This window comes from Dietzia sp. PP-33 (assembly GCF_033790845.1).
GTDB lineage: Bacteria > Actinomycetota > Actinomycetes > Mycobacteriales > Mycobacteriaceae > Dietzia.
In genome coordinates this window covers 169893-283488 of sequence record NZ_JAMYEI010000004.1, presented here as the reverse complement: position 1 = coordinate 283488, position 113596 = coordinate 169893, and the positions used below count along the sequence as shown (strand labels likewise).

Below are 113596 nucleotides of genomic sequence, written 5' to 3'. Positions count from 1 at the left end.
GTGCGGTTGATCACGACCCCCGCCAGCGGCATCTCCTCCTCCGAGAGCCGTTCGGCGAAGAACGCGGCCTCGCGGAGGGCGGGTCGTTCCGCGGACGAGACCACCAGGAACTCCGTGCCCTTGCGGCGCAGGATCGCCTGGGTGCGGGAGGCCCGGCTGGCGAACCCCCCGAACGTGGTGTCCAGCGCCACCACCATCTCGGAGGCGTCCTTGAGCATCGAGGAACCGACGACCGCCGACACCCCCCGCATCGCGGTGCTCATGGCGCCGGTCATCAACCGGCCCACCCCGCGGCTGGGCGCCGCGAACACCCGCATGAGGCGGCTGTCCATGAAGGCTCCCAGGCGGCTCGGCGCGTCCAGGAAGTCCAGGGCGTTGCGGGACGGAGGGGTGTCGACGACGACGAGGTCCCACGTCGAGTCGTCGAGCAGCTGCCCCAGCTTCTCCATGGCCATGTACTCCTGCGTCCCGGCGAAGGACGTGACCATGGTCTTGTAGAAACGGTTGTCCAGGATGGACTGCGCCTTCTCGGCGGTGGTGTTGGCGGTGACCAACTCGTCGAACGTGCGACGCATGTCGAGCATCATCGCGTGCAGCGACCCGTCCGAGTCCGCGTGCTCGGGCCCCAGGTCCACCCGGGACGGCTCGTTCGACAGGTCGTCGATCCCCAGCGCCTGGGCCAGTCGCCGGGCGGGATCGATCGTGAGCACCACCGTGTCGCGCCCGAGTTCGGCGGCTCGGAGGGCCACCGCCGCGGCCGTGGTGGTCTTGCCCACGCCGCCGGCGCCGGTGCAGACCACGACCCGGGTCGCGGGGTCGGTGAGCATCCCGGAGATGTCGAGACGATGAGTCATGTCAGTGCACTCCCTGGTCGACGAGGGCGGAGGCGAGGTCGTACAGATCGGCGACCTCGACACCGTAGGGCAGGGCCGGCAGTACGAGGGTCGGGCAGCCGGAGGAGGTCAGCGTCTCGCCGGCCTTGAGCTGCCCGCGTGCGACGCGCGCGTGTTCGATGGCCTCCACGAGGAGACCCTGCAGGCCCTCGTCGTCGAGCTCCACACCGGTCTGCTCGAGTCCGGCCAGGACCTGCTCGGCGTCGATGTCCTCCTCCGCGATCCGCTCGAGCGCGGCGTCGTCCAGGTGCCTGGTCTCGGCTCGGTTGATGATCACCTGGCCGACCCGGAGTTCGTGGGAGCGCAACTCCTCCATCGCCTCGATGGTCTCCTGGACGGGCAGCGACTCGAGCAGGGTGACCAGGTGGACGACCGTCTGCGGGGAGTGGACCAGCTCGGAGACGGCGTCGGCCTGACGACGGATGGGGCCGCCGGCGGCCAGGTCCGCCATCGCGGTGGTCACGTCGAGGAACTTGCCGATGCGGCCCGTCGGCGGGGCGTCCACCACCACGGCGTCGTACACGACCTCCTTCTTGGCATGCGCGCGCGTGACGACCTCGTAGATCTTCCCGGTCAGGAGCACGTCCTTGAGTCCGGGGGCGATGGTGGTGGCGAACTCGATCGCGCCGACGGACTTCATCACCTTCCCGACCACTCCGAGGTGGTAGAAGGTGTCCAGGTAGTCGAGCATCGCGGCTTCGATGTCGATGGCCAGGGCGAAGACCTTGCCGCCGCCGTCGACCCGGGCCACCAGCTCCTCGCGGTACGGCAGCGGGGCGCGGTCGAAGATCCGCGAGATCCCCTGGCGTTCCTCCACCTCCACCAGCAACACGCGCTTGCCGGTCGAGGCGAGGGCGAGTGCGAGCGAGGTGGCGACCGTGGTCTTGCCCGTGCCCCCCTTGCCGGAGACGTAGTGGAGATCTGCACGGGCGGAGTCGTCGGACCAGCCGGTGGACAGCTCGTCGGCGATGGTCGACCTCGTCGACTGCGTTCCTGGAATGTCGGTGGACGGCATGCGCTCCAGACTAAGCGCATCCACCACCGCGCGCGGGCCGCTCTCGACTTCCCTAGAGTGGGGGATATGAGCGAATCCACTCCCGCAGCCCGGTTCGAGTACGTGACCGTCCCGCTGCTCACCCACGCCACCAAGCAGATCCTCGACCAGTGGGGCGGTGACGGCTGGGAGCTCGTCTCCGTACTGCCCGGCCCCACCGGGGAACAGCACGTCGCCTACCTCAAGCGTCAGCTCTGATGTCGGAGGGCGAGGGCGGCGGCTACTGGAGTCGTAAACTGGAGCAGCTGGGTATCGAACTCCCGACCGTCGTCCCGCCGGTGGCGAACTACGTCCCCGCAGTGCGCACCGGGTCGTACGTCTACACCTCCGGCCAACTGCCAATGGTCGAGGGCGCCCTCGCCGCCACCGGTAAGGTGGGGGCGGAGGTCAGCCCGGAGCAGGCCGCCGAGCTCGCCCGGACCTGCGCTCTCAACGCGCTCGCCGCCGTCGACGGCCTGGTCGGCATCGACTCCGTGGTGAAGATCGTCAAGGTCGTCGGGTTCGTCGCCTCCTCACCGGGCTTCAACGCCCAGCCCGCCGTGATCAACGGCGCCTCCGACGTTCTGGGCGAGATCTTCGGCGATTCCGGGGTCCACGCGCGCTCGGCCGTGGGGGTGTCGGAACTGCCGCTCGACGCGCCGGTCGAGGTCGAGCTGGTCCTCGAGGTCGAGGGCTAGGGCCGGGGCTGTGGCGACGACCGGCGGTCTGGCCCCGATCACCTTCCCGGCCTACGAGACGCTGCGATCCGTCACCGGGCTGTCCGGGGTGATCCTCTGCGACAACCCCTCCGAGATGACCTTCGAGGGGACCAACACGGTCGTGCTGCGGGCCCCGGGATCGCGTACCGCCGTCGTGGTGGATCCCGGGCCGGACGACCGCGCGCACGCCGAGCGCATCGCGGCCCTCGTGGGGGAGATCGAACTCGTCGTCGTCACCCATAGGCACGGCGACCACACCGACGGGATCGACCACCTCCGCGCCTTCACCTCCGCCCCGGTCAGAGCCGCCCGGGAGCGCTTCTGCCGTGATGGCGCCCCACTGGACGACGGCGAGGAGATCCACGCCGCCGGACTGGACATCATCGTGCTGGGCACCCCGGGGCACACCGCGGACTCGATCAGCCTCGAGGTGCGTCCCGCGGGCACCGGGTTCAGCGCCCCGCCGGACTGCGTGGTGCTCGGGGACACGATCCTCGGCCGTGATTCGACCGTGCTGGACTCGACCGACGGCGACCTCGGGGACTACCTGTCGAGCATGGATCTGCTGGCCGCGCGGGCCGACGGTGTCGTGGGCCTCCCCGGTCACGGTCCGGACGTGGAGAACACCGGCCGTGCGGCGCAGGTGCTCGGCCGGCACCGGCGGGACCGGTTGGAGCAGATCGTGTCCGCCCGCTCCGAGCTGGGCCGCGACGCCTCCGCGGAGGAGATCACGCAGCACATCTACCGCGACGTCTCGCCGTTCCTGCTCAAGGTGGCCGAGCAGTCCACCCTCGTGGCGCTGCGCTACCTGGACCGCCTCGACGGCTGAGCCGAACCGCCGGCCAGACCTGCGGGGACTGCTGCTGCGACATCCGCCGCCCCCGGCATCCGCCACTTCCGCATCCCCCCACATCCGCCGCCCGCACCCCCCACCATCGCACCCCCACATCCGCTCCTGTCGATGCACTCTCGCGTGTACCGCTGCTCACGCGTGCGTGCATCGCCGGGAGCGGATTCGCGAGGACCGAGCAGGCGCACGCGCGGATGCCGAGGGAACGGGCGAGGACCGAGCAGGCGCACGAGCGGATGCCGGGGCAACGGGCGACGACCGAGCAGGCGCGGGAGCGGATGCCCGGCTGCCCGGGATGCCAGAGGTGCCCGGATGCTAGGGGTGCTGGGGGAGCCGCGGCTCAGCGGGCGCGGCGGGCCAGGCGCTCGGTGTCGGAGATGATGACGCTCTTGCCCTCGAGACGCAGCCAGCCGCGGTGCGCGAACTCGGCCAACGCCTTGTTGACCGTCTCGCGGGAGGCGCCCACGAGCTGGGCGATCTCCTCCTGCGTGAGGTCGTGGGTGACGCGGATGTTGCCACCCTCCTGGGTGCCGAAGCGCTGGGCCAGCTGCAGCAGGGCCTTGGCCACACGCCCGGGGACGTCGGTGAAGATCAGGTCCGCGAGGTTGTTGTTGGTGCGGCGCAGGCGGCGGGCCAGCACGCGCAGCAACTGATCGGAGATCTCGGGTCGCTCGGAGATCCACCGCTTGAGCGCGGAGCGGTCCATGGACTGCACGGAGACGTCGGTGACGCAGACCGCCGAGGAGGTACGCGGGCCCGGGTCGAAGATCGACAGCTCACCGAACATGTCGGACGGGCCGAGGATGGACAGCAGGTTCTCGCGACCGTCGGGGGCCTTGCGGGAGAGCTTCACCTTCCCGGAGGTGACGATGTACAGGCTGTCGCCCTGCTCGCCCTCCCGGATGATCACGTCACCCTTCGAGTACTCCTCGCGGGTCAGGTCGGCACGCAGCGCCGAGACCGCCGCGGGCTCGACACCCTGGAAGATGCCGGCCCTGGTGAGTACGTCGTCGGCAGACTGGTCCGTGCGGCGATCGATCGTCACAGTCTGTGACCCTCCGTTCGGGCGTGGACGAGCGAGGTCCCCGCCATGGCGTGCGTGTGGCGAAAGCCACTGTAGCCGTTCCGGTGCCCGACGTGCGACCAACTCGCTGTGACCCGTGCGGGTCAGGTGTCGATCTGCTCCGGTTCGGACAGGATCGCGGCCTCGAATCTGTCCATGAGGAGGGCGAATCCGGCGAGGAGGACCGGGACCAGGACGACGAGGATTCCCTGCATGACCCCGAGTAAACACGCTCGTGGTCCGACGCGCACGCGTGGCCCGGCGTACCTGCGGGTGGTCCGGTCCGTAATGTGGGCTCATGCCCGACCCCGCTCAAGCTTCCGTGAAGCGCCGCAGACGAGGGGTGGCCGCGAGGGGGGTGGAAACCGACCTCGGGCGCACCCGACGTGCCAGGCGCATGATCCGCACCCTCGAGGACGCGTTCCCCCATGTCTACTGCGAGCTCGACTTCTCGGACCCGCTCGAGTTGAGCGTCGCGACGATCCTGTCCGCCCAGTGCACGGATAAGCGCGTCAACGAGGTCACACCCGCACTGTTCGCCCGGTACCGCACGGCGGCCGACTACGCGGGCGCGGACCCGGAGGAGCTCGAGGCCCTGATCCGGCCGACCGGCTTCTACCGCAACAAGGCCCGCAGTATCCAGGGCCTGGGCGCGGCGCTGGTGGAGAGGTTCGACGGCGAGGTGCCGCGTCGGCTCGAGGACCTGGTCACCCTCCCCGGGTTCGGCCGGAAGACCGCGAACGTGGTGCTGGGCAACGCGTTCGGGGTGCCCGGTCTGACGGTGGACACCCATTTCATGCGACTGGTGGCGCGCTGGAGGTGGACCGAGGCCACGGACCCGGTCCGCATCGAGCGGGAGTTGGCGCGACTGCTCCCCCGCGCGGGCTGGACCGACGCCAGTCACCGGATCATCTTCCACGGTCGGCGGGTGTGCCACGCGCGGACCGCGGCCTGCGGGGCGTGTGTCCTGGCCGACGACTGCCCGTCCGCGGGTGAGGCCGGCCCGCTCGATCCCGTGGCCGCCGCCCGACTGGTGGCGGGACCGGAGCGTGAGCACCTGTTGGAGCTGGTCGGACTGGGGGATCTGGTGTGAGCGCCTCACTGAGATGGTCGCTGGTCGCGCTCGTGGCGCTGATCGGCGTCGTCGTCGCGCTGGTCTCCACCCTCGGCGGCGACCAGGGGCCCGGAACCGCCGCACCGGCCCCGTCCGCGCCTCCCGTCGGCGCACCCCCGGCCGACGAGCCGCAGACCGTCGTCGACGCCGGGACCCGCGAGACGGTCGGATTCCCGGAGTGCCGTGACAGCGCCGTTCCCGCCACGACGGCCGGCCCGCTCGCCGGGTTCATGGTGCGATGCATGGACGACGGCAGCACCACCACCCTCGGCAAGATCCAGGCGGACCGCCCGATGGTGGTCAACATGTGGGCCTACTGGTGCGAGCCGTGCCGCCGGGAGCTACCGGCGATCCGGGACGCGCAGGCCGCGCTCGGCGACCGGGTCCGCGTGGTGCTGTCCCACACCGACCCGTCAGAGACCAAGGGGTTCGACACCCTGGCCGCGCTCGGCATCGAGGACCTGATCTCCGTCTCCGACCAGGACGAGGAGCTGCCGAGCCTGCTCGGGGCGCCGCCCGTCCTGCCGCTGACGGTGTTCGTCCGCGCCGACGGCACGGTGGCGCACGTGCTGGTCGAACCCATGGACACCGAGCAGGACGTGCTCGACGCCGTGGAAGAGCACCTGGGGGTGACCGCATGACCGGTTCCGCGCGGGACGTCCCCGTACCCCGTCCCGGCGACGTGACCGGCGTGCCCCACCCCGGCTGGATGGACCCCCTCATGGCGGCGTGCACCGACGGCAGCTTCGACGGTCTGCTGCCGAGGCGGCGCCCGCCCGAGGACCGCGGTCCCAACGAGGTCGGGCGCCCCCACCGGGATGCCGCCGTGCTGGTGCTGTTCTCGGGTTCGGTCGACGCGCCCGGTCCGCACCCCCCGGAGGACGCCCGCGTCCTGCTCACCCATCGTGCGCCCACGCTGCGCAACCACTCGGGACAGATCTCGTTCCCCGGGGGCGGGGTCGACGACACGGACAGCGGCCCGGTCGAGGCGGCGCTGCGCGAGGCGTGGGAGGAGACGGGGCTGGAGAGCCACGGCGTGGACGTGCTCGCGGTGCTGCCCGAGCTGTACATCCCGGTGTCCAACTACTCGGTGGCACCCGTGTTGGCCTACTGGCGCGAGCCGATGGAGGTCTCGGTGGTGGACACCGGTGAGACCGCGCGGGTGATGACGGTGCCGGTCGGGGAGCTGCTCGACCCCGCGAACCGTTTCCTGCTCCGCCACTCCACGGGCTGGACCGGTCCCGCGTTCGCGCACGACGACCTGGTGGTGTGGGGGTTCACCGCCGGCATCCTGGCCGCGATGTTCCACTCCGCCGGCTGGGACCTGGACTGGGACACCGAGGACATACGGGACCTGGAGGAGACCCTGGCGGCCTCCGGCAACGGCGAGCAGTACCGGATGTCGGCGGAGGAGGCGCGGCGCGAGTCCGCCGACCCGCTGGCCGACAGCACGGTCGCGGGCGTGCCCGGGGTGCGGTCCGGCCTCGCGGACATCACCGACGATCCGGAGCCCGCCTCCCGGACGTCGGCCGACGCCGCGCGGATCGCCGGACCCGGTGACGACGACGAGGAGCCGCTCGACCTGCCGGCGGACGATCCCCGCAGGGGCTACCGGTGACGGGCTCGCAGTGGCTCGACCTGGCGCTGTACGCCCTGGCGGCGGCCGCGGCGATCTCGGGCTGGATCAACGGCGCCGCGGCGTCGGGCTTCGCGCTGCTCGGTGTGGCGATCGGGGCCACCTCCGGCCTGCTCGTGGCGCCCCACCTGGTGCGGGAGCTCGACTCCCCGGTGGGCCGGCTCGCGGCAGGCCTGGCCGTGATCGCGGTGATGGTGATCATCGGGCAGGTCGCCGGCGTGACGATCGGTCGCGCCGCCCGGCGATACATCTCCGGGGCGGGGGCCCGACTGCTCGACAGCACCGTGGGGGCCGTCTTCCAGGCCGCCGCGATGCTGCTGGTGGCGTGGCTGGTGGCGATCCCGCTGGCCGCCCAGGAGGGCCCGGGTCTGGGCAAGGCGGTGCGCGGGTCCTCGGTGCTGGCCAAGATCGACGACGTGGCGCCCGAGCAGTTGCAGCGGATCCCCGACGCGTTTACCTCCGCGCTCGGCACCACCGGGTTCCCGGACATCCTCGGCCCCTTCGGCACGACCCCCATGCAGGAGGTGCCGCCGCCCGACCCGGTGCTCGCGGGCTCCGAGGTGGTGGCGTCCGTGCAACCGTCCGTGCTCAAGATCCTGGGCCGGGCCGAATCGTGCAGTCGCGCTCTCGAGGGCTCGGGGTTCGTCGCCGCCCCCGGCCTGGTCATGACCAACGCGCACGTGGTGGCCGGCACGGGCTCGGTGAGGGTCGTGGTGGGTGACGAGGAGCTCGACGCGGACGTGGTGGTCTACGACCCGGCTGTGGACATCGCCGTCCTGCGGGTGCCGGGCCTGCAGGCGCCGGTCCTGCCGTTCGCCGACAATCGGGCCCGCACCGGCGACGACGCGATCGTCGTGGGTTACCCCGGCAACGGCCCGTACCGCCCGGACGCCGCCCGGATCCGCGAACGGGTGACGTTGCGCGGGCCGGACATCTACCGCGAGGCCACTGTCGAGCGCGAGGTGTACATCCTCCGTGGGGCGGTACGCGAGGGCAATTCCGGCGGTCCGCTGATCTCGCCGGAGGGGCAGGTCGTGGGCGTGGTGTTCGGGGCCGCGATGGACGCCGCCGACACCGGATACGCGCTCACGGTCGAGCAGGTCCTCCCTCTGCTCGAGACGGCTGTCGACTCGCTGGCGCCGGTCCCCACGGGAAGCTGCGTGGGGGCGAGCTGAGCGGCGCCCGGTGGTCGGCGTAGGTCAGGGCGTGGTCGTGAACGGTATGTGGTCGTGCTCAGGGCGCGGTCGTGCTGCGGGCGAAGTCCACGATCAGCCGGGACGTCGCCCCGGGGGCTTCCATCAGCGGGTAGTGCCCGGCCCCCGCCACCTGTTCGGTGCGGAAGTGGCGCGCCCACGCGGCTGAGGCGCGGACCGTCTCGGGCCGGATGAACCGGTCCTCGGCTCCGCTGATCCCCAGCACCGGTTGGTCGAGCACACCGGACACCGCGCGCCGGAAGTCGCGGCCGTCGGGGCGGAACTGACTGCGGACCATCCAGCGTCGGCACTCCAGTGACAGGTGCGCGACCTTGGGGATGAGCATGGCGCGCCGGAGCAGGTCGGCGGTCTCGCGGAAGTCGGGGGTCTCCGGCCACGCCGCGCCGGATCGGGCCCGGAGCATCGCCTCGACGTCCGCCGCGCCGTCGGCGGTCAGGCGTCGTTCGGGGAGGCGGGGCGCCTGGTCCGCCAGGAGGCGGGGAACCAGGGCGCGGCGCTGGGCGCGGTCGCGGAGTGCGGTGCGGCGGGTGGCCAGGGGGTGGGGCGAGCCGACGACGACGAGGCCCCGCACCGCGCGCGGCCGCCGGTAGGCCGCCGTCCAGGCCACGAATCCGCCCTCGCCCTGTCCCACGATCACCGCGGAGGAGTGCCCGAGCGCCCGGATGAGGTTGGTGATGTCGGCGGACAGCGTCCACGCGTCGTAGCCACGCGGGGGCTTGTCGGAGTCTCCGTGGCCCCGCAGATCCAGCGCGACCGCGTGGAAACCGGCCTCGGCCAGCGCGACCACGGGTGCGCGCATGGTCCACCAGATGCCGCCCAGGCCGTGGATCAGCAGGACGAGCGGCGGGAGTTCCCCGGGCGTGGTGCCGGGCGGGAGGGCCTCCGCGACGTGCAGACGGATGCCGTTGGCCGAGACGTCACGATGCCGCCACGACCCGTCGATCCTGACGATCGACGGGTCGGGCGGCCGTGGTGCGGGCGTCTTCAGCTTCGCGTGGCGGGCTGGGGCGTCTCGGTGACCCGCACCGTGCCGGGCTGCGGCTCGGCGCCCGTGGGCATGGCCAGCTTGAGGTCGGACACCGAGTCGATGGTGCGTTGGGGCTTACGGATCTTCTTGATCTTGCGGTAGCCGAGCAGCCCGCACACCACCGCCAGGAGCACCAGCACCACAAAGACGATGAGGAAGCCCATCCAGTCCCACGTCTTGGTGCCGAACCACAGCGAGATGAGCTTGGCCCACATGAATACGAACGGGAAGAACGACATGAGCAGCAGCACCAGAGCCGCCACGAAGAAACCCGACCCGGTGGCCGCCTTCTTGACCTGCTCGGTGACCTCGGTCTTCGCGAGCTCGATCTCCGCGCGGACGAGCGTGGACATCTGGGTCGTGGCGTTCTTGACCAGGGTCCCGATGCTGGCGTCGCCCCGGCCTATCGAGTCCGCGTCGTGCAGGGGGATCGAGGCCTCGGTCGGCGTGTGGGTTCCCTGGGCGTGGCTCACGGTTGTTCCTCCATTGTCAGGCGACGGATGCACCGCCGTCCATCGTGCCACGACACGTGGCTGCCTTCACCCGCTACCCGGTCAGCCGCGGGTGCCCTTCTCCCTGATCTGGTCCATGATCGTCGGATCCGACAGCGTGGAGGTGTCCCCGCCGTCCCGGCCCTCGGCCATGTCCTTGAGCAGGCGACGCATGATCTTTCCGGACCGCGTCTTGGGCAGCTCGGGCACGATCGTGATGTCCCGCGGCTTGGCGATCGGGGAGATCTCGCGCGACACCTCGGCGCGCAACTCGTCGATGAGCTTCTGACGGTCCTCCTCGGCGTCAACGCTGCCGCGCAGGATCACGTACGCGACGATCGCCTGGCCGGTGGTGTCGTCGTTGGCGCCGACCACGGCCGCCTCGGCGACCGCACGGTGGCCGACGAGGGCGGACTCGACCTCGGAGGTGGAGATGCGGTGGCCGGAGATGTTCATGACGTCGTCGACGCGGCCCAGGACCCACAGGGCGCCGTCGGCGTCCCACTTGGCGCCGTCACCGGCGAAGTAGTACCCCTCCTCGGCGAACCGGGACCAGTAGGTGTCGCGGTAGCGTTCCATGTCGCCCCAGATACCGCGGAGCATGGCCGGCCACGGCTCGGTGATCACGAGGAAGCCCTGCTCGTCCGGTGCGACCTCCTTGGCGTCGCTGTCGACGATCGCCACGTCGATCCCGGGCAGTGGCCTCATGGCGGAACCGGGCTTGGTCTCGGTCACTCCCGGGAGCGGGGAGATCATGATCGCACCGGTCTCGGTCTGCCACCACGTGTCCACGATGGGGGCCTTGCCGCCGCCGAGGTTCTCGCGGTACCACCGCCACGCCTCCGGGTTGATCGGCTCGCCGACGGAGCCGAGCAGTCGGATCGAGGACAGGTCGTGCGCGGCCGGGATCTCGTTGCCCCACTTCATGAAGGTGCGGATGAGGGTCGGCGCGGCGTAGTAGATGGTGACGCCGTACTTCTCGATGATCTGGAAGTGGCGGTGCTCGTCCGGCGAGTTGGGTGTGCCCTCGTAGACGATGCACTCGGCGCCGTTCGAGAGCGGCGCGTACACGCCGTAGGTGTGACCGGTGACCCACCCGACGTCCGCGGTGCACCAGTAGACGTCCTGGCCGGCCTTGTGGTCGAAGACGTGGTGGTGGGTGTAGGAGGCCTGGGTGAGGTAGCCGCCGGAGGTGTGGACGATGCCCTTGGGCTTGCCCGTGGTGCCGGAGGTGTAGAGCAGGAAGAGCGGGTGCTCGGAGTCGAAGGCCTCCGGCGTGTGCTCCGGGGACTGCTGGGGGACGACCTCGTCCCACCAGACGTCGCGGCCCTCGGTCCACTCGACGTCCACACCGGTGCGGCGGACCACGAGGACGTTCTGCACGGTCGCGGCGTGGCCGTCGGTGCCCTCGAGGTTCCCGGCCAGCGCGTCGTCGACACCGGCCTTGAGCGGCGCCGGCTTGCCGCGGCGGAACTGCCCGTCCGCGGTGATGACGAGCTTGGCCTCGGCGTCGTCGATGCGGGAGCGCAGGGCGGCGGGGGAGAATCCGGCGAAGACGACGGAGTGGGTCAGCCCGAGGCGGGCGCACGCGAGCATCGCGATGTAGACCTCGGGCAGCAGCGGCATGTAGATGGCCACGCGGTCACCGGCGACCAGCCCGAGCGAGGTGAGGTAGTTGGCGGTGCGGCTGACCTCGTCCTTGAGTTCCGCGTAGGTGATGTCACGGGAGTCGCCCTCCGGCTCACCGATCCAGTGGATGGCCACCCGGTCGCCGTTGCCGGCCTCGACGTGGCGGTCCACGCAGTTGTGGGCCACGTTGAGCTGCCCGCCCACGAACCACTTGGCGACCGGGGCGTCGGACCAGTCCAACACCTCGGACCATTCGGTGGACCAGTCCAGGCGCCGCGCCTGCTCGTCCCAGAAGGCGAGCCGGTCGGATGCGGCCACGTCGTAGAGATCGGCCTGCGCGTTGGCCTGTGCGGTGAAGTCGGGGTCGGGGGCGTAGGACTGGTCGTGGTCGTGATCGGTCATCAGCGGCTCTCTCTCGGGATATGGATTCACGCGGCCGGAATCGACACGGCGGAAACGATCGGACCGGTTTCTGTGAGCGTAGTCACATACCGCCGCCGTGGTCCGTCAACGCACCCGATGGGGGGACGCGGGGGGAGATCCGATCAGGACCCTCCCTCACGCCTCCGGGAACCGTCCGCCGCGCCGTCGCCCCCGGGGCCTGAACCCTCCGCTGCGCTGCCGCGCTCCGGAGCTCCGGGTTCGTCGGTCCCGGACTTCTCGGGTTCGTCGGTCCCGCCGACCGGGGACCCGGGCGACCTCGTCGTCGTCCCCCCGGGTGTCTTCTCGGTCGTCTTCCCCCCGGTCGCCCTACCCCCGGTCGCCCTACCTCCGGTCGTCTTCCCCCCGGTCGCCTCCGTATCCGGTGCCGTGGCCGCGGGTGGCTTCGTCGCGGGTGTCCCGGTCGCGGCTGCGTCCGTCCCGGCGGGCGTCGACGGCGCGGCGTCTCGGCCGCGCACCGGGGCGTCGATCCCGTAGTACTCCAGGAGCTTCGCCTCCTGCTCGGGCGTCAGGGCGTCCTCGGTGTGGTCGGGTCGCGGCGAGTCTCGGATCACGGAGCGGGTGTGGTCGACGTGCAGCTCGTCGTCGAGGAGCCGGGCGCCGTGGAGCGGAACGATGGCGTCGGAGGAGAAGATGCCGGTGGAGACGGTCGCGAAGGTGATCTTGCCGTTCGCGTCGTCCACGTACACCTGCCGGACCGCGCCGATCTTGGTCCCCGTCGAGTCGAATGCCGTCGCGTCGAGAAGTGCGTCGAGCTGGTCCTTGAGAGTCACGGGGTCTCCAGGGGGTCGAGGTGGGGTCGAGGTGAGGGCCGGGGCCGGGCGAGCCCGCTGAGGTCCTGGTGATTACACCAGCTCGACAGCGGTTGAGCCGGGTGTTCACCGCCTGTGTCGTCGGATTGCGACGCGCGGGGTGACCCGTCGGCGCGGGTCGGTAACCTCGACCGGGTGAACCCTCGAGCCCAGGACCCCCTCGCCCCGCTGCTCGCGCTCCCCGGCGTCGCGGAGGCGTCGGAGGCCGCCAGGAGTGCGCTGGCGGCGGTCCACCGGCATCCCGCCAACCGTCGCGGTTGGCCCACGACCGCGGCGGAGTCGGTGCTTCGAGGCGCCCGGGCCTCGGCTGGCGTGGAGGGCGCATCGGTGCGGCTGGACGCCGGGGGCGAGCACGACGAGGTACTGGCCAGTGCACTGCGGGTGGCCGGCGAGTTGACCGGGGAGTCGCTCGACCGGGCCGTGTCGGTGTGGACCCGGTCGCCGCTTCAGGAGCTCGCCCAACTACACCTGCTGGCCGCGTCCGGCCCCGATGTGGACGAGGCCACCCTGGGCCGGCCCCGATCAGACCAGGGCGTGGCCGAGCGGCTCCAGGGACTGGCCGAGTTGGTGACCGGCGGGACGAAGGTCCCCGCCCCGGTCCTGGCGGGGGTGGTCCTGGGCGAACTCTCGGGGCTCCGGCCCTTCGGGTCCGCGGACGGACTGGTGGCGCGGGCGGCGTTCCGGCTGGTCACCGTGTCAACAGGGCTCGACCCGCACTGCCTGGGAGTTCCCGAGGTGACCTTCTACCGGGACCCCGACGCGCATCGGTCGGCCCTGGCCGGATTCGTCTCCGGCACCGAGGACGGCGTCGCCTCCTGGCTCATCCACTGTTGTAGAGCACTGGAGGCGGGGGCCCGCGAGGCCACCTCCATCGCCGACGCCGCCGGGGCCTGAGCGCTCTACGCCTGACGTGCGAATGGCGGGCCGGCACGTGTGCCGACCCGCCAACTCACTGCGGTTCCATCGAGAGTTCCGGGTACCAGGCGTCCTGTGGTCCGCCGTGTCGCCGGTCCGGGACAACCGTCGGTGACGGCTGGCGCGGACCCACGGCTGGTGTGCCTCTCGGGCGTTATCCGTCGCGTGGGTTCCGGAGTACCGATGACGGTGTCGGTCGACGGGGGACCGTGACTTCTCTTCCGTCACTGCCCTGGCGTCGTCGTCACCGTGACCTGAGCATGCCGCCCGGGACGGCCCTTCGGCGATGGGGGGATCCCACAAGGAACCCGGTGACTTGCGGGTGGTTCCCGCCATCGCGCACCGGCGGTCCGGCGGCGCACGCTGGATTGTTGGGCTCTCACCGCCGGGTGGGGACGCGGGGTCAGTCGTGTCGACGTGCGGCGCGCGCGAAGGAGAACGTCGCGGCCCCCACGGCGAGCGCGATCGCGCCGACGCCCACGATCGGGCCGGTCGCGCGCTCCAACGTCGGCAGCAGTGGCGTGGGGTTCTCGAAGGTCAGGATCGGCCATCCCCGTTCGAGCGCCTCCCGTCGCAGGGCCCGGTCCGGGTTGATCACCGTGGGGTGGCCCACCTCCTCGAGCATCGGGAGATCGGTGGAGGAGTCGGAGTAGGCGTAGGAGGCCTCCAGCTCGTAGCCGTAGCGGCGGGCGAACGCCCGGATCGCCTCCGCCTTGCCGGGCCCCTGGCAGTAGAACTCGATCGAACCGCCGTACCGCCCGTCCTCGTCCCGGTTCATGCGGGTGCCGGCGTAGTGGTCCACGCCGAGCATGCGGGCGATCGGGGCCACCAGTTCCTCGCCGGAGGCGGAGACGATCACCAGGTCGTGTCCGAGGGCGCGGTGCTCGGCGAGCAGCTCCTGCGCCTCGGAGTAGACGGTCGGGGAGACGGTCTCCGTGAGCGCCTCGGTGACGATCCGCTCGACCTTCTCGGGTTCCCATCCCTTGGTCGCCGTGGCCATGGCCTGGCGCACCTTCTGCATCTGATCGTCATCGGCGTCGGACAGGCTGAAGGCGAGCTGGGTGTAGGCCAGATCGATGACGGAGCGGCGCGACAGCAGCCCCTCGTCGAGGAACGACTTGTTGAACGCGAACACCGACGAGGTGGCGATGATCGTCTTGTCGAGGTCGAAGAACGCGGCGATCCGGCGCGGTCGGTGCGACGACCGGGGGCCCTGGCGGCGTGGGGCGGACACGGGTCCACGATACGGTTGTTGCGCACATGGCGTGGATAAGTGATACTGATCACGCTCGAAAGAGCATCCCCCTATAGGTGCTCGATTCGTTCCCCCCACGAATCGGGACTTCGAGAACCGCGGCGTCCCCCTGCCGCGGTTTCTCGCTATTTACCGGGGTCCTGTCGAGCCGCCGGGCGGGTTGTCCACACCCCCGGCCCTCTCCACAGGCGGGGCTCGTATCGCGCCCGGGACCGGTTCGGCCGGCCGGCCGGTGCGCCACGCTGATGCCCGTGACCCAGAGCCCTCCGTCAACGCGCAGTTCCCGCCCGGCCACCGGTGCAGACCCCGACCGGTCCCGCGGTGGGACCGTGGCGGTCGACGTCGCCGACCCCGATCTCGACGCCGACGTCCGGGCCGTGCTGGCGGCCCTGGCCCTGGACCCCGGCCCCCGCGACGGGGCCCTGACGGATGTGGTGGTGACGGACCGCGCGGGGGCGGGTGGGGTACCCGGCGGAGCGCGCGTGGTGCGGGTGGGCGCGGACGGCCCCGGTGCAGAGGGTTCCGGTGGTGACGGTTCCGGGAGAGACGGCGGCGACGACGAGGTGGTGCGCCTGCCGTCCGGGACCGCGGATCTCGTGGGCATGCTCATGGCGCCGGTCGCCGCCGGGCGCGGATCGCTGGTGGCGGTGGTGGGTGCGGTGGGCGGATGTGGCACCAGCACCCTGGCGGCCGCGATGGCGGTCCGCGCGGGCGACACCGTCAGGACACTCCTCGTGGAGGCGGACCCGCGGGGGACCGGCGTGGACCTGCTCCTGGGGACGGAGTCCGAGCCCGGGTTGAGGGTGGAGGACGTCCGCGCCGAACTCGGTGGCCCCGACCCCGACGCGCTGTGGGGAGCGGTCCCCGCCGCGGACACCGGCTGCCGGGTGTTGGCCCGGTCGCGGGGTCGCGCGATCGCGAGTGGGGCAGCGGTTCCGGCCCCGGCCCCGGCCCATGCCCGGGTGCCTGCGGCGGCTCCCGGTTCCGAGGGCGCCCTGGGCGCGGCGCTGGCCCATCGGTCCGCGGGCGGGCTGGTGGTCTGCGATGCCGGCGGGTTCGCGGGCGACGACCCGGTGCTCGCGCGTGCGGACCTCGTCGTCGTCGTCACCAGGGCGGATCTCCAGGGCGCGGTCGCGGCCGGACGCGCGTCCGGTGACCTGCGCGGCGCGAGGTTGGTCGTCCGCACACATCGCGGCGACCCTCTCCACGCGGCGGACGTGGCCGAGTCGGCGGGGATCGATCAGTGGCACGTGCTCCCGGAGATCAGGGCGGTGCGGCACCTGGTCGGGGCCGGGGACCTCGGCCGGGCCCTCCGGCGCGCGCAGGGTGCTCGGGGCAGGGGCGGGCGGGTCCGACGACTCGGTGCGATGGCGGATGCGCTCCTGGAGCAGGTGCTTCCCCGGTGACCGGTCAGGGGGCCGGACCGGAGGCGCTCCCGGCGGGACTGGTCGACCGTGTCCGCGCGCGACTGGCCGGACTGGGGGTGGACCCGGAACCGGACGAGGTGGTGCGCGCGGTCCGGGCCGAGTCCGAGGTGCTGCACGGGCACCTGGACCTGCTGCGGACCGCACGCCTGGTGCGTGAACACCTCGCCGGCGCGGGACCCCTCGAGGCGCTGCTGGCGAGCCCGGGGGTCACCGATGTCGTGGTGGACGGGCCGGGCCCGGCGATGGTGGACCGCGGCCACGGGCTCGAGGAGGCCGACGTGGTGGTGGCGACCGAGGCCGAACTGCGGGCTCTCGCGGTGCGGCTGGCGGGCCGGGCCGGGCAGCGGCTCGATGACGCCCGCCCCTGGGCGGACGGGGTGGTCCGCTCCCGGGACGGCATGGCGTGGCGACTGCACGCGGTCCTGCCCCCGGTGGCGGTGGACGGCACCTGCCTGTCGCTGCGGGTGTCGCGGCCCGCGCAGGCCACCTTCGATCGGCTCGTGGCGTCCGGCACCGTCCCGCCGCAGGCCGAACCACTGCTTCGGGCGCTCGTCGGGGCCCGCGTGGGCTACCTGGTGGTGGGCGGGACCGGCTCCGGCAAGACGACCCTGCTCGCCGCGCTGCTCGGTCTGGTCCCGCCGGGCGAGCGGCTGCTGTGCGTCGAGGACTCCCCGGAGCTGCGGCCCGCGCACCCGCACGTCGTCCGGTTGGTGGTGCGGCACGGCAACGTCGAGGGCGCGGGCGGGGTGGCGATGTCCGACCTGGTCCGTCAGGCGCTGCGGATGCGCCCCGACCGGATCGCGGTGGGCGAGGTCCGCGGCGGCGAGGTCGCGGATCTGCTCGCCGCCCTCAACACCGGGCACGACGGCAGCGCCGGGACCGTCCACGCCAATTCCCCCACCGAGCTCCCCGCTCGGCTCGAGGCGCTCGGGGCGCTGGGCGGACTCGATCGCGCGGCCCTGTCCGCGCAGGTCGCGGCGTCGCTGAGGGTGGTGGTGGGGATGCGTCGCCTGCCCGACGGGCGGCGGGGCGTCGACTCGATGGGCGTGGTCCGGCGCGATGCGCAGGGGATCGTCGTGGACCCGGCCTGGCGGGCCGACGGGGGAGCGGTCCCCGGCCGGCCGGCGTTCGACGCACTGATCGCGGGTGGCTCGTGATGGCGGCGCTGCTCCTGGCGGGGGCCCTGCTCGTGTGGCCGGACGGGGTGGCCCGGATGCGGCTCCGTCACCTGGGCGGCGCGCCGGACGCGCGACTGCGGGTACTGCGGCGACTCCTCGGGCGGGCACCGGCGGCGGTTCTCGTGCCCGCGACGGCGGGGGTCGTGGGCCTGCTGCTCGCCGGGCCACTCCACGCCTGCGCCGCCGCCCTGCTCGGGGCGGTGGTGTGCGACCTGCGCAGGCGGGCGGGGGTGCGCCGCCGGCGGCTGGATCGTCTCGGGGCCTGGGAGCGCGCCCTCGACGACACCTCCTCGGCGCTGCGTGCCGGAGCCGGTCCGGAGGAGGCGCTGCGCCGGGCATCGACGGCCGCGCGGTCCGGGGATCCCGAGGTCACGGCGGTGCTGATCGCCGCCGGCTCCCACGCGCGCCTGGGCGGGGACGTCGCCGCGGCGCTGTTCTCGGCCACCGCGGTGTCCGGCCGCGGAGGTCCAGAGGGGGCAGGAGACCGGGTGGCGGGAGAGCTGGCCGGTGCCTGGCTCCTGGCCACCCGGCACGGGGTGGAGCTGGCCGAGGTCGTGGACGGGCTGCGGGCGGACGTCGCCTCGCGCCGCGAGCGGGCGGTCCGCGTGGACGCCACCCTGGCCGGCCCCCGAGCCACCGCGATGATCCTCACCGCCCTCCCCGGATTCGGCGTTCTGCTGGGGTCGGGTTTCGGCGCCGACCCCCTCGGGGTGCTGTTCGGCGGCGCTCTCGGCGGGGTGTTGTGCCTGATCGGCGCCGGGTTCCTGGCGGCGGGACTGCTGTGGACGGACCGGATCGTGGACGGGGCGGCCAAATGAGTGCTGCCCTGCTGCTGCTCGCCGCGGCGCTGTGTGTGGCCCCGTGGCGGGGGCCGGCCACCGAGCGGCTGCGGGACCTCACTCCCGCGCCGCGCGGACCCGGACCGAGGCGGGAGTTCCCGTGGTCCCCGGTCCTCGAGCGGATCCGCCTGCGGCGGGCGGACGCGGCGGACACCGGGTCCCTGGCCCGGATGCTCGACCTGCTCGCCGTGGCGTTGCTCGCGGGGCTGCCCACGCATCTGGCGCTGGCCGCGGTCGGCGACGCGGTGGCGCCCACGGAGCCGGACGTGGCCGCCCCGCTCCACGCCGCCGCGGCCCGGGTACGCCTCGGCGCGACTCCCGCCCAGGCGTGGGAGGACGTGCCGGGCGCGGATCGGCTGGCCCCGGTCGCCTCGGTGCTCGCCCGTGCCACCGATGGGGGCGGCTCCGTCCGCTCGGCACTCGGTCACGCGGCCCAGCGGATGCGCGGCGATGCCGACGCCGCCGCGACCACCCGCGCCGAGCGGGCCGCCGTACTCGTGGCCGGCCCGCTCGGCCTGTGCTTCCTCCCGGCGTTCGTCTGCCTGGGAGTGCTCCCCGTCGTCGTGGGTCTGGCGGACGGGATGTTGCCCGGGGTCCTGCCGTGAGCGGGCACCAGGCACACCGATTCCGGGGCGGAGACGCCGCCCCGGTCACCAAGAAGGAGAACGCAGATGAACACTCACGACAGCAACACCCGGACCACCTCACTCAGCCACCGTTCCCTCATCCACCGCGCCCGCGCCGCGCTGCGGCGCCGGTTCGACGTCTCCGCCGGCCACGACGCCGGGATGTCGACGGTCGAGTACGCGGTGGGGACCATCGCCGCGGCCGCCTTCGGGGCAGTGCTGTACACGGTGGTCAGCGGCGATTCGATACCCGACGCCCTCGGCGGGATCATCGAGCAGGCGCTCAACACCTCGGTGTGAGGGCCTCGCGTCGGCTCCGGGCGGCGGCCACCGGGGACGGTGGGTCGGTGACGGTCGAGGCGGCGTTGGGGATCGCCTCACTCGTGGTGGTGCTGGCCGTGGCCGCCTCCGGAGCCGCCGCGGCGCTTACCCAGATCCGGGTCGTCGATGCCGCGCGGGAGGCGGCCCGGGTGGCCGCGATGTCCGGGGCGGACGAGGGCACGGCGGCCGGGCGCGCGGCGGCCCCGGGGGCCGAGGTGACCGTCGATGGGGATGGCGGCACCGTCACCGCTCACGTCAGCGCCCCGGCACGTGGCCTGCCCGGGGTCGTGCTCACGGCTCGTGCGGTGGCGCGCGCCGAGCCGGGGGTATCCGGGTGAAGCCCGGTGTGGGGCGGTTCGACGACGACGAGGGGTCCATGAGCGTCATGACCGCCTTCGCGGTGGCCGCCGTCCTTGCGGTGACCGTGGCGGTGCTGCTGGTGGGCCGGGCGGCGGTGGCCGTGCATTCCGCTCGATCGGCGGCGGACCTGGCCGCGCTCGCCGGCGCCCACGCGCTGCGCGCCGGCGAGGACGCGTGCTCCGCGGCCTCCGGCGTGGCCACCGCCAACCGGGCCGTGGCGGCGGGATGCACGGTCGATGGTCACGACGTGGTGATCCGAGCCGAGGTCCGTGTCGAGCTCGGGATCCTGGGAGCGCGGGCGGCGTCGGCGGTGGCCCGCGCGGGGCCGCTATGAACCGGTGGCGTGGGTGCGGCGGGCGCCAGCAGGAGTTGCCGGTCAGCCGGGGGCCACGAAGTACATCGGGTCCCCCTGCATATCGGAGACTCGGAGTAGCCCGCCCTCGTCTTGTGGGATCTGGATGACGCCGTGGCCCATGTGGGTGCCTCCGGTGTAGAGCTCGGTGCCTCCGTGCCTCGGGTTCTGCAACATGACGTGTTTGTCGGACCAGCTGTGCACGACCCCGGAATCGGTGACGAAGTCGAGGTGGATGTGCTGGGCGCGGGCTGAACCGTCACCCCGGTACGTCGAGGATGCCGTGATCAGGGCGTACCGCATTCCGGGGTCGGGCGGATCGACGGAGTACTTGGAGTCCATGATCGCGGCGGTGCCGTCCAGGTCGATCGACTCTATCGTGACGTCCCATTCGTCAAAGGTGAGTGTTCGACCGATCGCGAACGGCTGAGCTCGCGATCCCGGGCCGGCCGCGGGTTCCGGGGACCGCGTCGGGGCGGGGTCGCGGATGGCTGCCGTGGCCGGTGAGCCCCGGCCGCTGGTCACGGAGTACCCGTTCACGAAACCTTCTCGGAAGCTGACGGTGAACGTGTTGTCCACCGTCAGCACGCCCACCACAGCCGCGACGCTGGTCCCCGCCAGGGTGATCCCGAGTGCGGAGAGGGCGGCACCCAGTTTCCGGTTGGTCCCGAACAGCGCGAAGAACCCGAGGACGAAGCCGACCGGCAGGAGCAGCCACCCCACAGGACGGACCACAGGAAGGCAAGCCAGGACCGCGCCCACCGAGCTGATCGCGAGGGCTGCCAGCCCCAGCGGGTTGCGTCGCTTCGGTCCGGTATCCGAACCGGGCGGGGTCCACGGCGGAGGGCGCCGCCCGCCGTCCGGGCGCCCTCCGTGCGGGCCGGGCTGCGGCGGCTGCGCCGGACCCCGGGTTCCCGGGCGCTGCCAGCTCTCCTGATCAGGTCGCCCGTAGGGCGAGCGGTGGAGGTGGGGGTCGCTCACATGACGGACTATGGCACGACCGGCGCTGCCATAGGGCGTGCCTCGGATCACATTTCGGTGGCCTCCGCCAACTGCCCCACGACCTCGGTGAGCAGCGCGATCGCACCCGGTTTGGAGAGCGGGTCGTTGCCGTTCCCGCACTTGGGGGACTGGATGCACGAGGGGCACCCGGTCTCGCACTCACACGAGCGGATGGCGTCCAGGGTCGCCCGGAGCCACGGGACGGCCCGGCGGAACCCGCGTTCGGCGAAGCCGGCCCCGCCCGCGTAGCCGTCGTAGACGAACACCGTGGGCAGGCCGGTGTCGGGGTGCAGGGCGGTCGAGACGCCGCCGATGTCCCAGCGATCGCAGGTCGCGACCAGCGGGAGCAGTCCGATGGCCGCGTGCTCGGCGGCGTGCAGCGCGCCCGGCCAGTCGGACTCCTCCAGCCCGGCGACCCGCAGCAGCTGCGGGGTCAGGGTGTAGACCACCGCCCGGGTGGCCAGGACGGTCTCGGGCAGGTCCAGCGGCGTCACGTCGAGGATCTCGCCGCCGCGCAGGCGTCGCTGGTACCCGGTCACGCGGGCGGTCACCTCGACGTCGGCCAACGACAGGGTCACCGGGCCCGCGGCCACCGTCTCCAGGGTCTCCACCAGGTCGATCGACACCTGCTCCCGGGCCGAGGTGGTCCACTCCGGCTCCTCCGGGCGGCACAGGGCCAACCCGTCGTCCAGGTCCAGCTCGTCCACGACGAAGGACTCCCCCTGGTGCAGGTACAGCGCCCCCGGGTGGACCTGGGAGCGGGCCCGGACCGAATCGATGGTCCCGAGCATCCGACCGTCGACGGCGTCGACGATCACCACCTCGGCCCCGCCGGTCCCGCGGATGTCGACTTCCGTGTGTGGGGTGTGGTCGTCCGCCGCCGGGTACCACCCCACGGGCCGCCGTCTGACCAGACCCTGCGTGGCCAGGTCCTCGAGGACGGCGGTCGCGCCCCACGCCCGGGCCTCCTCGTGCGTCATGGGCCGTTCACTGACAGCACACCGCAGCTGCCCGGCGAGCAGGACCGGGTTGCGGGGATCGGTGACGGTGGCTTCAACCGGCCTGCCCAGTAGCGCCTCGGGGTGGTGCACGAGGTAGGTGTCGAGGGGGTCGTCGCGGGCCACCAGGACCACGAGCGCGCCCTGCCCCCGCCTCCCGGCGCGCCCGGCCTGCTGCCAGAACGAGGCGATGGTCCCCGGGAAACCGGCACTGACCACGGCGTCGAGACCGGAGATGTCCACGCCCAGCTCGAGTGCGGAGGTCGAGGCCACGCCCACCAGGTCCCCCTCGGCGAGGCCGCGCTCGAGTCGGCGACGATCCTCGGCCAGGTAGCCGGCGCGGTAGGCGGCGATCCGCCCGGCCAGCTCCCGGCCCCGGGCGCCGTGATCGGAGATCAACCGCTCGCGCGCCCGCAGCGCGGTGGACTCAGCGCCCGCCCGGGAGCGCACGAAGGTGAGCGTCCGGGCGCCCTCGGCCACCAGGCCGGCCATGAGCGTCGACGCCTCGACCGGAGCGGGTCGACGCACGGGGGCGCCGTTCTCCCCGGAGAGCCCTTCCATGAGCGGTGGCTCCCACAGTGCGACGGTCCGGCCCCCCTGGGGGGAGGTGTCGTCGGTCACCTCCACGCACTCGCGGCCCACGAGGGTGGTGGCGGCCACCCCGGCGTCGGAGGTGGTGGCGGAGGCCAGGACGAAGGTCGGCTCGGCCCCCATGGCCCGGGCGAGACGGTCGAGACGCCGCAGGACCAGGGCGACGTTGGAGCCGAACACGCCGCGGTAGGAGTGACATTCATCGACGACGACGTAGCGCAGTCCCCGCAGGATGCGCGTCCACTGGCGGGACCGACCGAGCACGGACAGGTGGAGCATGTCCGGGTTGGTGACGATCCACCGTGAGTTCTCGCGGATCCACGGGCGGGCGTCGGTCGGGGTGTCGCCGTCGTAGGAGGCGGGGGCCACGTGCGCGAGCCCGGGAACGGAGTCCACCAGCGAGACCACCGAGGACAGCTGGTCCTGGCCCAGGGCCTTGGTCGGGGACAGATACAGCACGCTGGCCCCCCGGTCGGCGGCGAGTGCGCTGAGCGCGGGCAGCTGGTAGCCGAGGGACTTGCCGGACGCGGTGCCGGTGGCCACCACCACGTTCCGCCCGGCGTGCGCGTGCTCGGCGGTGGCCACCTGGTGCGCCCAGGGCCGCGCGAGGCCCCGTCCGCGAAGTTCGTCGACCAGACCCGGGTGCGCCCAGCTCGGCCAGTCGGCGTATCGGGCCTCGCGGGCGGGCAGGTCGACGGTGTGGGTGACCGGGGACGCACCCGCGGGGAGCTGCTCGAGCAGGTGGCTCAGGAGTTCGCGTCCGTAAGTCGTCACCCCCCGACCGTAGAGGGGATGGCCGATCTGCCGCCGCCTGCGGTGATCAGTTCTCCTGGGGCGGGTCTCGTGGTGTACTGGATCCGGTCGCCCGCGACCGGTCGCGGGCTCCCCGCGGACGGTCAGGCGACCCGACCCGCGTGGCCATCCCGCGAGTCGCACCTGGCAGTACGGAAAAGGAACGCAAAACATGGCACAGGGCACCGTCAAGTGGTTCAACGCGGAGAAGGGCTACGGGTTCATCGCCCCCGAGGACGGTTCCGCCGACCTCTTCGTCCACTACTCCTCCATCGAGGGCTCGGGCTTCAAGTCGCTCGAGGAGAACCAGCGCGTCGAGTTCGAGGTCGGCGAGGGACAGAAGGGCCCGCAGGCCCAGGAGGTCCGCGCCATCTAGAGGCGTCTCGACACGGATTCGACGGGGTCCCCGGCGCACGAGCGGCGGGGGCCCCGCCGTCTGTCCGGGGCCGGACGTAGGCTCGGCCCCGTGACGCAGTTGTCGTTCTTCGCAGCCGACGAGCACGACCCCGAGCCGTCCGACCTCGAGGGCGCCCTCGCCGCCCGCGGCCAGACCACCCTCACCGGCGCCCTCGCCCAGGTGTCCGTGGTGCTCGACGCCGCCTGGCGCGCCGATGCCCTCATGGGCCTGCTCTCCGATGCGGGGCTGGACCCCGTCCGCTCTGCCGCCGGTCCGGACGGCCGCTGCACCGTGTCCACCGCGCGGACCGCGGTTCTCGTCCCGGTGGCGCGCCGCTGGCGGCGTGGAGCCGTGACCGCCGTGCCGGAGGGGTGGACCCCCTCGGCCGGGGCACTACGGGTCTGGTTCCTCACCGCCGGCCGGATCGCCCCCGGTGGTGCGATCGACCTGGGGATCGACGCCGGTGCCGAGCAGCACGCCCCCCGGCGCGCGGCCCTCGTCGAGGCGTTGGGCAGGGCCGGCATCCGCGCCACCTACGTGGGCCCGCGGGGCGACGGGCCTCTGCTGCGGTTGGGGACCGCCCGTGCCCGCACGCGCCTGGCGGAGATGCTCGGGGCCGCGCCGCCCGGGGTGCCGACGGCCGAGTGGCCCGTCTAGGTCACCCGCTGTGGCGCCGGCCTTCTTGCGACGGCTTTGTTGCGACGGCTTTGTTGCGCCGGCTGAGCCGGTGCGGAAGTCTTCGATGTCATGTGCATGCTCGTGGTCGCCCGCCGGGTCCACCCCCGGTTCCCGCTGGTGGTGGTGGCCAACCGGGACGAGGTCCTGGCCCGCCCCACCGAACCCCTGCACGAGTGGACCGCGGACAGGGAGGGCGTGGCGGGCATCGTCGCGGGCCGCGACGTCACGGCAGGTGGGACGTGGCTCTCACTCGCCCCGGGGGGCCGGTTCGCCGCGGTCACCAACGTCCGTGAGGGTGGCCCCGTGCTGCCCGCACCCGCGTCGCGCGGCGAGTTGCCGGTCACCGCGCTCACCGGAGGTGTCCCGGTGACCGGGTTCGCCCGCCATGTCGTCGACGATCTCGACAGGTACGGACCGGTCAACCTCCTCGCCGGCGACCTCGACGAGATGTGGTGGGCGTCCAACCGCTCGAGCCGTGGTCCGATGCGGCTCGGCACCGGGGTCCACGGCCTGTCCAACGCGGCGCTGGACACCCCGTGGCCGAAGGTCGTCGGGGCGGTGCGGGACGTGAGGGCGCTGATGGGCACCGAGGCGATCTCCGGCACGGACTGGTCGGGCCCGCTGCTGGATCTGCTCGCCGACCGCCGCAAGGCCCCGCTGCGGCATCTCCCGCGCACGGGCGTCCCGCTGTCCCACGAATGGCGACTGTCGTCGCGGTTTGTGCGGATCGGTGGGCGGTACGGGACCCGCTCGACGACGGCGGTGCGGGTCGACCACCACGGCACGGTCGACGTGGTCGAACGCACCTGGGATGCCCGTGGACGCGTCGCGGGGACGGTCACCGCGCGCATCTGAGCGGTGACCGCCCCCGTGGGACGGACGTACTACAGCTGACCTAGCCGACGGTCCAGGTGTTGCTGCCGTCGAGCAGGGTCTGCAGGTCCGAGGGTGAGGTCTCCTTGGCGGCGGTGACCTGGGCGCGGGCCTGGTCGTCGTAGGTCTCGCGCTGGACCTGGCGGATGATGCCGGTGACCGTGTACTCGAGGTCCTGGGTGGACAGGTTGGCCAGGGCGTGGGCGTAGGTGGGGTCGTCGGCGTGGGCGTCGTGGACGATGATGTCGGACTCGTCGACCTCGGCGGTGGCGGCGACGGTGAGTGAGAACCCGGAGCGGATCACGCAATGCTGACCGTCGTCGCCGAAGATGATCTTCTCCCCGTGGCGCACGGGGATGAGGTGGTCGCCGGCATCCTCCTTGCGCAGCAGGTCGAAGGAGCCGTCGTTGAAGATGGGGCAGTCCTGCAGGATCTCCACGAAGCTGGTGCCGCGGTGGCGGGCGGCGGCGTCCAGGACCTCGGTCAGTCCCTTGCGGTCCGAATCCAGGGCGCGGGCGATGAAGGTGCCCTGGGCGCCGATCGTCAGCGACAGCGGGTTGAACGGGTAGTCCAGTGACCCCATCGGGCTGGACTTGGTGACCTTGCCCGGCTCCGAGGTCGGCGAGTACTGGCCCTTGGTCAGCCCGTAGATGCGGTTGTTGAACATCAGGATGTTGAGGTTGACGTTGCGCCGCAGGGTGTGGATGAGGTGGTTGCCGCCGATGGACATGGCGTCGCCGTCACCGGTGACCACCCACACCGACTGGTCCGGACGGGCGGTGGCCAGGCCGGTGGCGATCGCCGGGGCGCGGCCGTGGATCGAGTGCATCCCGTAGGTCTCGAGGTAGTACGGGAAGCGGCTCGAGCAGCCGATGCCGGAGATGAACGTGATGTTCTCGCGCTTGAGTCCGAGCTTGGGCAGCAGGGCGCGGATGGTGGCCAGGATGACGTAGTCGCCACAGCCGGGGCACCAGCGCACCTCCTGGTCGGAGGTGTAGTCCTTGGGCTTCTGCGGTGCGTCGTTCTTGGGTACGGAGGCCAACGCGTCCAGGGGTAGCTGGCTGCCGACGAGTCCGGGTTCGGTCGTGGTCATGTGAATCCTCTCCTCGCTCGCAGGTCAGCGGGTTCGGTTGGCGGTGGTGGTGCCGGTGGCGGTGTGACCGATCCGCCGGTGGCGGGCCGCGGGTTCTCCGGTCGTGGTGATGACCCCGTCGAGCGCCAGGCGGTACTTGTCGTGCTCGGTGTGGGTGAGGCGACCGGAGAACTCGGCCTCGATGGCGGTCTGCAGCTCCTCCGCCGAGAACGCCATGCCGTGCACCTTGGTGACGGGTTGGATATCCGCGGGGAAACGAGCCTTGAGCAGCATGGCGAGCTGGCCCAGGTTCATCTCCGGAACGATCACCCGGCGGTACTTCGCCAGCACCTCGCCGATGTTGTCCGGCAATGGGTTGAGGTGGCGGACGTGCGCGCGGGCCACGCGGTGACCGTTGGCGCGGGCACGCCGGACGGCCTCACCGATGGGACCGTAGGACGAACCCCATCCCACGACCAGCACCTCGGCGTCGCCGGACGGGTCGTCGACCTCGAGGTCGGGCACGTCGATGAGCGCGATCCGCAGGGCCCTGGTCCGGGTCATGAGGTCGTGGTTGTCCGCCGTGTAGGAGATGTTGCCGGTGCCGTTGGCCTTCTCGAGCCCGCCGATGCGGTGCTCGAGGCCGGGCTCACCCGGGACCGCCCAGTCGCGCGCCAGCGTCTCCGGGTCGCGGGCGTAGGGCAGGTAGTCCCCGGCGGCCTCGGTCTCGCCGTCGGCCCCGGTGGCGGGCGCGGTGGCGAGGTTCTTCTCGATCGTCGGCAGATCCGCGACCTCGGGCAGCAGCCACGGCTCCGAGCCGTTGGCGATCGCCCCGTCGGACAGCACGATCACCGGGGTGCGGTAGGTGACGGCGATCCTCGCCGCCTCGCGGGCGATCTCGAAGCAGTCGGCGGGCGACTGTGGCGCGATCACCGCGACGGGCGACTCGCCGTTGCGGCCGAAGAGTGCCTGCAGCAGGTCCGACTGCTCCGTCTTGGTGGGCAGACCGGTGGACGGGCCGCCGCGCTGGACGTCGATGATCACCAGCGGCAACTCGGTCATCACGGCCAGGCCGATGGCCTCGGACTTGAGGGCCAGCCCCGGTCCGGAGGTAGAGGTGACGCCCAGGGCCCCGCCGTAGGAGGCACCGAGTGCGGCGCCGATGCCGGCGATCTCGTCCTCGGCCTGGAAGGTGGTCACGTCGAACTGCTTGAGCTTGCTCAACTCGTGCAGGATGTCCGAGGCGGGCGTGATGGGGTAGGTGCCCAGGAAGACGGGCATGTCGGCGGACTGACCGGCGGTGACCAGGCCGTAGGCCATCGCGGTGTTGCCCGTGATCTGGCGGTAGCGGCCCTTGGGCAACTGGGCCGGCATGATCTCGTACTCGGAGGCGAAGGCCTCGGTGGTCTCGCCGTAGTTCCATCCCGCGCGCAGGGCGAGCAGGTTCGCCTCGAGGATCGTCGGCTTCTTGCCGAACTTGGTCGTGAGGAACTTCTCGATCGAGTCGACCGTGCGGCCGTACATCCAGGTGAGCAGGCCCAGCGCGAACATGTTCTTGCAGCGCTCGGCGTCCTTCTTGCCGATGTCGACGCTCTCGACCGAGCCGATCGTCAGGGTGCTCATGGCCACCTCGTGCACCTGGAACGCCTCGAAGGCGGGCGAACCCAAGGGATTGGATTCGTAGCCGACCTTGGTGAGGTTGCGCTTGGTGAACTCGTCCGCGTTGACGATGAGGATGCCGCCGGAGGGAAGGTCGTCGATGTTGGCCTTGAGCGCGGCGGGATTCATCGCCACCAGCACGTCCGGCCGGTCACCGGCGGTGAGGATGTCGTAGTCCGCGATCTGGATCTGGAAGCTCGAGACCCCGTGGATCGTCCCCTGTGGCGCGCGGATCTCGGCCGGGTAGTTGGGCTGGGTCGCCAGGTCGTTACCGAAGGCCGCGGCCTCCGAGGTGAACTGGTCACCGGCGAGCTGCATGCCGTCACCCGAGTCGCCCGCGATGCGGATGACCACCTTGTCCAGCTTGGTCTTGGACACATTGCCCACCGCTGCTGACCTCCGTTGCGTCTTAGATGATCGGGACTGGTCGTGACTGTCGTACGGCCACCGACGGTACGCCGGTTCCGACGCAGGCCCGCTGCCACGAGGAATTCCGAGAACAGTAACACGTTCCAGTTGGGAATCGTGGCCTCTCGTCACCCACCATAGACCGGTCTGTCTATTGGTGCCAAACGCCGGGTGCCAGGGCGGTCACCCGGCGGGGTGACCGGGAGGGGAGGGGCCCGACGACGACGAGGTCATCCGCCGCGGAGAGCGACAGATATATAAGGATGCGCCCGCGCACCATCCGTCACCTCCGCACGGGGGAGGGGTGCGGCACCGATACCTGCCGGCGGACACGGGGGCCGCATCCTGGTTGTGCGCGACTCTCGTGGAGCGCCGGTGGCCTGGTATGAATTCTCATAGACAGGCCCGGGCACGCGTACCGTAGCCGGGACCGGAGGACGGTGACGCGCGTCATCGACGGATCAGCGCAGGTTGGGAGCAGTTCAGTGGCGAGCAAGCAGACAGCATCGGGCGGAAAGCGGAGCCTGGTGATCGTCGAGTCCGCCACCAAGGCCCGCAAGATCCAGCCGTACCTGGGGTCCGACTACGTGGTCGAGGCGTCGGTCGGTCACATCCGCGACCTGCCCAAGGGCGCCGCGGACATCCCGGCCAAGTACAAGAAGGAGCCCTGGGCGCGGCTCGGCGTGAACCCGGAGGACAACTTCGAGCCGATCTACGTGGTGAGCGCGGACAAGAAGAAGAAGGTCGCCGAGCTCAAGAAGGAACTGGCGGGCGTGGACCAGCTCCTGCTGGCCACCGACCCGGACCGCGAGGGCGAGGCGATCGCCTGGCACCTGCTCGAGGTGCTCAAGCCCAAGGTCCCGGTCAAGCGCATGGTGTTCCACGAGATCACCAAACCCGCGATCCTCGCCGCGGCCGAGAACACCCGCGAGCTGGACACCGACCTGGTCGACGCCCAGGAGACCCGACGGATCCTCGACCGCCTCTACGGCTACGAGGTCTCCCCGGTGCTGTGGAAGAAGGTCATGCCGCGGCTGTCGGCCGGTCGGGTGCAGTCCGTGGCCACCCGGGTGATCGTGGAGCGCGAGCGTGAGCGCATGGCGTTCGTCGCCGCCGACTACTGGGACATCACCGCGCTGCTGACCACCCAGCAGGCCTCCGGCGGGGATGCCGGCGAGCCGCGCGGTTTCACCGCCCGCCTCTCCGCGGTCGACGGGGCCCGCGTGGCCCAGGGCCGCGACTTCGGGCAGGACGGCAGGCTCAAGTCCTCGGGGGCGGCCAAGGACTCGGTGGTGCTCGGCGAGACCGCGGCCCGCGCGCTCTCGGACGCCCTCGACGGGGCCGAGTTCGTCGTGGACTCGGTGGAGTCCAAGCCGTACACCCGCCGCCCGTACGCACCGTTCATGACCTCGACGCTGCAGCAGGAGGCCGGCCGCAAGCTGCGCTACACCTCCGAACGCACCATGCGCATCGCGCAGCGGCTGTACGAGAACGGCTACATCACCTACATGCGTACTGACTCCACGACCCTGTCCGAGGGCGGCATGGCGGCCGCCCGGGCGCAGGCCACGGAGCTGTACGGCAGTGAGTACGTCTCGCCGACCCCGCGCCAGTACACCCGCAAGGTCAAGAACTCGCAGGAGGCACACGAGGCGATCCGTCCCGCGGGTGAGTCCTTCGCCACCCCGGGCCAGCTCCACAGTGTGCTGGACGCCGAGGAGTACCGCCTCTACGAAATGATCTGGCAGCGCACCGTCGCCTCCCAGATGGCCGACGCCAAGGGCACCTCGGTGAGCATCCGGATCACGGGCGCCGCGGGAGAGAACCCCTCCGGGTACAGCCGGGCGACGTTCTCCGCATCGGGGCGCACCATCACGTTCCCCGGCTTCCTCAAGGCGTACGTCGAGGCCGCGGAGGAGTCCACCGAGTCGTCCGACAAGCCCATGGCGGACGACGCCGAGCGACGGCTTCCGCGGCTCAGCGAGGGCCAGCAGCTCACGGGCTCGGAGCTGTCCGCGGACGGCCACACCACCAGCCCGCCGGCCCGCTACAACGAGGCCAGTCTGGTCAAGGTCATGGAGGAGATGGGCATCGGCCGCCCCTCCACCTACGCCAGCATCATCCGCACCATCCAGGACCGCGGATACGTCTACTCCCGCGGCAACGCCCTCGTGCCCAGCTGGGTGGCCTTCGCGGTGATCGGTCTGCTCGAGCAGAACTTCGGCCGACTGGTCGACTACGACTTCACCTCGCTCATGGAGGACGAGCTCGACGAGATCGCCGAGGGGCGCGAGAACCGCGACGACTGGCTGCGTCGCTTCTACTTCGGCGACCCCGGGAGTGCCGGTTCGACCGGGGACGCGGACCGCGCCGTGGGGCTCAAGAACCTCATCGACGTGAACCTCGAGGCCATCGACGCCCGCAGTATCAACTCCATCCGGGTCTTCGACGACTCCGAGGGGCGCCCGGTCCACGTCCGGGTCGGACGCTACGGTCCGTACCTCGAACGCATGGTCAAGGGGGAGGGCGGCGAGCAGGAGTCGCAGCGCGCCAACCTGCCCGAGGGGATGAGCCCCGACGAGCTGACTCTCGAGGTGGCGGAGAAGCTCTTCTCCACCCCGCAGGACGGCCGCCCGCTGGGCGTGGACCCCGAGACCGGGCACGAGATCGTGGTCAAGGACGGCCGGTTCGGCCCCTACGTCACCGAGAAGCTGCCCGAGCCCACCGACGCGGAGAAGGCCGAGTGGGCCAAGAAGGTGCTCGCCGACGCCGAGGCGGAGAAGAAGAAGATCGACGCCGAGCGCGACGCCGCCATGGCAGCCGCGAAGGACGACGAGGCCAGGGCGGAGGCCAAGAAGGCCGCGACCAAGGCCAAGTCCGCCGTGACCCGCAAGGCCAAGAAGGAGTCGGACAACCCCACCGGCCCCAAGCCGCGGACCGGGTCGCTCATGCAGTCGATGGAGCCGGCCACGGTCACCCTCGAGGAGGCGCTCAAGCTGCTCTCGCTCCCGCGGGTGCTGGGCGTCGACCCCACGAGCGGCGACGAGATCACCGCGCAGCTCGGCCGCTACGGGCCCTACCTGAGGAAGGGCACCGACTCGCGGACCCTGGACTCCGAGGACGCCGTGTTCACCATCACGCTCGAGGAGGCTCTGAAGATCTACTCCGAGCCCAAGCGTCGGGGTCGGCAGGCCGCAGCGCCCAAGGCGCTGCGCGAGATGGGGGTCGACGAGGTCTCCGGCAAGCAGATGCTGGTCAAGGACGGTCGCTTCGGCCCCTACGTGACCGACGGGGAGTCCAACGCCTCCCTGCGCAAGGGCGACACGGTCGAGACGCTCACCGACGCCCGTGCCTCGGAGCTGCTCTCGGAGCGGCGGGCCAAGTCGCCGCCGAAGAAGGCCGCGGCGAAGAAGGCGCCGGCCCGGAAGTCACCGGCAAAGAAGGCCACCGCGGGCCGCTGACGGACGACGCAACCCTGCCCCGCCCCACCTCGCGTCAGCCCACCCCCGCCCACCCCAGCCCACCCCAGCCCACCCCCGCGGTTGGCGGACAACCTCTCCCGGTTGGCGGGCAGGAGCGGTGTCCGGGTGCCACCGGAGCGCGATATTCGTCCGCCATCCACGGGACGATGTCCGCCAACCGCGGGGGAGGCGCTCGATGTCAGCCCGTGGTGATCAGGTGTCCGCGGCGTCGACCGTCTCGGCGTCGGGGCGCAGTGCCACGGTCCCGGCCTGCCACCGGTCCGCCAACGTAGGCCGGAGCGGCCGGGCCAGCTGCGTCATGATGCCGCGTCCGCGCAATTCCACGCTGCGACCCAGCACCCACCTCGCCGCCTCGGGCGCGTCCGCATTGCGGATCGCGGCGGCGGATGCCAGGACGTGACCCTGTTCGGACTTGGCCAGGGTGGTCAGCCGTGCGGCCTCGTTGACCGGGTCGCCGATCACGGTGTACTCGAAGCGCTTGGCGTGACCGATGTGACCCGCGATCACGGTGCCGTAGGAGACCCCGATGCCGGCCGAGAGCGGGGAGAGTCCGGAGAGCTGACTCTGGAGGGCACGCGCGGCCCGGAGTGCCCGCCCGGCCTCGTTCTCCACCTCGAGGGGCGCGCCGAACACCGCGAGCAGGGCGTCACCCTGGAACTTGTTGATGTAGCCGCCGTTGGAGTCGACGGCCTCCACGGCGATGCGGAAGAACTCGTTGAGAACCGCCACGACCTCGGCCGGCTCGTGTGCGGCGGCGAACTCCGTCGACCCGGTCAGGTCGACGAACAGCACAGCCACCTGCCGCTCCTGGCCCCCCAGCTCCGTGCCCCGCTCGAGGGCGTGCCGCGCCACGTCCTCACCGACGTAGCGGCCGAAGAGGTCCTGGATGGCCTCGCGCTCCTGCAGCCCGGTCACCATCTCGTTGAATCCCTGGCCCAGCCGGCCGATCTCGGAGCTGTCGTAGATGGTCACGCGGGCCTCGAGGTCGCCCTGCTTGACCCGCCCGACCCCCGCCTGCATCTCACGGACGGGGTCGGCGATGGAGTCCGAGACCAACCCCATACCGATCGCGCCCGCGATCACGGCGACGCTGGCCATCACCGCGAGTGCCACGAGGATGTGCCCCGGGTCGTCACCGAACAGCCCGACCCACTGCCCGGTGAGGATCAGCAGGATTCCGGCTACGGGGATGACGGTGGTCAGCGACCACCCCAGGAAGATCCGCCGCCGCACGCCCGGGACGTGCCGGTTGAGTGGCACCCCGTGGGCGAGGGCGCGGACGGTGATGGGCCTCATGATCCGCTCGGCCTGGAGGTAGGAGATGAGGCAGGTGGTGGTCCCGCCCAGGATGCTCGTCACGCTCACGACGAGGGCGAGCCGGGGGGAGTGGCCCACGTTGGCGACCACGAAGACCACGGTTCCGATCAGCCACATGGCGCCGGAGATGAGTGCCTGGTGGTACGGCAGCCGGAGGGCCCGGTCGCGGATCTCCCCGTCGAACTCCTCGCCCGAGCGGTCGACCCGCAGGACGGGCAGCAGCAACAGCGTCGACGCGATGACCCCGCCGACGAATGCCAGGACCAGGTAGCCGATGAACAGGTACTGGTTGAGGAACCGGAACTCCTCGAGGTCGAGGAAGCGGTCCATCGGCAGGACGAAGCGCAGGAACGCGAAGACGAAGACGGCGCCGATGATGTTGGCCTGCACCATCGTCAGGGCGTAGACGGGCCAGGGGGTGGCCCACAGCCACCGGAACAACCTGACCCAACGCTCCATTGGGCCCAGGGTAGTTCCCGGAGGTCGTCACGGGAACGCAGGTGTGTCGCACAGCGGCGATAGGGTGGGCCCATGCCAGGGGTGTTCGATCGATTGGCCGGCCAGGCCGACGTCGTGGCGGAGTTGACCGCCGCGGCGCTGTCCGCGCGTGCGCGGGTCCCGGGCCAGGGGTGGGAGGAGTCGGACGCGAGGATGGTCCACGCGTGGCTGTTCACCGGCCCGCCGGGGAGCGGTCGCAGCGTCGCCGCCACGTGTTTCGCCGCCGCGTTGCAGTGCGAGCACCCGGAGACCGTCGGCTGTGGCGAGTGCCGCTCCTGCCACACCGTGCTGGCCGGAACGCACGCGGACGTCCACCTGCTCGCTCCGCAGGGCGTCAACATCTTGCTCAAGGACGTCAAGGAGACCATCCACCGCGCCGCCAGCCGCCCCAGCACCGGACGCTGGCAGATCGTGGTGGTGGAGGAGGCGGACCGGCTCACCGAGCAGTCCGGCAACGCGCTGCTCAAGGTGGTCGAGGAGCCTCCCAGTCGGACCGTGTTCCTGCTGTGCTCGCCCACCACGGACCCGATGGACATCATGGTGACCCTGCGGTCCCGGTCCAGGAACGTCGCACTGCGCCAGCCGGACGCCGCCGCGGTCGAGAGTGCACTGCTCGCCGGCGGCGGGATCGACCCCGAGCGGGCACGGTGGGCGGCGTCGGTCTCCTCCGGGCACATCGGGCGCGCCCGGTGGTTGGCCACGGACGAGGCCACCCGGGACCGCCGGGACGTGGTGCTCGAGCTGCCCATGGTCATGCACAACCCGGGCCGGGCGTTCCCGCTGGCGGACCGGCTCGTCAGCGCCGCCGAGCAGGAGGCGGTCACCCGCAACACCGAGAGCGACGAGCGGGAGGTCGAGGAGCTGCGCACCGCGATGGGCGTCGGTGGCACAGGAAAGGGCGCAGTGGCGGCGGGGCGTGGAGCCGCGGGCGCGGTCAAGGAGTTGGAGAAGGCGCAGAAGTCGCGACGCACCCGTTCCACCCGGGACTCCCTCGACCTGGCATTGGTGGACCTGGCCGGGTTCTATCGGGACGCGCTCATGGCAGGTCTCGGGGTGACGACGGTGTCCCCGGTGCACCCCGACAAGGCGGCGGAGTCGGCACGCCTCGGTGGGCACTACCGTCCGGCCTCGGTATTGCGGGCCATCGAGGCGATCCAGGAGTGCCGCTCCGCGATCGAGGTCAACGTCAAGCCCAAGTTCGCGGTGTCCGCGATGGTGGGGGCGATCCGCGAGGCGCTGGTGTGAGACAGCAGGGGTGAAGCCGGCGAGGCCCGGGGGTGCCGGTCGTTTTTCGGCGGCGCGGGCCGGTCGTATATAGTTGCGTCGCCCCACAAGGGCTCGCCGCGTTAGCTCAGTCGGTAGAGCATTTCACTCGTAATGAAAAGGTCGTCGGTTCGATTCCGACACGCGGCTCCATAAGAACGCCTTCTGGCCCCCGACCGTTCAGGTTGGGGGTCGCTTCGTTTACCGGCTGGGATCCGGTCCGTCGTCGTGGCAACGCCGGCCATCCGGATTGGATAGCGTGGGCCGTCGACCCCGTGACAAGGAAGTGCCCATGACCGATTCCCCTCTGCTCGTCGAGTCCGCAGACCACATCGAGACGTGGACTCTCAACATGCCGGACTCCCGCAACCCCATCTCGGACACGGCGATGGTCGACGCCCTGTGCGACCGGGTGGCACAGGTCAACGGTGATCTCGATGTCCGGGCGGTCGTGCTCACCGGCGCGGGTCCGGCGTTCTCGGCGGGCGGGAACGTCAAGGACATGGTGGACAAGGCAGGGATGTTCGGGGGCAGCCCGTACGAGCTCCGCGACGGCTACCGCCGGGGGATCCAACGCATCCCCCGGGCGCTCTATCACTGTGAGGTGCCGGTGATCGCGGCCGTCAACGGACCCGCCGTCGGTGCGGGGTGCGACCTGACGCTGATGTGCGATCTGCGGGTGGCCTCGACCACGGCGTGGTTCGCCGAGAGCTTCGTCCAGCTCGGGATCATCCCGGGCGACGGCGGTGCATGGCTGCTGACCAAGGCGATCGGACCGGCGCGGGCGGCGGAGATGGCGCTCACCGGCGACCGGGTCACGGCCGAGCAGGCCGCCGCGTGGGGCCTGGTCAACGAGGTCGTGGCGCCCGAGGACCTGCTCGAGGCGGCTCGTGCACTGGCTGCGCGGGTGGCCAAGAACCCGCCGCACGCGGTCCGGATGGCCAAGCGGTTGCTCCGCGAGTCCCAGCACCAGTCACTCGAGTCGCTGCTCGAGCTCTCGGCCACCATGCAGGCGCTCGCGCACCACACCGAGGACCACCGCGAGGCACTCACCGCGTTCGGTGAGAAGCGCCCCGGTGAGTACACGGGCAGGTAGGGCCGGATGAGATCCCCACTCGCTCCGCCGACCACCCTCGCCTCGGCGGACATGGACGCACTGCGCGCGGAGGTCCGCGCATTCCTCGCCGAGGAGATCGACGCGGGCAGGCTCACGCCCTGGATCGACACGTGGCTCACCCGGTGGGACGAGGACTTCACCCGCAGGCTCGCAGACCGCGGGTGGGTGGGAATGGCCATCCCCACCGAGTACGGAGGTCGGGGCCGTACCCACCTCGAGCGCTTCGTGGTCACCGAGGAACTCCTCGCGGTCGGCGCGCCCGTGGCCGCCCAGTGGGTCGCCGACCGTCAGATCGCTCCCTCGCTGCTGCGGTACGGAACCGAGGAACAGAAGCGCGAGTTCCTGCCCCGGATCGCCGCGGGTGAGTGCTGCTTCGGCATCGGGATGAGCGAACCGGACTCCGGCTCCGACCTGGCCAGCGTGCGGACGAAGGGAGTCCGCGTCGACGGGGGATGGGCTGTCACCGGGACGAAGGTGTGGACCTCCGGCGCGCAGCACGCGGAGGCGTTCATCGCGCTGGCCCGCACCGAGCCGTTGGACACCTCCGACCGCCACGCGGGACTGAGCCAGTTCATCGTCGACCTGCGCGGTGAGGGCGTCACCATCCGCCCGATCGTGTCCCTCTCCGGAGACCACCACTTCAACGAGGTGGTCCTGGACGAGGTGTTCGTCCCCGAGTCCCGGGTGTTCGGCACGCTCGGGCAGGGGTGGGACCAGGTCAACTCCGAGTTGGCCTTCGAGCGCAGCGGACCGGAACGGTTCCTGTCCTCGTTCCGTCTGCTCGCGGCCGAGATCGGCGCGACAGCCGAGGGGCGGCTGCCCGCCCGCACGGACCTCGGACGCTCGGTCGCCCGGATGGCGGGCCTGCACGCCCTGAGCCAGAACATCGCCGGGGCACTCCAACGCGGCGAACCCGCCGACAACGCCGCAGCGCTGGTCAAACTGCTCGGGACCACCACGGAGGGCGACATCGTGGACGTGGTCTCCGCCCGGCTCGGCGACGAGTTCTCGCCGGGGGAGGGTGACGCGGCCGCCTCCGAACTCACCGATCTGCTCCGCGCGGGACTGCACCAGCGGCCCGGCTTCACGCTGCGGGGCGGGACCAACGAGATCCTGCGCGGTGTGATCGCGCGAGGACTGGGGATGCGATGACCGAGCACCGGGCGGGCCACCAGGATCCCGCGAGAAACGAGGCCACAGTGACCGTGGACCTCGGCGTGGACGAGGACCTCGAGTCGATGATGGCGGGTGTCCTGGCGCAGTTCTCCGGACCCACCGTGGAGCCCGACGCGGCCGCGGTGTGGCGGGCGCTGTCCGAGGTGGGCATCGGCAGGCTCACCGCCCCGGAGGACGCCGGCGGCAGTGGGGCGGGGTGGGCCGAGGCCGCGACGCTGCTGCGGTTGTCGGCCGCCGCGGGGGTCGCGGTCCCGTATGCCGAGACCGACCTCGTCGTCGGGCCCCTGCGCCGCGCCGCCGGCCTGGACGACTCCGGCCCGGGTACGGCGACCCTCGCCGTCCTGGGCGCCGGGGGCCGTGCCCGCCGCGTGGCCTGGGCCGGTGCCACGGACCGCGTGCTGTGCGTGCGCAGGTCAACGGGCACCGGCGACGAAGCACGGCGGTATGAGGTAGCGGACGTCGCGACCGACCGGGCGCAGGTCGCCGCCACCGACGGGACCTCCGCGGTGCCGCTGGGCGACCTCACCCCTCCGGACGACGCGGACTGGACCGCGGTCGACGCCGCCTCAGTGGAGACGGCGGTCCTGCGCGGAGCACTCGCCCGGGCGGTGCAGTGCGTGGGCGCCGCGGAGGGGATGCTCGACGCGGCGATCGCGCACACGACCGAGCGCACACAGTTCGGGCGGGCGCTGGCCAGGTTCCAGTCCGTGCAGAACCTCGTCGTCGACATCGCCGCCGAGACCGTCCTGGCCCGCGCGGCGGTCGACCAGGCGGTCGCCGACGCGCTGCACACCGACCTCGGGGGGCCGCTGTCGGGTTTCCGGGTGGCCGTGGCCCGCAGCGTGGTCTCCCAGGCCGTCGCCGTCGCGGTGCGCAACGCCCACCAGGTCCACGGGGCGATCGGCACCACCCACGAACACACCCTGCACCGACTGACCCTGCCCGCGCTGCAGTGGCGCGGGGAGTTCGGATCGGCGGCCTTCTGGGAGGCCCGGCTCACCGACGCGGCGCTGGCCGGCGGCATGGACGGCGCGTGGCCCATGATCGTCGAGGGCGCCCCCGTCCACGGTGGCGCGGCCGCATGGCTCGACCGCGTGACGGGGAGCTGAGCTCCGGGGCCGCAGACCGGCCGCTGACTGCTCGCTGACCGACCGCCGCCGATCTCGGTACCCTGGACAAGTAGTACCGAGAAAGGTCGACCCGTGGAATTCCTCCTCATCGCCGCAGTGATCGCGGTCGCTGTCGCCGTGGTCTCGCGCAGCCAGAACAAGGGCCAGACGCAGCTGCAGGCGCACGACAATCGTCACCTCGAGGACCACCGCGCCGAGGCCACGCGGTGGGTCGAGCGGCTCGGCGGTCAGGTGTTCAACCTCGACGGCACCGACGAGGCCTCCAAGCAGGCCATGGCCGATGCCTCCGAGCGCTACACCGCGGCCGTGACGGAGCTCGAGAACGCCCGCACCCCGGTGCAGGCGCGGCTGGCCAAGGACACCGCCATCGAGGGGCTCTACTACATCCGGGCCGCCCGGTCGGCGATGGGACTGGACCCCGGGCCGGAGCTGCCCACGACCGACGGGCAGGAACGCGCCGGCAAGGTGACGGAGGACCGGGAGGTCGACGTCGAGGGCCGGACCATGAAGGCCGCCACCGATCCGAGCGACGACACCCCGCACTACTACCCGGGCGGTGTGGTGGCCGGTCGACCGGTGCCCGCCGGGTGGTACTCGGAGCCGTGGTGGGCCTCCGCCCTCTCCACGGGTATGTGGATGATGGGCTCGATGATGATGTTCAACATGATGTTCGCCGGGATGTCGGGCGTCGGCTACTCCGGCGAGGACTTCGCATCCGGCGTCGGCGAGGGCGGCGCGGACGTCAGCGACATGGGTGGCGGCGACGGCGGGGAAGGCTTCTTCGACGGCGGCCTCATGGGCGGCGACGGTGGCGGTGACGCCGGCGGCGACGGCGGCGGTTTCTTCGACGGCGGACTGTTCGGTGGCGACGGCGGGGGCGGCGGCGGCTTCTTCGACGGCGGCCTGTTCGATTTCTGACCTCAGCCGCAGCCGGAGAGGATCCGATCGATGGCCTCGTGCTCGGCCTGCGTGACCCACAGCCCGTAGCGCTCCTTGACCAGGACCTGCCGGGAGACATAGGAGCAGCGGAACTCCCTTCGCGGGGGTAGCCACGTGGCCGCGTCGCCGGCGCCCTTGGCCTGGTTGGAGTGCCCCGCCACGGCCAGCAGGTTGAGGGGATCGTTGGCGAACTCGCGACGCTGGTCCCCGGTGAGCTGCTGCGCCCCCTTCTGCCAGGCATCGGACATCGCCACCACGTGGTCGATCTGCACCGCGGTCGAGGTCGCCTGACCGCGGACGAAGTCGATCCGCTCCCCGGTGTACGGGCCGTTCAGGACACCGGTGAGAACCACGCAGTCCCGGGTCCCGGGCCGCACCGTGATCTCCTGCAGGTCCCGCCGCAGGATGTCGTTGCGCGTGTCGCACCCGTTGCGCCCGAACTCGGCGGAGACGTCGTCGGACCACGCCTGCCCGAACAGGTCGCGGTCGTACCCCGTTCTCGGTGCGCGCCCCTTGATCTCGAGCTGCGCCAGCAGCACCTTCGCCTCGGCGACCATCGGATCGCCCGGCGGGACGCCCTCCGGTGGCGCGGGCGGTGCGGGCGGCGGGGGTTCGGGAGCGGGCGGAGCCGCCGGGTCCGGCGCCGGAGGAGGGACCGGAGCGGCGAGGGACGACGACGAGACGGGCATCCCCACCTCGCCGCCCGGGTCCGGCTCGACATCCGCGCAGCGGCCCAACCCGGCCAGGACGAGGACCGCCAGCACCGACACCACCGTGACACGAGTGGTGCGAGAGACTAGAGGGGTTCGTGAGGCCATGTTCGCACCCTATCGACAGGGTCCGACACCGAGTCCGACCGGACGGTTACGCTGACGCCGATGCCGTCCAGGACCGATCCAGAGCCGCCCACAGACCCGCAGTCGCCCACAGACCCGCAGCCGCCTGCAGGCCACCGGTCGCGCACCGCCCCCACCCGGCGGACCCGCGGGCTGGCGGCGGCGTGCGCGGTGATCATCGTGGCGGCCACGGCGATCCGGACGTGGGTGGCCGCCGCGGGCTGGTTCTACTGGGACGACCTGCTCCTGCACGGTCACGCCGCCGCGCACCGCCTGCCCGACCCCGGCTTCCTGCTCACCGACCACGACGGCCACCTGATGCCCGGCGGCATGGCGCTGGTGTGGATCGCGGCCCATGTCGCGCCCCTGGACTTCCGGATGCCGCTGCTGCAGATCGCACTGCTGCAGCTGGTCGCCGGAGCGGCGCTCGCCCGCATGCTGTGGGTGCTGCTGCGGGGCCGCGCGGTGCTGTTGGCCCCGCTGCTCCTCGCGCTGGCGATCCCGCTGGGTCTGCCGGCCGCCACCTGGTGGGCGGCGGCGCTCAACTCGCTTCCGCTGGCGGCGGCCATGGCCTGGGCGGTGGCCTCGACCATCCGGCTGGCCGAGACGGGACGGCGCCGGCACGCGGTGGGCGCGGTCCTGGCGACCGCCGCCGGGTTGCTGTTCGTGGAGAAGGCGGTCCTGGTGCCGGTGGTGGCGGCCGCCGTGCTGGCGTGCTGGTGGTGGACCGGGCGGGCCGATCACGACGACGAGGTGGGCGGCCGCGCACGGATGGGCGCCGCCGCGTCGACCGGGACGGCGCTGTGGCGCACCACCCGGTGGATGTGGGCGGCGCAGGCGGCGGTGCTGGTGGCATGGGCGGCCCTCTTCGCGCTGACCGTGGGGCGGGCCGGCGGGGGACTGGTCCCCAGCGACTCCGACGGGCCGGGGCCGGGCCTGTGGTCGCTGATCGACAAGGCCTACCGACTGGCGGTGGGGCCGACGCTGGCGGGCGGCCCGTGGCGGTGGGAGCGCTGGCACCCGGGGCCGCCGATGGCGGACCCGTCCGCGCTCGCCGTGGTGGCCGGCGCCCTGCTGTGTGTGCTGGTCCTCGCGTGGTCGCTGCTGACCCGCGAGCGCACGGGGCCGGCGTGGGTGGTGGCGGCGCTCTACCCGACCGCGTCGGTGCTCATGGTGGCGGTGGGCCGCTTCGGACCGGACACCGCCGCCGAGATCGTGCAGACGCTGCGCTATCACGCCGACTCGGTGATCGTCCTGGCCGCGGTGCTGGCACTCGCATTGGCCGCACCCCGGCGCGAGGGGCCGCTCCCTCGCGCCGCCGCCCGACGGGAGCCGTGGGTACTGGCGGGGCTCGTCGTGGTGGTGGTCTCGTCGTCGTCGATCTCCACGGCGACCTACCGCGAGGCCTGGGCTGAACAACCCTCCCGCGACTACCTCCTCCCGCTGGTCGACGCGCTCCGCGCGCGCGACGCCCCGATGCTGCAGGCGGACGTCCCGCCCGAGGTCCTGCTGCCCGTCACGGCGCCGGCCAACCGCCTGGCCGCCGTCCTCGCCGGGGTGCCCGGGTTGCCGCCGATCGGGGCGTGGACGACGGAGCCCGTGGTGGTGGACGCGGCCGGCCGGCTGCATCCGGCCGACGTGGTCCCCGGCCGGACCATCGGCCAGGGGCCGGAGCCCGGGTGCGGACACCGGATCGACGCCGGAGGTACGCGGATCGGGCTGGACGGGCCGCTGCTGGGTCGCGACTGGGTCCTGCGACTGAACTACCTGGCCGACTCCGACGGCACCGTCGAGGTGCGGTTGGACGAGGGCGACCAGGTGGAGGTGCCCGTGACGGCGGGGTTGGCGACGGTGTTCGTGCGCGTCGAGGGCTCCGGTACGGGGGTCACGCTCACCCCCCGGGGCGGAGTGGAGGAGCTGTGCATCGGTAGCGGACCGGTCGGTGTGCTCGTGCCGCGCTGAGGCCGGCGGGGCGGGTGGCCCATAATGGGCGGATCGGATGAGGACGACAGGGACGGAGGCGGGTCATCGACATCGCGATGGTCATGCTGACCCTCACCGCACTTCTCGTGGTCCCCGGACTGATCGTGGGGTTGGCCGCGCGACTGCCCCTCAGGCTGGCGGCGGGCACGGCTGTCCCCGTGTCCGCGGGAGTCGTCGCGATCTCCACCTACGCCTACGGCCAGGCCGGCGTGCCCTGGTCCCTGGTCGGGTACGCGGTCGCCACGGCGCTGACCGCAGCGGTGGTCGGGGCGATCGGACTCGTCATCACCGCGACGTCGTGGTGGCGCCGCCGCCGCAGGGGCCGGGCCACCGCGCGCCCGGAACGCCGGCGCTCGTGGTGGTGGCTGCTGCCGGCCGCCTCGGTCCCGGTCAGTGCGTGGCTGATCGGGCAGATGATCCTCACCGAACTCTCGGCCACCCCGGGCGGCACGGCGAACATCTTCCAGGGCTGGGACGCCCACTGGCACGCCAACTACATCCAGTTCATCCACGAGCAGGGGCTGGCCTCGCCCGATCATGCGGGAGAGCTGCGCTACCCGGAGAACGGGGCCACCCTCTACTACCCGAGCACCTGGCACGCGGTCGCCGCCCTGGTCATGGGTCTGCGCGGCATCGGGGCGGTCGAGACCTACAACCTCGTGCAGATCGGCACCATGGCCCTGGTCTTCCCGCTGGGAGTGGCCGCGCTGGCATGGCTGATCACCCACCGCCACTTCTCCCGGCCCGCCGTCGCCACCTCGGCCGCGGTCGCGGCCATGGCCACCCCGCTGTTCCCCGGGCTGCCGTTCGTCGAGGTGATGGTGGCCGCGACCCCGTCCGGGGTCGCCAACGGGCTGGCGGGACTCGTGGCCGCCGTCGTGGTGGCCTCGCTGGCCGACCGACGTCTCGTGCCCGCCGCCGCGCTCGGCCTGGTCGGCGTCGGGGGCATCCACCCGTCGGCCATGGTCACCGCCGCGGTGTTCGTGCTGTTCTGGTGGTTGTTCGAGGGGCTGTGGCGCCCGGTCAGGGGACGGCTGCGGGACTTCATCGTGCTGGCCGGGGTCGGCCTGGCGGGTGTGCTCACGCTGCTGCCCCAGGTCCTCACCGTCTCCGAGGACGCGGACGCGATCTCGGCCTTCGAGTTCCAGATCGACGCCGACCGCGCCGCCACCTGGGGCAAGGCCGTTGCCCTGCAGGTGCGCCACGTCCAGGACTGGGGAGTGCGCTGGGTGCTGCTCTCCCTGGCCGCCCTCGGGGTGATCGTCATGCTCCGCCGCCTGGTCCTGTGGCCGATCCTGCTGTGGGGCGGGCTGCTGGTGGTGTGCGTCAACTCTATGAACGTGTTCGGGAACTGGACGGGCGGCGTGCTCCGCGGGATCGGGAGCATCTACTACAACGACCCGCGCCGGATCGGGGTGCTCCTCGCGCTCGTCGTGGCTGCCGCGGTGGGCGTGGGAGTGGGCGTGGCGGTCCAGGCGCTGGCGGGGTGGGCGGCGCGGCTGATCGACCCGGTCACCGACCCGCGCGGGACCGGTTCGGGCGCTCTGCGGGTGATGCTCGCGCTGGTCGCGCTGGTGGCGACCGGATCGTGGGTCGTGCAGGCCTCGCCCGAGTACGCGGCCGCGGCCGGCGTGAGCCAACGGTGGGGACGGATGGTCGACCACCACGACCTGCGTGCCTTCGACTGGCTCGCCGAACAACCCCAGGCGTACTCGGGGCTGATCTACACCAACCCCGACGAGGGTTCGGGCTGGATGTACGCGACGCACGGCCTGCCGTCGACCGCCCGGCACTACCTGCAATCGGGCCGCGCCGCGCCACTGACCACCTATCTGTTCGGCGCCATGGACAGGGCCGGGACGGACCCGCGTGTCGACGCCGTGATCGCCGAGCTGGGGGTGACGTACGTGTACGTCAGTCCGCCCAACTACTGGGGGTTCCAGAAGCCCAACGAGCGCCTGCTCCGGCTCGACCAGACCCCGGGCCTGGCCAAGGTCTACTCGGATTCCCAGGTGCGGATCTTCGCGGTCCGCGCCGCCCTGACCGATGCCGAGCTCGCACGGGTCCTGGCAGACTCGCCCTTCCCGCCGGACCGGCGTACCCCCCTGACCCGCGCGACCGAGCTGTACGGTGCGGAGTGACTGTTCGATGGTGGGCGGTCGTATCCTGTGAGGCGGTCGCCTGACGGGGCGCCGCGGCGGGGTCGCCGGACACCGGGAGGGGATCTGGATGCGGGCACTGGTGACGGGTGGGGCCGGGTTCATCGGGTCGACCCTGGTGGACAGGTTGCTGGCCGAGGGGCACGAGGTGACGGTCGTCGACGACCTGTCCCGGGGCCGGCCGGAGAACCTCGCGGGGGCCCGTGAGGCCGGTCCCCGGTTCGTCTTCCACGAGCTGGACCTGACCGACCCGGCGATCGGCGACCTGGTGGCGCAGGCCCGGCCCGAGGTCGTGTTCCATCTGGCCGCGCAGATCGACGTCCGTCTGTCGGTGGAGGACCCGGTCCACGACGCCGAGGTCAACGTCGTGGGTACCGTCCGGCTGGCCGAGGCCGCCCGCCGGGCCGGGGTGCGGCGGATCGTCTTCACCTCCTCCGGCGGGTCGATCTACGGTCCCGTCACCGAGCTCCCGGTGGCCGAGTCCCGCCCGGTCGACCCACTGAGCCCGTACGCGGCGGGCAAGGTCGCGGGCGAGATCTACCTGGAGATGTTCGCCCGCCTGTACGGCATCGAGTGGGCCGGGGTGGCGCCGGCCAACGTGTACGGGCCGCGACAGGACCCGCACGGGGAGGCCGGGGTGGTGGCGATCTTCTCCCAGCGACTGCTCGCCGGTCAGCCGACCCGCGTGTTCGGCGACGGCGGCAACACCCGCGACTACGTGTTCGTCGACGACGTGGTGGACGCGTTCGTGCGGGCCGCCGCCGTCCCCGCCGCGGCCGGTCAGCGGTTCAACGTGGGCACCGGTGTCGAGACCTCCGACCGCGGGCTGCACAGCCTGGTGGCCGAGGCCGTCGGGTCGGCCGATGATCCCGAGTACGCCCCCGCACGCCTGGGCGACGTCGCGCGATCGGCGTTGGACGCCACCCGGGCAGCCGAGGTTCTCGGGTGGACGCCGCAGGTGTCGATCGGCGAGGGCGTCGCCCGCACCGTGGACTACTTCCGCGACTGAATCCGCGGGCCCCGGCCTCGCGGGCGGGTCAGCCCGCGTCTCCCGTCGCCGCCGCTCTGTCGCCGTCGGTGCCGTCGTCCGCGGCGTCGTCAGCCGCACCATCGTCCGCTACCGGTGCCGGCTGGGCCACGTTGGCCTGGGGCAGGAACGGGCGCACCAGGTCGATGAACCCCGGGAGGGCGCCCGGCGCGCGGCCCGGTTCGACAGGCTGGGTGATCTCCTGCTCCGCGGGCTCGGTGGGTTCCACGGGGGGCTCCCCGGCCGTCGCGCCGGTGCCCATGGGCGCGTCGGTGGTGGTGGCGGTGCCACCGCCGGCCGCGGCGGGCGGGTTCGCCGCTGCCGGTATCGCGGGCTGCACCGGTGCCTGACGGACCGGCTGCGGGGCGGTGGCCGCCCGGGGCGCCGCCGTCGGGGGCACGGGCACCGCGGACGGGACGGTCACCTCACCGGCCCCGGCGTCGTCCTCGGCCGGCGCCGGGGCCTCTGAACCCTCGGTGCTCGACGCGGGTGTGCTGCTCTCGGTGGCCCGCTCGGAGGTGGTCACGGCGACGGGCTCCGGGGTGACCTGTGAGGTCTGAGCGGTGGACACCTGCTCGCGCGCCCGCTCGACCGCCTGTGCGCTGCGGTGAGAGTCGTACCAGAGGCCGGTCGAGATCAGACCGACGGACACCACGCCCAGCGCGCCCATCCCCAGGGCGGTCGCGGAGGGGCTGGAGAATCGGGAGTCGCGCAGAGCCATGGGCCCCAGTATCAGCCACTTCCGGCGCCCGGGACAAGCCCGCGCGACCCCGCGCGTGTCGACACCGGAACCGGGACACGGCGTTCGGGCGCCTCCCACAGGACCTCCGCGTCGGCGTACGGGTCGTGTGCCCGGTGGAGCCACAGCCCCCTCACGTGGCGCCACACGACGGGCAGGAGCCGTCCGTCATCACCCCGGCCGACCCGGGTGTGCCGCGCCCGGATCTCGCGGTCCCGCCACAGCGGCACCGAGCCGCCGAGCATCACGGCGAGCATCGCCTCGAACGCGCCGCAGCCACGGTCGAACACCCCGCCGTGTCCGCGGGTGCCGTAGACGGGCGTGCCGTCCGCGAAGTACCCGGTGTCCAGACGCGTGGCGCCGTCGGAGAGGTCGGAGGTGGACCAGGGTCTCCGCAGGCCGAATCTGACCTGCAGCAGTTCCACCGGGTCTCCGGGTGCAGTGAAGGAGAACCGGCGCACCGGGCCTGGGGCGCGCCAGTCCGCCGGCCCGGACACGCCCACCCCCAGGTCCGGGGACTCGGCGTAGACCACCCGGTCGGCGCGCAACCCCAGCCGCTCCGCCGTCCCCACGATCCGTCCTCCGTAGGAATGCCCCACCACGGTCAGCGCGGCGCCCGGGCACTCGATCTCCACCGCCCGGTCCACCTCCCGGCAGAACCGGACGAGTCGGGGCGCCATCGCCTCGGCGTACCGCGGTCGGCCCGCGTCGGCCATGATGTCCTGCGGGAACTCGCCGTCCAGGAACGCGATCACGACGAGCCGCCCACCGCCCGCCGCGACCAGATCGACCGCGACGTCGGTGTTGACGTGGGACATGTCGAGGTTGGTGCCCGTTCCGGGGACGTAGACAGCGACCGCCTCCGTCAACGGGCCGAGCTCGCCCACCACCTCGATCATCCGCCCGCCCCGTCGGGCGGAGAACCCCACGAAAGACCGACGACGACGACGAGGGTCCCGCCGCGCCATGGTCTCCAGCCTCCCGATCCGCGGACTCCACGGTGTCCCCGCCATCTGCTCCCGGTGCAGCGCCGCGCGCACGGCCACGGCGTTCGCGCGCGCCCGGACCGCCCACGGCACACCATAGGTCCCGCCCACGGCCTCCGGCTCGGCCAGCGCGAGCAGTCGCCGGTCGGCGGTACTCATGTGCTCGACGCTCGAGTACACCTCGTCGGCGGTCGCCCCGGCCCAGGACTCGACCGTTGCCCGGGTGTCGAGGCCGCCCGCGACCGCGCCGGTGCTCGTGCTCCCGCTCGCGCCCTCAGCCGGGCGCACCCAGGCCAACCGGGCCAGGTCGGCGAGCGCGTTCTCGACGGCCCGGTCCAACGACGCGCGCAGACCGTCGCGGTCCGCGGGCGGCACCGGGTCCGGACCATCGAGGTCGGCCCAGAGATCCTCGGCGAGCTCGACCAGGCGGTAGACACCGGCGAGGACCTCGGCGAGCCCCCGGGCCTCGCCGTCGATCGCGGCGGCCAGGGCGGTGAGCGCGGGGGAGCGGGTCGGTGACGACGCCACCGCGTCCCGCGCGGTGACCAGCGCGTCCCGGGCCGCAGTCACGCGAACCGCCAACTCCAGCAGCCGCCGGACCTGCGGTGGTGGCGGATCCTCCGGAAGTGCACCGGTCATCGGGGTGGTCGCGTCATCGGGGTCGTCGCGTCGGCTGGGTGGCGGCCAGCTCGCTCGCGGCTGTCGCGGCCGAGGCGTCCGGGGTCGTCCCGTCCGCGAGTTCCCGGGCGATCCCGTGCAGTCGAGCGATCCTGTCGGCCGCGGGGCCCAGGAGGGCGCGGACCTCGTCGTCGTCGTCGATCCCCGGCCGCCGGGCGGCGTCGAGTCTCTCCCGGGCCACCTCGAGCCGGACCGCGAGCCGGGCCGCCTCCCCGCGCACGTCCGCGCCGGGGACCGGCCGCCCGGTCATCGACGCAGGGGGTCGTCGTCGTCCGGGGCCGGCCTCACCGCACCGGGGTCGGGCTCGTCCTCCGGCCGCACCGCGCTGCGCAGGGCGATCGAGCGGGCCAGACGCGCGTAGCGCAGCTCCTGCTCTCGGAACCGCACGTAGGTGGAGACGGTGACAAACGCGAAGCCCATGACCAGCGCGTACAGCACCAGGTCGGTGCCACGCTGCACCCCGAGCGCATTGGCCACCACCGTGAGGTCGTCGGGACGCATCACGGCGTAGACCATGAACACCACGAACAGCACGAAGCCGATCTTGACGCCGGCCTTGGCCCGCGCCTTGCGACGGTTGGCCAGGAAGAACGCCACCAGCACGGCGCCGGCGAGTAACAGGAGGGCTTTGATCATCCGGGCAGCCTCTTTCCCACGAATCCGTCGGAGAGGATGTTGATCCCGTTGAGCAGCGACTGCCCCTTCGACATGGAGTACTCGGTGTAGAGGATGTCGACGGGCTGCTCGGCCACGCGCCACCCGCGGCTGTCCATGAGCTCGACGAACTCACTGGCGTGGCTCATGCCGTTCATGCGCAGGTTGAGATCATCGGCCACCCGCCGGTTGAACACCCGCAGCCCGTTGTGGGCGTCGGTCAGGCCGAGTCGCCGCGTGCGGGGGCTGAGCATCACCACGGTCCGGAGCACGATCCGCTTGATCAGCGGGACCTGGTCACCCTGGCGGCGGGGACGGCCGAAGCGGGTGCCCACCACGATGTCCACCGGCTCGCTCCGCACCCGCTCGAGCATCACGAGCACGTCCTTGACCTGGTGCTGTCCGTCGGCGTCGAAGGTGACGAAGTACCGGGCGCCGGGCTGGGCGCGTGCGTACTCGACCCCGGTCTGGATGGCGGCTCCCTGGCCCAGGTTGACGGGGTGTCGGACCAGATGGGCACCCGCGTCGTGGATGGCCGCCGCCGACTCGTCGGCAGACCCGTCATCCACGGCCACGATGTTGGGGAACGTCTCGCGCGCGGCGGTGAGGACCTCCTCGATCACGGTGCCCTCGTTGAAACACGGGACGATCAGCCAGACGTCACGGTTGTCCACGGGATCGCCCCCGTCCGCCGCGTCGCCTTCTGGAAGCCGCTCACTGTCACTGCTCATCGCCGGTCGATACTATGCGATCGAACGGACAAACCGGTGACGAGACGGACGGCGGTTCCCTGATGGCCATCGATGTGATGCTCCCCTACTACGGGGACGTCGACCACTTCAAGAAGGCCGTGGACAGCGTCCTCGCGCAGAGCTACACCGATTTCCGGCTGGTGGTGGTGGACGACGGCTACCCGGATGCGGAGCCCGCCCGCTACATGGGGGAGATCACCGCGCGGGATGAGCGGGTGACCTACGAGAAGAACGAGACCAACCTCGGCGCCAACGGCAACTACCGCAAATGCCTGGGGATGGTGACGGCTCCGATCGTGGTGGTGATGGGTGCCGACGACGTCATGCTGCCCAACTACCTGCAGGTCGTGGCCGACGGGTTCGCGGCCGTGCCCGACGCCGCCGTGATGGAGGTGGGCGTCAGCGTGATCGACGAGCACGGCGCACCCGTCCGGGGGCTGTCCGACTCGGTCAAGTCGTTCACCCAGCCCAAGGCGCAGGGCCGCACGGTGCTGCACGGCGAGAAGCTCATGACCTCGCTCATGCACGGCAACTGGACCTACTTCCCGTCGCTGGCGTGGAACTCCGAGTGGGTCAAGCGGATCGGGTTCCGCGAGGGCCTGGACGTGGTGCAGGACCTCGCGCTGCTGGTCGACGTGGTCACTGGCGGCGGCCACATGATCTACGACCCGACGCTGGCGTTCCTCTACCGCCGGCACTCGGCGTCCGACTCCTCGGTCCGCGCGCTCGACGGCCGCCGGTTCGACGAGGAGGCCCGCTTCTTCGCCGGAGAGGCCGACGCGTTCGCCGCCCGGGGCTGGAAGAGTGCCGAGCGCGCCGCGCGCTTCCACGTGACCTCGCGGCTCAACGCGCTGTCGCTGCTGCCGTCCGCGGCCAGGGCGGGCAAGCTCAGCGAGGGCGGCAAGAAACTGCTCGGTCACACGTTCCGCAGGTTCTGACGGGCCGCGGACCGCCCGCCACCGCGCCCCCGCCGCCACCGCCACCGCGCCCAAGCCGGTTTGGTCGTCCCTGCTGCGCCGGATCGGGCCCGGGGCCGCAGTGGGCACGACCAGATTCACGACACCCTGCCGCCTCGCCGTCGCTCAGCCCCTGGGCGTGACCGCTAGTGAGAAACACATGGATAGGCTGGCCCGCATGATTCCCGACGCGTGGATCCCGCACCGCCGCGAGGGCGGCGAGGTGATCGGCTGGGTCGATATGACGATCGCTGATCCACAGTTGGTCCCGATCGACCGCCTCGGCCGCGCGCGCGACCCGGTCGACACCTGGCACGAGGCAGAGGAGGCGTTGGAGGAGATCGGCCTCCGCTTCCTCATGGACCGTTTCGCGCTCGAAGAGGGCGGCCGGGACACCCTGGTGCGGATCGCCCACCTCTACGAGGACCGGATAGTGCTCTCGACGGCGCTGACGGACGCTGTCGAGGACGTGGGCCGTCAGATCGTGGTGCCGTTCCCGGCGCCCACGACCCTGCGCCCCGCCTGACGGCGCCGACGATCCTGCGGCCCGCCCGAACCGATCAGCGCCGCACAATCACGACCCGCGAGCCCACTTCGCGGACGTCGAACAGTTCCGGGTCCGCAAACAGGCGCGGGCGGAATACGATCTCCTCGCGACTGTTGTTGTGCTCGAGCGGCATCTCGTTGATCACCACCGGGAGCACCCAGCGCCCCGAGCCCTCCCTCTCGAGCACGATCACGTCCGGGCCGCGGAAGGGGCCGGAGGCCAGCGCGTCCGCCAGCTCGCCAGGGGTGGCGGCGTCGGCCCAGCTGCGGATCTCGTCGGTCCGCTCGGTATAGCGGCCGGCCGGGGTGGCATAGGCCTGCGCGGGGGCCTGGAAGGTGAAGTACGGGCGGTAGGCGTAGATGGTGGGGTCCGATGTCAGGACCACCAGGTCGGACGGCTCCTGACCGGGCGTCATCTCGTCGATCGCCCCCAGGACGTCCGCGGGGGCTGCCGGAGTCTCGCGGGCCACGGCGGCGAAGTGCGAGTCCTCTTCGGAGACGTGTTGCACCATCTGGATCGCCGCCAACCCGGCCACCACGACCGCCGCCGCCGCAACCCGGCCACGGGAGGCGATGGGGGACGTGGTCACCGCCCACCGGGCCAGCGCGAGCGCGCCGACCACCCCGGCCAGGGCGAGGGCCAGAGTGATCACCGGGATCATCCGGAACGGCAGCAGCGTGGAGCCGGACAGGGCCCGCAGGCCCGAGAGCGCGAACCAACCGAACACCGTCAGGACCATCAACCCCAGCGCCCGCGCCACGACCAGCGTGCGCTCGGGAGTGGGCAGCGGCCAACGCTGGTCGGGGCTGGCGACCCGGTCGTCGAGGCCTTCGACGGCCACGTCGGTCCCGATCCGGGCGCCGAGCGACGCCGCGCCGCGATCGGCGATCCGGCCGGCACCAGCGGGCCACACCGTCACCACCAGCCACACCACGCCGATCAGGCACAGCAGGCCAGCGGCGGACACCTCGAGCATCGGCAGCGGCCAGCGCGAGCCGATCTCCGGTGCGAAGTCGTTGGCCACGGACGCCTCGACCCGTGCGCCGCCGAGGACCGCCAGCAGGTAACGGTGCCAGAACACCAACGCCAGCAACGCCGAGATCCCGGCCGTCGCCGCCAGGCGGATCAGCAGCGCCGCAACCACGGTGCGGTCGGTGCGGAACCGCCAGGAGTGGATGACGACGACGAGGGCCACCAGCAGCGCCGCGAAACCCGCGATGAGCGTGTAGCCCAGAGCGGCCCAACCCAGGTACACGCCGATCGTCACGACAAGCGGCCACGTGGGTCGGCCGGCGGCGGGGGCCCGCGATCGTGCGGCGGCGCGGGTGCAGAGCAGGAAGGTCGCCACCACGACCTGCGGGAGCAGGCAGATGAGGATCCACGAGTAGGGTTCGTAGGCGTTGGTGTGCCCGCCGACGACCGCTGTGACCAGGCCGAACAGCACGGCCAGTCGCGCCGGGACCAGCCAGCGCCAGGCGACGAACGCGATCGCCCCCGCGGCGGCCATCGTGACGATCGCGTAGGGCTTGTAGAACTCCCAGCCCTCGACCCCCGCCAGAGCCGCCAGTCGCCCGCCCACCCAGAACCACTGTGGCGGATAGAAGGGGGCGGCATCGGCGTAGAAAGGGTCGTTCAGGGCGGGAGAGTCGGCGAAGCGGGTGACGTAGGCGACCCGGTTGAGCTGGTCGCCACCGAGTCCGAACAGGTAGTGCGGGGTGCCGCCGAGTATCAGGCCGAGATGGGACGAGGCCAGGAACGCGGGTCCGGCGGTGCCGAGGAGCCAGAGTCCGCGCCCGCCGGTGCCGCGCCCGTGTCGACCCCGGCGCAGCAGCAACCAGCCGGTCAGCACCACGAACCCGGCGGCGACGGTGGCGCCCAGGGCCTCGGGCAGCCAACTGGGTTCCGGCAACGACAGGGCATCGACCGCGGTGAGGGTCAGCGATCCCACGAGCACCGCCACGACGAGCCCGGCCAGGAGCTCGGCGCCGCGCCGCGCGAGGAGGCGGGCCGCGCTCATGCGGCGGGCTCCGGGGTGAGGCGCTCGATCACCGCGAGGCCGGCGACGTGAACCGCCACCCCGATGCCGGGTCCGGCGAGGAGCGCGACGGCCGACCGCACGTCGAGTGGGCCGGGGACAGTGACGAGGAGGATGAGGGCCGCCAGGACCGCGATCCACCAGCCGACGTTGTAGAGCAGGTGCCGGTCGAAGGCGAGCGCGGCGTTGCCCGTCACCATGAGCGCGGCGGTGCCCACGGAGGCCGCGGTGAGTGCTGCCAGGACCACCCCGGGGAGCTCGAACTCGGCGCCGAACAACACGCGGATGAGCCACGGACCCACGAGCCACGCGGCCGCGGCGCCCACGATCCCGACCGCGGTGACGAGCCCGAGGGGCGCCGCGAGGGCGCGGGTACCGCGTCCACGGCGTTCGACGAAGTACACGATGATCGCGCTCTGGAAACTGGTCAACGGCACCAGCAGCGGGGCCCGGGTGAGCGTGATGGCCAGGATCACCGCGCCGACCAGGGGCGCCGGGTCCGACTCGCGCACGGTGGCGGTGACGAAGACGGGAAAGCCCACCACGAGCGCCGCCGTGCCCGCCGAGGCCAGCATCGCGGACCCGGTGTTGCGCCAGAAGCGTCGGCGCCCCACATCCAGTGCACGGGTCAGCGCCGCGCGGGTCGCCGGGGAGAGCGCGAGCATCAGCGCCCAGGTGAGCGTGCCGGCGACGGTGGCCAGGGCGAACCCGAGCCCGGCGTCACCGAGCCACCAGGCGACCCCGGCCACCACCAGCCGCAGCGCCGCGTCCACGGTGAGCAGGATCGCGTACAGCCCCCAACGTTCGGTGCCCGAGAGCGCTCCGGCAGTGGCGGCCTGGAGGCTGAAGCCGAGGATCCCGACCGCCATGATCGCCACTCCCACCCCGGAGAAGGTGGGCAGTCCCAGGGAGGGCCATGCGGGCGCGCTCATCGCCACGGCGGCGGCCAGTGCCAGACCCAGCAGCAGCCCGGCGGGCAGGAGTCTGACCCGTCCCCCCGACGTCGGCGCGGCCGCGGGCGCCGAAGCGGACCCGGGAGCGAGTGGCGCGGCGTGGCGGGCGGAGCGGACCGCCCGCGTCGCCTCCTGCATGAGCCCGTTGGCCACGCCGCCGAGGGCGAAGAACGCGCCCCAGTAGGTGGCGAAGAGTGGGTAGTCCGCCGGGCCCAGTGCACGGCCGGCCACCAGCATCACCAGGTATCCGGAGGCGGCGGCGAACACCGTCGCCAGGGTCAGCGCCCGCATCCCACCCACGGCGCGGCGGCCGGTCGTGGGCGTGGGGTCAGTGGTGGCCGGCGTGGTCATCGGGCATACCGAGGGTGGGCGGCAGCGGCTCGGAGAACAGCCACGCGTTCCACAGCGGACGCAGGTCGACGGGTGAGTGGTCGGCCGCCATGTGCAGGAAGTCGTCGGTGGTCACGGTCCCGCCCGAGTATCTGGCGACCCACTCCCGCAGCAGTGCGAAGAACTCGTCGTCACCGATCGTCAGGCGTAGCGCGTGCAGGGTGAGGGCGCCGCGCTTGTACACGCGATCGTCGAACATGTCCTCGGGCCCGGGGTCGGCCAGCAGGAGGTCCTGCGCGGAGTTCTGCAGCTTGGAGTAGTAGCGCAGCGCGTGGCTGCCCGCGTCCGCCCCGCCGGAGAACTCGGTCCACAGCCACTCGGCGTAGCAGGCGAACCCCTCGTGGAGCCAGATGTGCTTCCACTCGGCGGCGGTGACGGCGTTGCCGAACCACTGGTGGGCGAGCTCATGGGCGATCAGGCGTTCGTCGTCCGTCCCCGCCTCGGCGGTGTTGCGACCGAACGTGGACATGCCCATCGCCTCCAGGGGGATCTCCAGTTCGTCGTCGGTCACCACCACCTTGTACTCATCGAACGGGTACGGGCCGAACAGGTCGGTGAAGACGTCGAGCATCTCGAGTTGGCGGGCGAACGCCACCCGGAAATCCTTCTTCAGGTCCGCGGGCAGGTAGGCGTGGAACGGTACGGCCCCGTCGGTGACCTCCAGATGCTCGTACTGCCCCAGGTTGATAGTCACGAGATAGGTGGAGGTGGGGTGCGGGAGGTCGAACTCCCACGTGGTGGTGCTGCCACTGCGTTTCTTGCCCACCAGTATTCCGGTGACGACGGCACGGTAGGGCGAGTCCGTGGTGAGCCGGATCCGGAACGGGGCCTTGGAGGACGGGTGGTCGTCGCACGGGAACCAGCTGGCGGCGCCGTTGGGTTGGTTGGCCACCAGGACCCCGTCGGTGAGCTCTTCCCACCCGACCTCGCCCCAGGCGCCGCGGATGGGCCGCGGGTTGCCCGAGTACCTGATGGTGAGCGTGAACGCGGCCCCCACGGGGATGGGCTCGGCCGGGGTGACGGAGAGTTTGCCCCGGGGGCGGGTGTGCTTGGCGACCCGGCCGCGGTCGAGCGAGACCTTGGCCACGTCGAGGTGGGGGGACAGGTCGAGCTGGACGGACTCGAGCGGCTCGGTGGCGGTGGCGGTGATGACGGCTTCGCCGCGCAGGTTGTTGGAGCTCATCTTGTAGGTCAGATCGAGCTCGTACCGGGCGACCCGGTAGCCGTGGTTGCCGGCGCTGGGCAGGTAGGGGTCCACCGGATCGGCGCCCGACGGGGTGCGCGGGGCCGCGATCTTGGCGACGAGGTCCTTCTTCACTGCCTTCAATTCCATGACCTGCGCGAGTGTAGTGGACCCGGCTCGGGGGGACCCCGGGCCGCGCCCCGGCCGAGCATTTCGGGAAACTACTTGCAAATCAGGAAAGTACTTGCCTATGGTCAGGGTATCGCCCGGGTGGACACCCCACCGGGGTCGCCACGAGGAAGGTGTCGCCATGACCACCGAGAACCCCACCACCGGCCCGGTCGATCGCACCGAGGCCGCCCGGCTGCTCGCCGAGGCCGAGGGCCGCCCGCCGGTCAGCTCCACCCGCGACGCCCGCGTGTTCGCCTGGTTCGCCGCGGTCATCGCGGTGGTGATGGGTCTCGGGACCATCGCGGTCATGTTCTCCGACTGGGCGATGGTGCCCTACGTCCTGTTGCTGTTCGCGGTGATCTTCTGGCAGCGGCGCGCGATCAGCGCGAGCCCCCGCGGATCGGGCCGGACGTACCTCTGGGGTGTCGCGGGATCCGGAGTGATGGTCCTCGTCGTCGTCACCGGATTGCACGTCATCCGCACCACGATCGGCCTCACCCCCTGGTGGTATCTCCTCGGCGTGGTGCTGGTGGCGGTGCCCGGACTGGTCGCCGCCGCGCGCATCGCCCGGCGTGGGACCGTGCGGCGGGGGACCGTGCGGCGGGGGGACGAGCGGTGAGTGACGAACACGCGACGACGACGTCATCCGCGACCGCGGGGGGCTCCGCCCGCGGCGGGGGCCCGGCGCCCGGGGGGCACGCCCGGCACCGGCTCGACGAGGTCATCCACGCGCCGGTGCGGTTCTCGATCGTCGCTGCGCTGGCAGGGGTGGACGACGCGGACTTCGCCACGATCCGTGACGCGGTCGAGGTGACCGACTCGACGCTGTCCAAGCAGGTCGCGCAGCTCGAGAAGGCCGGCTACGTCAAGGTCCGCAAGGGATACGTCGGAAAGCGGCCCCGGACCTGGCTCGCGCTCAGCCGCGACGGGCGCCGGGCCTACGACTCGCATCTGGCCGCGCTGCGCGCGATCGCCGGCGGCTGATCCTCGTCCGGTTGCGATGCGTGTCTGCCCGCGATCCCCAGGGTTGTGAGTCGTCTCTGGTCCCGACACGCAGCGCACCCCCGGGGCGGCAGCGGGGTTCAGCCGCGCCAGGGTGCGATCGGGTTGCCCTGCCAGCGGGTGCCCGGGGGGATGCGGTCGCCGCGCATGACGAGCGAGGCCGGGCCCACGGTGGAACCGTCGCCGATGGAGGACGCAGGCAGGGTCACGCAGTGGCACCCGAGCGTGGCGCCGTCGGCGATCGTCACTCGGTCGATCTGCATGATCCGGTCGTGGAACAGGTGGGTCTGCACCACGCACCCGCGGTTGACGGTGGCGCCGTCGCCCAGCGAGACCAGGTCCGCCTCGGGCAGCCAGTAGGACTCGCACCAGACACCGCGGCCGATGCGCGCCCCGAGCAGCCGCAGCATCACGGACAGGATCGGGGTGCCGGTGGCGGGCCGGGCCAGCCAGGGGGCGGCGAGGAGTTCGACGAACGAGTCCGCGACCTCGTTGCGCCACACGAAGGACGACCACAGCGGCTGCTGTCCGGCGCGGATCCTGCCCACGAACAGCCACTTGGCCAGCACGGAGACGAACAGGGCGACCAGGCCCGCGTACGCCAGCGCGATTCCGGAGGTCAGCGCGGCCACGAGGAAGCCCCATTCCTGATGGATCTCCTGCATCACCACCAGGACGCTGACCAGCAGCAGGAACGAGAGCCACACGGGGACCAGCCGCAGGCTCTCCCACGCCCCGCGGGCGACCTTGAGGCGCCGGGGTGGTTGGTAGGTGCGGGCGTCGCTGTCGCCGTCGGACACGGTCCTGGGCAGCTTCTGCGGGGGCGAACCGAGCCACGAGGTGCCCTTCTTGGCCTTCTGCGGCGCGGAGGACAACACCGCCACCAGCCCGCGCGCGGGGACCTTGCGGCCGGCGGAGGCGATGCCCGAGTTGCCCAGGAACGCACGTTTTCCGATCTGCGCCTGCTCGAGCCGCATCCAGCCCGACCCCAGTTCGTACGGAGCCACCATCGTGTCGTCGGCGAGGAACGCCCCGTCCCGGACGGTGGTGAGAGAGGGGATGAGCAGGACGGTGGAGGCCTCGACGTCCCTGCCGATCTTCGCGCCCAGCGCCCGCAGCCACACCGGGGTGAGCATCGAGGCGTAGAGCGGGTAGAGCCAGTTGCGGGAGGCGTCCATGATGCGCTCGCTGCACCAGGCCTGCCACGCGGTCCGCGAGTGGACGGGGTGGAACCCCTCCCCGAGGCCCACCGAGAGCACCCGGACAGACACCAGGGTGAGCGCGGCGAACAGCACGAGTGCGACCAGCGTCCCGGGCACGGACCACAGCGCGGTCCGCACGACCAGCTCGCCCGCGGTCGCGGCGTCCCGCGCGCCCCAGGCCACCAGCGCGAGACCCGCGGCCACGGCGAGCAGCGGCATCGCGCCGAGCGCCACCGCGGAGAGCTGGTAGACCAGGCTCCACACGCGGTTGTGGGGCGCGGGCTCGGCCGGCCAGCTCGAGCCCCGCTTCCCGCGTTTGAGGGCGGGTGAGCCGGCGTACCGCTTCCCGGCCTTGACCGCGCCCACCACGGCGGACCCGATCTCCACGTGCGCGCCGCGGCCCACCACCGCGCCGGGCAGCAGCGTGGACCGGGCCCCCACCACCGCGTTCTCGCCGATCTCCACGGCCCCGATGTGCAGCACGTCGCCGTCGACCCAGTGTCCGGCCAGGTCCACCTCGGGCTCGATCGAGGCGCCGTCGCCGACGGTCAGCAGCCCGGTGACGGGGGGCAGGGTGTGCATGTCCACGCCGTGGCCGATCCGCGCGCCGAGCAGCCGGGCGAACGGGGTGAGCCAGCCGGCGCCCTCGAGGTTCGCCACCCCGGATGCCTCGAGCAGTCGCTCGGCCGCCCAGAGTCGCAGGTGGACCGATCCGGCCCGCGGATAGGCACCCGGCGTGACCCCGGCCATGAGGGCTCGGCACAGGAGGCCCGTCACCACCATGCGGCCCGCGGGCAGCAGGAACAGCACCGCCAGGACGCCGAGAACCCACCAGGAGACCGGGCGCGCCCAGGGGACGCCGGCGTACGAGGCGAGGTTGTTGGCGATCCCCAGCCAGGTCATCCACTGCAGGCCGGTGACCGTCAGCAGCGGGAGGGTGGCCAGGACCTGCACCACCTGCGCGCCGCGGCCGACGGGCCTGACGTGCCGCGGTTCCACGGCGGCCTCGGGTTCGAGCTCGTCGAGGAAGGCGGCGAAGTCGCCGAGTCGCGGGCGGTCGTAGATGTCTCCCACCGTGACGGCGGGGAAGCGTTCGCGGACCGCCACCACCACGTGCGCGGCGGCGAGGGAGCCGCCGCCGAGGGCGAAGAAGTCCTCGTCCACCCCGGAGACGTCGGCCCCGAGGGCGGCCGACCACAGCTCCGCCACCCACGCGTCGGTGCCGTCGAGTTCGGTCTCGGCTGCGGAGGTCTGGGCCAGGGGCCAGGGCAGGGCGGCTCGGTCGACCTTGCCGGAGGTGCGGGTGGGCAGCTCCTCGACCAGGGTCAGCCGGGGGACCACGCCCGCCGGCAGGCGGTCGCGCAGGATCCCGGCGGCGTCGGCGAGGTCGAAGTTTCCGGGGTCGTCGGCGACCAGGTAGGCCACGAGAACGGCCTGGCCGGCATCGGTCCGCTTGACCGCCGAGGCTCCCGCGCTCACGCCCGGCAGTGCGGACACGGCGGTGTCGACCTCGCCCAGCTCGAGTCTGCGCCCGCCGATCTTGACCTGGTCGTCCACGCGCCCGGAGAAATACAGGCCGTCGGCCTCGAGCCGCACCACGTCGCCGGACCGGTAGGCGCGCGCCCACCCCAGGGTCGGCATGGGTGCGTACTTCTGGGCGTCCTTGTCCGGGTCGAGGTAGCGGGCCAGCCCGACGCCGCCGATCACCAGTTCGCCGGACTCGCCGTACCCGACGGGCCGGCCCCCGGTGTCCACGACCGCCAGGTCCCACCCGTCCAGCGGAAGCCCGATCGACACCTCGCCCGCTCCGTCGAGCCGCGCCGCGCACGCGACCACGGTGGCTTCGGTGGGGCCGTAGGTGTTCCAGACCTCGCGTCCGTCACCGGCGAGTCTCGCGGCGAGCTCGGGCGGGCAGGCCTCGCCGCCGAGGATCACCAGGCGGACGTCGGCGAGCATCTCCTCCGGCCAGATGGAGGCCAGGGTCGGGACGGTGCTGATCACCGTGATCCGGCGGTCGCGCAGCCACGGGCCCAGGTCGAGCCCGGATTTGACGATCGACCGGGGCGCGGGCACCAGGCACGCCCCGTGCGCCCAGGCCAGCCACATCTCCTCGCAGGAGGCGTCGAACGCCACGGAGAGCCCGGCCAGCACCCGGTCGCCCGGGCCGAGCGGGGCGCCGGTCAGGAAGATCCGCGACTCGGCGTCCACGAACGCGGCGGCACTGCGGTGGGTCACCGCGACGCCCTTGGGCAGGCCGGTGGTGCCGGAGGTGAAGATGATCCAGCAGTCGTCGTCGACGGTGGGTCCGCGGTGGCGCGCGGGGTCGACCGGCCGCTCGGGGGCGGTCACCCGCATCCCCTGCGCGGTGTACACGGCGGCCACCTGCGCCTGCCCGAACACCAGCTCGGCGCGTTCGGCCGGGTCGTCGACGTCGACGGGGACGTACGCGGCGCCGGCGGCGAGGGTCGACAGGATCGCCAGGTAGAGCTCGACTCCGCCCGAGGGCATGTGGATGCCCACGCGGTCTCCCGCCCCGACCCCCTGGCTGTGCATCCAGCGCGCGGAGGTGTGGATCTCCTCCCAGACCTCGGCGTAGCTCAGGACACGCGTTCCGTCGTCGAGGCACGGCGCGTCCGGGTGACCCTGGACCGCGGAGCGGAGGACGTCGAGCAGCGTCCGGGGGCTAGGGGCCTGTGAGCTGCGAAGATACTGCTCAGGGATGGTGTGCACGTGCGGATGCTATCCCGGTCGGGTGAACTCCTCCCCACAGCGTGGGTGGAACTGGTTCTATTAACCCATGTCAGATTCTCTCAAGGGCAAGACCATCGTGATCGTGGGAGCGGGCCCCGGTTTCGGGCGCACGCTCGCGCTGCGCGCGGCCGAGGAGGGGGCGACCGTCGTGGTCGCGGCCCGGACGGCCTCGCGGCTCGACGAGATGGTCGACGAGATCCGCGCCGCCGGTGGCACCGCCCACGCCGCGACGGTGGACGCCACGGACCCCGAGTCGGTTCGGGGGCTGCGCGAGACCGTCGCCCAGCACACCGACGCCGTCCACGGTCTGGTCTACGGCGCGTTCGCGGTGCCGAGCATGAAGCCGCTGGCACAGACCGACCACGAGCAGATCTCCCGGGGGATCGACCTGTCGGTCCTCGGCGCGCTTCGCACCACCCAGGAGTTCACCCCGCTGCTCGAGGCGTGCGCGGCCACGGCGGATGTGGAGCAGACCGATGCCGTGCCGGCGAGCAGTTCCGTGGTCATGATGGCCTCGGCCGTGATCCACCACTCCCGTGAGCGCTACGCCGGCTACAAGATCGCCAAGACCGCCCTCGTGGCACTGGGGCACTCGCTGGCCACCGAACTGGGACCGCGCGGGATCCGGGTCAACACCGTGGCGCCCGGGTACATCTACGGCGACACCCTCAGGTCCTACTTCGAGCACCTGGCCACCAAGTACGGCGGGACCGTGGAGGACGTCTACGCCCACACCGCCGAGAAGATGGACCTGCGTCGCCTGCCCTCCGAGCGCGAGATCGTCGACCCGGTGATGTTCCTGCTCTCCGCCGCCGCCTCGGCCGTCACCGGTCAGACCCTCACGGTGGACTGCGGGGAGTTCCACACCTGAACCACCCATTCCGACCCCCCGGTCCCGGGCGGCCGATCGGTGACCCCGAGATCAGGGTGGCTCCCCGGGCTTTCCCCGATGTGCCCGGGGGCTCGCGGGAGGACACTGGAGGTCACGGGGGAGAAGGTCCCCCACCTCTGTGGAGGACGACGACGAGGAGAACGTCATGAACGACTACGCAGGCTCCGGGGCGAAGCGACTGGCCCGATCCGAGGACCGCTGGATCGGTGGGGTGTGCGGCGGCATCGCCAACTACTTCGGCGTGGACCCGGTGGTGGTCCGCATCCTGTTCGTGGCATCGATGCTGCTGCCGGGACCGCAGGTGCTGCTGTACGTGATCATGTGGTTCGTGATGCCCGACGCCCGCGCCTGACCCGCCTCTGGCAGGCTGAGCGCATGAGCACCGATGACACCTCAGCCGCGCCCGGCGAGTACGCCTCCGTCCGCATCGAGAAGGGGCTCCGGCACCCGCACGTCGCCCAGGTGACGCTGATCGGGCCCGGCCCCCACAACGGCATGGGGCCCGACTTCTGGGCGGAGATGCCTCGCGTGATGGCCGAGCTCGACGCCGATCCGGGGGTCCGCGCGGCCGTCATCGCCGGAGAGGGCCGCAACTTCTCCTACGGGCTGGATCTGATGGCGATGATGCCGCAGTTCATGGAGTTCCTGCCGCAGGACAAGACCCCGGACGCCTCCAGGAACGAGCGGATCCTGGACTTCGTGGAGTCCATGCGGCAGGCCATCGACGCCGTGGCCGCGGCCCGCACGCCCACCGTGGCCGCCGTCCAGGGCCGCTGCATCGGCGGCGCCGTGGATCTGATCTCGGCCTGCGACGTCCGCCACGGCGCGGCCGACTCCACCTATTCGATCCGCGAGGTCAAGGTGGGCATCGTCGCCGACATGGGGTCCCTCGCGCGGCTTCCCCACATCATCGGCTCCGGTCTGACCCGCGAGCTGGCGCTCACCGGGCGCGACATCGACGCCGCGACGGCGCTGCGCTACGGGCTGGTCACGCACGTGGCCGACGACGCCGCCGGCGTGCTGGACTCGGCCCACGCCACCGCCGCCGAGATCGCGGGTAACCCGCCGCTCGTGGTGCGGGGGACCCGGGAGGTGCTGAACCGCGCCGTCGAGGGTCAGATCTACGAGAACAACCGCTACGTGGCCACGTGGAATGCGGGCTTCCTCGCCTCCGCGGACATGATGGAGGCCATCTCCGCGACGATGGAGAAGCGCGAGGCCCGGTTCACCGGCCGCTGACACTCCGCACGGGGGCCCTGCGCATCAGGGCTCCCGACACGACGCCGAGAGCGTTCCGAACGCATCGTCCGATGCGCTCGGAACGCTCTTCGCGTATTTATCGGGCCGGGGCTCCGGTCAGCCGCGGAAGGGGGTCAGCCGCGGAAGGGCTCGGCCTTCTCCTCGGGGTGCTCGGTGAAGTTCTCGATCCCCTCCGCCACGAGCTTCTCGGCGTGCTCCTTGTCCCGCCACTCACCGGGGGTGACGTGCTTGCCCGGCTCGAGGTCCTTGTAGTGGAGGAAGAAGTGCTCGATCGCCTTGAGCTCGAACTCCGGGACGTCGCCGACGTCCTGGATGTGCTCCCAGCGCGGGTCCAGGGCCGGCACGCACAACAGCTTGTCGTCGCCACCCGCCTCGTCGGACATCGTGTAGACGCCCACGACACGGGAGTTGACGATGACGCCCGGGTAGACCGACTCGTCGAGGAGCACGAGCGCGTCGCACGGGTCGCCGTCGTCGGCCAGCGTCTTGTCGATGTAACCGTAGTCCGCGGGGTAGCCCATCGAGGTGAACAGGAACCGGTCGAGGTAGATCTTCCCGGTCTCGTGGTGGATCTCGTACTTGTTACGCGAACCCTTGGGGATCTCGATGGTCACTTCGACGGACACTGGGATACCTCGCTGATCGGCAATCTCGGGGCCCGGGACGCGTGCCCGGGAATTCGCACCGATTCTAGTAGGCCGGCGCGGCACCGGGGGCGGTCGCCGTCACGTCGCCCGCTAGCGTGGGTGACTGATGACCGCCGCCCGGTCGGGCGCGGGGTGGAGCGAATCCAGGAGGGTGGGGGCCTGTGACCGAGCGGCGCGTGTGGCGCGGGCGTAGCCCGGCGTGGCGGATCGGGGTCGTCCTCGTCGTGGTGGCCCTCCTCGTGGCGGGACTGGTGGCGGCGGCGCTGCTCACCGACGTGGAGGACGACTTGCGCGGGGGTCTGGGCGGGCCCGCGGCCGCCGCGCCCCCGCCTTCGCCCGGTCTTCTGGCCGCCGACGACGACGCGCCGACCCCCGACCCGGCCGCCCTCGAGCGGATCCTCGGGCCCCTGGCCTCGTCGCCTGCCGTCGGGGACCTGACCGCGAGCGTGGTCGACGACGCCACCGGGCAGACGCTGTGGGAGCGCCGTCCCCACGACCCCAGGCTCCCGGCCTCCACCGTCAAGCTCCTCACGGCGGTGGCCGCCCTCGACCGACTGCCCCCCGATTCCCGCGTCGACACCGTCCTGGCCCGCGGCGCCGATCCCGACACCCTCGTCGTGATCCCGGGCGGCGACCCCACGATGTCCGGCGGGGCCGAGCCCGGCCCGCTCTTCCCGGGCGCGGCGACGATCGTGCAGGCTGCCGGGGTCGTGCGGACGGCCGGCCAGAGCCCCGCGCGGATCGTCGTGGCGCCGGGCCCGTACACCGGTTCCCGGCTCGCCCCCGGGTGGTCGCCGGTGGAGATCGCCGCGGGGAACCTCGCCCCCGTCCAGGCGTGGATGCTGGATGCGGGTCGCCTGGACCCGGCCGACGAGTACTCACCCCGCACCACTGAACCCACGCTGGCGGCCGGCCGGGCGCTGGCCCGTGAGCTGGGGGTCGACCCCGGGGACGTCAGCGTCTCGACGGAACCGGTGGAGACCACCGAGGAGCTCGGGCGCGTGTCCTCCGCGCCACTGACCGAGCGGGTTCGCTCGATGCTGGAGCACTCGGACAACGTCCTGGCGGAGACTACCTGCCGAGAGGTGGCGCTCGATCGCAACCCCGATCAGCTGGCAGACTTCGCCGCCGGGACCTCGGCCGTCACGCAGACCCTCGCCGAGCGGGGGCTCGACATGAGCGGTGTCCGCCTCGACGACTGCTCGGGAATGAGCCCCGGCAACCGGATCCCGGCGTCCGTCCTCACCGACGTCCTGCGCACCGCCGCCGGGCCCGACGCGAGCCGGGAGATGCGCGACCTGCTCGACACCCTGCCCGTCGCCGCGGGCTCGGGGACCCTCGTCGACCGCTTCGACGGTTCGGCGGCGCCGGGTGCGGGATGGGTACGCGCCAAGACCGGGACCCTCAGCGGGACCAGCGCCCTCGCCGGGACCGTGACCAGTGCCGACGGGCGGACGATGAGCTTCGCGCTGCTAGCCTCCGGCACCGACCCGGCCGTCGCCCGACCGATCATCGACCGGATCGCCGCCGAGCTGCGCAGCTGTGGCTGCCGATAGCGACACCGGGCCTATGAGCGGACCAGGGCCCGTGAGCGCCGGCCCCGACCCGACCGGCCCCGCCTGGCCCGGCCCGGCTTGGTCCGGCCCCGCCTGGACCGTGCGCGCGGCCGTGCGGGCGTTCCGTCGCGCCCACCCCGAGATCGGCGACGAGGTGTGTGTGGGCCTGTCCGGGGGAGCGGACTCGCTGGCCCTCACCGCGGCCGCCGCCGCCGAGTTCGCCGCCGTGACCGCCCTGGTCGTGGACCACGGGTTGCAGCCGGGTTCGGATCGGGTCGCCCGGGACGCCGCCGGGGCGGCCCGCGGGCTGGGGGTGCGGGCGCGGGTCCTCGTCGTCGTCGTCGATCCGGACGGTTCCGGCCCCGAGGCCGCCGCCCGCGCCGCGCGGTACGCCGCGCTCGACGCCGCGCGCGACGGACGTCCGGTCCTGCTCGCCCACACCCTCGACGATCAGGCCGAGACCGTCCTGCTGGGTCTCGGCCGCGGCTCCGGTGCCCGCTCGCTGCGCGGCATGGCCGGCTGGGACGCCCCCTGGGGACGGCCGCTGCTGGGCGTGCGCACCGACGGCACCCGCGCCGCGTGCCGCGCCCTCGGCCTGGACTGGTGGGAGGACCCGCACAACGTCGACCCTGCCTTCACCCGAGTACGACTGCGCCGCGAAGTGCTCCCGCTGCTCGAGGAGGTCCTGGGGGGAGGTGTGGCGGAGGGGTTGGCGCGGACCGCCGGACTATTGCGGACCGACGACGACGAGCTGGACCGGCTCGCCGCCGCCGTGCCCGTGGCCACCGGCGGCGCACTGGACGTCTCCACCCTCGAGCCGCTCACGCAGGCCGTACTCACCCGGGTCCTGCGGCGATGGCTGCGGGCGCACGGGTGCCCGTCTCCCACGTACGCGCACCTCACGGCGGTGGCGGCGCTCGTCACGCGCTGGCACGGGCAGGGGGGTGTCGCGGTGGGCGGCGCGGGTCCGGCGGAACCGGGTGTGTCCGGGGGCCGGGGCAGGTTGGTCGCGCGGCGGCGGCATGGAAAGCTGGTCCTGGAGATCGACCGGGTAAGTGGAGCGGGGAGCTAGATGAGCCAGGACAAATACGCCGACGAGATCGAATCGGTGCTCATCGACGCCGACGCCATCCGCGAGCGGATCGCCGAGATGGGTGCCACGATCGGGGAGCGCTACTCCGATATCGAGCAGGAGGTCGTGCTGGTCTGCGTGCTCAAGGGAGCCGCGATCTTCGTCTCGGACTTCGCCCGCGCGCTGTCCATCCCCTCCGAGCTGGAGTTCATGGCGGTCAGTTCCTACGGGTCCTCCACCAGCTCCTCCGGCGTCGTGCGGATCCTCAAGGACCTCGACCGCGACATCGCGGACCGCGACGTGATCATCGTCGAGGACATCATCGACTCGGGCCTGACCCTGTCGTGGCTCATGCGCAACCTCGCCACCCGGAACCCGCGGTCGCTCGAGATCGTCACGTTGCTGCGCAAGCCCGACGCGGTCAAGGCCGACCTCGACATCCTCGAGATCGGGTTCGACATCCCCAACGAGTTCGTCGTGGGCTACGGGCTGGACTTCTCCGAGAGGTACCGCGACCTGCCGTACATCGGCCGGCTGCACCCGCGCATGTACTCCTGACGCTCGCTCCTCCCTCTTTCGCTGGGTCGCCGAACCTGCCTCCGCCGACCCGCTCGGCCCACCTCGGTTGCGCAGCTCGCCTAGCGCCCGCTCGAGAGCCGGCCGCACGCACCGCGGCCGCTTTCGCCTCGATCCAGACTGATTCGTTCGAGCGCGACTCCGATCACGATGGGGGGCACTCGCGGCGTCTTGACGTTCTGTTCCGCGGTCGACACTCGCTCGTATCCGGTCCTCGCACGCTCGGATTCGCGTACACCCTTGTACTGCGCTCATGTGTTGCGCTGCACTCATATGCAACGTCGGGTCGTGGCGAAGATGGGCCGTGCGAGGAGGCAGGCCGGTGTCGCGGTTAAGGATCGTCAAACGCGACGGTGGCCACGATGGCGGCGAGCGTGTGAGCGGAGCGAGGCTGTTCGGGGTGGCGAGGCCGGGGCGCCAGTTCTCGGTCACAGCCATCCGTGAAAGCGGTACCACCCTCCGCTGAGCTCCTCGATCTCGTACCCCTCGAACATTGAGGCCAGTTCTTTAGGCGGGCCGCCCTCGCTGTGCTCCCACCCTTGGGTATGCCACGAATACGAATTCCGGGTCGTCGAGAAGTACACCTCATTGTCGCGTCGAGTGATCCTGACGATCTCCTCCGAACCTATCCGCCGGGATCCACGATTGGTCTCGCTGTAGTCGAGGAACTCTGGACCTTCGCGGTGGATCTGTGCAGCCACCTCGTCGAATTCGGACCGGGAATGGTCAAAACCCGGAGTGCTGACGGGGGACAAAGCGAACACCCCGATGATCGCGACCACCACCGGCCGTGCGAGCAAGTGCAGAGACATTGGGTAGGTTCGAGTGGCCACTATCGCCCTGATGGTCCAGGCGATACCGATCACGATTGCGGTCCCGGCGCAGCAAAAAAGGATCAGTGCCCGGTAGGCCGGGCTGAGGTCCCCGAGGTCCGCAGTCCACCAGTCGATGAGCACCCAGAGGTAGGCCACGAGCGCGAGAACGGCGGTGACATCAACGACCCGCCACAGCATGCGGTGTCGATTGCGCAATGGCCTTCCCTTTTCCATAGCCCGAGGTTACGGGCATTCACTACCGTGATCTGGGAGCTGCCGATCTGCACGCTGTCGTCATCGCCGGAGGCCACAACCGTCGTCGCGGGTAGGGCTGCCACTGCATCGACCGGACTTCACTTGTCATAAGACCTGAATATCAGCTGCGGAGCCTGAGCGATGGGCAAGGTACCGCAGTTGGGTGGCAGGTTCGAATGGTACTGCGCGTGGGGGTCCCAATAGGTGGGGCCTAGGCGCGAGTAAGCTGGTCTGTTTTCTTAGTCAGTTGTGCATGGCGATCTGTTGGCCCTTGGTCAGTGGGTAGTCGACGAGAGTTTCGGAGTCGAGGTCTTCTTTGTGCATGTCGACGCCTGTGATCTGGCTGTTCTCGTAGGTGGTGTAGTAGTAGACGCCGGTGTCGGTGTTGCAGCAGGACGAGTAGATGGTGATTTCGTATGAGTCCTCGCCGCCTACTCGTACGCATCCGCGTTGTTGCGCTACCGAGCCAAGGATTTGGAAGAACTGGCTCAGGGATTCTGACTCGGATGTTCCGGAGATCGAGTTCATCTTGGTGAAAACGGCCTTGGCGAACCGTGAGGCTGAGGAAAGGTCGCCGGGTAGCCCGATGGCCCCCATCCCTCGGCTGTACGTGTCGAACCGGAGCTGGTCGGAGAAGTTGTTTTCCGGTGGGTTGGTCGACAGGTGCATGTAGTTGTTCAAGTTGAAGCTCTGGATATCGAAGGTCGGGTTGTTGGTCAGGACGCCGTACGGATTGTCGTAGACGCGCAACCCGGATTTCACGCTCTCCACGGCGAGGGACCTGTCGCTATCAGAGATGATCCAGTGCAACGGTGACTGCGGGAAGTCGTCGTTGAAAGGGATGTCGACCAGGTTGACCTCCGCCAGGGCAGTCTCCACCTGGGTGACCGTGTCGAACTGGGCCAGGACCCAGGGGATGAACTCGAAGGGTGCGATGTTGGTCTTGTCGGCAGCTTCGGGTTTGTAGTCGGCATTATCTGGGAAGTTGAGCCCCGCCATGCTGAGGCCCTTTTCGTTGGTTCCGTCGTAGTAGAGCGGGAAGCCGTCGGCGGTGGTGGCCATGCCGATGATGGCGTGATGAGTGGGGAGGGAGGGGACTCGGCGGAACTCGAATGGGAACTTTCGGGGAGTAATGGTGACCTTCTCATTGTAGGAGAATTCCAGGTCGAGGTTTCGTCCGAAGTAGTGGTTCTTGGTGGTGTAGCTGAGACCGGTGCACATAGTGTGCCTCCCTTGTCGGGTCACTCCCCGAGGGAGGGGAGCTTTTTCATGCCTAGCAGATTCGGGGCCGCGGTACTAGGGTGCGCGTCCATGAATTTGGTCGAGTCGGCTGCCGGTCGAGCATGTGGCGATGTGTTCAGTTTCCTCGACCGTTTGTGTGGAGGCAAGGACGTGGTTGTCATCGACGCGGACGCAGAGCGGTTCGTTGCAGCGGTGTTCTCCGACGGAATAGGTGAAATCGGAGCCGTGCTCCAGGAGTAGCGCGAATCGGTATGCGCCCATGGTTCGTGAGACGCCGTCGCGTCGCCACGTGATGGCTGGTAACCGTCGCTGGCGGAGATGGCCCCTCTCCAGATCCAACACCCGAGTGCGGGCACCTTGATCATGTGGATCCAGAACCTCCCGATCGTGGCGTGGCCGGGCGGCGGTGCCGAACTCTAGGGAGGCGAGTTAGTTGCGGTCCCGGTCGGCGCGGACCGCGGTTTCCAGGTTCAGTCCCGGTGGGGGAATGTCCACGGACTAAGGCCCCGCGTCAGGGGCAGTGGAGGTGGTCACCGTTGATCTCCGAGTTCTCTTTGCGGGTGCCGTTTTCTGCTGCTTCTGTCACGAAGTCGACCGGCTCTGCAGAGGGGCGCCCGCGGTCCCGGGATCGCCGAAGTCTCTAGCGCTGTGTAGTGCAACTATTACCTCGCGGGTACTACACCTCGCGGGTACTACCTCGCGGGCGGCCTCGGCAGCCACGTGCGTCGGTCGCGCAGAACACGGAGCGTGGAATCATGCCTGCGTCACCTCAGCCGATTGCCCGATCGCGTGATCCGGATCACATGTGGGATATATGCTTCTCCCATGTTTCCAGGGACCTTCGCCGCCACCACCCCCGACAAGCCCGCTGTGATCCGTCCCGCGACGGGCGAGCAGATCACCTACGCCGAGCTCGAGGCGAGATCGGCCCAGCTCGCACACGTCCTGACCGACGACTGGGGTCTGCGCCCCGGTGACACCATCGCCGTGGTCTCGGACAACACCCTCGAGATGGTCGAGATCTACTGGGGCGCGCTGCGCGTGGGCCTGTACATCGCTGCCATCAACCACCATCTGACAGCCGACGAGTCGTCGTACATCATCAGTGACTGCGGGGCGCGGGCACTGTTCGTCTCCGCCTCGGTGGCCGACCACGTCGACGTCGCTCCGGGTGCGCACCCCGGCGTGGAGCACCGCGTGGCGTTCGGCGGTGCGCTCGAGGGCTTCGAGGACTACCGGTCGCTGCTCGACGGGAAACCGACCGACCCGCCCGCCGACCAGCCCCGCGGCCACGACTTCCTCTACTCCTCCGGAACCACCGGCCGGCCCAAGGGTGTGCGAGTGGACCCGCCCGAGGGGCAGATCGACGAGGTCCCCGACCCGTACACGCCGGTGTTCAGTTTCCTCTACGCCTTCGACGCCGACAGTGTCTACCTGTGCCCCGCTCCGCTCTACCACGCCGCGCCCCTGCGCTTCTGCGGCGTGGTCAACTCGGTGGGCGGGACGGTGATCCTCATGGACCGCTTCGACGCCGAGGAGTCACTGCGGCTCATCCAGGAGTACCGGGTGACGCACTCGCAGTGGGTGCCCACGATGTTCGTGCGCATGCTCAAGCTTCCGGACGAGGTCCGCGACAGCTACGACGTGTCCAGCCTGACCCACGCGATCCACGCCGCCGCCCCGTGCCCGCCCGAGGTCAAGCGGCGGATGATCGAATGGTGGGGGCCGGTGGTCCACGAGTACTACTCGGCCACCGAGGGGATGGGCATCACCTTCATCAACTCGCACGAGGCGCTCGAGCGGCCCGGGTCCGTCGGCCGTGACGGGCTCAAGGGCTTCGCGCACATCTGCGACGAGGAGGGCCGTGAGCTCCCCACCGGCGAGATCGGCACCATCTACTGGCAGCAGGACGAGGGCACCTTCACCTACCACGGCGACCCGGACAAGACCGCGTCCGTGTTCCACCCCGAGCATCCGAACTGGTCCACCTTCGGGGACGTGGGGTACCTGGACGAGGACCGCTTCCTCTACCTCACCGACCGCAAGGCGTTCACCATCATCTCCGGGGGAGTGAACATCTACCCGCAGGAGATCGAGAACGCGCTCGCTCTGCACCCGGCGGTCGAGGACGTGGCGGTGATCGGGATCCCGGACGAGGAGATGGGGGAGAAGGTCCACGCCGTGGTGGTGCCCGCGGCGGACCGGGCCGGTGACCCCGGCCTCGGCGAGGAGATCCTCGGGTCGTTGCGGGGCCGGGTCTCGGACTTCAAGATCCCGCGTGGCGTGGACTTCGTCGACGAGCTCCCCCGGACCCCCACCGGCAAACTCGTCAAGCGCCGCATCGCGGACAAGTACAAGGCGCAGACGCCTGCATAGGCCTGCCATCGCGGTGCCACCGAGAGAGCCGCCGACCTCGCAAGGTCGGCGGCTCTCTCGCGTAGGCCGCTCGGGGCTCCTCCGGTGTCGACGCGCTCAGAGGAGGCCGTCGCCGCCGACGCTCGCGGTCAGGTCGACGGAGGCCCCGAACCCGATCGAGTCCATGAGGAAGAGCATGAGAGACGGAAGGCCGGTGAAGGCGTCGGCCAGGGTCGAGCCCGAATCGAGCGCGAACTGGCTTGAACCTTCTGCGAATACTGCGAGGCTGCCCATAGTGTTGTCCTTTCCGACAAGACAGGAGGCCGCCGCCGGGGTTCCATACCCCGAGATGAGTCGGCTCGAAAGTGATCCGTGTCACCTTCCCTCCCGCGGACGATGATGCTCTTCTTATCGTTGCTCGTCAAGGCCTCTTCCGGGATGGTGCTGGTGCGTCGAAAGGCGCACTTCGGCCCCTGCAGTTGACCGTGAGGGCCGAGGGTCAGGTGTTGCCGCGTGTGACTGTCGCTCGCCCACGCCGGTCATGACATCGGCGGCGAGGATCCGCCTCGACCGCCGTCGGTTTCGGGGAGGATGTCCGGCATGGATCCGGTGGTGGACTTCGAGCGCGAGCGCCCGCGTCTCACCCGGATCGCGGCCCGGGTGCTCGGAGACCCGGTCGAGGCGGAGGACGTGGTGCAGCAGGCCTGGATGCGGTTGGAGCGCTCCGACGTCGCGATCGCCAACCTGCCCGGGTGGCTCACCACCGTCGTCACCCGGTTGTGTCTGGACCGGCTCAAGGCGGCGGTGCCGGCGCCACACCAACCCTCAGACCGGGCGGGCGTCGATACCGACCCGGCCGACGAGGTCGCTCTGGCCGGTTCGGTGAGCGCGGCCATGCACGTGGTGCTCGACCGGCTGACCCCGGCCGAGCGGGTGGCGTTCGTCCTCCACGACTCGTTCACGGTGGACTTCCCCACCATCGCCGGGATCCTGGACTGCACACCCGCAGCGGCGCGCAAGCTCGCGTCGAGAGCGCGGTCGAAAGTTGCGGAACCGCCGGACGGGACGGGCCCGGTGGACTGGCGTGTCGTCGACGCCTTTCTGGCCGCCGCCCGCAGCGGTGAGTTCTCCCGCCTCCTCGAACTCCTCGCGCCGGACGTGGTGGTGGCGGGAGACCCGGTCGCCGTGGATCTCGGCACCCCTGCGCGCATCGAGGGCCGCGACGAGGTCGCACGGTTCTTCGACGGTGCGGCGGCCGCCGCGCTGCCGGTGTTCGTCCACGGTCGGCCCGGCGCGGCGTGGTTCGACCGTGGGGCGGCGCGCGTGGCGTTCGACTTCCGCGTCTCCGGCGGTGTGGTGACCCGCATCGACTTCCGCGCCGAGTCCGAGTCCCTGGAGTCGATCAGCCGACGACGGGACGGCGCCCCGCGGTGAGTCCCGCCCGCCGGTGTCGACGCGGTCGTGGTCACACTTCGGGCCCACCACTCGTCACCAGGGTGAGGCGCGCACCCGGCGCCGCCCGTCACCGGAAGGAGCAACGGCGTTGAAGACCATGACCTGCAAGGACCTGGGAGGGCCCTGCGATCTCGCCCATCGCGGTGAGACCGCGGACGACGTGATCAGCGCCCAGGACGCACACCTCAAGGAAGAGGTGAGGGCCGGGGACGAGGCACACGGCCCCGCCCGGAAGGAGATGAAGGGCCGCTGGTTGCGGCCCCGGCAGTCGTTGGGATGGTACAACGACGTCAAGGATCGTTTCGCCGCGTTGCCGGAGGACTGACCGGCCCGGGGGCGACCGGACTCAGGCCCCGTCCCGTTCGATCACGGCGGCCAGGGAGAGCAGGGTCGCCTCCGACCCGGGTCGGCCGATGAGCTGGACCGAGGTGGGTAGTTCCCTGCCGAGCGGTGAGCGGGTCCGGCCGCACGGGACGGACATCGCGGGCCAGCCGAGCACGTTGGCCAGCGGTGTGAACGGGGAGAATCGCATCGACGCCCACAGGGAGCGCCCCCAGGAGCGCTGGTGCCACTCGGTGGCCTCGGGGGGCGCGTCGGCCAGGGCCGGGGTGAGCCACACGTCCACGCCGGCGGTGTCCATCGCCCGCTCGACCTCCGATCGCAGCGCCTCGGCGGCGCGGTTCCACCGGGTGTCCCCGTCGCCGGCACCGCCACTGCGGAACGCGGTGCGGCCCAGCAGTGCGTGGTGCCTGGTGCGGCGTTCCATCGCGGAGAGGGGGAGGTTGGCCTCCTCGGCGGCGCGGGCCACCGCGGAGGTCCACCGTGCCAGGTAGAGGACCGGGTCGCGAGGGGCCGGGAGGGGGGTGTCGACGACGACGAGGTCGGCCTCGCCGAGCAGGGCCGCGGCCTCCCGGGCCGCCCGCTTCCACGGCTCGTGGACACGCACCAGATCGCGGCCGAGCCTGATCGGGCTGGTGGTGGACAGGCCGACCCGGGTCCCGCCGGGCACGGGGGAGAGCGTGGCGAGCCCGGGTCGCCCGGACATCACCGACAGTGCCAGCGCCACGTCCTCCACGGTCCTGGCCAGGGGTCCCGATTCCGCCAGGCGTCCCCAGTTGTCTGCACCGAGCTGTGTGGGAACGACCCCCGGGCCGGGCTTGATGGTCACGATCCCGCAGGCCGCGGCGGGGATGCGCAGGGAGCCCATCCCGTCGTCACCCACGGCGAGCGGGACCATCCCCGAGGCCACCGCCGCCGCGGACCCGCCGGAGGAGCCGCCGGCGGACAGCGAGACGTCGCGGGGGTTGCGGGTGATCCCGTGCTCATCCGAGTCCGTCATCCCCCACGTGCACAGCTGGGGTGCCGCGGTGATGCCCACCGGGACCGCACCGGCCGCCAGGAGGGGCGCGACCACCGGGTTGTCGAGGGTCACGGTGCTCTTGATCGCCAGAGGGACGCCCGCCAGGGCCAGCCGGGTCCGTGCGTCACCCTCCTTCGCGTCCACCGCGGCGGCCACCGCGCGGCCGTCCGCCCTGAGGAGCGTGGTGAAGGCGTGCAGGACCGGATCCGAGTGGTCGATCCTGGCGAAGGCGGCGTCGAGGGTCTCCATCGCGCTGCCGGCGCCGGAGCGCACCGCCTCCGCGGTCAGGGCCGCGGAGGGCGTGGGGGTGGTCACGACCCCGATGGTACGACGTCGGTGCGACACCCCGAGCCTGTCCGCCCACGGCGATCAGCACGGTCAGGTGTCGGGCCGCGCAGGTAGCCTGGGGCGACAAGCGACGACGTCGGTCGCAGACCAGGCCCGCCGACCGGCAGGGCCGTCCTTCGCACACGAGGACCGAATGGAACGTAAGAGCAACACCGTTTTCCGCAACGTGGCGATCGCGGGTGTCATCATCCTGGCGATCGTCGGGTTCTCGTTCTTCGCGAACGACGAGCGCGGCTACACCGAGGTCGACACCTCGGTCGCGCTCGCCCAGGTCGACTCCGGCAATGTCAGGGAGGCGACGATCGAGGACCGCGAGCAGCAGCTGCGGCTCACGCTCGAGTCGGCGATCACCCCGGAGGAGGGTGCTGACGAGACCGACCAGCTCATCGCGAAGTACCCGGACCGGGCGGCGGACCAGATATTCGACAGGGTCGCCGCGGCCGAACCGGAGAAGTACGACACCACGGTCACGGAGCAGGGCTTCTTCATGCAGATGCTCTCGTTCCTGCTGCCGATGCTTATCCTGTTCGGGCTCCTGTTCTACTTCATGACGCGCATGCAGGGTGGCAAGGGCGGGCTCTTCGGTGTGGGCAAGTCCCGCGCGGTGGAGTTCACCAAGGACATGCCCCAGACCATGTTCGCCGACGTGGCGGGAGAGGACGAGGCGGTCGAGGAGCTCAACGAGATCAAGGACTTCCTCCAGAACCCGGCGCGGTATGAGCGGCTCGGCGCCAAGATCCCCCGCGGGGTCCTGCTCTACGGGCCTCCCGGTACGGGCAAGACCCTGCTGGCCCGGGCGGTGGCCGGGGAGGCCGGGGTCCCGTTCTACTCGATCTCCGGTTCGGACTTCGTGGAGATGTTCGTGGGCGTGGGTGCCTCGCGGGTGCGCGATCTGTTCGAGAAGGCCAAGGCGAACGCGCCGTGCATCGTCTTCGTCGACGAGATCGATGCCGTCGGTCGGCATCGGGGGTCCGGGACCGGGGGTGGCCACGACGAGCGTGAGCAGACCCTCAACCAGCTGCTCGTGGAGATGGACGGGTTCAGCGACCGCGAGACGGTCATCCTCATCGCCGCCACCAACCGGCCGGACGTACTCGACCCGGCCCTGCTGCGTCCCGGCCGGTTCGACCGTCAGGTGCCGGTGACCAACCCGGACCTGCGCGGTCGCGAGGCCATCCTCGCCGTGCACTCGGTGGGCAAGCCCCTGGCCGCGGGCGTGGACATGAGGTCACTGGCCCGGCGCACGATCGGCATGTCCGGTGCGGACCTGGCCAACGTCCTGAACGAGGGCGCTCTGCTGGCCGCGCGGATGGGCAGGGACGAGATCTCGATCGACATCCTCGAGGAGGCCACCGATCGTGTCGTGGGCGGCCCGCGTCGCAAGCACCGCGTGATCAGCGAGCACGAGAAGAAGGTCACCGCCTATCACGAGACCGGCCACGCCCTCGCCGCGTGGGCGATGGAGGATCTCGAGCCGGTCCACAAGGTCACGATCCTCGCGCGTGGTCGCACCGGCGGCCACGCGCTGGTCGTCCCCGAGGACGACAAGTCCCTCATGACGCGAGCGGACATGATCGCGCGCATCGTCATGGCGATGGGCGGGCGTGCCGCCGAGGAGTACGTCTTCGGAGAGCCGACCTCCGGCGCCAGCTCTGACATCGAGCAGGCCACCCGCATCGCCCGCACGATGGTCGCCGAGTACGGGATGAGCCCGAAGCTCGGCGCGGTCAAATACGGCGGCGACGCCGGTGACCCGTTCCTCGGTCGCGGTGGCGGCTCGGGGAGCGAGTACTCCCCGGAGGTCGCTAAGGCCATCGACGACGAGGTCCGCCGCCTCATCGACGCCGCGCACACCGAGGCGTGGCGGGTCCTCGAGTCCAACCGGGAGATCCTCGACTCCGCAGCCGGTGAGTTGCTCGAGAAGGAGACGCTCCGCCAGGAGGACCTCACACGGCTGTTCGCGGGTGTGGTCAAGCGGCCGAGGATCACCGAGTTCGACGACTTCGGCGGTCGGAGCCCGTCCACCCTGCCCCCCATCAAGACCCCGGGCGAGATGGCCAAGGAACGTGGCGAGCCGTGGCCGCCGCCGGTCAGCGATCCGTTCGCGATGCCCGTCCTGCCCGCGGATCGCGAGTCCGGGACCGACGCACCGGGCCACGACCAGGGCCGGGGCGAGCAGACGGGCCCGGGCCGTGAGCCGGCCCCGGCAGGCGCGCGGTCGTCCGGGATCCCCGCGTACGGCACCCCGCCGCCGCCCGGCTGGTCCGCCCCCGGCTGGCCCCCGCGATCATCCACACCGGCCGGCCCCAGACCGGCCGGCTCCACCCCGGACGCGGGCCGGGGCGCCGGCTCGGACCCCGACGGCGACCGGGCACAGAACGGTACGTATGGTCCGAGCGGTTCCGAGACCACCCGTCTCCCGGCCGCTCCCGCCGCCCCGGCGCCGCGGGCCGAGGACCACGACGGCACGGGGGACGGGTCCACGACGCGACCCGAACCGGACGGGTCGACCCGCGCGTGGTCGGCCGTGGACGGTGACGGCCGTCGGAGCGGCGCCCGTCGTCGCGAGGACAAGGAGCCCGGTTGGCGTGCACCGTGGGAACGTGACGACTGACGCTCCGTCCGGTTTCATGCGAGAAGAGGACTGATGACGACCCCTGACCACATCCCCGCGGCCGACGCCCGGTCGGTGTCCACCGGCCGGGTCTTCGATGCCGATCGTGCCGAGTCCGCGGTCCGGGAACTCCTGATCGCAGTGGGCGAGGATCCCGAGCGCGAGGGCCTGCGGGACACCCCGTCCCGTGTGGCCCGCGCGTACCGCGAGGTGTTCGCGGGGATGTTCACCGACCCCGCCGACGTGCTGTCCAAGACATTCGACGAGGACCACCGCGAGCTGGTGCTGGTGCGGGACATCCCCATCTACTCGACCTGTGAGCACCACCTGGTGCCGTTCCACGGGGTGGCACACATCGGATACATCCCCGGCCGGTCGGGAGCGGTCACCGGGTTGAGCAAGCTCGCCCGACTCGTGGATCTGTACGCCAAGCGGCCGCAGGTCCAGGAGCGCCTGACCAGCCAGGTGGCCGACGCACTGGTGGCCAAGCTGGACCCGACCGGTGTGCTCGTGGTGATCGAATGCGAACACCTGTGCATGAGCATGCGCGGCATCCGCAAACAAGGCTCGATCACCACCACGTCCGCGGTCCGGGGCAGCATGCGCTCCAACGCCGCCACCAGGGCGGAGGCTCTCGGCCTCCTGCGCGGTACGTGAGCCGTCCGTCCGCCCCACCGCCCCCGGCCCTGCCGCGCCCGGGTCGGTGCGCGGTGATGGGGGTCGTCAACGTCACCGAGGACTCCTTCTCCGACGGCGGGCGACACCTCGCACCGGAGGCCGCCCTCGCGCACGCGCGGCGACTGGTCGCCGAGGGAGCAGACCTCCTCGACATCGGTGGCGAGTCCACCAGGCCGGGTGCGATCCGGGTGGACCGCACCGACGAGGCCGGCCGCGTGATCCCGCTGGTCCGGGCGCTCGCCGGGGACGGGGTCACCGTCTCGGTCGACACCATGCGCGCCTCGGTCGCGGCCGAGGCTCTCGACGCCGGTGCGGCGATCGTCAACGACGTCTCCGGGGGTCTCGCCGATCCGGGGATGCTGGAGGTCGTGGCCGAGCACGGATGCCCCGTGATCCTCATGCACTGGGTGTCGCCGGACCAGTACCGGGCGGGCGCCGGCGGCCGGTCCGACTACGGGGGTGACGTCGTGTCCTCGGTACGTGACCACCTCGCGCGCCGGGCGGACGCGGCGGTCGCCGCGGGAGTCGACGAGGGGTCGATCGTGGTGGACCCCGGACTGGGGTTCGCCAAGGACGCCGCCGACAACTGGGCGCTACTCCACGGACTCGACGCCCTCACCGACCTCGGGTTCCCCGTGTTGGTGGCGGCCTCACGCAAGCGGTTCCTCGGCTCACTCCTGGCGGGTGCTGGAGGTGAGCCCCGCGCGGTGACCGACCGGGACCCCGCCACCGCCGCCATCACGACACTGTCGGCTGCGGCCGGCGCCTGGGCGGTCCGTGTGCACGACGTCGCGCCCAGCGCCGACGCCGTTCGAGTGGCCGACGCGTGGGCGACCGGAGGGGTGGGGCAGAGCTGATGGCGGACCGTATCGAACTGACAGGGCTGCGGGTCCGCGGCACCCACGGGGTCTTCGAGCACGAGAGACGCGACGGCCAGGACTTCATCGTCGACCTGGTCGTGTGGACGGACTTCGCCGCGGCCGCGGCCTCGGACGACCTGGCCGACACGGTCGACTACGGTGCGCTGGCGCTCCTGGCCCGCGACGTGGTGGCCGGGGAGCCCCGCGACCTCATCGAGACCGTGGCCTCGCAGATCGCCGACGGGATCATGGACCTCGCCCCCGGTGCCGACGCCGTCGAGGTGACGGTGCACAAACCGCAGGCCCCCATACCGGCCGAGTTCGCGGACGTGGCGGTGGTCGCCCGGCGCTCGCGCGCGGGCGGGCGGGGCGGTGGCGACCGGTGAGCTGTCGGGCGGTCCTGTCCATCGGTGGTAACCAGGGGGATCCGCTGGCGCTGCTGCGTGGCGTGGTGGCCGCCGCGGCCGGCGACGGGATCCTCCGCGGCTTCTCCTCGGTCTACGCCACCCCTCCGTGGGGTGGGGTGGACCAGGACGACTTCCTCAACGCGGTCCTCGTCGTCGACCACCCCGGTTCCCCCCGCGACGTGCTCGAGTGGGGCTTCGCGCGGGAACGCGCGGCCGGGCGCACCCGGGCGGTCCGGTGGGGCCCCAGGACCCTCGACGTCGACGTGGTGTCGGCCGAGGAGGACGGAGCCACGGTGACATCCGGCGACGACTCCCTGACCCTGCCGCACCCACGCGCGGCCGAGCGCGCGTTCGTCCTGGTCCCGTGGATGGAGATCGAGCCGACGGCCCGGTTGAACGGCCTCGCGCTCTCCGCACACCTCGACGCCCTGGATCCGGCAGAGGTGGCAGGGGTCCGGCGGACGACCGGGTCGCTGGCGCCCGAAGGGTGGGTCGGCTGACATGGCCCGTATCGCGGTGTCCACTCTCATCCTGGTCGCTCTCGTCGCCGGCGTGGCCGCATACGTCCTGACCGGTTCCTTCCTCGGATCGCTGCCGCCCATCGGGTGGGGGTGGGTCACGTTGCCGGTGGTGGCGTTGATCGACGTGCTGCTGGCGGTGCGGGTCCGGTCCGCGATCTCCGACGGCGGGGTCGGGCAGGACCGCAGCCAGATGCACCCGCTGACGATCGCCAGGTGCGCGGCCCTGGGACAGGCCTCGGCGGTCCTCGGGGCCGCGGCCGGCGGTCTGGGAGCCGGGCTCTGCCTCTATTTCCTCCCGAGGCTGGGAGATCTGGCGGCCGCGAGCGACGAGCTGCCCGCGGCCGTGGCCGTTCTGGTGTCCGGGGCGCTGCTCGTCGGGGCCGGACTGTTCCTCGAATCGGCGTGCGAGACCCCGCCGTCGGACGACGACTCCGGGGGGCTGGCCCAGCCGACCTGAGCGCATCGTGAGAAGAGCGCCCCGGTGCGTTCCTGGGGAACACGCGCTGGTTACTCGTGGGACCAGTGATCCTCTGCGTATCATGCGGGACATGAGTTCCGACGGCGCGATCGACAAGCCCCGATCCGTCCGCCCCGCTCGCGGCGACGACCGCGGAGTGGCGGGTATCGCTCTCGGGGTGCTCCTGTTGCTGGCGCTCGTCGCGACCGTGGTGATGGTCTTCTCCGACGACCCGGTGTGGATGCGGATCGGCACCCTCTCGGCGCTCTGGGCGGCGTTCATCGGGGCGTTCCTCGTGGCCCGGTACCGTCGGCAGGCGTCCGCCGAGGCGGCCCGGGTCCGCGACCTGCACACCGTCTACGAGCTGCAACTGGAGCGCGAGATCTCCGCTCGTCGCGAGCACGAGCTGGTGGTGGAGAAGGACCTGCGCGACACCGTCCGGGCGGAGACCTCGGACTCGATACAGGCACTGCGTCACGAGATCGCGGCGTTGCGGGAGCAGCTCGGCCAGATGGGCATGCCCCTGACCGACGATCGCCCCGCCGTGGGCGGGGACACCACCGCCGGTGAGCTCGGTGCGGGATCGTCACTGCCATCGGTGCGGTCCGAGCGGGTCGAACCCCGTCGTCGTGCGCCGGAATCGACCTTCTCCGCGTCGGCCGGCCCGTCGTCGGACCCCCGGGAGTCGTGGACCACCCCCGGCCCGGCCCGGCCCCGGCAGTCCACGCCCGAGCCGACGGTCACCGGGGTCGGTCGGCACGTCACGCCGAGCACAGAGCGCACCGAGAAGATCTCCGCGGTCGACACGGGACAGACCCCACCCGACCAGACCAGACCCGACCAGACCAGACCCGACCAGACCAGACCCGACCAGACCCGCTCCGCGGAAGCGCGGGGCGAGCGTTCCCGCGGCCCGGCGGTCCGGCCCGCCGGTCGGACCCAGCCCGAGCCCCGGACCCGGCCCGACGCCCCGAAGCAGCCGGCGCCCGCGACGACGCCCGAGGGGCCGAAGCGGTCGGCACCGGCGTCCGAGCCCGCCACCGCCGAGCCCGCCACCGCCGAGCCCGTCTTCACCGAGCCCCCTGCCCAGGAGTCGGCGACCTCGAGCCGCCACGGTGAGGGCGGAGGCCTCTCGGTCGCCGATCTCATGGCCCGGCTGGGCGAGGACGCCCCCAGTGGTGGTCGTCGCCGTCGACACTCCGCGGACTGAGAAAGCCCCCTCGCTCGTCCCCGGTGTGAGGTGCGCCACTCCTTGCTGCCGTTCCGGTCCGATCCGACTACTCTCGCCCCCGAGATGTCCGGGACCCACCACGTGAGCGGGCCTGGAACGGATCGAGCACTGGAGTACCTCATGATGGCCGAGTTCGGCGTCACCGGAACACCCCCTGCCCGCCTGTCCATAGGCCTGGTCTCCGCCGGTCGAGTGGGGACAGCCATCGGCGCGGCACTGGAGCGGCGTGGGCACGTGGTCGCCGCGGTCGTCGCGCGGTCCGAGCGCTCCCGCGACCTCGCCTCCCGCCGTCTGCCGGAAGCACGACTGGCGGATCCCGTCGGGGTGGCCGGCGCAGGGGAGCTGCTGATCCTCGCCGTGCCCGATTCGGCACTGGCCGGCGTGGTCGCCGAACTGGCCGCGGCCGACGCCTTCCGCCCCGGTCACATCGTGGTCCACGTCGCGGGCGCGGTGGGTGCGGAGGTCCTCCGACCCGCGGCGGACGCCGGTGCCGTCGTCGTGGCGGCCCACCCCGCCATGACCTTCACGGGCGGCGACTCGGACCTCGACCGCATGGAGGGTTGCTCGTGGGCACTGACCTCCCCGGACGAGGTCGGCCTCGTCGTCGGGCAGATGTTGGTGATGGAGACCGGGGGCCTGCCCGTCACCGTCGCCGAATCCCACCGCGCGCTCTACCACGCGGCTCTGGCGCACGGCGCCAACCACCTCGTCACCCTCGTCAACGACGCCGCCGAGGCGCTCGCGGCGTCCTTCTCGGTACTCCCCGGCGGCGGGGTCGCGGGTGACCCGGACGGCATGCTCGGCTCGGACCCGGAGGCGCTCGCCCGGCGCACCCTCGAGCCGCTCCTGCGTGCCGCCCTCGACAACGTCCTGGCCTCCGGCGACGCCGCCCTCACCGGCCCCGTCATGCGCGGCGACGCGGTCACCGTCTCGCGTCACCTCGATGCGCTCGAGGATGTCGACAGCGGTATCGCCGCCGGGTACCGCGCCCTCGCGCTGCGGGCGGCCGACCGCTGCGGTGCCGGCCGTGACGTGACCGACCTCCTGGCCCCCGACCTGACGGAGCAACTGCGATGACCACCTCGATCTACCCCGTGCGCACGGCGGTCCCGGGCCGTCCGGGGTCGGGTTACACCCGCGGTGAGCTGACCGTCCACCACGAGCCCTCGTCGTTGCACGCGGTCACCGAATCGCTGCGCAAGGTCGGCAAGCAGATCACCTTCGTCCCGACGATGGGTGCGCTGCACCCCGGTCATCTCGCGCTGGTCGAGGCCGCCCGTCGCACGCCCGGGTCGGTGGTGGTCGTGTCGATCTTCGTCAACCCGCTCCAGTTCGGACCGGGGGAGGATCTGGACGCCTACCCGCGCACGCTCGACGACGACGTGGCCAGGCTCGCCGAGGCCGGGGTCGAGCTGGTCTTCGCCCCCGCCGCCGCCGCGATGTACCCCGACGGTCCGCGGACCACCGTCCAGCCCGGCCCGACGGGGGAGATCCTCGACGGAGCGGCCCGCCCCGGCCACTTCGCCGGAATGCTCACGGTGGTGGCCAAGCTGTTCAACATCGTCGCGCCCCACCAGGCGTTCTTCGGGGAGAAGGACTATCAGCAACTGGTCCTGATCCGCCAGATGGTGGCCGACCTGGACATGGACGTACGGGTGGTGGGCGTCCCCACCGTCCGGGAGTCCGACGGGCTGGCGCTGAGCTCGCGCAACCGCTACCTCTCCGCCGAGGAGCGGGAGCTGGCCACCACGCTCAACGCCGCGCTAGTGGCCGGGACGTTCGCCGCGCAGGCCGGGCGACAGGCCGTGCTCGACGCGGCCCGGGCGGTCCTGGCGGAGCGTCCGCAGATCTCGATCGACTACCTCGAACTCCGGGCCGGCGACCTCGGTGAGCCGCCGCAGGAGGGGCCGGGGCGGCTCCTCGTGGCCGCCCGGATCGGTGCCACCCGCCTCATCGACAACGTCGGCGTGGCCATCGGTACCGGTTTCCTCGCCGCCGCCGAGGCGACCGTCGCCGCCCAACAGGCCGAGATGGCCGACGACCTCAAGGAAGGCCTGTAGATGCAGCGCACCATGCTCCACTCCAAGATCCACCGGGCGACCGTGACCCAGGCCGACCTGCACTACGTGGGTTCCTGCACCATCGACGCCGACCTGATGGACGCCGCCGACCTGCTCGAAGGGCAGCAGATCGACATCGTCGACATCGACAACGGCTCCCGTCTGACCACCTACGCCATCACGGGCGAGCGGGGGTCGGGGGTCATCAGCATCAACGGCGCGGCAGCGCATCTCGTCCATCCCGGCGACCTGGTGATCGTCATCGCCTACGCCGTCATGGAGGACGCCGAGGCGCGGACCTACCAACCCCGTGTGGTCTTTGTCGACGGCGACAACCGCACTCTGACCGAGGGCACCGATCCGGCGAACGTGCCCGCGGGGTCGGGGCTGAAGAACCCGCGCGTACCCGAGCCGGCCGCCGTCTAGGTACCGGGGTAGGACCGTGCTTCTCACCGTGGACGTCGGCAACACGCACATCCGGCTCGGCGTCTTCCCCTCCGACGGTGGTCCCCTCGAGCGCACCTGGAGCATGCGGACGTCGCCGTCGGTCACCTCGGACGAGTTGGCGTTGACCATCCGGGGACTTCTCGGGGAGTGCGCCGGCCGACTCTCCGGCATCTCCGCGATGTCGGTCGTCCCCTCGGTGACCGGTGAGCTCCGCCGGATGGCCGCCGACTACTGGCCCGGATTGCGCGCGGTCGTGGTCGCGCCCGGTGTCAAGACCGGTGTCCCGCTGCTGGTGGACAACCCGCGGGAGGTGGGGTCCGACCGGGTGGTCAACGCACTGGCCGCCCACACCCTCTTCGAGGGCGCCGTCATCGTCGTCGACGTGGACACGGCGACCACCGTCGACGCCGTCTCCGGGCGCGGCGAGTTGCTGGGTGGCGCGATCGCGCCCGGGATCGACATCTCCGTGGACGCCCTCGCCGAGCGCGCGGCGGCGCTGCGGAAGATCGAGGTGGTGCGGCCCCGCGGCGCGCTCGGCAAGAACACCGTCGCCGCGCTCCAGGCCGGGATCGTGATCGGGTTCGCCGGGCAGATCGACGCCCTGGTGGACCGTCTGCGGACCGACGTCGCCGAACTGGCCGACGCGGCGGTGGTGCTGACCGGGTTGCGGGCGGACGTGGTGGCGGAGGAGTCGCGGACGATCACCGACGTGGAGCCCGAGCTCGCGCTCGAGGGGCTGAGGCTGGTGTTCGAGAGGAATTCCTGAGCCGCGCCCCGCACACGGTGCTGATGGCATGCTGTCCGCCATGGGCGGGGTCGGGCGGAGAGAGATCGACGACGACGAGGTGATCCGCAGGGACACCTCCGAGTTCGACCGCGGGTTGTCCTTCTTCGACGCCATCTACGGCTTCGCCGTGACGCTGCTCATCGTGAACGTCGACCTACCGGGGGCGGAGGCGTGGCAGGACCTCGGGTCGTTGGCCGGATCCGGGCTGGGCCGGCAGTTGTCCGGGGTCGTACTGAGCTTCGTGGTGATCTGTGCACTGTGGCGGGTGAACGTCAGGATGATCAAGGGCCTCACGGGGCTCGACGGCCCGATGGTGTTCGCCAACCTGGTGGCGACCGGCCTGGTGATCCTCGTGCCCTTCACCACGGATGCGATCAGTGACCCGGCCACATCCGATCTCGCGTTGCCCACCGTCTTCTACGCCCTCAACATCGCCGGGGTGGCCCTCGCCCAGGCGGCCGTCTACCAGCTCGGTCGGGCGGCAGGGTTGGAGCGTCGTCCCACCTCCCCGAGGGAGAACGGCAGGCTGCTCGTCGCGGCGGTGGCCGCCCCGGCGGTGTTCCTGGCGTCGGTCCCCGTGGCGTTGACGGTCGGGGCGGGGACGGCCCAACTGGTGTGGGTGTCGTTGGTCATCGTGCTCCCGCTGACGGGACGGCTCGCGAACCGGGCCAGGGGGACCTGACGGCGTCGCCGGATCGGGCTGAAGGGGCGGGCTGGGGGTTGGTCAGGCCGGTAGTGGGATCAGGCCGCGGACCGGTAGCTCGTCATGGAGACCGAGCCCCAGGCGTAGCCCTTGCTGAAGGCGTCCAGTGTCTCGCCGGATCCCGCGGCCATGCCGGCCGTGTACAGCAGGGGCAGGAAGTGGTCGGCGCTGGGCACCGCCGACCGGGCGTCCGGGTGGTCGACCAGCGAGAGGGCGTCCTCCGGACGGTCGGTGAGCAGTTCCTGGGCGTGGTCGTCGAAGCGGTGGGCCCAGTCGGTGCCGCTGTTGCCACGTGAGGGGTCCGCCGCTGCCAGGTTGTGTACGACGTTGCCGCTGGCCAGCACGAGGACGCCGGAGTCGCGCAGTGCGGAGAGCCGGACGCCGAGGTCGAAGTGGTAGCTCGCCGGCTTGGACGCGTCCACCGAGAGCTGGGCGACGGGGACGTCGGCGTCCGGGAAGACGTGGGTGAGCACCGACCACGTGCCGTGGTCGAGCCCCCACGAGTCCTGGTCGATGCCCACCCAGGTGGGTTTGACCACCTCGGCCACCTCGGATGCCAGTTCGGGGGCGCCGGAGGCCGGGTACTCGAACTCGTTCAGTTCCCGGGGGAAGCCGTAGAAGTCGTGGATCGTCCGCGGGTTCGGCATGGCGGTCACGGCGGTGGCGCCGATGTACCAGTGTGCCGACACGGCGAGGACGGCCCGGGGTCGCTCGGGGAGCGAGGCCCCGAGGGCGGCCCACTGCCGGGTCCACTCGTTGACCTCCAGCGCGTTGAGGGGGACCCCGTGTCCGATGAAGACGGCGGGTTGGCGCTGGTGCGTGGTGCTCATGTGTTCTCCTCTGCTCTAACTACATGATGCATCAACTAACCTCATGGCGCCAGCCGGGTGGGCGACGGGGTGGGTGACGGGGTGGGTGGGTGAGGATCCCGGGGCTTGAACTAGGTAGACCGGTCTGTCTATTATCGGGGGCATGCACGCCCGCCGAATGCCCTTCGCCGAACCGGTGGCATCCGTGCGCGCACAGCACCTGTGTCGCCGACCGGCAGCAGCACCGTCAACGCGCCCCGCCGAATCCCGCCGCACCAGGAGCACCGCATGAGCACCGTCACCACAGTCACCTCCACCCCGGTCTCGGTGGACGTCGCCGACTACCCCGCCGCCGTTCGCGGAGGCGCCCTCGTCGTGGACATCCGCTCCAGGGCCCAACGTGAGCGACAGGGCGTCCTGGCCGGCGCGGTCGCGGTCGAGGCTCGCCCCGTCGTCGAGCTGCTCGATCCCCGCTCGGCAGCTCCGCTCGCCGTCGTGATCGAGGGCGGCGAGGTGGTGCTGGTCAGCGATGACGGCCTCGACGCCGAGCTGTTCGCCCTGGAACTGCACTCGCGCGGGGTACGGGGGGTCCGCGCGGTGGACGGCGGTTACGACGCGCTCCGTGCCGCCCGTGCGCTCGGCCTGCTCGCCGATGCGGAGCACCTCCTGCGCGAGAGGTCCGCGATCTCCGCGCACTGAACGCAGCCGGCGCGCACCAGTCACACCATGCACACCCGACGCGGCCACGGCGCCCCGACCGGGGGCGTGGCGCCGCCGGCGCCGGTACGGTCACGGAATGATGGACGACATCTCGGCAGACCTGCTCACAGGCATCCTCGACGAGGTCCGGGACGACTCCTCCGGTGATCTGGTCCCGCACCTGGGGGACTACGAGCACCCGAATCCCGACGCCCTCGCGCTGGCCGTCTGCGACCTGGGCGGCCGGGTGGTGTCCGTGGGCGACGACGACATCCGATTCGATCTCCAGTCCGCGTCCAAGCCGTTCGTGTACGCCCTGGCCCTGGACCAGAAGGGGGTCGACGAGGTGGCCGAGCGGATCGGCGTGGAGCCGTCCGGCGACGCGTTCAACGAGATCTCCCTGGAGGCCGGCACGGGCCGGGCGCCCAACGGTCTCGTCAACGCCGGGGCGTTGGCCGCCCACGCACTCGTCGGGGACACCGACGACGACGAGGGCTCGCGCTTCGAGCACATCCGTGCGCTGCTGTCCCGCCTGGTCGGCCGCGAGGTGGACGTGGACGAGGAGATCGCGGACATCGAGGCCCACAGCGCCCACCGCAACCAGGCGCTCGCCCACCTGCTCGCGGAGGAGGGCAACCTCGCGGACGACCCCCACGAGGTGGTGGCCGGCTACGGGCGTCAGTGTGCGGTCCGCGTGGACGTCCGCGAGCTCGCCCACATGGCCGCCATGTTCGCGAACAGCGGTCTGCGTCCCGGGAGCGAGGAACGGATCCTCGGCCGTAAAGCCGTGCGCTACGCCAACAGCGTGATGTTCACCTGCGGCATGTACGACGCGGCGGGCGACTGGGTCTACCAGGTCGGACTGCCGGCCAAGAGCGGGGTCTCTGGCTGCCTGTTCGCGGTGGTCCCCGGCAGGTTCGGCATCGCCGCCTACTCGCCCCGGCTCGACGAGCACGGCAACAGCGTGCGGGCCGCGGCCGCGATCGAGGCGCTCTCGGACAAGCTGGACCTCCACGTACTCGACCAGGTGGGTGACCACGGGTTCGGCTCCACCGCGTAGCGGCGACTATCCTCGGGAGCCGTGACCGACTCGACTCCCGCAGCGCCCGGGGCCGCCTCGAACGAGCCCGCCGACGACACCCCCGAGCAGCTACGTATCCGCCGCGACAAGCGGCAGCGCATCCTCGACTCCGGCGTGGACGCCTACCCCGTCGACGTCCCACGCACCCACGGCCTGGTCGAGATCGCCTCGGACCCGCGCTTCGCCGCGCTCGAGCCGGGGGAGGAGACCGACGTCCGGGTCTCCGTCGCCGGCCGGGTGTTGTTCGTCCGCAACACCGGCAAGCTCTGCTTCGTCCGACTGCAGGACGGCGTGGACCCGGCTGCGGACCTGTCCGCCCCGGAGGCCGGGGACGGGCCGAGCGCCTTCGCCCCGCAGCTGCAGGCCATGCTGTCGCTGGCGAACATCGGCGAGGAGCGGCTCGAAGCCTGGAAGCAGGACGTGGACCTCGGTGACCACGTCTCGGTGAGTGGCCGGGTGGTGCGGTCCAAGCGCGGCGAGCTGTCCGTCATGGCCGACTCCTGGGTGCTGGCGGCCAAGTCCCTCCGCCCGCTGCCGGTCGCCCACAAGGAGCTGAGCGAGGACACGCGCATCCGGCAGCGCTACACCGACCTCATCATGCGCGAGACCGCCCGTCGCAACGCGGTCACCCGCATCAAGGTGGTCCGGGCACTGCGCGACGCCCTCGAGCGTCGCGGGTTCCTCGAGGTGGAGACGCCCATGCTGCAGACGCTGCACGGCGGTGCCGCCGCCCGGCCGTTCGTCACGCACTCCAACGCGCTCGACCTCGACCTGTACCTGCGGATCGCGCCGGAGCTGTACCTCAAGCGCTGCGTGGTGGGCGGGATCGAGCAGGTCTTCGAGATCAACCGCAACTTCCGGAACGAGGGCGTGGACTCCTCGCACAGTCCCGAGTTCGCGATGCTCGAGACCTACCAGGCCTACGGGGACTACGACACCTCGGCCACGATGATCCGCGAGGTCATCCAGGAGGTCGCCCGGGAGGTGTTCGGCACCACGACCGTCACCCTCGCCGACGGCACCGAATTCGACCTCGGCGGTCAGTGGCGCGAGATGCGGATGTACCCCTCACTCAACGAGGCGTTGCGGGCCAGGCATCCCGAGCGGGCCGTGGAGGTGGCGGTGGACTCGACCGTGGAGGAGCTCACCGAGCTGGCCTCGGCGGTGGGGCTGGAGGTCCCGAAGGACAAGGGCTGGCTGCACGGCAAACTGGTCGAGGAACTCTGGGAGCACCTGTGCGGCGACCAACTGGAGGGGCCGGTCTTCGTCCGCGACTTCCCCGTTGAGACCTCCCCGCTCACCCGTGACCACAGGACGGAGCGCGGGGTCACCGAGAAGTGGGACCTCTACGTCCGTGGATTCGAACTCGCGACGGGGTACTCGGAGCTCGTCGACCCGGTGATCCAGCGCCAGCGGTTCGAGGACCAGGCGCGGCTCGCCGCGGCCGGAGACGACGAGGCGATGGTGCTCGACGAGGACTTCCTGGCCGCGATGGAGCAGGGGATGCCGCCCACGACAGGGCTGGGGATGGGGATCGACCGGCTGCTCATGGCGCTCACCGGTCTGGGCATCCGCGAGACCATCCTGTTCCCGATGGTCAAGCCGCTGCCACGCGACTGAAGGTCGACCTCGGTGGGTCGCGGGTCAGCGGGCGTCGCCCCGGCCGTGTTCCCAGGCGAGTGCCACCAGGTCGCGGAGCACCTGCTGGTCCACCCTGGCCAGGCTCGACACGTAGAGGCAACCCGTGCCGGTCCTGTGCGGCCCCAGCCTCGCGAGCAGCGCTTCGGCGCCCGGTGTCCCCAGCAGCCCGTAGAGGGTGAGGGCGGAGGCGCGGGGGCTGAAGCCCACCCGGAGGGTGTCGCCCTCGCGGCCGCTGTCGTAGACGTAGTGGTGGTGGCCGTAGCCCACTATCGACGGGCCCCACATGACGGCCGGCTCGTCGGTGACGTCGTCGAAGAGCTCCAGTAGTCGCAGACCGTCGTCCACGCGCCGGGCGGTGGGCAGCCCCTCGATCCACTCCCGCGGGGAGCCGGGCGCCGCGACGTGCGCCGTGTTGTCACTGCGGCCGGTGGCCCGGGGTCGGGCGACCGGGTCGGTGAAGGCCAGTCCCGCCGCCGTCAGCGCGTCGCGCAGCACCCCGAGTTGGGAGGGGCCGATGCCGTGTAGTGCCAGCACGTCCTCCTCGGGCATTCCGTCGAGCTGGCGGAGGTCGGTGATCCCCGCCGCGGCCAGAGCCCGGCCCGCGGGGGCGGACAGTCGGGGCAGGGGCAGCGGTGACTCGTTCATGACGCAGACGCTAGACGCGCGGGGTGGTCCCGCGCACCGGTCGAGACCCGAACGTGACCGGGGGGCGTCGGCGCCGGTGATCCGGCCGCGACATAATAGCGGCATGAGAAGAAACGCATCGCGTGTGTTGGTCGGGCTGACGGCAGCGCTCCTGGCGGCCGGTGCCTCGACGTCCGGCGCGTCGGCCCAGACGCCCTTCGACGTTCCCGCGGAGGCGCGACAGGCCCTCGACCAGGCCCTGGCCGGATCGGCGCAGGCGGACACGGACCTGCGCACCGCCATGGGTGGCTCCCTGGAGTCGGCCGGTATCACCCCTCCGGACGGGTTGGTGCCCCCTCGGCCCGCGCCCCCGGCCCCCGCCGCGCGCCCGACGCCGCCGGACCCGACGCCACCGGACCCGACACCGCAGAGCCCGTGCCCCCGGACCGCGGCCGCGTGCGTGGATCTCGACGGGGATCGCACCTGGCTGCAGGCGGGAGAGCGGTTGAGCTACGGGCCGGTGCGGATGTCCCACGGTATGTCCGGTTGGGAGACGCCGCGGGGGACGTACCAGGTCACACGGAAGGTGCGGCACGACGTCAGCCGGCTGTTCGACAACGCACCGATGCCGTATTCGGTGTACTTCGTGGGCGGGATCGCCTTCCACGAGGGGGACCCGTCGTACGAGTCCCACGGCTGCATCCGGTTGGACCAGCCCGCCGCCGCTACCTACTTCGACCGCCTGCAGGTCGGGGACACCGTGGTGGTGTTCTGACTCGTCACGAGTCCTTGAACAGGCGGGCTTCCGCGCGGTCGGGCAGGAGGTACTCGGCCGACCGTGCCTGCCACGCCGACCCGGCGATCACCAGCACGAAGCCGACCGCGGCGAGGTACGGGCCGTAGGTGACCGACGTGCCCGAGGGCAGCCCCGACAGGAGGGGGTCGGAGGTACCGGTCGAACCGATCAGGACCCAGATGAAGGCGAGGTGGGCGGTCAACACGACGGCGGCGAGGATCGCGTTGGCCAGCGCGAAGAAGCCCAGACGGGTGAACAGCGTGACCGACGCGAGGAACGACAGCACGACCAGGCCGATGAAGTTCACGGGCGCCATGGCGCGCAGGTCCAGTACCTCGGTGAGTCCGAGCCCGGTGATGCCCCCTCCGGCCTCGGTGGCCAGCCAGGGCAGGTACAGGCTGACCAGGGCCAGTGCCAGGCCGACGAAGGCGGTCAGTCCCCCGACGCGGTTGCGCAGGTGGGGGATGATCTTGCTGCCGGTCGGGGTGCGCGCCGACCGGTGTGAGGGGTGGGTGGCGGACGTCGTCTGCGTGCTCATGGCGGGTGCCCCCTGGTCGGACCGGATTCACTGATGTGAACTAAGTCACATTGTATGCGCTGGTGCCGGTGCGTGCCACAAGGGCGTGGTCACCGTGGGGTGCGCATCGATCGCAGGTACTCGGCCGACCACGCCGTCCATGCCGATCCCGCCGTCGTCATCACGAACCCGAGCGCCGCCACGACGGGGCCGAAGGTCACCGTGGCGTCCGCCGGCAGCCCCGACAGGGCCGGTTCCGTCGACCCGGTGGACTCGACGAGGATCCAGACGAACGCCAGATGGCACGCCAGTGCCCCGGCGGCCACCACCCCCGCAGCGGCGGCGAACGCGCCCAGTCGGGTGAAAGCGGTGACCGTCACCAGGAAGAACAGTCCCAGCAACCCGAGGAACAACACCGGGGCGACGCTGCGCACGTCGATGACCTCGGTGATCCCCAGGGCGGAGATCTGCTCGCCCCCGCCGGTCGACAGCCACGGCAGATAGAGGCTGAGCAGCGCCAGGGCCAGACCCGTGAGGGAGGCGGACGCGCCGATCCGGTTCCGGGTGGGCGGGATCATCTTGGTCCGCGCCGGCGTCCTCGTGGGCAGCGGGACCCGGTGGGGTGGGGGCGGTTCGTAAACGGCCATGGCGATCACCCTCTCGGCGAGACGAATTCACGCCTATGTGCTTTGTCACATCATAGTGGCGGGATCTCGCCGACGTGCCGGTCCATGACCTTCGTCGTGGAAGCGGGACTACTAGCGTCGCCGGTTCGTCCGACGCGTGGGCTCGGCGGCCACCGGATCCTCCGGCCACGGATGCCGGGGATAGCGGCCCCGCATCTCCGCCCGCACTCCGGGATAGGCCTCTCTCCAGAAGAACGCCAGGTCGCGGGTGACGGCGAGCGGTCGGCCGGCGGGGGAGAGCAGGTGGACGGTCACCGGGACCCGCCCGTCACAGATCCGGGGCGAGGTGGTCCACCCGAAGCACTCCTGCAGCTTGACCGCGAGCACGGGGGCGGCGTCGGAACCGGGCTCGGGATAGTCCACCCGGTACGACGACGAGCTGGGCACCTCCAGGCGGTCGGGCAGCAACTCGTCGAACCGGGTGGCCTCCGGCCACGGGAGCAGTCGCCGCAGGGCGCGGCCCACGTCGCGTCCCGCCATCCTCCCGCCGCGGGCGAGGGCGTCGATCTCCGGTCCGAGCCACTGGTCCACCCGGTCCGCGAGGGCGTCCCCGGTCACCTCCGGCCAGGGGGCTCCGAGCTCGCGACGGGCCAGTGCCAGCCGGCGCCACAGGCGTAGGGCCTCGTCGTCCGGGTCGAGCGCCGCGAGCCCCCCGGCGCGGACGGCTGCCGCCACGGCCGACGCGGCGGCGGCCGGACCGGGGCGCACGGGCGTCGACGAGAGCTCGATCGCCCCGAGTCGCCGGATCCTGCGGCCCGTCAGTGCGCCGCCGGAGAAGGAGGCGGTCTCGTCGTCGTCGAGGAGCCCCGATGCCGCACGTTCGGCTCCGTCCCGGTCCAGCGCGGCGGCGGCGCGGATCACCGCGCCCGCCTCCCCGGCGGCCCGCCCGGACGCGCGGGCGACCTCGGCCACCGCGAGCCATTCGTGGCCGGTGAGCGCCGACCCGGGTGGCAGGACCGCCCCCGTCCCGGAGGCGAACGTGTACTGCGCGCCCCGGCGGCGCGCGACCCGCCCGGGATGGGCGAGCGCCACGATCAGGCCGACGGCCTCCTCGGCCGGGACCTCGCCGTGTGTTCCCCCGCGCTGTCCGCCACCGGTGTGGACCAGCCGCTCCAGGCGACGCGCCTCACGCTCCCAGGTCGCGGAATCCCCGGCCCGACCGCTGCGCAGCGCACGCAGGTCCGCGACCAGGTCGCCCGCGGGGGAGCGGCGGCCCGAGGCCATCATCGCCACCACCTCGGCGGCCATCCGGCGGCCGACGACCGGGGTCCCGTCGAGCAGCGCCCGGGCGTGCCGCGGGTCGGCGGGTACGCGCGCCAGGTCGCGTCCGCGCCCGGTGGCCCTGCCGCGGGCGTCGAGTGCTCCCAACCCCTGGAGCACATCCTCGGCGCGGGTGATCTCCCCCGACGGCGGCGGGTCGGGCAGCGCCAGTCCCTCGCCCCGCGGTGCGCCCCAGCAGGCCACGTCCAGGGCGAAGGTCGTCAGGTCGGAGGTGGCGATCGACGGCGTGCGGTGTGCGGGCAGTCGCGCGTACTCGTCCTCGGTCAGACAGCGCACGGCCGTTCCGGGGCCGAGGCGGGCGGCGCGGCCGGAGCGCTGCACACAGGAGTCGCGGGAGGCCGAGACCGTCACGAGTCCGGTCATGTCACGCGCCGCGTCCCTGCGGGGTTCGCGGCTCAGGCAGGCGTCCACCACCACGCGCACCCCGGGCACCGTGAGCGAGGACTCCGCGAGATCGGTCGAGACCACCACCCGGGGTAGCGGTCGGGTGCCGTCCCGTCCCGGGCCCCCGCTCCCGGAACCGGAGACCGCCCTGTCCTGCGCCGCCGCGTCGAGACCGCCGTGCAGGGGAAGGACCTCGGCGCGCCCACCCAGCCGGGCGTCCAGCGCCCGCACCACGCGTTCGATCTCGCGGACCCCCGGGAGGAAGACCAGGGTGTCTGCGCCGCCCGCGGTCACCTCGTCGGCCGTCACCGCGGCCACGTGGTCGAGGAACCCGTCGGTCACCCCGCGGGAGTCCAGCCGGGTCACCGGTGGTGGCGCGTACCGGATCTCCAGGGGATGCAGGACGGCCGGGACGTCGACCACCGGAGCCGCGGTCGCCCCCGGGTCGTCCGCTCCGGCACCGCCCAGCAGCCGGGCGAAGCGACCGGCCTCGACGGTCGCGGACATGGCCACCACGGGCAGGTCGTCGCGGAGTTGACGCACCTCGCAGAGCAGCGCCAGGGCGAGGTCGGACTCGACGTCCCGCTCGTGGACCTCGTCGAGCACCACGGCGCCGATCCCGGGTAGGTCGGGGTCGGCGATCAGTCGCCGCACCAGCACCCCCGGCGTCACGAACTCCACGAGGGTGTCCCGGCCCACCCTCGAGTCCCCGCGCACGGAGTAGCCGACCACCGCGCCGGGTTCCGTCCCGGTCAGCGTCGCCAGGCGCCGCGCCGCCGAGCGTGCGGCCACCCGTCGGGGCTGGGTGACGACGACCCGACCCGCGATCCCGTCCGTCGACGCGACCGCCGGCGGGGCGAGAGTGGTCTTGCCGGTGCCGGGCGGGGCCTGGACCACCGCGGTGCCCGTCGTCTCCAGGGCCTCGCGCAGGGCGGGCAGCGCGGCGGCGAACGGCAGGCCGCGCCCGATGCGTTCCAGATCGAACGGGCTCATACCGTCGACCCGCCCACCTGTGCCATGGTCACGACCCTAGTGGCCGGTCCAGCGGTGCACCTGTTCCCGGCGTTCGCTGTCGGCGTACACGGATTCGCAATGATTGTCCGACCTGCCGCGTTGAACCCTGGTGAAGGTCCGGGCACTGCTCCTGCGGTGCCCAGCGTCAGACCGGGCCACTACAGTGGTGAAAACCCGAGGAATGTGAGGTAGCACGATGTTCGAACGGTTTACCGACCGCGCGCGTCGCGTCGTCGTCCTGGCCCAGGAAGAGGCCCGGATGCTCAACCACAATTACATCGGCACCGAGCACATCCTGCTGGGTCTCATCCACGAGGGCGAGGGAGTGGCCGCCAAGGCCCTCGAGTCCCTCGGGATCTCGCTGGAAGCGGTGCGGAGTCAGGTCGAGGAGATCATCGGCCAGGGCCAGCAGGCGCCCAGCGGGCACATCCCGTTCACGCCGCGGGCCAAGAAGGTGCTGGAGCTGAGCCTGCGCGAGGCGCTGCAGCTCGGCCACAACTACATCGGCACCGAGCACATCCTGCTCGGCCTCATCCGTGAGGGCGAGGGCGTGGCCGCCCAGGTGCTGGTCAAGCTCGGAGCGGACCTCACACGGGTCCGTCAGCAGGTCATCCAGCTGCTCTCGGGTTACCAGGGCAAGGAGGCCGAGGCCACGGGTGCGCCCGCGGGAGCCGGTGGGCGGGAGTCCGGGACGCCGTCGTCGTCGACGGTCCTGGACCAGTTCGGCCGTAACCTCACGCAGGCCGCCATGGAGGGCAAGCTCGATCCGGTCGTCGGTCGCGCCAAGGAGGTGGAGCGCATCATGCAGGTGCTCTCCCGGCGTACCAAGAACAACCCCGTCCTGATCGGCGAGCCCGGCGTGGGCAAGACCGCCGTCGTCGAGGGGCTGGCGCAGTCCATCGTCAACAACGAGGTCCCCGAGACCCTCAAGGACAAGCAGGTCTACTCGCTCGACCTGGGCTCGCTCGTGGCCGGTTCGCGTTACCGCGGTGACTTCGAGGAGCGCCTCAAGAAGGTGCTCAAGGAGATCAACCAGCGCGGCGACATCATCCTGTTCATCGACGAGATCCACACGCTCGTCGGTGCGGGTGCCGCCGAGGGCGCGATCGACGCCGCGTCGATCCTCAAGCCCAAGCTGGCCCGTGGCGAGTTGCAGACCATCGGCGCCACCACGCTCGAGGAGTACCGCAAGCACATCGAGAAGGACGCGGCTCTCGAGCGTCGTTTCCAGCCGGTGCAGGTCCCCGAGCCCAACGTGGAGCTGTCCATCGAGATCCTCAAGGGGCTGCGGGACCGCTACGAGGCGCATCACCGCGTCACCATCACCGACGCGGCGCTGGCCGCGGCCGCGCAGTTGGCGGACCGCTACATCAACGACCGCTTCCTGCCGGACAAGGCGATCGACCTCATCGACGAGGCCGGTGCGCGCATGCGCATCAAGCGGATGACCGCTCCGCCGGACCTGCGCGAGTTCGACGAGAAGATCGCGGAGGCCCGTCGCGAGAAGGAGTCCGCGATCGACGCGCAGGACTTCGAGAAGGCCGCCGGCCTGCGCGACACGGAGAAGAAGCTCATCGCCGAGCGCTCGGAGCGCGAGAAGCAGTGGCGTGCGGGCGACATGGACGTGGCCGCCGTGGTCGACGAGGAGCAGATCGCCGAGGTCCTGGGGAACTGGACCGGCATCCCCGTGTTCAAGCTCACCGAGGAGGAGACCACGCGTCTGCTCCGCATGGAGGAGGAGCTGCACAAGCGGATCATCGGTCAGGAGGAGGCCATCAAGGCCGTCTCCCGTGCGATCCGCCGTACGCGCGCCGGGCTCAAGGACCCCAAGCGTCCGTCGGGATCGTTCATCTTCGCCGGCCCCTCGGGTGTCGGTAAGACCGAGCTGTCCAAGTCGCTGGCCAACTTCCTGTTCGGTGAGGATGACGCCCTCATCCAGATCGACATGGGCGAGTACCACGACCGCTTCACCGCCTCGCGTCTCTTCGGTGCACCCCCCGGGTACGTCGGTTACGAGGAGGGCGGCCAGCTCACGGAGAAGGTGCGGCGCAAGCCGTTCTCCGTGGTCCTGTTCGACGAGATCGAGAAGGCCCACTCGGAGATCTACAACACGCTCCTCCAGGTGCTCGAGGATGGTCGTCTCACCGACGGTCAGGGCCGCATGGTGGACTTCAAGAACACCGTGTTGATCTTCACCTCCAACCTCGGGACCAGGGACATCTCCAAGGCGGTCGGGATGGGCTTCCAGTCCTCCGACAACACCGAGGACGCCTACGAGCGGATGAAGCAGAAGGTCAACGACGAGCTCAAGAAGCACTTCCGGCCCGAGTTCCTCAACCGCATCGACGAGATCGTGGTGTTCCACCAGCTCACCCGCGACCAGATCGTCCAGATGGTCGACCTCATGGTGAGCCGCGTCGGCGTGGCCCTCAAGGGCAAGGACATGGACATCGAGGTCTCGGATCGGGCCAAGGAGCTCCTGGCCAAGCGCGGGTTCGACCCGGTCCTGGGCGCCCGGCCCCTGCGTCGCACGATCCAGCGCGAGATCGAGGACACGCTCTCCGAGAAGATCCTCTTCGGAGAGGTCGCGGCAGGCGAGCTGATCAAGGTCGACGTCGAGGGCTGGGACGGGGAGTCCGACAACACCGAGGACGCCAAGTTCACGTTCACGGGCGCACCCCGCCCGGAGGCCGACTCCCGCGAGGGCGAGGAGATCACCGCGAGTGTCGCTCCCACCGGAGAGGCCGGTCCCGGCGATTCGCTCCCGCCGAGCTCGGGAGGCTTCGGTGGCGGCACCCCCGGCGGCCCCGCGGGGAGTGGTGGGGCGGCCCCCGCCACCACCTGACCCGGTCGCGACGGGTGCCCCGGCACCGCGCCTGACACGACGAACGGCCCCCGCCACTGGCGGGGGCCGTTCGTCGTGTGCGGGACTCTCGCCCGCCGCCCCGCCGCCCCGCCTCCAGGGCTTGCGCGGCCAGATTGCCCGGTTCCCTCGGGGTTGAGCGGCGGGAATGGACCATAGCGGCCGCGCAAGTCGGGGGACGGCCGCGCAAGTCGGGGGCGGCAGCGTGGATCGGGCCGGGGCGGGCCGCGTAGGTCGCCCGGGTCGGTCGTCTAGGAGGTGATCCCGGACCAGATGGTGGCGATCGCCGCCCAGCCGACCATTCCCACGGTGGAGTAGAGCGTCGCCCACATGAGTCCACCCACGGTCACCGCGGGCAGGTACCGGGTCAGCGGCATGCGGGTGAACCCGGCGCTGAAGTTGATCGCCGTCTGCACGCCCACGGTGAGGAAGGACAGCGGCACGGCGATCACTCCGTACCGCGCGGACAGTCGCTGGGCCCGCTGCATGGTGGGTCCCTCGAGCCGGTGGGCGAACCTCCGGCTGAGTCTGCCGCCCCGGAGCGCGCCCCGGCCCAGCCAGTAGGTCGCGTTGGCGCGCAGCATCACTATGACGAAGAGCGTTCCGAAGGCGATGACGAACGGTTGCTCCGAGATCCGGTCCATGGGGGCGGGACGCCGGTGGGGGAGCGGGTCAGGAGGAGGGCTTGACGTCCAGCACGACGTCGAACTCCAGCAGGTTCGCGCCCTCGGCGACCGGCTTGCCGTGCTGGCCCGCGTGGGCGGTGCGGGCGTCCCCGTCGCGCCAGGCGGCGAAGGACTCCTCGTCCTCCCAGGTGGTCACGACGAAGTACCGGGTCTCTCCGCCGGTGGGGCGCAGCAGCTGGAAGCCGAGGAACCCGGGGGAGTTCTCCACGGTGTGCGCGCGCTCGGCGAAGCGGCGCTCCAGCTCGGCGCCGGCCTGCGGCGGGACGTTGAGGGCATTGATCTTCACGACGGCCATGTAGGTGAGCCTACGCTTTGGTACCGAGGTCCCGGCTGGTCAACCCGGCAGGGAGTACAGGTCCCCGCTGCGCACCATCAGCCCGTCGGCCACCAACGAGTCGAGTGCACGCTCGCGCTGGACCGCGTCGGGCCACACGGCGTCCAATCGGACCCGGTCGGCCGCACCGTCACCGTCTCGCAGGACGTCGAGGAGCAGGCCGCGGACCTGCCTGTCGGTCCCGGCGAACGTCTGGGCCCGGCGCCGGGGTCCGTCCCACGCAGGTTTCCCGGCGGCCACCCACGCGCACGAGGAGGCGAGCGGGCAGTCCTCGCACCGCGGCCCGCGTGCGGTGCAGACCAGTGCGCCCAGCTCCATCAGTGCCACCGAGAAGGCGACCGCGCGATCGCGGTCCTCGGGCAGCAGTGCGTCGACGGCCGAGAGGTCACGCCTGGTGGACGGCGGACCGGCCTCGGCCGAGCCCCCCACCGCCCGCGCGACCACCCGGCGCACGTTGGTATCGACCACCGGGACGCGCTGCCCGTGGGCGAAGCACGCCACAGCCCGGGCGGTGTAGTCGCCGACGCCGGGGAGGGCGAGGAGGTCGTCGACGTCGGTGGGGACCCTGCCGCCGTGCCGGTCGACGACGGCGAGGGCGCACTCCTTCAGCCGGAGCGCGCGGCGGGGATAGCCGAGCTTGCCCCACATCCGGATCACCTCGGCGGCCGGGGCCGCGGCGAGCTCGGCCGGGCCGGGCCACCGCTCGAGCCATTCCCGCCAGACCGGTTCGACCCGCGACACGGGGGTCTGTTGGCTCATGACCTCGCAGAGCAGGATCTCCCACGCGCCCACGTCCGCCCCGCGCCAGGGCAGCGGCCGGCCCGCGCGGTCGAACCAGGCCAGCAGGGCGGCGGTGTCGACGGAGGTCACCGTGGCTCCGTCGGAGCGGAGTGTGCACAATATGAGTCATGCCTCATACCGATCCCATCAAGGCCTGGGCCTCGCTCCGCGACGGCAACCATCGATTCGTCGGCGGTCAGATGCGTCATCCCAGCCAGAATACCGAGCGACGGGAGAAGCTCGTCGCGGCGCAGAACCCCAAGGCCGTGCTGTTCGGCTGCTCGGACTCGCGGGTCGCCGCCGAGATCATCTTCGACCAGGGGCTGGGCGACCTGTTCGTGATCCGGACGGCGGGCCACATCAGTGACTCGGCGGTGCTCGGGTCGATCGAGTACGCGGTCCACGTGCTCGACACCCCGCTCATCGTGGTGCTGGGTCACGACAGTTGCGGCGCCGTCAAGGCGACGGTCGACGCGTTGAACACCGGCGAGATCCCTCCGGGCTTCCTCCGCGACGTGGTGGAGAAGGTCTCGCCGTCGATCCTCAACGGGCGTCGCGAGGGGCTCGACACCATCGACGACTTCGAGGCCCGCCACGTCCTGGAGACGGGTGAACTCCTGCAGCAGCGGTCGAAGATCATCAGCGACCGGATCGAGGCGGGCCGACTCGCCATCGTCGGCGTCACCTACAAGCTCTCCGACGGGCGTGCGTATCTGCGCAGCGTGGTGGGCGATGTCGAGGACACGCCGCACGGACCGGGTGAGGAGATGATCGCGGTCTAGGGACACGCCGCGAGGGGGATCCTGCGCGGGCCCACCCCGGCTCTAGAGTTGGGCCCGTGCACGAACCCCAGGGCTCCCTACCGCGCGAGGTCTATGTGCGGCGCCGCGTCGCCGCTGTCGGCGTCGCGGTCGTCGCCGTCCTGGTAGTGGTGCTCGCGCTGTTCCTGGCGTCGCGGGACAGCGGCACGGACACCCAGGAGACGGCGGCGGGCGGCGACGCCGGGTCGGCGGAAGCGGCCACGACCTCGGAGACGACGACGAGTGAGACCACCTCCCGCGACGACGGCGGGGCCTCGCGGGGCCGGTGCGCGGACGAGGACCTGAGCCTGGAGGTCTGGTCCGCCGAGCCCAACGTCGCGGTGGGTGAGGACGTGCGGTTCTTCGTCAACATCCTCAACACCTCGGACGCCACGTGTGACCGAGACCTGGCCGAGGCCCCGTTGTCGTTCGAGGTCTACCGCCTCGACACCAACGTCAAGGTGTGGTCGAGCATCGACTGCACCACCCCCCGCGACGAGGACGAGGTGGAGTTGCGCCCCGGCGAGCCGGAGCCCCGCCAGATCGACTGGACCGGTCGTCGGTCCGCTGAGGGCGCCTGCTCGGAGGCCGACCGGACGCCCGTCGAGGTCGGCGCCTACCAGGTGTACGCACTGGTCGGGAACGTCTTCAGCCCGGCCTCCACCTTCAACGTGGTCGAGGACGACTGACTCCCGCGTCCGGCCCCTAGGTCGATCCCAGGCCGGTGAGCCACTGCCGGACGTGCCGGGCCCACAGGGCGCCGACCCCTTCCACATCGGCGAAGTCCGCCTGTTCCGCGGCCAGCAGTGCGGGCACGGAGCCGAACCGCTCGACCAGGGCGGAGATCTGCACGGGCCGGAGCCTGGGGATGTGGGCGAGCATCCGGTGCCCTCGCGCGGTGACGTGCTCGTCGAGGTCCTCCGGCTCCGCGGGCAGGCCGAGGCAGCGTGCCACGGGGCCGGGCAGGAGGAGATCGGCGTCGGTGAGGGCGGCGAGGCGCTCGAGTCCCGTCGTCACCTGGTCGGCCGTCGGGACCGCGCTCGCGCCGGCGGGATCCACGACGAGGTGGTCGGCGACGAGGCCCCACAGCTCGTCCGGGGTGTCGGCCAGTAGTTCCTCCAGCTGGAGGGTGGTCTGCCGCCCGTACTCGCCCATCTCCACGGTGAGCTCGGCGAGCTCGGTCCCCAGGCGCTCCAGGCGGATCAGACGCTGGGCCATGGTCAGGACGTCGCGGACCGAGGCGTAGCCGCCGATCTCGGCGCGGTCGAGCCGGGTACGGGCCCGGGCGGTGCGGGCGCTGTGGCGTTCCATGGTGGCGACGGTCTGGTCCGCGCGGGCCAGCAGGACCACGGGGTCGACGAGGACGCGGGCCTGCCCACCCGCGTAGACGGTCACGGTGGTCATCGAGGCGGAGACCGCGACCGACGGGACGCCGGTGTGCAACGCGGTGCGCTCGGCCGCCCGGTGCCGGGTCCCGGTCTCCACCGCCGGGAGCGTGGGATCGGGGACCAGGTGGACGTTGGCGCGGGTGATGCGCTCGCCGTCCGTGGACAGGACGACGGCGCCGTCCATCTTGCTCAGTTCACGCAGACGGGCGGGGGTGAACTCGACGTCGAGCGCGACTCCGCCGTCGCAGATCTCCCGGACGGCGGGGTCGTCTCCCAGGACGACGAGGCCACCGGTCCCGCTCCGGCGGATCCGGTCCAGCGCGTCACGGAGGGGCGTGCCCGGGGCGAGACGCCGGAGCACGGCGCGCACGGCCGCGCCGACGGGGGGTCCGTCGGCCGCGCGGGCGGACAGGGCGGACGTCTCAGTGCCCCTCGGAGTGGGTCTCGACCGGACGGGTGTACTCGTCGCTGGCCGGGACCTCGGAGATCACGGCCGCGGCCATGTCGATCTGGTCCCCGTTGGAGAAGGAGACGGTGGCGGGAACCGACGTGCCGACGTTCAGGTCATCCGCACCGGGCAGGGTGGCGGTCGTCCGCTCGACGCAGAGATCGTCGGTGGCCGGGGACGGGGTGGCCTCGGGGTCCGCCGAGACGATCAGGGAGCACCCGCGCTGCAGGGGCTGGGTCTCGCCGATCTGCGCCTCGATCCCGTCGATCTCGACCCGGTCCAGGGAGATCTCGTCACCCGGGCCGGAGCCGGTGAAAGAGGCGGCGAAACCGAGCCGGGCCTCGCCGGACTCGGGCTGGACCACCACGAGGTCGTTGACGTAGAGCTCGCCGACCGACCCCTGTCCACCGTCCACCGCGGCGACCTGGCCGGCCGTCTGCGAGATCTGGCCGGCGCCACACGCCGAGACGCCGAGGGAGGCGCCCACGGCCAGGACGACAAGCGCGGTGCGGCGCAGGCCGGTGTTCGGTGAAGTCACGTCAGGCTCCTCGTGGGGATGGTCGCTTCCAGGCGGGTCTCATCGTAGTCCACGCCCGGTCGTGACCGGCGCCAGAGTGTGTCCCTCGCGCACCCCGCAAACCTCGGCCAGCCCGATCGGGTTGCTGACCTGCGTAAACGTATAACCCCAGGACTGAGGGCGTGCTAAGATGTGTCAGTCGAAAGGGGAAAGCCACTCATGGAGTTCAAGGTTGGCGACACCGTCGTCTACCCGCATCACGGCGCTGCGAGCATTCAGGCGATCGAGATGCGGACGGTCAAGGGCACCGAGAAGGAATACCTCGTCCTCAAGGTTTCACAGGGCGACCTCACGGTCCGGGTACCGGCCGAGAACGCCGAGTACGTGGGAGTGCGCGACGTGGTGGACGAGGCGGGGCTGGACAAGGTCTTCGATGTCCTGCGCACCGAGCACGCGGAGGAGCCCACCAACTGGTCGCGCCGCTACAAGGCGAACGGCGAGAAGTTGGCGTCGGGTGACGTGAACAAGGTCGCCGAGGTCGTCCGCGACCTGTGGCGTCGTGATCTCGACCGCGGCCTGTCCGCCGGCGAGAAGCGCATGCTGGCCAAGGCGCGGCAGGTGCTGGTCGGCGAGCTCGCGCTGGCCGACCGTGCCGACGAGCACCGTGCGGACGAACTGCTCGAACAGGTCCTGGCCGCCGCGGCCGCACCGGCCTGACACGATCCGGCAGGTGACAGAGCACGAGTCGAGTGGCCACCCCGCCCCCACGGGCAGGGTGGCCGCCGTCGTTCCCGCGGCCGGGGCCGGCGTCCGGCTGGGGGCCGGTGTGCCCAAGGCGTTCGTCGGACTCGACGGTCGGACGATGCTGGAGCGGGCGGTCGCGGGACTGCTGGACTCCGGGGTCGTCGACGACGTGGTGGCGGTGGTCCCCGAGGAGCGCGTGTCCGAGACGGAGTCGATGCTGGCCCCGCTCCGGACGGGCGACCACCTCGTCGTCGTCACCACGGGCGGCACGCAGCGCACCGACTCGGTCCGTAACGGACTCGCGGCCCTGGCCTCCACCCGTGCCACGTCCGGCGCGGGCGGGTACGACGTCCTCCTGGTGCACGACGCGGCGCGGTGTCTCACACCCCCCGGGCCCGTGCGCCGCGTCGTCCGCGCCGTCCGAGAGGGGGAGGTGGCGGTGATACCCGTGCTCCCGGTGGTGGACACCGTCAAGCAGGTCGACGACGACGGCCACGTGGTCGGCACCCCCGACCGTGCGGCACTGCGCGCGGTCCAGACACCTCAGGGCTTCGCACCCGAGGTGCTGCTGGCGGCCTACTCCGCGGCCGGTGACGCCGCCACCGACGACGCCGGCCTCGTCGAACGGCTCGGGCGTCGCGTGGCTACCGTCGACGGCGACGAGCTCGCGTTCAAGATCACCACGCCCGCCGACCACGTCCGCGCGCTGACAGAACTCGCGGCGACCGAACTCGCAGGAGGACCCGTGACCGGACCCGTGATCCCCCGCGTGGGCCTCGGCACCGATGCCCACCAGGTGCAGCCGGGCAAGCCCTGCATGATGGCCTGTCTGCACTTCCCGGACGACGCCGGCTGCGAGGGGCACTCCGACGGCGACGTGGTGGCCCACGCCCTGGTGGACGCCCTGCTCTCCGCCGCGGGCCTGGGCGACCTCGGCGCCCTGGTCGGCACCGGCCGCCCCGAGTACGACGACGTCTCCGGCGAGCAGCTGCTCCGCGAGGCGGTGGCGGAACTCACCGGGCACGGGTGGGCGATCGGCAACGCCGCCGTGCAGATGGTCGGGAACCGGCCCAAGATGGGCCCGCGGCGGCTCGAGGCGCAGGACAGGCTCTCGGCGATCATCGGGGCGCCGGTCTCGGTCTCGGCCACCACGACCGACGGTATGGGCTTCACCGGCCGCGGCGAGGGGGTCTCCGCTGTGGCGACGGCTCTGGTGTACCGGGCCTGACCGGTAGACTCGGTCCCCGTGACGCTCCACCTGTACGACACCGCCACCCGCTCCCTCCGGGAGTTCACCCCTGTCCGGGAGGGGCACGCGTCCGTCTACCTCTGTGGAGCCACCCCCCAGGCGGTCCCGCACATCGGTCACGTCCGGTCCGGTGTCGCCTTCGACGTCCTGCGCCGGTGGCTGCTGGCGACCGGGTACGACGTGGCGTTCGTGCGCAACGTCACCGACATCGACGACAAGATCCTGACCAAGGCCACGGAGAACGAGCGGCCGTGGTGGGAGTGGGCCGCCACCCACGAGCGCGAGTTCACCCGGGCCTACGACGCCCTCGGTGTGTTGCCGCCGTCCACCGAGCCGCGGGCGACCGGGCACATCACCCAGATGATCGAGTACATGGAGCGGCTCATCGAGCGCGGCTTCGCGTACCCGGCGGAGGGCAGCGTCTACTTCGACGTGGCCGCCTGGTCGACCGCGCCGGAGGGCGACTACGGGCACCTGTCGGGCCACCGACTCGACGAGGTGGACCAGGGCGAATCAGCAGACCTTCGGGGCAAGCGTGATTCGCGGGACTTCGCGCTGTGGAAGGCCGCCAAACCCGGGGAGCCCAGCTGGCCCACCCCGTGGGGCGACGGTCGGCCCGGCTGGCACCTGGAGTGCTCCGCCATGGCCACCTGGTACCTGGGCGGCACCTTCGACATCCACGGGGGCGGTCTGGATCTGCAGTTCCCGCACCACGAGAACGAGGCGGCCCAGTCCCACGCGGCCGGTGACGGTTTCGCCCGGTACTGGCTGCACAACGGCTGGGTCACCATGGCCGGGGAGAAGATGAGCAAATCGCTGGGCAACGTCCTCAGCGTGCCCAACATCCTCACCACGGTGCGTCCGGTCGAACTGCGCTACTACCTGGGCAGCGCACACTACCGCTCGATGCTGGAGTACTCGCCCGAGGCGCTGCAGGAGGCGGCCGCCGGGTACCGGCGGATCGAGGCCTTCGTGCGGCGCGCGGCCGAGGCGGTCGGGCCCGGTGACGAGATGCCCGTCGGTGGCTGGACCGACGGCTTCGCCGCGGCGATGGACGACGACCTCGGTGTCCCCGCCGCCCTGGCCGAGATCCACGGCCGGGTACGCGCGGGGAACACCGCCCTGGCGTCCGGGGACGTCGGGGCGGCGCTGGCCGCGGCGTCGGCCGTCCGGGCCATGACCGCGGTGCTGGGCGTGGATCCCCTCGACCCACAGTGGGCGGCCGACAGCGGCGCGGACGACGCGGCCACCACAGCGCTCGACTCGCTCGTGCGGGCAGAACTCGAGGCGCGCGACACCGCGCGCCGGACCAAGGACTTCGCCACCGCCGACGCCATCAGGGACCGCCTGGTGGCGGCCGGCGTCGAGGTGGCAGATACCGCGGACGGCCACAAGTGGTCGCTCGCCAACCGGAAGGACTGACATGGCTGGCAATTCGGCCCGACGCGGAGCGATCCGCAAATCAGGCACCAAGAAGGGCCAGGTCGTCGGGTCCGGCGGCCAGCGTCGTCGGGGTCTCGAGCCCCGCGGCGCCACCCCCAAGGCCGAGGACCGCACGTACCACTCGGCGCACCGCAAGGCCAAGACCGCCACGCGAAAGGCGGAGACGACGCAACAGCGCCGTCGGTACGCGCAGAAGCAGGCGGACGGGCCGGAGTACGTGGTGGGCCGCAACCCGGTGGTGGAGTGCCTGCGCGCCGGTGTCCCCGCGACGGCGCTGTACGTGGCCGTCGGCTCGGACGCGGACGAGCGGTTGACCGAGGCCGTCCACCTCGCCGCCAACAAGGGGATCTCGATCCTCGAGGTCCCGAAGACCGACCTCGACCGCATGGTGTCGAACGGCATGCACCAGGGGATCGGGCTGCAGGTGCCGCCGTACCAGTACACGGACCCGAACGAGCTGCTGAACATCGCGACGGGGTCGTCCGAGCCGGCGCTGCTCGTGGCCCTGGACAACATCACGGACACCCGCAACCTCGGGGCCGTCATCCGTTCGGTCGCCGCCTTCGGCGGGCACGGCGTCCTGATCCCCGAGCGACGCAGCGCGTCCATCACGGCGGTCGCGTGGCGCGCCTCGGCCGGCGCCGCGGCCCGGTTGCCCGTCGCGCGAGCGACCAACCTCAACCGCACGCTGCTCGACTGGGCCAAGTCCGGGGTGCAGCTCGTGGGGTTGGACGCCGACGGCGACACCACCCTGGACACCTACGACGGCACCGGCCCCACGGTCGTGGTGGTGGGTTCCGAGGGCAAGGGCCTGTCGCGGCTCGTGCGGGAGAACTGCGATTCGATCCTGTCCATCCCGATATCCGGGGGAGTGGAGAGCCTCAACGCCTCCGTCGCGGCCGGTGTGGTGCTCTCGGAGTTCGCGCGCCAGCGACGCGTCGCGAAGTAGCGGCCACCTCGGGACCCGGTCACGACCGCGGTCGGCGGGGCGACCGGCAGCGGTCGAACGTCGCTCGCGCGTACTCCCACGTCTCCTCGCCGTAGTACAGGTGGCCGACGACCATGTACAGCCCGGCGAAGCGTTGATAGGTCCAGGCCCGGTCGAGGACGTCCGCCCCGACCTGCCCTGCCCCGACCTGCCCTGCATAGTGCGCCAGCACCTCGTCGACGAAGAGCGGTCCGTATTCGTACAGTTCGGCGAAGTCGACGGCCGGGTCGCCGAGGCACATGTCGGTGAAGTCGATCAGACCCAGTCGGCCGGGACCCGGGCCCCGCTCCCAGTACAGGTGACGCACGTAGACGTCGTTGTGTAGGAACACCCGCGGCAGCAGCCTGGACTGCAGTGCCGCGACCTCGTCGCAGATCTCGTTCGCCGTGCGCATCTCGTCGTCGGTGAACACCGCGGGGAGGTCATTGGCCACGATCCCCCGCACGAAGTCCAGGTTCTCGGGTTGGTAGGAGTCCGGGACCAGGTCCAGCGGCGGCGCGGTGGTGTCCATGGCGTGCATCGTCCCCAGCAGCGCCCCGAGCTGGGCCGCGACCGAGGTCCGCTCCGTCGACGGCAGCGAGTGCAGCAGTCCGGGGGTCAGGCGCTCCCCGCGCACCAGGGGGTATCCGGCGAACCCCCCGGTCGCCGGGACGTGGGTGTAGCGGGGTGTCGCGGCGTCGACGCGGGGGGCCAGGTGCTCGAGGACCGCGATCTCGGCGGGGAGCTGCGCGAGCGCCTGCTCTTCCGTCGGGAACCGGAACACCAGTTCCGGGTGTCCGAGGGAGTCCACGCCACTGCACCCGTGGCACCTGACCACCACGTGGTCCCAGCCCTCGTCGATCCGCGTGACGGCCCCCCACTCCAGGGTGGGGAACGCCGTCCGGATCGCGTCGACCTCGGCGGAACTGTCGGTGTGGGGGTCGCGGTGCACGCACCAGACGCTAGCGTCGAACCGCCGCGAACGCCCGACATGCCAGGTAGATGACGAACGAGATGGTGGTGACGAACACCGAGACCGGCACCCCGGGGGCGAGCGAGAGGAGCATCCCCCCGACCGCGGCGATCTCGGCGAACAGGATCGTCAGGGCGATCGCCCGCCCCGGGCTGGAGGTGACCGCGGCGGCAGCGGCGGCCGGTGTGATGAGCAGCGAGAGCACCAGCAGTGCGCCCACCACCTGCACGGCCTGCGCGGCCGCCAACCCCACCAGTACCGCGAAGATCATGTTGATGGCCCGCACGGGCACCCCTCGTGCCTCGGCGACCTCGGGATCGGCGGAGGAGAAGACCAGTGGCCGGTAGAGGGCGATCAGAGTGACGCAGATGATCACCGCGACCACCGCCATCTGGATGATGCCGTGTTCGGACACGCCCACGATCTGCCCGGTGAGCAGCGAGAAGCTGGTCCCCGACCGTCCGGGGTAGAGGTGGATGAACAGCACCGCCATGCCGAGACCGAACGCCAGGACGACCCCGATCGAACTGTCGCGCTGCGAGGCCCGGGAGCCCATCAGCCCGAACATCAGCGCGGCCACCACGGAGCCCAGGATCGCGCCCAGGCCGAGGTTCGCGCCGAACAGCAGGGCCGCGGCGGCGCCGGTGAGGGCGAGCTCGCTGGCGCCGTGCACGGAGAACGACATCTGCCGCATCACGATGAACGGGCCGATCGCGCCGGCCAGCAGTCCCAGCAGCGCGATCGCGATCAGTCCGTAGAGCACGAAGTCCTGCTGCAGGAGCTGTGCGGTGACCTCGGTGTCGGCGATGGATCCGGCGATCTCGAGAAGGCGGTCCATCAGTGCGCTCCGTGTCCGGGATGGGTGTCCTCGTGGTGGTGGTGCCCGGTCGACCAGGGTTCTGCGCACAGGTGCTGGGTGTCGCCCACCACGATGATCTGGCCACGCACCCGCAGGACCTCGACGGGCGAGGCGTAGAGGTCGGACATGACCTCGGAGGTGAACACCTCGTCGGGGGTGCCGATGCGGTGGCGCCCGTCGACCAGGTAGATGATCCGGTCGACCATCGGCAACACCGGGTTGATCTCGTGGGTCACAAAGACGACGGCGGTGCCGTGCTCGCGGCGCCGGTGGTCGAGCACGGAGGCGACGGTGCGTTGGCCGGCCAGGTCCAGGCTCAGCAGCGGTTCGTCGCACAGCATGACGCACGGGTCGCAGGCGATGGCCTGGGCCACCCGGACGCGTTGTTGCTCTCCTCCGGACATCCGCCCGAGGGGCTGGTCCGCGAGCTTCCCCGCCTCGAGTCGCGCCAGGGCGTCGTCGACGACCTGCCGCTTGCCCGCGCGCCGGGACGGCCGGCCCGGCCCCCATCGGGTGCCGTCGATGCCCAGTCCCACCAGGTCGCGACCGCGCAGGGTGATGCCCGGGTCGAACGCCTTCTGCTGGGGCACGTACCCGAGGTGCGTACCCCGGTCACCGGGGGCGCGGCCGTCGACGAGCACGTACCCGGTGTCGGGCGCGATCTCGCCGAGCAGCACCTTGAGCAGGGTGGTCTTGCCGGCGCCGTTGGGGCCGAGGACCGCGATGAACTCGCCGGCGTCGACCTCGAGGTCGAGGTCGCGGATGAGGGTACGCCCTCCGCGCGAGACCGTCACGGACTCCAGGGAGACGACGGGCCCGGGGCCGGGGGCGCCGCGTGAGTGGGTGGACACCGGGTCAGTGCCCACCGTCGGAGACCGGGGTCGCGCCCTGGAGTGCCGAGGAGAGGGAGTCGACGATGTCCGTCATCCAGCTGGTGTAGTCCGCGTCCTCGGGGAGGGTCTCGGCGAGGTCGACGACCGCGACGTCGGCCGACTCGGCCGCCTCGCGGACACGGGCGGTCACCGCGGTCTCGGTCTGGGTGTTGAACGCCAGGAAGGCCACCCGTGACTCGTCGATCAGATCGAGTGTGGCGGAGAGGTCGGCGGCGGACGGGTCGGTGTCGTCCTCCACGGAGGCCAGGAATCCGCTCGGGGTCAGGTCGACCATGTGGGCGGCGTCGAACAGGTGGGCGCCGATCCGCTCGGTCTGCGCGTAGGGGAAGTGCCCGCGGTCGTGGATCTCGTCGATCTGCTCCTCGAGCGGTGTCAGGCCGTCGGCGAAGCGCCGGGCGTTGTCCCGGTACTCCTCGGCGTTCGCCTCGTCGATCTCCGCGAGCTCCTCCGCCACCCGTTCCGCCACGGCCGCGGCGGTGGGCAGGCTGAACCAGACGTGTTCGTTGGTCTCGGAATCGTGGCCGTGGGCCTCGTCGTCGTGCACCTCCCCGTGCTCGTCGTCGTGGTCATCGCCGTGCTCCTCGCTCTCCTCCCCGTGCGAGTGCTCGGCGATGGTCTCACCGGTCACCCGCGCGTACTCGTCGACCGCACGCACCACGGGCACGTCGGCCGCGTTGCCCAGGGCCCGGTCCACGAAGGAGTCGTACCCGGCACCGTTGTAGACCACCAGGTCCGCGTCCGTGACGGCTGCCGCGTCGGCCGGGCTCGCCTCGTACGAGTGCGGGTCGGCGGCCGCGTCGGAGATCACCGATTCGACGGTCGCGTTCCCGCCGGCGACCTGCTCGGCGATGTCGGCGTAGACGGTGGTGGAGGCCACGATGGTCGGGCCCGCCGGTGCCCCGGCGTTCTCGTCGGCGGTGTCGTCGCCCCCTCCGCACGCGGTGAGGACGGCGCCGGTGACGAGGGCGGCCGCGGTGAGGGCGGCTGCCCTGGTCAGACGGTGGTGACGGGGGAGGGGGGATGACGACATCGCGAGTACCGCTCTCGTAGCAATGGGAACCGTTGTCGATAAGTGTAGGGTGATGCCCTCTCCCGGGGGCGAATCCGGGGTGGCTTACCGGTCAGGAGCGCAGGTCGGCGAGGTGTGTGAGGAGTCCGACCACCGCGGGTATCCCGGGTACTCGGTAGTCGGCCAGCGTGCGGCCGTCGCCGACCTTGACCCCGACGTCCTGGCTCCGCAACCGGGCGAATCCGCGCTCGTCGGTCACGTCGTCGCCGATGAACACGGCGACCTGCGCCCCGGTCTGCTCGACCAGTCTCTCGATCGCGGCGCCCTTGCTGGCCTCGCGGACGGCGATCTCCACGACGTTCTTCCCCTCGGTCACGAACACCCCGTCGAGGGCGGCCGGCCCGGCCATCGCCTCGGACATCGCCCGCGCGCGCAGGTCCGGGTCCTCGACCGGCCGGACGTGCAGTACCGCGGCGGTCGGCTTGGACTCGACGTGCGCCCCGGGGGTGCGGGAGACGATCTCCTCGAGATCGGAACCCACGCGGGCCAGCAGCGCCACCTCGTCGTCATCCAGTGGCGTGTCGAAACCGCCCTCCCACTCCGAGCCGTGGCTGCCCACCAGGACCACCGGGGTGTCCGCGCCGCTCACCTGTGCCAGTGCGGCGCGGTTGCGGCCGGACAGCAGGGCGACGGTGGTCCGGGGCAGGGCGGCGAGGCGTTCGAGTGCGGCGACGGCACCGGGGGCCGGTACGGCGCGCGTCGGGTCGTCGACGAACGGCGCCAGTGTGCCGTCGTAGTCGCAGGCGATCACGAGGGCGGGTGCCTGCGCGGCCCGTCGCAGTGCCTCGGAGAGTTCGGGGGACAGGCCGTCGTCTGTGGTCATGGCTCCCAGGTTAGGAGGCGGGCCCGTCGGCCGGTCGTGATGTGGGGATCCGGGCGGAACGGTCGCGGCGAGGGGGCGTTGACGGGACGGCGACCCGATGTAGGATTGTCGACAATCTGACGGAAGGTACCCGGATGACCTTTACCCTGACGGCCCTGGAACTCGTCGAGTGCTTCCGCGACGGCGCGCTCTCACCGGTCGACGCCGCGACGGACGCGCTGGAGGCGATCGACCGGATCGACGGCGAGATCAACGCCTTCTGCCACCTCGACCGCGAGGCGACGCTCGGCGCCGCCCGCTCGGCCGAGGACCGGTACCGCCGGGGTGAGCCGCTCAGCCCCATCGACGGCGTCCCCACGTCGATCAAGGACATCTTCCACACGCGCGGAGTGCCGACCCTCCGCGGTTCGCGCCTGCTCGCCGACAAGCCGGGATCCGCCGATCCCGGGTCGTGGCCGGACGACGCCCCGGTCACCTCCGCGGTGCACGAGGCCGGCTGCGTGGTGATCGGCAAGACCACCACCCCGGAGTTCGCGTGGAAGGGGGTCACCGACAACACGCTCACCGGGATCACCCGGAACCCGCACGACACGGCCCTCACGCCGGGCGGCTCCAGTGGCGGGGCCGCCGCCGCCGTCGCCGCCGGGCTCGGCCAGCTCGCCCTCGGTACCGACGGCGGCGGCTCGGTCCGGATCCCCGCCGCGTTCTGCGGGATCGTCGCGCTCAAACCCACCTACGGCGTGATCCCCATGTTCCCGTCGAGCCCGTTCGGCACCCTCGCCCACGCCGGCCCGATGACCCGCACCGTGGCCGACACCGCGGCGTTCATGGACGCGTTGCTCCGCCCGGATCCGCGGGACTGGTCGGCGGTGCCGGCCCGGGCCACGACCCCCGGACCGGGGGGCTATCTCGCGGCGGCCACCGTGGACGTCCGCGGGGATCGTCCGCTCGAGGGGCTCCGCGTGGCGTACAGCCCCGACCTGGGCTTCGGGACCAACGACCCCGAGGTGGAGCGCGAGGTCGCCCGGTCGGTCGGCGTCCTCGAGGCACTGGGGGCGCGGGTCGACACGGTCGACCCCGGCGTCACCGATCCCGCCGACGCCTTCCACGTGCTGTGGTTCGCGGGACTGGCGGCGGTCCTGGCGCCTCACGGCCCGGACGCGGTCCGGCACGTCGACCCGTCGATGCGTGAGGCGCTCGGCCGGTACCACGACCACTCCGCCGCCGACTATCTCGATGCGGTGGCGGTCCGGATGGCACTGGGCGCGCGGATGGCGGACTTCCACCAGCACTACGACATCCTGGTCACACCCACCACCCCGATCCCCGCCTTCGCCACCGGATCGGACGTCCCCCCCGGGTGGCACAGCCCCGACTGGACCTCGTGGACCCCGTACACCTACCCGTTCAACATGACCCAGCAGCCGGCGCTGAGCCTCCCCTGCGGCACGACCGACGCGGGGCTGCCGGTCGGGCTCCAGGTGGTGGGCGCCAGGTTCTCCGACAGGCTCGTCGTGCGGGTCGGTGCCGCCCTCGAGGCCGCACTCGGCCGGGTGGTCCCCACCCCGCGGGTCCACGCGGGCGGCGCAGCGGGCTCGGGGGGATGACGGTGGCCGGACCGGACCCCGGTCTGGACCCCGTCGTCCGGGAGTCGACCCCCGCGCTCATCGCACGCACCCTCCGCCGCGCGATCTCCGACGGCATCTTCGCGCCCGGGACGCAGCTCGGCGAGGCCGGACTGGCGAGATCGCTCGGGGTGAGCCGCGGACCTCTGCGGGAGGCCATGCAGCGGTTGACGCAGGAGGGGCTGCTGGTCTCGCACCGCAACCGCGGGCTGTTCGTGTCGGACCTCTCAGCCGAGGCGGTCGAGGACATGTACCTGCTCCGGACGACCGTCGAGACCGCCGCGCTCGGCCGGGTGCTCGACCTGGGCCTGGGCCCCGTCACCGCGGACGCGCTCGACGCCGCCGTCGACGCCATGGCCGCCCTCGCCGACGAACCGCGGTCTGAGGCCATGGTGGGGGCGGATCTGGACTTCC

108 protein-coding genes, 1 tRNA gene and 1 pseudogene (2 of these 110 only partly in view) are annotated in these 113596 nt (G+C 71.7%); 67 read left to right on the top strand and 43 right to left on the bottom strand.

The genetic code is table 11. From position 1 onward, the window contains the following. Positions 1-854, bottom strand: partial view of an ArsA family ATPase gene (locus NJE57_RS09470; RefSeq protein WP_319028145.1) — the 5' portion only. Its footprint begins 253 nt before the window's first position; the window shows 854 of its 1107 coding nt (coding positions 1-854); it begins with the start codon at positions 852-854; its stop codon lies off the left edge, out of view. Position 855: 1 nt separating this feature from the next. Then, complete coding sequence (locus tag NJE57_RS09465; RefSeq protein ID WP_319028144.1) at positions 856-1908, bottom strand: ArsA family ATPase; 1053 nt, start codon at positions 1906-1908, stop codon at positions 856-858. Positions 1909-1974: 66 nt separating this feature from the next. Here NJE57_RS09465 and NJE57_RS09460 point away from each other — a divergent pair, with 66 nt between their 5' ends. From NJE57_RS09460 to NJE57_RS09450, 3 genes are read left to right on the top strand one after another with little or no spacing between them, the layout of a single operon-like run. Further along, on the top strand, positions 1975-2145 hold the full coding sequence (locus NJE57_RS09460) for a hypothetical protein (protein WP_017838338.1): 171 nt from the start codon (positions 1975-1977) through the stop codon (positions 2143-2145). Next, positions 2145-2624 carry a RidA family protein gene (locus NJE57_RS09455; protein ID WP_319028143.1) on the top strand — a complete coding sequence of 160 codons (480 nt, stop codon included), beginning with the start codon at positions 2145-2147 and terminating at the stop codon, positions 2622-2624. Before NJE57_RS09460 ends, NJE57_RS09455 begins: the two co-directional genes overlap by 1 nt. 10 nt (positions 2625-2634) lie before the next feature. Then, on the top strand, positions 2635-3474 hold the full coding sequence (locus tag NJE57_RS09450) for an MBL fold metallo-hydrolase (RefSeq protein WP_319028142.1): 840 nt from the start codon (positions 2635-2637) through the stop codon (positions 3472-3474). Between the two features lie 361 nt (positions 3475-3835). Here NJE57_RS09450 and NJE57_RS09445 read toward each other — a convergent pair whose 3' ends face one another. Continuing rightward, positions 3836-4540, bottom strand: coding sequence for a Crp/Fnr family transcriptional regulator (locus NJE57_RS09445; RefSeq protein ID WP_107749357.1), 705 nt, complete (start codon positions 4538-4540; stop codon positions 3836-3838). 415 nt (positions 4541-4955) lie between these two features. Between NJE57_RS09445 and nth the strand changes: the two genes are divergently transcribed. From nth to NJE57_RS09425, 4 genes are read left to right on the top strand one after another with little or no spacing between them, the layout of a single operon-like run. Continuing rightward, positions 4956-5651 (top strand): endonuclease III, encoded by a 696-nt coding sequence (gene nth, locus NJE57_RS09440; protein WP_319028141.1) that lies wholly within the window; start codon positions 4956-4958, stop codon positions 5649-5651. Continuing rightward, positions 5648-6313, top strand: coding sequence for a TlpA family protein disulfide reductase (locus NJE57_RS09435; protein ID WP_319028140.1), 666 nt, complete (start codon positions 5648-5650; stop codon positions 6311-6313). The genes nth and NJE57_RS09435 overlap by 4 nt, the downstream gene beginning before the upstream one ends. Beyond that, the gene (locus tag NJE57_RS09430; RefSeq protein WP_319028139.1) at positions 6310-7290 is read left to right on the top strand and encodes a CoA pyrophosphatase; all 981 of its coding nucleotides are present in this window, start codon (positions 6310-6312) and stop codon (positions 7288-7290) included. The genes NJE57_RS09435 and NJE57_RS09430 overlap by 4 nt, the downstream gene beginning before the upstream one ends. Next, the gene (locus NJE57_RS09425; protein WP_319028138.1) at positions 7287-8483 is read left to right on the top strand and encodes a MarP family serine protease; all 1197 of its coding nucleotides are present in this window, start codon (positions 7287-7289) and stop codon (positions 8481-8483) included. The genes NJE57_RS09430 and NJE57_RS09425 overlap by 4 nt, the downstream gene beginning before the upstream one ends. 58 nt (positions 8484-8541) lie before the next feature. Here the strand turns inward: NJE57_RS09425 and NJE57_RS09420 are convergent, their stop codons facing one another. The 4 genes from NJE57_RS09420 to NJE57_RS09405 all read right to left on the bottom strand — a co-directional run bounded on the left by NJE57_RS09420 (position 8542) and on the right by NJE57_RS09405 (position 12883). Beyond that, on the bottom strand, positions 8542-9354 hold the full coding sequence (locus NJE57_RS09420) for an alpha/beta hydrolase (RefSeq protein WP_319028252.1): 813 nt from the start codon (positions 9352-9354) through the stop codon (positions 8542-8544). A gap of 152 nt (positions 9355-9506) precedes the next feature. After that, a complete protein-coding gene (locus NJE57_RS09415; protein ID WP_319028137.1) occupies positions 9507-10022 on the bottom strand; it encodes a phage holin family protein in 516 nt (171 codons plus the stop codon). A gap of 81 nt (positions 10023-10103) precedes the next feature. Beyond that, positions 10104-12071: an acetate--CoA ligase gene (gene acs / locus NJE57_RS09410; protein WP_319028136.1), complete on the bottom strand. Its 1968-nt coding sequence runs from the start codon at positions 12069-12071 to the stop codon at positions 10104-10106. Positions 12072-12214: 143 nt separating this feature from the next. After that, on the bottom strand, positions 12215-12883 hold the full coding sequence (locus tag NJE57_RS09405; RefSeq protein WP_319028135.1) for a PRC-barrel domain-containing protein: 669 nt from the start codon (positions 12881-12883) through the stop codon (positions 12215-12217). Positions 12884-13057: 174 nt separating this feature from the next. On the opposite strand from NJE57_RS09405, the gene NJE57_RS09400 reads away from it, so the two are divergent. After that, the gene (locus NJE57_RS09400) at positions 13058-13816 is read left to right on the top strand and encodes an oxidoreductase (RefSeq protein WP_319028134.1); all 759 of its coding nucleotides are present in this window, start codon (positions 13058-13060) and stop codon (positions 13814-13816) included. A 424-nt stretch (positions 13817-14240) separates the two neighbouring features. Here NJE57_RS09400 and NJE57_RS09395 read toward each other — a convergent pair whose 3' ends face one another. Continuing rightward, complete coding sequence (locus tag NJE57_RS09395) at positions 14241-15071, bottom strand: HAD-IB family hydrolase (RefSeq protein ID WP_319028133.1); 831 nt, start codon at positions 15069-15071, stop codon at positions 14241-14243. Positions 15072-15343: 272 nt separating this feature from the next. Between NJE57_RS09395 and NJE57_RS09390 the strand changes: the two genes are divergently transcribed. The 7 genes from NJE57_RS09390 to NJE57_RS09360 all read left to right on the top strand — a co-directional run bounded on the left by NJE57_RS09390 (position 15344) and on the right by NJE57_RS09360 (position 20177). After that, positions 15344-16498: a chromosome partitioning protein gene (locus NJE57_RS09390; RefSeq protein ID WP_319028132.1), complete on the top strand. Its 1155-nt coding sequence runs from the start codon at positions 15344-15346 to the stop codon at positions 16496-16498. Further along, complete coding sequence (locus NJE57_RS09385) at positions 16495-17676, top strand: TadA family conjugal transfer-associated ATPase (protein WP_319028131.1); 1182 nt, start codon at positions 16495-16497, stop codon at positions 17674-17676. The genes NJE57_RS09390 and NJE57_RS09385 overlap by 4 nt, the downstream gene beginning before the upstream one ends. After that, a complete protein-coding gene (locus NJE57_RS09380; RefSeq protein WP_319028130.1) occupies positions 17676-18515 on the top strand; it encodes a type II secretion system F family protein in 840 nt (279 codons plus the stop codon). Before NJE57_RS09385 ends, NJE57_RS09380 begins: the two co-directional genes overlap by 1 nt. Continuing rightward, positions 18512-19141 (top strand): type II secretion system F family protein, encoded by a 630-nt coding sequence (locus NJE57_RS09375; RefSeq protein ID WP_319028129.1) that lies wholly within the window; start codon positions 18512-18514, stop codon positions 19139-19141. Before NJE57_RS09380 ends, NJE57_RS09375 begins: the two co-directional genes overlap by 4 nt. Before the next feature lie 66 nt (positions 19142-19207). Continuing rightward, the gene (locus tag NJE57_RS09370; RefSeq protein WP_319028128.1) at positions 19208-19462 is read left to right on the top strand and encodes a DUF4244 domain-containing protein; all 255 of its coding nucleotides are present in this window, start codon (positions 19208-19210) and stop codon (positions 19460-19462) included. Beyond that, entirely contained in the window at positions 19459-19821 is a 363-nt protein-coding gene (locus NJE57_RS09365; RefSeq protein WP_319028127.1) for a TadE family type IV pilus minor pilin, read from the top strand. The genes NJE57_RS09370 and NJE57_RS09365 overlap by 4 nt, the downstream gene beginning before the upstream one ends. A 38-nt stretch (positions 19822-19859) precedes the next feature. Then, complete coding sequence (locus tag NJE57_RS09360) at positions 19860-20177, top strand: Rv3654c family TadE-like protein (protein ID WP_319028126.1); 318 nt, start codon at positions 19860-19862, stop codon at positions 20175-20177. A gap of 42 nt (positions 20178-20219) precedes the next feature. On the opposite strand, the gene NJE57_RS09355 is transcribed toward NJE57_RS09360, so the two are convergent. Continuing rightward, complete coding sequence (locus NJE57_RS09355; protein ID WP_319028125.1) at positions 20220-21176, bottom strand: hypothetical protein; 957 nt, start codon at positions 21174-21176, stop codon at positions 20220-20222. Positions 21177-21223: 47 nt separating this feature from the next. Further along, on the bottom strand, positions 21224-23560 hold the full coding sequence (locus tag NJE57_RS09350; protein WP_319028124.1) for a DEAD/DEAH box helicase: 2337 nt from the start codon (positions 23558-23560) through the stop codon (positions 21224-21226). Positions 23561-23750: 190 nt separating this feature from the next. On the opposite strand from NJE57_RS09350, the gene NJE57_RS09345 reads away from it, so the two are divergent. The 3 genes from NJE57_RS09345 (at position 23751) to NJE57_RS09335 (ending at position 25508) form a co-directional block, all read left to right on the top strand. Continuing rightward, positions 23751-23954: a cold-shock protein gene (locus NJE57_RS09345; protein ID WP_067711447.1), complete on the top strand. Its 204-nt coding sequence runs from the start codon at positions 23751-23753 to the stop codon at positions 23952-23954. Positions 23955-24044: 90 nt separating this feature from the next. Beyond that, positions 24045-24632 (top strand): hypothetical protein, encoded by a 588-nt coding sequence (locus tag NJE57_RS09340; RefSeq protein ID WP_319028123.1) that lies wholly within the window; start codon positions 24045-24047, stop codon positions 24630-24632. A gap of 90 nt (positions 24633-24722) precedes the next feature. Then, complete coding sequence (locus NJE57_RS09335; RefSeq protein ID WP_319028122.1) at positions 24723-25508, top strand: NRDE family protein; 786 nt, start codon at positions 24723-24725, stop codon at positions 25506-25508. Between the two features lie 40 nt (positions 25509-25548). Here the strand turns inward: NJE57_RS09335 and NJE57_RS09330 are convergent, their stop codons facing one another. After that, positions 25549-26619, bottom strand: a complete 1071-nt coding sequence (locus tag NJE57_RS09330) for a 2-oxoacid:ferredoxin oxidoreductase subunit beta (protein WP_319028121.1) — start codon at positions 26617-26619, stop codon at positions 25549-25551. Positions 26620-26643: 24 nt separating this feature from the next. Further along, positions 26644-28644 (bottom strand): 2-oxoacid:acceptor oxidoreductase subunit alpha, encoded by a 2001-nt coding sequence (locus tag NJE57_RS09325; protein WP_319028120.1) that lies wholly within the window; start codon positions 28642-28644, stop codon positions 26644-26646. A 506-nt stretch (positions 28645-29150) separates the two neighbouring features. On the opposite strand from NJE57_RS09325, the gene topA reads away from it, so the two are divergent. After that, on the top strand, positions 29151-32126 hold the full coding sequence (gene topA / locus NJE57_RS09320; RefSeq protein WP_319028119.1) for a type I DNA topoisomerase: 2976 nt from the start codon (positions 29151-29153) through the stop codon (positions 32124-32126). 213 nt (positions 32127-32339) lie between these two features. Here the strand turns inward: topA and NJE57_RS09315 are convergent, their stop codons facing one another. Further along, positions 32340-33923, bottom strand: a complete 1584-nt coding sequence (locus NJE57_RS09315; protein WP_319028118.1) for an adenylate/guanylate cyclase domain-containing protein — start codon at positions 33921-33923, stop codon at positions 32340-32342. A gap of 72 nt (positions 33924-33995) precedes the next feature. On the opposite strand from NJE57_RS09315, the gene NJE57_RS09310 reads away from it, so the two are divergent. The 6 genes from NJE57_RS09310 to NJE57_RS09285 all read left to right on the top strand — a co-directional run bounded on the left by NJE57_RS09310 (position 33996) and on the right by NJE57_RS09285 (position 39566). Continuing rightward, positions 33996-35207, top strand: a complete 1212-nt coding sequence (locus tag NJE57_RS09310; RefSeq protein WP_319028117.1) for a DNA polymerase III subunit delta' — start codon at positions 33996-33998, stop codon at positions 35205-35207. Positions 35208-35302: 95 nt separating this feature from the next. Further along, positions 35303-35378 (top strand) — tRNA-Thr (locus NJE57_RS09305). A gap of 139 nt (positions 35379-35517) precedes the next feature. Further along, complete coding sequence (locus NJE57_RS09300; protein WP_319028116.1) at positions 35518-36321, top strand: crotonase/enoyl-CoA hydratase family protein; 804 nt, start codon at positions 35518-35520, stop codon at positions 36319-36321. 6 nt (positions 36322-36327) lie between these two features. Then, on the top strand, positions 36328-37494 hold the full coding sequence (locus NJE57_RS09295) for an acyl-CoA dehydrogenase family protein (RefSeq protein ID WP_319028115.1): 1167 nt from the start codon (positions 36328-36330) through the stop codon (positions 37492-37494). Next, on the top strand, positions 37491-38627 hold the full coding sequence (locus NJE57_RS09290; RefSeq protein ID WP_319028114.1) for an acyl-CoA dehydrogenase family protein: 1137 nt from the start codon (positions 37491-37493) through the stop codon (positions 38625-38627). The genes NJE57_RS09295 and NJE57_RS09290 overlap by 4 nt, the downstream gene beginning before the upstream one ends. Before the next feature lie 93 nt (positions 38628-38720). After that, complete coding sequence (locus NJE57_RS09285; protein WP_319028113.1) at positions 38721-39566, top strand: DUF1542 domain-containing protein; 846 nt, start codon at positions 38721-38723, stop codon at positions 39564-39566. 2 nt (positions 39567-39568) lie between these two features. On the opposite strand, the gene NJE57_RS09280 is transcribed toward NJE57_RS09285, so the two are convergent. Further along, entirely contained in the window at positions 39569-40405 is an 837-nt protein-coding gene (locus NJE57_RS09280; RefSeq protein WP_319028112.1) for an HNH endonuclease family protein, read from the bottom strand. 60 nt (positions 40406-40465) lie between these two features. Between NJE57_RS09280 and NJE57_RS09275 the strand changes: the two genes are divergently transcribed. The 3 genes from NJE57_RS09275 (at position 40466) to NJE57_RS09265 (ending at position 45574) form a co-directional block, all read left to right on the top strand. Then, the gene (locus NJE57_RS09275; RefSeq protein WP_319028111.1) at positions 40466-42385 is read left to right on the top strand and encodes a hypothetical protein; all 1920 of its coding nucleotides are present in this window, start codon (positions 40466-40468) and stop codon (positions 42383-42385) included. Positions 42386-42462: 77 nt separating this feature from the next. Then, positions 42463-44547, top strand: coding sequence for a DUF6541 family protein (locus NJE57_RS09270; protein ID WP_319028110.1), 2085 nt, complete (start codon positions 42463-42465; stop codon positions 44545-44547). 88 nt (positions 44548-44635) lie between these two features. Then, positions 44636-45574, top strand: a complete 939-nt coding sequence (locus NJE57_RS09265) for an SDR family NAD(P)-dependent oxidoreductase (RefSeq protein WP_319028109.1) — start codon at positions 44636-44638, stop codon at positions 45572-45574. A gap of 28 nt (positions 45575-45602) precedes the next feature. On the opposite strand, the gene NJE57_RS09260 is transcribed toward NJE57_RS09265, so the two are convergent. Genes NJE57_RS09260 through NJE57_RS09240 form a run of 5 tightly spaced genes read right to left on the bottom strand, consistent with a single transcriptional unit; the run spans position 45603 to position 49380 of the window. After that, positions 45603-46313: a hypothetical protein gene (locus tag NJE57_RS09260; RefSeq protein ID WP_319028108.1), complete on the bottom strand. Its 711-nt coding sequence runs from the start codon at positions 46311-46313 to the stop codon at positions 45603-45605. Positions 46314-46324: 11 nt separating this feature from the next. Beyond that, a complete protein-coding gene (locus tag NJE57_RS09255) occupies positions 46325-47956 on the bottom strand; it encodes an alpha/beta hydrolase (RefSeq protein ID WP_319028107.1) in 1632 nt (543 codons plus the stop codon). A 13-nt stretch (positions 47957-47969) separates the two neighbouring features. Beyond that, positions 47970-48245, bottom strand: coding sequence for a hypothetical protein (locus NJE57_RS09250; RefSeq protein WP_319028106.1), 276 nt, complete (start codon positions 48243-48245; stop codon positions 47970-47972). After that, a complete protein-coding gene (locus NJE57_RS09245; RefSeq protein ID WP_319028105.1) occupies positions 48242-48631 on the bottom strand; it encodes a DUF2304 domain-containing protein in 390 nt (129 codons plus the stop codon). The genes NJE57_RS09250 and NJE57_RS09245 overlap by 4 nt, the downstream gene beginning before the upstream one ends. Continuing rightward, complete coding sequence (locus tag NJE57_RS09240; RefSeq protein WP_319028104.1) at positions 48628-49380, bottom strand: glycosyltransferase family 2 protein; 753 nt, start codon at positions 49378-49380, stop codon at positions 48628-48630. The genes NJE57_RS09245 and NJE57_RS09240 overlap by 4 nt, the downstream gene beginning before the upstream one ends. A gap of 62 nt (positions 49381-49442) precedes the next feature. Here NJE57_RS09240 and NJE57_RS09235 point away from each other — a divergent pair, with 62 nt between their 5' ends. Further along, positions 49443-50339, top strand: a complete 897-nt coding sequence (locus NJE57_RS09235) for a glycosyltransferase family 2 protein (protein ID WP_319028103.1) — start codon at positions 49443-49445, stop codon at positions 50337-50339. A gap of 196 nt (positions 50340-50535) precedes the next feature. Further along, entirely contained in the window at positions 50536-50883 is a 348-nt protein-coding gene (locus NJE57_RS09230) for a hypothetical protein (RefSeq protein ID WP_319028102.1), read from the top strand. 34 nt (positions 50884-50917) lie between these two features. Here the strand turns inward: NJE57_RS09230 and NJE57_RS09225 are convergent, their stop codons facing one another. Genes NJE57_RS09225 through NJE57_RS09215 form a run of 3 tightly spaced genes read right to left on the bottom strand, consistent with a single transcriptional unit; the run spans position 50918 to position 55609 of the window. Then, positions 50918-52921 (bottom strand): arabinofuranosyltransferase, encoded by a 2004-nt coding sequence (locus NJE57_RS09225; RefSeq protein ID WP_319028101.1) that lies wholly within the window; start codon positions 52919-52921, stop codon positions 50918-50920. Then, positions 52918-54243 carry a polysaccharide biosynthesis protein gene (locus NJE57_RS09220; RefSeq protein ID WP_319028100.1) on the bottom strand — a complete coding sequence of 442 codons (1326 nt, stop codon included), beginning with the start codon at positions 54241-54243 and terminating at the stop codon, positions 52918-52920. The genes NJE57_RS09225 and NJE57_RS09220 overlap by 4 nt, the downstream gene beginning before the upstream one ends. Continuing rightward, positions 54221-55609 (bottom strand): M1 family metallopeptidase, encoded by a 1389-nt coding sequence (locus NJE57_RS09215; RefSeq protein ID WP_319028251.1) that lies wholly within the window; start codon positions 55607-55609, stop codon positions 54221-54223. The genes NJE57_RS09220 and NJE57_RS09215 overlap by 23 nt, the downstream gene beginning before the upstream one ends. A 166-nt stretch (positions 55610-55775) precedes the next feature. Here NJE57_RS09215 and NJE57_RS09210 point away from each other — a divergent pair, with 166 nt between their 5' ends. Next, positions 55776-56255 carry a hypothetical protein gene (locus tag NJE57_RS09210; RefSeq protein WP_319028099.1) on the top strand — a complete coding sequence of 160 codons (480 nt, stop codon included), beginning with the start codon at positions 55776-55778 and terminating at the stop codon, positions 56253-56255. Continuing rightward, entirely contained in the window at positions 56252-56620 is a 369-nt protein-coding gene (locus NJE57_RS09205) for a transcriptional regulator (RefSeq protein WP_319028098.1), read from the top strand. Before NJE57_RS09210 ends, NJE57_RS09205 begins: the two co-directional genes overlap by 4 nt. 98 nt (positions 56621-56718) lie before the next feature. Here the strand turns inward: NJE57_RS09205 and NJE57_RS09200 are convergent, their stop codons facing one another. Beyond that, positions 56719-60570: a Pls/PosA family non-ribosomal peptide synthetase gene (locus NJE57_RS09200; RefSeq protein ID WP_319028097.1), complete on the bottom strand. Its 3852-nt coding sequence runs from the start codon at positions 60568-60570 to the stop codon at positions 56719-56721. 67 nt (positions 60571-60637) lie between these two features. On the opposite strand from NJE57_RS09200, the gene NJE57_RS09195 reads away from it, so the two are divergent. From NJE57_RS09195 to NJE57_RS09185, 3 genes are all read left to right on the top strand, one after another. Continuing rightward, the gene (locus NJE57_RS09195) at positions 60638-61462 is read left to right on the top strand and encodes an SDR family oxidoreductase (RefSeq protein WP_319028096.1); all 825 of its coding nucleotides are present in this window, start codon (positions 60638-60640) and stop codon (positions 61460-61462) included. A 166-nt stretch (positions 61463-61628) separates the two neighbouring features. After that, positions 61629-61835: a PspC domain-containing protein gene (locus tag NJE57_RS09190; protein WP_319028095.1), complete on the top strand. Its 207-nt coding sequence runs from the start codon at positions 61629-61631 to the stop codon at positions 61833-61835. Positions 61836-61858: 23 nt separating this feature from the next. After that, a complete protein-coding gene (locus NJE57_RS09185) occupies positions 61859-62722 on the top strand; it encodes a crotonase/enoyl-CoA hydratase family protein (RefSeq protein WP_319028094.1) in 864 nt (287 codons plus the stop codon). A 134-nt stretch (positions 62723-62856) separates the two neighbouring features. Here NJE57_RS09185 and NJE57_RS09180 read toward each other — a convergent pair whose 3' ends face one another. Continuing rightward, a complete protein-coding gene (locus tag NJE57_RS09180; protein WP_319028093.1) occupies positions 62857-63369 on the bottom strand; it encodes an inorganic diphosphatase in 513 nt (170 codons plus the stop codon). A gap of 182 nt (positions 63370-63551) precedes the next feature. On the opposite strand from NJE57_RS09180, the gene dacB reads away from it, so the two are divergent. The 3 genes from dacB to hpt are packed head-to-tail and all read left to right on the top strand — an operon-like array spanning position 63552 to position 66576. Continuing rightward, positions 63552-64946 (top strand): D-alanyl-D-alanine carboxypeptidase/D-alanyl-D-alanine-endopeptidase, encoded by a 1395-nt coding sequence (gene dacB, locus NJE57_RS09175; RefSeq protein ID WP_319028092.1) that lies wholly within the window; start codon positions 63552-63554, stop codon positions 64944-64946. A gap of 31 nt (positions 64947-64977) precedes the next feature. Then, positions 64978-66018 (top strand): tRNA lysidine(34) synthetase TilS, encoded by a 1041-nt coding sequence (gene tilS, locus NJE57_RS09170; RefSeq protein WP_413464390.1) that lies wholly within the window; start codon positions 64978-64980, stop codon positions 66016-66018. Then, the gene (gene hpt, locus NJE57_RS09165; RefSeq protein ID WP_319028091.1) at positions 66019-66576 is read left to right on the top strand and encodes a hypoxanthine phosphoribosyltransferase; all 558 of its coding nucleotides are present in this window, start codon (positions 66019-66021) and stop codon (positions 66574-66576) included. Positions 66577-67022: 446 nt separating this feature from the next. Here the strand turns inward: hpt and NJE57_RS09160 are convergent, their stop codons facing one another. Beyond that, positions 67023-67643 (bottom strand): hypothetical protein, encoded by a 621-nt coding sequence (locus NJE57_RS09160; RefSeq protein ID WP_319028090.1) that lies wholly within the window; start codon positions 67641-67643, stop codon positions 67023-67025. Between the two features lie 264 nt (positions 67644-67907). After that, on the bottom strand, positions 67908-68885 hold the full coding sequence (bsh, locus tag NJE57_RS09155) for a choloylglycine hydrolase (protein ID WP_319028089.1): 978 nt from the start codon (positions 68883-68885) through the stop codon (positions 67908-67910). An 846-nt stretch (positions 68886-69731) separates the two neighbouring features. Here bsh and NJE57_RS09150 point away from each other — a divergent pair. Next, positions 69732-71282: an acyl-CoA synthetase gene (locus NJE57_RS09150; RefSeq protein WP_319028088.1), complete on the top strand. Its 1551-nt coding sequence runs from the start codon at positions 69732-69734 to the stop codon at positions 71280-71282. A gap of 96 nt (positions 71283-71378) precedes the next feature. Here the strand turns inward: NJE57_RS09150 and NJE57_RS09145 are convergent, their stop codons facing one another. After that, positions 71379-71555, bottom strand: coding sequence for a hypothetical protein (locus NJE57_RS09145; RefSeq protein WP_319028087.1), 177 nt, complete (start codon positions 71553-71555; stop codon positions 71379-71381). Between the two features lie 306 nt (positions 71556-71861). Between NJE57_RS09145 and NJE57_RS09140 the strand changes: the two genes are divergently transcribed. After that, positions 71862-72695 carry a sigma factor gene (locus NJE57_RS09140; protein ID WP_319028086.1) on the top strand — a complete coding sequence of 278 codons (834 nt, stop codon included), beginning with the start codon at positions 71862-71864 and terminating at the stop codon, positions 72693-72695. Between the two features lie 118 nt (positions 72696-72813). Next, positions 72814-73041: a hypothetical protein gene (locus NJE57_RS09135; RefSeq protein WP_319028248.1), complete on the top strand. Its 228-nt coding sequence runs from the start codon at positions 72814-72816 to the stop codon at positions 73039-73041. Positions 73042-73062: 21 nt separating this feature from the next. Here the strand turns inward: NJE57_RS09135 and NJE57_RS09130 are convergent, their stop codons facing one another. Further along, positions 73063-74391, bottom strand: a complete 1329-nt coding sequence (locus NJE57_RS09130; RefSeq protein ID WP_319028085.1) for an amidase — start codon at positions 74389-74391, stop codon at positions 73063-73065. A 166-nt stretch (positions 74392-74557) separates the two neighbouring features. Between NJE57_RS09130 and ftsH the strand changes: the two genes are divergently transcribed. The 12 genes from ftsH (at position 74558) to NJE57_RS09070 (ending at position 85168) form a co-directional block, all read left to right on the top strand. Next, positions 74558-77038, top strand: coding sequence for an ATP-dependent zinc metalloprotease FtsH (ftsH, locus tag NJE57_RS09125; protein ID WP_319028084.1), 2481 nt, complete (start codon positions 74558-74560; stop codon positions 77036-77038). Positions 77039-77071: 33 nt separating this feature from the next. Next, positions 77072-77695, top strand: coding sequence for a GTP cyclohydrolase I FolE (gene folE, locus NJE57_RS09120; protein WP_319028083.1), 624 nt, complete (start codon positions 77072-77074; stop codon positions 77693-77695). 56 nt (positions 77696-77751) lie between these two features. Then, a complete protein-coding gene (gene folP / locus NJE57_RS09115; RefSeq protein WP_319028082.1) occupies positions 77752-78573 on the top strand; it encodes a dihydropteroate synthase in 822 nt (273 codons plus the stop codon). Next, positions 78573-78962: a dihydroneopterin aldolase gene (folB, locus tag NJE57_RS09110; protein ID WP_319028081.1), complete on the top strand. Its 390-nt coding sequence runs from the start codon at positions 78573-78575 to the stop codon at positions 78960-78962. Before folP ends, folB begins: the two co-directional genes overlap by 1 nt. Then, a complete protein-coding gene (folK, locus tag NJE57_RS09105) occupies positions 78959-79483 on the top strand; it encodes a 2-amino-4-hydroxy-6-hydroxymethyldihydropteridine diphosphokinase (protein ID WP_319028080.1) in 525 nt (174 codons plus the stop codon). Before folB ends, folK begins: the two co-directional genes overlap by 4 nt. A gap of 1 nt (position 79484) precedes the next feature. Then, a complete protein-coding gene (locus tag NJE57_RS09100) occupies positions 79485-79961 on the top strand; it encodes a DUF3180 domain-containing protein (RefSeq protein ID WP_319028079.1) in 477 nt (158 codons plus the stop codon). A 91-nt stretch (positions 79962-80052) separates the two neighbouring features. After that, positions 80053-81171: a DUF6779 domain-containing protein gene (locus NJE57_RS09095; RefSeq protein ID WP_319028078.1), complete on the top strand. Its 1119-nt coding sequence runs from the start codon at positions 80053-80055 to the stop codon at positions 81169-81171. 144 nt (positions 81172-81315) lie between these two features. Then, on the top strand, positions 81316-82269 hold the full coding sequence (locus NJE57_RS09090; protein WP_319028247.1) for a Rossmann-like and DUF2520 domain-containing protein: 954 nt from the start codon (positions 81316-81318) through the stop codon (positions 82267-82269). Further along, complete coding sequence (gene panC / locus NJE57_RS09085) at positions 82266-83252, top strand: pantoate--beta-alanine ligase (protein WP_319028077.1); 987 nt, start codon at positions 82266-82268, stop codon at positions 83250-83252. Before NJE57_RS09090 ends, panC begins: the two co-directional genes overlap by 4 nt. Next, a complete protein-coding gene (panD, locus tag NJE57_RS09080; protein ID WP_319028076.1) occupies positions 83253-83678 on the top strand; it encodes an aspartate 1-decarboxylase in 426 nt (141 codons plus the stop codon). It begins immediately after the preceding gene. 16 nt (positions 83679-83694) lie between these two features. Beyond that, positions 83695-84465 carry a type III pantothenate kinase gene (locus NJE57_RS09075; protein WP_319028075.1) on the top strand — a complete coding sequence of 257 codons (771 nt, stop codon included), beginning with the start codon at positions 83695-83697 and terminating at the stop codon, positions 84463-84465. A gap of 28 nt (positions 84466-84493) precedes the next feature. After that, the gene (locus NJE57_RS09070) at positions 84494-85168 is read left to right on the top strand and encodes a TMEM175 family protein (protein WP_319028074.1); all 675 of its coding nucleotides are present in this window, start codon (positions 84494-84496) and stop codon (positions 85166-85168) included. Positions 85169-85227: 59 nt separating this feature from the next. Here NJE57_RS09070 and ygiD read toward each other — a convergent pair whose 3' ends face one another. Beyond that, positions 85228-86019, bottom strand: a complete 792-nt coding sequence (gene ygiD / locus NJE57_RS09065; RefSeq protein WP_319028073.1) for a 4,5-DOPA dioxygenase extradiol — start codon at positions 86017-86019, stop codon at positions 85228-85230. A gap of 267 nt (positions 86020-86286) precedes the next feature. Between ygiD and NJE57_RS09060 the strand changes: the two genes are divergently transcribed. The 3 genes from NJE57_RS09060 (at position 86287) to lysS (ending at position 89398) form a co-directional block, all read left to right on the top strand. Next, complete coding sequence (locus NJE57_RS09060) at positions 86287-86697, top strand: rhodanese-like domain-containing protein (RefSeq protein ID WP_319028072.1); 411 nt, start codon at positions 86287-86289, stop codon at positions 86695-86697. Between the two features lie 97 nt (positions 86698-86794). Continuing rightward, entirely contained in the window at positions 86795-87757 is a 963-nt protein-coding gene (glsA, locus tag NJE57_RS09055) for a glutaminase A (protein WP_319028071.1), read from the top strand. Between the two features lie 21 nt (positions 87758-87778). Further along, positions 87779-89398, top strand: coding sequence for a lysine--tRNA ligase (gene lysS / locus NJE57_RS09050; protein ID WP_319028070.1), 1620 nt, complete (start codon positions 87779-87781; stop codon positions 89396-89398). Between the two features lie 24 nt (positions 89399-89422). Here the strand turns inward: lysS and NJE57_RS09045 are convergent, their stop codons facing one another. Further along, complete coding sequence (locus NJE57_RS09045) at positions 89423-90064, bottom strand: helix-hairpin-helix domain-containing protein (RefSeq protein ID WP_319028069.1); 642 nt, start codon at positions 90062-90064, stop codon at positions 89423-89425. Between the two features lie 103 nt (positions 90065-90167). Between NJE57_RS09045 and NJE57_RS09040 the strand changes: the two genes are divergently transcribed. Continuing rightward, the gene (locus NJE57_RS09040; protein WP_319028068.1) at positions 90168-90818 is read left to right on the top strand and encodes a L,D-transpeptidase; all 651 of its coding nucleotides are present in this window, start codon (positions 90168-90170) and stop codon (positions 90816-90818) included. A 4-nt stretch (positions 90819-90822) separates the two neighbouring features. Here NJE57_RS09040 and NJE57_RS09035 read toward each other — a convergent pair whose 3' ends face one another. From NJE57_RS09035 to hrpB, 3 genes are all read right to left on the bottom strand, one after another. Beyond that, positions 90823-91377, bottom strand: coding sequence for a hypothetical protein (locus NJE57_RS09035; protein WP_319028067.1), 555 nt, complete (start codon positions 91375-91377; stop codon positions 90823-90825). 89 nt (positions 91378-91466) lie between these two features. Beyond that, the gene (locus tag NJE57_RS09030; RefSeq protein ID WP_319028066.1) at positions 91467-92003 is read right to left on the bottom strand and encodes a hypothetical protein; all 537 of its coding nucleotides are present in this window, start codon (positions 92001-92003) and stop codon (positions 91467-91469) included. A gap of 111 nt (positions 92004-92114) precedes the next feature. Continuing rightward, entirely contained in the window at positions 92115-94700 is a 2586-nt protein-coding gene (hrpB, locus tag NJE57_RS09025; protein ID WP_319028065.1) for an ATP-dependent helicase HrpB, read from the bottom strand. A gap of 217 nt (positions 94701-94917) precedes the next feature. Between hrpB and NJE57_RS09020 the strand changes: the two genes are divergently transcribed. Further along, entirely contained in the window at positions 94918-97566 is a 2649-nt protein-coding gene (locus NJE57_RS09020) for an ATP-dependent Clp protease ATP-binding subunit (protein ID WP_319028064.1), read from the top strand. A 269-nt stretch (positions 97567-97835) separates the two neighbouring features. On the opposite strand, the gene NJE57_RS09015 is transcribed toward NJE57_RS09020, so the two are convergent. From NJE57_RS09015 to NJE57_RS09005, 3 genes are read right to left on the bottom strand one after another with little or no spacing between them, the layout of a single operon-like run. Then, positions 97836-98228 (bottom strand): DedA family protein, encoded by a 393-nt coding sequence (locus tag NJE57_RS09015; RefSeq protein ID WP_319028063.1) that lies wholly within the window; start codon positions 98226-98228, stop codon positions 97836-97838. A gap of 28 nt (positions 98229-98256) precedes the next feature. Further along, the gene (locus tag NJE57_RS09010) at positions 98257-98565 is read right to left on the bottom strand and encodes an antibiotic biosynthesis monooxygenase (protein WP_319028061.1); all 309 of its coding nucleotides are present in this window, start codon (positions 98563-98565) and stop codon (positions 98257-98259) included. 39 nt (positions 98566-98604) lie between these two features. Then, complete coding sequence (locus NJE57_RS09005) at positions 98605-99474, bottom strand: A/G-specific adenine glycosylase (RefSeq protein WP_319028059.1); 870 nt, start codon at positions 99472-99474, stop codon at positions 98605-98607. A gap of 38 nt (positions 99475-99512) precedes the next feature. Here NJE57_RS09005 and NJE57_RS09000 point away from each other — a divergent pair, with 38 nt between their 5' ends. Both NJE57_RS09000 and NJE57_RS08995 read left to right on the top strand, forming a co-directional pair. After that, positions 99513-100166, top strand: coding sequence for a carbonic anhydrase (locus NJE57_RS09000; protein WP_319028058.1), 654 nt, complete (start codon positions 99513-99515; stop codon positions 100164-100166). Between the two features lie 56 nt (positions 100167-100222). Then, positions 100223-100873 carry a hypothetical protein gene (locus tag NJE57_RS08995; RefSeq protein WP_319028057.1) on the top strand — a complete coding sequence of 217 codons (651 nt, stop codon included), beginning with the start codon at positions 100223-100225 and terminating at the stop codon, positions 100871-100873. Between the two features lie 16 nt (positions 100874-100889). Here NJE57_RS08995 and disA read toward each other — a convergent pair whose 3' ends face one another. Together disA and NJE57_RS08985 are read right to left on the bottom strand one after the other, a co-directional pair. Then, positions 100890-101942: a DNA integrity scanning diadenylate cyclase DisA gene (gene disA / locus NJE57_RS08990; RefSeq protein ID WP_319028056.1), complete on the bottom strand. Its 1053-nt coding sequence runs from the start codon at positions 101940-101942 to the stop codon at positions 100890-100892. A gap of 52 nt (positions 101943-101994) precedes the next feature. Then, entirely contained in the window at positions 101995-102558 is a 564-nt protein-coding gene (locus NJE57_RS08985) for a hypothetical protein (protein ID WP_319028055.1), read from the bottom strand. A 198-nt stretch (positions 102559-102756) separates the two neighbouring features. Here NJE57_RS08985 and NJE57_RS08980 point away from each other — a divergent pair, with 198 nt between their 5' ends. The 5 genes and pseudogenes from NJE57_RS08980 (at position 102757) to rlmB (ending at position 106922) form a co-directional block, all read left to right on the top strand. Further along, entirely contained in the window at positions 102757-103254 is a 498-nt protein-coding gene (locus NJE57_RS08980) for a CarD family transcriptional regulator (protein WP_179524504.1), read from the top strand. Between the two features lie 13 nt (positions 103255-103267). Then, positions 103268-104005, top strand: a pseudogene (gene ispD / locus NJE57_RS08975) (2-C-methyl-D-erythritol 4-phosphate cytidylyltransferase); the annotation flags it as partial. Positions 104006-104026: 21 nt separating this feature from the next. After that, positions 104027-104509, top strand: coding sequence for a 2-C-methyl-D-erythritol 2,4-cyclodiphosphate synthase (gene ispF, locus NJE57_RS08970; protein WP_319028246.1), 483 nt, complete (start codon positions 104027-104029; stop codon positions 104507-104509). Between the two features lie 18 nt (positions 104510-104527). Further along, complete coding sequence (gene cysS / locus NJE57_RS08965; RefSeq protein WP_319028054.1) at positions 104528-105952, top strand: cysteine--tRNA ligase; 1425 nt, start codon at positions 104528-104530, stop codon at positions 105950-105952. A gap of 1 nt (position 105953) precedes the next feature. Beyond that, positions 105954-106922: a 23S rRNA (guanosine(2251)-2'-O)-methyltransferase RlmB gene (gene rlmB, locus NJE57_RS08960; RefSeq protein WP_319028053.1), complete on the top strand. Its 969-nt coding sequence runs from the start codon at positions 105954-105956 to the stop codon at positions 106920-106922. Between the two features lie 19 nt (positions 106923-106941). Here the strand turns inward: rlmB and NJE57_RS08955 are convergent, their stop codons facing one another. The 5 genes from NJE57_RS08955 to otsB all read right to left on the bottom strand — a co-directional run bounded on the left by NJE57_RS08955 (position 106942) and on the right by otsB (position 111557). Then, positions 106942-107892, bottom strand: coding sequence for an aminoglycoside phosphotransferase family protein (locus tag NJE57_RS08955; RefSeq protein ID WP_319028052.1), 951 nt, complete (start codon positions 107890-107892; stop codon positions 106942-106944). A 10-nt stretch (positions 107893-107902) separates the two neighbouring features. Further along, positions 107903-108751 carry a metal ABC transporter permease gene (locus NJE57_RS08950; RefSeq protein ID WP_319028051.1) on the bottom strand — a complete coding sequence of 283 codons (849 nt, stop codon included), beginning with the start codon at positions 108749-108751 and terminating at the stop codon, positions 107903-107905. Then, positions 108751-109623: a metal ABC transporter ATP-binding protein gene (locus NJE57_RS08945; protein WP_413464389.1), complete on the bottom strand. Its 873-nt coding sequence runs from the start codon at positions 109621-109623 to the stop codon at positions 108751-108753. The genes NJE57_RS08950 and NJE57_RS08945 overlap by 1 nt, the downstream gene beginning before the upstream one ends. A 4-nt stretch (positions 109624-109627) precedes the next feature. Further along, positions 109628-110695: a metal ABC transporter solute-binding protein, Zn/Mn family gene (locus NJE57_RS08940; RefSeq protein ID WP_319028050.1), complete on the bottom strand. Its 1068-nt coding sequence runs from the start codon at positions 110693-110695 to the stop codon at positions 109628-109630. A 91-nt stretch (positions 110696-110786) separates the two neighbouring features. Further along, positions 110787-111557, bottom strand: a complete 771-nt coding sequence (gene otsB, locus NJE57_RS08935; protein ID WP_319028049.1) for a trehalose-phosphatase — start codon at positions 111555-111557, stop codon at positions 110787-110789. A gap of 134 nt (positions 111558-111691) precedes the next feature. Between otsB and NJE57_RS08930 the strand changes: the two genes are divergently transcribed. Both NJE57_RS08930 and NJE57_RS08925 read left to right on the top strand, forming a co-directional pair. Then, positions 111692-113164 carry an amidase gene (locus NJE57_RS08930; RefSeq protein WP_319028048.1) on the top strand — a complete coding sequence of 491 codons (1473 nt, stop codon included), beginning with the start codon at positions 111692-111694 and terminating at the stop codon, positions 113162-113164. Next, positions 113161-113596, top strand: partial view of a GntR family transcriptional regulator gene (locus NJE57_RS08925; RefSeq protein WP_319028047.1) — the 5' portion only. It continues 248 nt past the right edge of the window; 436 of the gene's 684 nt are visible here — the first part of the coding sequence; it begins with the start codon at positions 113161-113163; the stop codon falls past the right edge of the window. The genes NJE57_RS08930 and NJE57_RS08925 overlap by 4 nt, the downstream gene beginning before the upstream one ends.

Bases quoted from the DNA above. Each gene is read 5' to 3' on its own strand.
- NJE57_RS09100 (WP_319028079.1), top strand. From the start codon at position 79,485: ATGGCCCGTATCGCGGTGTCCACTCTCATCCTGGTCGCTCTCGTCGCC.
- hpt (WP_319028091.1), top strand. From the start codon at position 66,019: ATGAGCCAGGACAAATACGCCGACGAGATCGAATCGGTGCTCATCGAC.
- NJE57_RS09460 (WP_017838338.1), top strand. From the start codon at position 1,975: ATGAGCGAATCCACTCCCGCAGCCCGGTTCGAGTACGTGACCGTCCCG.
- NJE57_RS09145 (WP_319028087.1), bottom strand. From the start codon at position 71,555: ATGGGCAGCCTCGCAGTATTCGCAGAAGGTTCAAGCCAGTTCGCGCTC.
- NJE57_RS09015 (WP_319028063.1), bottom strand. From the start codon at position 98,228: ATGGACCGGATCTCGGAGCAACCGTTCGTCATCGCCTTCGGAACGCTC.
- NJE57_RS09360 (WP_319028126.1), top strand. From the start codon at position 19,860: ATGAGCGTCATGACCGCCTTCGCGGTGGCCGCCGTCCTTGCGGTGACC.
- NJE57_RS09330 (WP_319028121.1), bottom strand. From the start codon at position 26,619: ATGACCACGACCGAACCCGGACTCGTCGGCAGCCAGCTACCCCTGGAC.
- NJE57_RS09275 (WP_319028111.1), top strand. From the start codon at position 40,466: ATGCCGTCCAGGACCGATCCAGAGCCGCCCACAGACCCGCAGTCGCCC.
- NJE57_RS09280 (WP_319028112.1), bottom strand. From the start codon at position 40,405: ATGGCCTCACGAACCCCTCTAGTCTCTCGCACCACTCGTGTCACGGTG.
- ftsH (WP_319028084.1), top strand. From the start codon at position 74,558: ATGGAACGTAAGAGCAACACCGTTTTCCGCAACGTGGCGATCGCGGGT.
- hrpB (WP_319028065.1), bottom strand. From the start codon at position 94,700: ATGAGCCCGTTCGATCTGGAACGCATCGGGCGCGGCCTGCCGTTCGCC.
- acs (WP_319028136.1), bottom strand. From the start codon at position 12,071: ATGACCGATCACGACCACGACCAGTCCTACGCCCCCGACCCCGACTTC.
- NJE57_RS09095 (WP_319028078.1), top strand. From the start codon at position 80,053: ATGAGTTCCGACGGCGCGATCGACAAGCCCCGATCCGTCCGCCCCGCT.
- NJE57_RS09040 (WP_319028068.1), top strand. From the start codon at position 90,168: ATGAGAAGAAACGCATCGCGTGTGTTGGTCGGGCTGACGGCAGCGCTC.
- NJE57_RS09315 (WP_319028118.1), bottom strand. From the start codon at position 33,923: ATGGAGCGTTGGGTCAGGTTGTTCCGGTGGCTGTGGGCCACCCCCTGG.
- NJE57_RS09035 (WP_319028067.1), bottom strand. From the start codon at position 91,377: ATGAGCACGCAGACGACGTCCGCCACCCACCCCTCACACCGGTCGGCG.
- NJE57_RS09255 (WP_319028107.1), bottom strand. From the start codon at position 47,956: ATGACCGGTGCACTTCCGGAGGATCCGCCACCACCGCAGGTCCGGCGG.
- folB (WP_319028081.1), top strand. From the start codon at position 78,573: ATGGCGGACCGTATCGAACTGACAGGGCTGCGGGTCCGCGGCACCCAC.
- NJE57_RS09300 (WP_319028116.1), top strand. From the start codon at position 35,518: ATGACCGATTCCCCTCTGCTCGTCGAGTCCGCAGACCACATCGAGACG.
- NJE57_RS09150 (WP_319028088.1), top strand. From the start codon at position 69,732: ATGTTTCCAGGGACCTTCGCCGCCACCACCCCCGACAAGCCCGCTGTG.
- NJE57_RS09185 (WP_319028094.1), top strand. From the start codon at position 61,859: ATGAGCACCGATGACACCTCAGCCGCGCCCGGCGAGTACGCCTCCGTC.
- bsh (WP_319028089.1), bottom strand. From the start codon at position 68,885: ATGTGCACCGGTCTCAGCTACACCACCAAGAACCACTACTTCGGACGA.
- NJE57_RS08930 (WP_319028048.1), top strand. From the start codon at position 111,692: ATGACCTTTACCCTGACGGCCCTGGAACTCGTCGAGTGCTTCCGCGAC.
- NJE57_RS09190 (WP_319028095.1), top strand. From the start codon at position 61,629: ATGAACGACTACGCAGGCTCCGGGGCGAAGCGACTGGCCCGATCCGAG.
- NJE57_RS08940 (WP_319028050.1), bottom strand. From the start codon at position 110,695: ATGTCGTCATCCCCCCTCCCCCGTCACCACCGTCTGACCAGGGCAGCC.
- NJE57_RS09295 (WP_319028115.1), top strand. From the start codon at position 36,328: ATGAGATCCCCACTCGCTCCGCCGACCACCCTCGCCTCGGCGGACATG.
- NJE57_RS09220 (WP_319028100.1), bottom strand. From the start codon at position 54,243: ATGACCACGCCGGCCACCACTGACCCCACGCCCACGACCGGCCGCCGC.
- panC (WP_319028077.1), top strand. From the start codon at position 82,266: ATGACCACCTCGATCTACCCCGTGCGCACGGCGGTCCCGGGCCGTCCG.
- NJE57_RS09345 (WP_067711447.1), top strand. From the start codon at position 23,751: ATGGCACAGGGCACCGTCAAGTGGTTCAACGCGGAGAAGGGCTACGGG.
- NJE57_RS09375 (WP_319028129.1), top strand. From the start codon at position 18,512: ATGAGTGCTGCCCTGCTGCTGCTCGCCGCGGCGCTGTGTGTGGCCCCG.
- NJE57_RS08950 (WP_319028051.1), bottom strand. From the start codon at position 108,751: ATGGACCGCCTTCTCGAGATCGCCGGATCCATCGCCGACACCGAGGTC.
- NJE57_RS09090 (WP_319028247.1), top strand. From the start codon at position 81,316: ATGGCCGAGTTCGGCGTCACCGGAACACCCCCTGCCCGCCTGTCCATA.
- ygiD (WP_319028073.1), bottom strand. From the start codon at position 86,019: ATGAGCACCACGCACCAGCGCCAACCCGCCGTCTTCATCGGACACGGG.
- NJE57_RS09265 (WP_319028109.1), top strand. From the start codon at position 44,636: ATGCGGGCACTGGTGACGGGTGGGGCCGGGTTCATCGGGTCGACCCTG.
- NJE57_RS09430 (WP_319028139.1), top strand. From the start codon at position 6,310: ATGACCGGTTCCGCGCGGGACGTCCCCGTACCCCGTCCCGGCGACGTG.
- panD (WP_319028076.1), top strand. From the start codon at position 83,253: ATGCAGCGCACCATGCTCCACTCCAAGATCCACCGGGCGACCGTGACC.
- otsB (WP_319028049.1), bottom strand. From the start codon at position 111,557: ATGACCACAGACGACGGCCTGTCCCCCGAACTCTCCGAGGCACTGCGA.
- NJE57_RS09160 (WP_319028090.1), bottom strand. From the start codon at position 67,643: ATGGAAAAGGGAAGGCCATTGCGCAATCGACACCGCATGCTGTGGCGG.
- glsA (WP_319028071.1), top strand. From the start codon at position 86,795: ATGATGGACGACATCTCGGCAGACCTGCTCACAGGCATCCTCGACGAG.
- NJE57_RS09245 (WP_319028105.1), bottom strand. From the start codon at position 48,631: ATGATCAAAGCCCTCCTGTTACTCGCCGGCGCCGTGCTGGTGGCGTTC.
- folP (WP_319028082.1), top strand. From the start codon at position 77,752: ATGGGGGTCGTCAACGTCACCGAGGACTCCTTCTCCGACGGCGGGCGA.
- NJE57_RS09230 (WP_319028102.1), top strand. From the start codon at position 50,536: ATGATTCCCGACGCGTGGATCCCGCACCGCCGCGAGGGCGGCGAGGTG.
- NJE57_RS09045 (WP_319028069.1), bottom strand. From the start codon at position 90,064: ATGAACGAGTCACCGCTGCCCCTGCCCCGACTGTCCGCCCCCGCGGGC.
- NJE57_RS09270 (WP_319028110.1), top strand. From the start codon at position 42,463: ATGGTCATGCTGACCCTCACCGCACTTCTCGTGGTCCCCGGACTGATC.
- NJE57_RS09250 (WP_319028106.1), bottom strand. From the start codon at position 48,245: ATGACCGGGCGGCCGGTCCCCGGCGCGGACGTGCGCGGGGAGGCGGCC.
- NJE57_RS09060 (WP_319028072.1), top strand. From the start codon at position 86,287: ATGAGCACCGTCACCACAGTCACCTCCACCCCGGTCTCGGTGGACGTC.
- NJE57_RS09235 (WP_319028103.1), top strand. From the start codon at position 49,443: ATGGCCATCGATGTGATGCTCCCCTACTACGGGGACGTCGACCACTTC.
- NJE57_RS09225 (WP_319028101.1), bottom strand. From the start codon at position 52,921: ATGAGCGCGGCCCGCCTCCTCGCGCGGCGCGGCGCCGAGCTCCTGGCC.
- NJE57_RS09455 (WP_319028143.1), top strand. From the start codon at position 2,145: ATGTCGGAGGGCGAGGGCGGCGGCTACTGGAGTCGTAAACTGGAGCAG.
- NJE57_RS09240 (WP_319028104.1), bottom strand. From the start codon at position 49,380: ATGAGCAGTGACAGTGAGCGGCTTCCAGAAGGCGACGCGGCGGACGGG.
- NJE57_RS09210 (WP_319028099.1), top strand. From the start codon at position 55,776: ATGACCACCGAGAACCCCACCACCGGCCCGGTCGATCGCACCGAGGCC.
- NJE57_RS08980 (WP_179524504.1), top strand. From the start codon at position 102,757: ATGGAGTTCAAGGTTGGCGACACCGTCGTCTACCCGCATCACGGCGCT.
- NJE57_RS09010 (WP_319028061.1), bottom strand. From the start codon at position 98,565: ATGGCCGTCGTGAAGATCAATGCCCTCAACGTCCCGCCGCAGGCCGGC.
- folE (WP_319028083.1), top strand. From the start codon at position 77,072: ATGACGACCCCTGACCACATCCCCGCGGCCGACGCCCGGTCGGTGTCC.
- NJE57_RS09290 (WP_319028114.1), top strand. From the start codon at position 37,491: ATGACCGAGCACCGGGCGGGCCACCAGGATCCCGCGAGAAACGAGGCC.
- NJE57_RS09195 (WP_319028096.1), top strand. From the start codon at position 60,638: ATGTCAGATTCTCTCAAGGGCAAGACCATCGTGATCGTGGGAGCGGGC.
- NJE57_RS09465 (WP_319028144.1), bottom strand. From the start codon at position 1,908: ATGCCGTCCACCGACATTCCAGGAACGCAGTCGACGAGGTCGACCATC.
- NJE57_RS09000 (WP_319028058.1), top strand. From the start codon at position 99,513: ATGCCTCATACCGATCCCATCAAGGCCTGGGCCTCGCTCCGCGACGGC.
- NJE57_RS09070 (WP_319028074.1), top strand. From the start codon at position 84,494: ATGCTGTCCGCCATGGGCGGGGTCGGGCGGAGAGAGATCGACGACGAC.
- NJE57_RS09020 (WP_319028064.1), top strand. From the start codon at position 94,918: ATGTTCGAACGGTTTACCGACCGCGCGCGTCGCGTCGTCGTCCTGGCC.
- rlmB (WP_319028053.1), top strand. From the start codon at position 105,954: ATGGCTGGCAATTCGGCCCGACGCGGAGCGATCCGCAAATCAGGCACC.
- NJE57_RS09030 (WP_319028066.1), bottom strand. From the start codon at position 92,003: ATGGCCGTTTACGAACCGCCCCCACCCCACCGGGTCCCGCTGCCCACG.
- NJE57_RS09380 (WP_319028130.1), top strand. From the start codon at position 17,676: ATGGCGGCGCTGCTCCTGGCGGGGGCCCTGCTCGTGTGGCCGGACGGG.
- NJE57_RS09140 (WP_319028086.1), top strand. From the start codon at position 71,862: ATGGATCCGGTGGTGGACTTCGAGCGCGAGCGCCCGCGTCTCACCCGG.
- NJE57_RS09310 (WP_319028117.1), top strand. From the start codon at position 33,996: ATGCCAGGGGTGTTCGATCGATTGGCCGGCCAGGCCGACGTCGTGGCG.
- NJE57_RS09370 (WP_319028128.1), top strand. From the start codon at position 19,208: ATGAACACTCACGACAGCAACACCCGGACCACCTCACTCAGCCACCGT.
- NJE57_RS09335 (WP_319028122.1), top strand. From the start codon at position 24,723: ATGTGCATGCTCGTGGTCGCCCGCCGGGTCCACCCCCGGTTCCCGCTG.
- nth (WP_319028141.1), top strand. From the start codon at position 4,956: ATGATCCGCACCCTCGAGGACGCGTTCCCCCATGTCTACTGCGAGCTC.
- NJE57_RS09260 (WP_319028108.1), bottom strand. From the start codon at position 46,313: ATGGCTCTGCGCGACTCCCGATTCTCCAGCCCCTCCGCGACCGCCCTG.
- NJE57_RS09135 (WP_319028248.1), top strand. From the start codon at position 72,814: ATGACCTGCAAGGACCTGGGAGGGCCCTGCGATCTCGCCCATCGCGGT.